Origin of the sequence: Micromonospora sp. NPDC005257, assembly GCF_042872445.1 — a bacterium.
Taxonomy (GTDB): Bacteria; Actinomycetota; Actinomycetes; order Mycobacteriales; family Micromonosporaceae; genus Micromonospora.
Genome location: NZ_JBIAKL010000006.1, coordinates 227655 through 342017 on the forward strand (window position 1 = coordinate 227655; position 114363 = coordinate 342017).

Here is a 114363-nt window from a genome sequence, read left to right on the forward strand (position 1 = left end):
GACCCGCGCAACGACGCCGCACGCGGGCTCACCGTCGGCGTCGCGGTGGTGAACACCGGCGCGGGCGCGCCCGGCGCGGACGTGGAGGTGCGGTTCCCGGACGCGCACGCCGCCTCGGCCGACCTGGCGGCGCTGCGACACGAGCTGCACGCCGCCCGCCCGGCGGGTTCGCGCCCGCCGGCGGTCTTCCGGGGACACGAGACGCCCCGGCTCACCGACGACCCCGCCTGGACGGCGCTGACGCCCGGCGCCGATCCGCCGTACGCGCTCGTCGGCCGGGTGGTCGACGTGGCCGGCAGTCCGGCCGGGTTCGCGCTCGACGCCAGCCCGGGCCGGCACCTGGCGGTGGTCGGCACCGCCGCGATCGGCGCCGACGTGCTCCGGTCGGCCGCCCTGTCCCTGGCCCGCCAGCACGCCCCCGGCACCGCCCGGTTCCTGTTCGCGCCGCTGGCGCCGGGCACCACCGACGCCGCCGACGACCTGGCCATGACGCTCGCCGCCGCCGGGCACCCGGTCCGGCGCCTCGACGCCGCCGCGCTGCGCGCCCAGTTCGCCGAGGACGCCGCCGGGAACGCCCCGGCGTCCGGGCGCACGTACCTGGTGGTGTTCGGAGTGGACGCCGCCGCCACGACGCTGGCCGCCTCCGACCCGGCGACGTTCCGATCCGGATACGACGACCTGCGCGCCGTGCTGCGCCAGGGGCCCGCTCGCGGTGTGCACGTGCTCGGCTGGTGGCGTGGCCTGCGCCGGCTCGCCGACGACCTCGGCGGCAGCGGGCACCGCGACGACGTGACCGGACTTGTGGCGCTGAACGTGCCCGCCGCCGACCTGGGGCTGCACCTCGGCGTGCACGACCTGGCGTACGTCCCGCGCGAGGGTCGCGCCCTGCTCGTCGACCGGCACGAGCACCGCACCGCGCTGACAGTGCCGTTCGCGGGTGGGAGCGACACCCCATGAGTGGATTCGACGAGTACGCGGCGCTGCTGCGGGAGCTGTCCACCCGGCAGCGGGGTGGGGAGCGGGAGATCGCCGCCGAGGCGGAGCGCCGCCGTGGCCTCCAGGCTGCCGTCGACTCGCTCGGGCAGCGGCTCGCCGTCCAGGGGCAGCACCTGGACCGGCTCGGACAGGCGATCGGCGTGCCGATGACCTCGGTGCCGGCGGAGGCGCCGGTGCCGGCGGCGGTGGCCGCCGGGGGAGCGCCGGATCCCGCCCCCGGTCCGGGGGACGGGGTGACCGGCGGCGCAGCCGACGCGCCGGGGCGGCCGGAGGTCGGGGCGTACCCCTCGGGGGGTGTGCCCGCACCGCGGGCCGGTGACCCGGCGGCGGAGCTGGCGGCGGCGGGGCGGCTCGCCGAGGAGGCCGACGGGTACGGCCGGCAGGCCGACACGCTGGCCCGCACGCCGGTGCTGCTGCCCACCTGGTCCGCGCCGGCCCGGGCGGTGGTGGTGTACGCGGGCTGCGCGCTCGCCGGCTCGCTGCTGATGCTGATCGCGATCATCGGTTCGTCGCTGCCGGTGACCGGGCTGGACCTGGTGGCGGCGTTGTCCTGTGCGGGTGTGCCGTTGCTGTCCTTCGTGGCCGGTCAGGTCGTGCTGGCCCGCTGGGGCCGCCCGGCCCTGGAGGGCGACGCGCCGCCCGGGCGGTACGTGCCGCTGGGCTTCGTGATCTGCGCCCTGGTCTCCCCGTCCTTCTTCTGCCTCTACCTCCTCCTGTTCCGCCTCCTCCGCTGACCCCGGCCCGCCCCTTGATCGCGAGGGTGGTGGGGTGGGGTGGGGCGGTAGGGTGAGGCGGGCGGGCGGGCGGAGTGGGGGAGGGCGTGTGAGCGCTGCGGAGATCATCGCGAGGCTGGCAGCGGCGGCGCAGAAGCTGGACGAGGCCAAGGCCCGCACCGCCGCTGCCGCGCAGGACGCGGCCGAGGCGCGGGCGCTGGTGGCGGGCGCGCTGGAGGGGGCCACCGCGGGTCCGCTGATCGGCGTCATCGACTCCTACCGGCAGGCGCTGGCGCAGGCCGCGCAGGGCGGAGAGCCGGCCCGGCAGCACGTGCAGGAGACCATCGCGAAGGTCCAGGCGCTGGGCAACTGAGCCCGGCCCCGCCGCCGCGCGGCCCGGCCCGTCCGGCCCTGTCCGGGCCGGTCGCTCAGTCCGCGTCCCGTCCCGTGATCACGTCGGCGGCCCGCCAGGCCAGCGCGGTCACCGGCGCGCTGGTCCAGCCGGCCACCATCACCGGCAGCACCGACGCGTCGACCACCCGCAACCCGTCCACCCCGCGTACCCGCAGTTCGGTGTCGACCACGTGGTCGTCGCCGGGGCCCATCGCGCAGGTGCCGATCGCGTGGTAGCCGCAGTAGCCGCGCGCCACCGCCGCCTCGACGATCTCCGCGTCGGTGGTGGTCGCCGTTCCGGGCACCGTCTCGGCCCGGATCCGCTTCGCGATCGGCCCGGCGCCGAAGAACTCCCGCATCCGGCGGAACAGGCCCACCGCCACCCGCCGGTCATGCTCCGTGGCGAGGTGGTTCGCCACGATGTCCGGCGGCGTACGCGGGTCCGCGTCGGTGATCGTCAGGCTGCCCTCGCTGTCCGGCCGGGTGACCGTGCCCAGGCACATCACGCCCGGCTCCCGTTCCAGCTCCAGCGCCTTGCCGGGCCGCGGCGGGGCAGCCGAGAACGGCGCCATCAGCAGGTGCGCGTCCGGGCGGTCCAGATCCGGCCGGGACTTGAGGTGGGCGGCCACGTCCAGCACCGGCAGGGCGAGCGGGCCGCCCCGGGTGAGCAGCCAGCGCAGTGTCGCCCGGGCCTGGCCGAGCGGGCTGCCGATCGTCATGTTGTGGCCGCCGGGTTCGGCGAGGCGGTACTGGAGCACCATCGACCGGTGCTCGCGCAGCCCCGCGCCGACCCGGGGCCGGTCGAGCAGCACCGGCACCCCGGCGGCGCGCAGCGTGTCCGCCGGGCCGATGCCGGAGACCTGTAACAGGTGCGGCGTGGCGAGGGCGCCGGCGGCGAGGATCACCTCACCCGCCGCCCGGTACTCGGCCTCCCGGCCGCCGTGCGCCACCCGTACACCGGTGGCCCGGCCGCCCTCGACCAGCACCCGCAGCACGACGGCGCCGGCCTCGACGGTCAGGTTGGGCCGGCGCCGGACCGGGTGCAGGAACGCGTCCGCGGCGCTGACCCGGCGTCCGCCGTGGATGGTGGCGGTGGGGTAGCCGATCCGCTCGTCGTCGTGGGCGTCCAGGTCCTCGGCGCGGCGCCAGCCCAGCTCGGCGCCGGTGGCCACCATCTCCTCGGCGAGCGGGTCGGTGCCGGTGGCGATGGACAGCCGCACCGGGCCGCCCGTGCCCCGGTGCGGCGCGGGCCCGAGCGGGTGGTCCTCCAGCCGCTGGAACACCGGCCGCATTGTCGACCAGCCCCAGCCCAGCGGTTCGAGGGCGTCCCAGTCCCGGGCCGCGCCGCGGCTCCAGATCATGCCGTTCACCGACGTCGAGCCGCCGACCATCCGCCCGCGCTGCCAGATCTCCTGGCGGCCCGGCGCGGTGGTGGCCGGGTAGTGCCAGGCGGTGCGCTCGTCGTCCATCAGCCGGGAGAACGCCTTGGGCACCCGCACGTACGGGCTGCGATCCCAGCCGCCCGCCTCCAGCAGCAACACCCGGGTGCCCGGATCCTCGGTGAGCCGGTTGGCCAGCACGCACCCCGCCGCCCCGGCGCCCACGACGACGTAGTCGAACTCCTCCACAGCGGACCCCCACTCGCGAGAATCCTTCTGACGGTAGTTGCTCGATCACAGTCCGCGAAAGGGGCCGGTCGGGGGAGGCGCGGTGACCCGCTCAGGCCGCCTTGGCCAGCGCCTCGAACTCGTCGTCGGTCAGCTCCACCTCGGCCGCCGCCACGTTCTCCTCCAGGTGCGCCACCGACGACGTGCCCGGAATCGGCAGCATCACCGGCGACCGGCGCAGCAGCCAGGCCAGCGCGAGCTGCGCCGGAGTGGCGCCGTGCGCGGTCGAGATCGCGTCGAGCGGGCCGCCGGACCGGGCCAGGTTGCCGGTGGCGATCGGGAACCACGGGATGAACGCCAGGTCGTGGCGCTCGCAGTGCTCCAGCACGTCCTCCGCGCCGCGGTCGGCCAGGTTGTAGAGGTTCTGCACGGACACGATCGGCGCGATCGCCCGGGCCGCCTCGATCTCCTCGACACTGACCTGGGACAGCCCGATGTGCCGGATCTTGCCCTCCTGCCGCAGCAACGCCAGCTCACCGAGCTGGTCGGCCAGCGGCACCGTCGCGTCGATGCGGTGCAACTGGTAGAGCGGGATGCAGTCCAGGCCCAGGTGGCGCAGGCTCAGCTCGCACTGCTGGCGCAGGTACTCCGGGCGGCCCACCGGCCGCCAGTCGTCCGGGCCGGAGCGGGTCAGGCCGGCCTTCGTCGCGATGACCAGGTCGTCGGCGTACGGGTGCAGCGCCTCGCGGATCAGCAGCTCGCTGACGAACGGCCCGTACGAGTCGGCGGTGTCGATGAACGTGACGCCCAGCTCGTACGCGCGGCGCAGCACCCGTACCGCCTCGGCCGGATCCTTCGGGTCACCCCACACACCGGGGCCGGTGAGCTGCATCGCCCCGTAGCCGAGGCGGTCGACCGGCAGGTCGCCACCGATCCGGTAGGTGCCCGACGCCTTGGCGGGCTGGGTGCTGGTGGCCATTTCGTGGTCCTCCTGTGCTCGTGCGCGATCGCGGGCGGCGTGCGCCCGGACCCCTGGACATTCCCCGAATCGTGGCGGCGAAGCCTGGATCGGTTTGCGGCGAGCGGCCCCGGCGCACCCGGCCGCCGTGGGAGGCTGGGCGGGACGGGGCTCAGGAGGTGCGCATGGCCGCGACGCCACAGCTCGACTTCGCGCTGGACACGTACGAGTGCATCGTGCTCTACCCGGGGCCCTCCGGGCGGGCCCTGCCGGACGAGACGGTGCAGCGGTTGCAGGCCGAGCACCTTCAGCACATGCGGGCGCTGCAACGGCGCGGCATCGTGCTCGTGGACGGGTCGGTGGACGGGCCGGCCCGGGAACCCGACCCGCCGATCGGCTTCGGCCTGGCCCGGACCGGCTCGGTGGACGACGTACGCGGCGTCATGGAGGCCGACCCGGCGGTGCAGGCCGGGCTCTACCGCGTCGAGGTGCTCACCTTCCTGTGCCCGGCCGGCTCGCTGGAGTTCCCGCTGGTCAAGACGGAGAGCTGAGGCCCGTCCCGGCATCCCCGCCCGCGGCGCCGCTCGCTGGCGCGTACCCCTGCCCGCCCCCGGCCCACCGGCCGGCGCGGCGGGCGTCACCCTGCCCCCGGCCGGCTCGTGACGGGGAGCGGTACGATTTCTCACCGCGCGGTCGCTGATGCCCGCCACACGACGTTCCGGTGGGTACGCCCACCGCCCGCCCACGCGGTTGACGCGCGTCGTTGGACAGATGTTCCACAGTCCGCAAGGGGTCGGCCGGGAGGCCGACCCGGAGGAGAGACTAGCCTGATGGGCGTGACACGCCGCGCGAAGATCGTCTGTACTCTCGGCCCCGCCACCGCGTCCCCGGAGCGTATCCGCGGACTCGTCGAGGCGGGCATGAACGTGGCGAGGCTCAATTTCAGCCACGGCAGTCACGCCGACCACGAGTCGGTCTGCCGGCTGGTCCGCGAGGCCGCCGAGGCGGCCGGCCGGCCGGTCGCCGTGCTCGCCGACCTCCAGGGGCCCAAGATCCGTCTCGGCCGGTTCGTCGACGGCCCGCACGAGTGGCGCACCGGCGACTCGGTGGTGATCACCGGGGACGAGGTGGAGGGCACCAAGGAGCGGGTCTCCTGCACCTACCGCAAGCTGCCCCAGGAGGTGAAGCCGGGTGACCGGCTGCTGATCGACGACGGCCGGGTCGCGGTCGAGGTCAGCGACGTCACCGGTAACGACATCCGGTGCCTGGTCACCGAGGGCGGCCCGGTCTCCAACAACAAGGGCGTCTCGCTGCCGAACGTCGCGGTGAGCGTCCCGGCCCTGTCCGACAAGGACGCCGCGGACCTGCGCTTCGCCCTCGGCCTCGGCGTCGACCTGGTCGCGCTCTCCTTCGTCCGCTCGCCCGACGACATCAAGCTCGTCCACTCGATCATGGACGAGGAGGGCGTGCGCCGCCCGGTCCTGGCCAAGGTCGAGAAGCCGGAGGCGGTCGACCACCTGGAGGCGATCGTGCTCGCCTTCGACGGGGTCATGGTCGCCCGCGGCGACCTCGGCGTCGAACTGCCGCTGGACCAGGTGCCGCTGGTGCAGAAGCGCGCCGTGCAGCTGTGCCGGGAGAACGCCAAGCCGGTCATCGTGGCCACCCAGATGCTCGACTCGATGATCGAGAACTCGCGCCCGACCCGCGCCGAGGCGTCCGACGTGGCGAACGCGGTGCTCGACGGCGCGGACGCGGTGATGCTCTCCGGCGAGACGAGCGTCGGCAAGTACCCGGTGCTCACCGTCAGCACCATGGCCAAGATCGTCACCACCACCGAGGCCGGGTCCATCGCCGTCCCCCGGTTGCAGCACGATCCGCGTACGCACGGCGGCGCGCTCACCGTCGCCGCCTCGTCGATCGCCCGGGCCATCGGCGCCAAGGCCATGGTCGCGTTCTCGCAGACCGGTGACACCGTCAAGCGGCTGGCCCGGCTGCACTGCGACCTGCCGCTGCTGGCGTTCACGCCGGTGGCGGAGGTGCGCAACCAGCTCGCGCTGTCCTGGGGCGTGGAGACGTTCCTGATGCCGTTCGTCCAGCACACCGACGACATGTTCCGCCAGGTCGACCAGGCGCTGCTCGGCCTCAACCGGGCCAACCCGGGCGACTACGTGGTGATCGTGGCGGGCAGCCCGCCCGGCACCCCCGGCTCCACCAACACCCTGCGCGTGCACCAGTTGGGTTCGCTGGTCGACGCGGCCTCGGCCCGAGCTCTCCAATGAGCGCGGTGGCGACCGGGCAGGCGGCGGTCGACCAACTGCTGGAGGTGCTCGACCTCGCCCGTACCGGGGAGATGACCTTCCGGGGGATGAGCCCGCAGGTCGGCCCGCAGCGGGTCTACGGCGGCCAGGTCGCCGGCCAGGCCCTGGTGGCGGCCGGCCGCACCGTCGACGCGGAGCGGGCCGTGCACTCCCTGCACGGCTACTTCGTGCGCCCCGGCGACCCGGCCGAGCCGATCGAGTACCAGGTGGAGAACGTCCGCGACGGCCGGTCCTTCTCGGTGCGCCGCTCGGTGGCGCTGCAGCACGACAAGCCGATCTTCTTCATGTCGGCGTCGTTCCAGCGGCAGGACGAAGGGCTGGACCACCACGCCCCGCTGCCGCCGGACGTGCCCGGCCCGGACGACGTGCCGACCATGGCCGACCGGCTCGCCCGCTACCCGGAGCGGCTCGGCATCTGGGGGATGATCCCGCGCCCGATCGACGTGCGCTACGTCGGCGAGCCCGGCTGGGTACGCCCCGGCGACCGCCCGGCCGAGCCGCACCAGCGGGTGTGGATGCGCCTGGACGGCAAGCTGCCGGACGATCCGCTGCTGCACGCGTGCGCCCTCACGTACGCCTCCGACCTGACGCTGCTGGACTCGGTGCTGTCGGTGCACGGCGAGGTGTGGGGTCCGGGCGGCGTGGTCGGCGCGAGCCTCGACCACGCGCTGTGGTTCCACAGGTCGTTCCGCGCCGACGAGTGGTTCCTGTACGACTGCTGGAGTCCGTCCGCTTCCGGCGCGCGAGGTCTGGCCACGGGCCGGATGTTCACCGTCGAGGGGCGGCACATCGCCAGCGCCGTGCAGGAGGGTCTGCTGCGCCGGGTCGGGGGCTGACCCGAGCGTGGGAAGCCTCCCGGCCGGGAGGCCGGCGTTCGGCCGTCCACAGTGTTCTCATGCGGCCGGGGTCACCGGCGACGCTCCGGGACCGCGACGATAGTGTGCTGTCATGAGTTTCGATCTCATTCTGCTGCCCGAACCCGCCGGCCAGACCTGGGAGGAGGCGCTGGAGAACGAGCGGCAGGGCACCGATGAACCTCTCGATCTCCGCGCGTGGGACGAGATCGTCGCTGGTGTGCGGGATATTGCCGGCGAGGTGGTCGTGCGCGACGACGGCCGGTGCCGCACGCTCATACACGAGCCCAGCGGCCTCACCGTCCGCTACGAGCCGGGCGAGGCTGCCGTCAACGTGCCGTACTGGTACACCGGCGCGCAGGCCGAGTCGGTAGTCCGGGCCGTGTACCGCATCGGCTGGGTCGTGGCGAAGGCGACGGGCCTTGCCGGTTACGACCCTCAGCTCGAGCTGCCACTGGCCGACGCCGAGTCCCGCATCGAGGCCGCCGTCGCCGTCTTCGACCGGGCCGCGCTCGACCTGTCGCAGCTCCAGGCCGCGCTCGACCTGTCGCAGCTCCTGGACGTCGAGTACATGCATGTCTACTTCACCGGGCAGGCCACCCTCGCCGATGCCGCGCGCCAGCTGGACACGATGCCGGTGGCCGAGGAGGACGGCCGGTTGACCGTGCAGTGGGCCGACGGCCCCGAGATGCGGGTGACCTTCAATGCGAAGCCAGAGGTCGCCGCCGAGGCGGCCGAGCTCGCCGACGAGTATGCGCTGCCCGTGATGAGGACCTTCGACCGCCGGTTCGAGGTGACGTTCGACGACCTCGACGAGGTGCTCGATGACATCAACACCTTGATCGAGGTGCAGGGGCATCTCCAGGATCTCACCGGCGGATACGTGGTCCGTTCCTGGAACCGTCAGGTGTCGGCGCCCTACAGCAACGACTGAACCGGCTGGCGGAGTCCGATCAAGCCGCGCTGCTGCCCGCCGACGCGATGGCCTTCTCCACGCCCGCGCCACGACGCCGAAGTCGAGAGCTGTGGGAGTACTAGGCTGGGCGTATGCGTCTCTCCGCCCGGGTCGACTATGCCCTCCGCGCTGCTGCCGAGCTGGCCTCGGTCGCGGACGGGGGGACCACCGGGCGGCAGCGGCCGGTGACCGCCGAACAGATCGCCCGCGCGCAGGACATCCCGCCGAAGTTCCTGGAGAGCATCCTGCTGCAACTGCGCCGGGGCGGCATCGTGCACGCCCAGCGTGGCCCCGAGGGCGGCTACTGGCTGGCCCGGCCCGCCGGGGAGATCTCCCTGGCCGAGGTGATCCGCGTCATCGACGGCCCGCTCGCGCACGTGCGCGGGCAGCGCCCGGAACAGCTCGGCTACCAGGGCGCGGCCCGCGCGTTGCAAGACGTCTGGATCGCGCTGCGGGCCAGTGAGCGGGAGATCCTCGAGCTGGTCACCGTCGCCGACGTGGCCGCCGGCGCGCTGCCCGGCCGGGTCAACGAACTGGCCGCCGACCCGCGCGCCTGGAGCTGACGGGCGCCTCCGCACGCCCGGCACACCGTCCGGCGTCTCCTACCAACCGGATGGGGGACTTGACCCGGGGCGCCCTCGTGCCGCATTGTCGACCAAGTTGATAGGAGATACCGAAAAGTCAGGGGGCGCTCGTGCGCAAGCTGCTGGTCCTCGCCCTCGTCGGGCTCGCCGCGCAACTCGTCGACGGCGCGCTCGGCATGGCGTACGGGCTGACCTCCTCGACCCTGCTCCTGTTCGCCGGTGTCGCGCCGGCCGCCGCGTCCGCCTCGGTGCACCTGGCCGAGATCGGCACCACGCTCGCGGCGGGCGTCTCGCACTGGCGGTTCGGCAACGTCGACTGGCGGGTGGTCGGCCGCATCGCGCTCCCCGGCGCGATCGGCGCGTTCGCCGGGGCGACGTTCCTCAGCTCCATCTCCACCGAGGCCGCGGCGCCGTGGATGGCGGCCATCCTGTTCACGCTCGGCGCCTACCTGCTGGTGCGGTTCTCCCGGCCGCTGCGCGCCCACCGGGCCGGCGGCCGGCTGCGCAGCCGGTTCCTCGCCCCGCTCGGCCTCGTCGCCGGCTTCGTCGACGCCACCGGCGGCGGTGGCTGGGGCCCGGTCGCCACCCCGGCGCTGCTGGTCTCCGGCCGGATGGAACCCCGCAAGGTCATCGGCTCGGTGGACACCTCCGAGTTCGTGGTGGCCGGCGCGGCCAGCATCGGCTTCCTGATCGGCCTCGGCTCTGAGGGCTTCCTGCTGCCCACAGTGGCCGCGCTCCTGGTCGGCGGCCTGATCGCCGCCCCGATCGCGGCCTGGCTGGTGCGCATCGTCCCTGCCCAGCTGCTCGGCGCGGTGATCGGCGGCGTGATCGTGCTGACCAACGCCCGGACGCTGCTGAGCGCCGGCGGCGTGGGCGGTTCGCTGCCGGCCGTGGTGTACGTGCTGCTCGGCGCCGCCTGGCTGGTCGCCGTCGGGCTGGCGGTACGCGCGCTGCGCCGTACCCGCCGCGCCCGCGCCATGGTCGACGCCGCGCTCGCCTCGGCCGCGCCCGCCGGGCCGGGGGAGCCCGCCGAGCCAGCGCCCGCGCAGGCGGGGGAGTCCGCCGAGGCCGCGGAGTCCGCCGAGGCCGCGGAGTCGCGGAAGCTCGCCGCCGCGGTCGAGGGCTGACCCTCCCGCGGTTCCCGGACGCCCGGCGCTTGTGAGGTGTCCGGGGGTGACCTAGGCTGACGGGGCGCGGAGCCTAATCACCGACGTCGATGTGTTGGCGTCGGCCGTCGCGTCAGGGCACGTTTCCGCCGGTCCGGGCAGGCCGGCGCCCGCCCCGTGCCTGACCTCCGCGAAAGGCATTCCCCGTGCACCTCACCACCCCGCGCCGCCGGCTCGCGCTGCTCGCCGCAGCCTCGGCGGTCACCCTGTCGGCCGGCGCGCTCACGACGATGACGGCCGCCGCGGCGGCCGTCGCCTGCCGGGTCGACTACCGGATCACCAACCAGTGGAGCGGCGGCTTCGGCGCCGACGTGACAGTCACCAACCTCGGCGACCCGGTCAACGGCTGGACCATCGGCTGGAGCTTCGCCGCCGGCCAGCAGGTCGTCCAGGCGTGGAACGCGACGGTCAGCCAGTCCGGCACGCAGGTGAGTGCCCGCGACGCCGGCTACAACGCGGCCCTCGGCACCGGCGGCACCGCCAACTTCGGCTTCAACGGCTCGTGGGACAACGCGTCGAACCCGGTCCCGGCCGCGTTCACGCTCAACGGCACCGCCTGCACCGGCGCGCCGTCCACCACGCCACCGCCGACCACCCCACCACCCACCACGCCACCGGCGACCACCCCACCACCCACCACGCCACCGGCGACCACCCCGCCACCCACCACGCCGCCGCCGACCACCCCGCCGGCCGGGGCCAAGCAGATGGAGAAGCTCGACCGGGGCCTGGTCAGCGTCCGCTCCGGCAACGGGAACCTGGTCTCCTGGCGGCTGCTCGGCACCGAGACCTCGGGTGTGGCGTTCAACCTCTACCGGGGCGGCACCAAGGTCAACGACAGTCCGATCACCGGCGCCACCACGTACCTGGACAGCGGCGCGGCGGCCGGCACGGCGTACACCGTGCGGGCCGTGGTGAACGGCGCCGAGCAGGCGGCGTCGGCCCCGGCGCTGCAGTTCGCCAACGGCTGGCTGGACGTGCCGATCCAGCCGCCGCCCGGCGGCACCACCCCGTCCGGGGAGGGATACAGCTACTCCGCGAACGACGCGAGCGTCGGTGACCTCGACGGCGACGGCCGCTACGAGTTCGTGCTGAAGTGGGACCCGTCGAACGCCAAGGACAACTCGCAGTCCGGCTACACCGGCAACGTCTACGTCGACGCGTACACGCTCACCGGCGCCCGGCTGTGGCGCATCGACCTCGGTCGCAACATCCGCGCCGGCGCCCACTACACGCAGTTCCAGGTGTACGACTACGACGGCGACGGGGACGCCGAGGTGGCCATGAAGACTGCCGACGGCACCCGCTCCGGCACCGGCCAGGTGATCGGGAACGGCTCGGCCGACTACCGCAACTCCAGCGGTTACGTGCTCGCCGGCCCGGAGTACCTGACCATGTTCGACGGTCGCACCGGCGCGGCCCTGTCCACTGTCGACTACGACCCGCCGCGCGGCACCGTCTCGTCCTGGGGCGACTCGTACGGCAACCGGGTCGACCGGTTCCTCGCCGGCACCGCGTACCTGGACGGGCAGCGTCCCTCGCTGATCATGGCGCGCGGCTACTACACCCGCGCCGTCGTCGCGGCCTGGGACTTCCGCGACGGCACGCTGCGCAAGCGCTGGACGTTCGACTCGAACGCCTCCGGCAACGGCGCCGCCGCCGGCCAGGGCAACCACCAGCTCTCGGTGGCCGACGTGGACAACGACGGCCGCCAGGAGATCGTGTACGGGGCCGCCACGATCGACGACAACGGCCGGCTGCTGTACTCCACCGGCAACGGCCACGGCGACGCCCTGCACGTCGGCGACCTCGACCCCTCCCGTTCCGGCCTGGAGGTGTTCAAGGTCGACGAGGACGGCAGCAAGCCCAGCTCCTGGATGGCCGACGCGCGCACCGGGCAGATCATCTGGCAGACCGCACCCAACGGTGACAACGGCCGCGGCGTCTCCGGCGACGTCTGGGCGGGCAGCCCGGGTGCGGAGTCCTGGTCGTCGGCGGCCGACGGGCTGCTCAACACCAGGGGGCAGAACGTGGGGCGCAAGCCGTCGTCGGCGAACTTCCTGATCTGGTGGGACGGTGACCCGGTACGGGAGCTGCTCGACGCCACGAAGATCGACAAGTACGGCACCGGCGGGGAGACGCGGCTGCTCACCGGCAGCGGCGTCGCCTCGAACAACGGCACCAAGTCCACCCCGGCGCTGTCGGCGGACCTGTTCGGTGACTGGCGCGAGGAGGTGGTCTGGCGCACCTCCGACAGCACCGCGCTGCGGATCTACAGCACGCCGGTCAGCACCGGCCTGCGCCTGCCGACGCTGATGCACGACCCGCAGTACCGGGTGGCGGTGGCCTGGCAGAACACCGCCTACAACCAGCCGCCGCACCCGGGCTTCTTCCTGGGCGACGGCATGAGCACACCGCCCGCGCCGAACATCTACCTGCGCTGAAACGGCAGGCACCGGGTCGCCGGCCGCGGAATCCGCTCCGCCGGCGACCCGGTGCACCACACCGCAGCATTCCCGACCCGTCCCGACCGGGAATGCCGTACCACCACCGGGGACAAAGTTATGCGTCCCACGCGACGGGGCGGTGACGTGGCTATGAAGAGCATGTTTCAGGCGTCCCGGCGCAGCCCGCCGGCCACCTTCTCGGCGATCAGCTCGAACGAGCGGACCCGGTCGGCCACGTCGTAGACCATCGTGGTGAGCATCAGCTCGTCCGCGCCGGTGCGCTCCAGCAACTGACCGAGCTGCCGGGCCACCGTCTCCGGCGAGCCGGTCGCCTGGCCGTCGCGGCGCTGGGCGACGAACTCCCGCTCGAACTCCGAGTACGGGTACGCCGCCGCCTCCTCCGGTGTGACGAGCGGCTCCGGCCGGCCCGACCGCAGCTTCAGGAACGACAGCCCGGCCGGGCCGGCCAGCCACTCGGCCCGCTCGTCGGTCTCCGCGCAGACCGCGTTGACCGCCACCATCGCGTACGGCCGGTCCAGCCACTGCGAGGGCCGGAAGTTCTGCCGGTAGAGCTGCAGCGCGGGGATCGTGTTCTGCGAGCTGAAGTGGTGCGCGAACGAGAACGGCAACCCGAGCAGGCCGGCGAGCTGCGCGCTGAACCCGCTGGACCCGAGCAGCCACACCTGCGGCGACTGGCCCCGGCCCGGCGTCGCGGTGATCGGGCCCGGCTCGGCGCCGGAGAAGTAGTTCATCAGGTCGGCCAGCTCACGCGGGAAGTGCTCGGCGGACAGGCCCTCCATGGTGCGGCGCAGCGCCAGCGCGGTCCCCTGGTCGGTGCCCGGGGCGCGGCCGATGCCCAGGTCGATCCGGCCCGGGTGCAGCGCGTCGAGGGTGCCGAACTGCTCGGCCACCACCAGCGGCGCGTGGTTGGGCAGCATCACCCCGCCCGAGCCGAGCCGGATCGTGCTGGTGTTGGCCGCCAGGTGCGCCAGCAGCACGGCCGGGGCGGAGCTGGCGATGGCGGGCATGTTGTGGTGCTCGGCCACCCAGAACCGGCGGTAGCCCAGCTCCTCGGTGCGGCGGGCCAGCTCCGTGGTGTATCGCAGCGCCTCACCGGCGTTGCCGGTAGCCGCCACCGGGGCAAGATCAAGAACAGACATGGGTACGTCGATCACAGGGTGGTGCAACAGGCCGCGTGCCGGAATTGTTCCGCCGGGTGCGCTACCCCATACCCCGGGCCTGCTCGAAGATCAGGCTGGTCTGCGTGTGCTGCACCGCCGGATCGACCGCCAGATGGTCGAGGACGAAGTCCCGCAGCGCGTCTCCGGAGGCGGCCCGCACGTGCAGCACGTAGTCGTCCGCGCCGGCCACGTGGAACACCGACACCACCCCGGGCAGCCGTACCGACCGGGCCCGGAACGCGTCCACGGCGGCCCGCTCGTGCGCGGTCAGCCGCACCGAGACCAGCGCCTGCAACGGCAGGCCCACCGCCGCCGGGTCCACCTCCGCGTGGAACCCGCGGATCGCTCCGCGCTCGCGCAGCGCCCGGGTGCGTGTCAGGCACGTCGACGGCGCCACCCCGACCCGCTCGGCCAGCGCGTTGTTCGGCAGCCGGCCGTCGGCCGCCAGTTCGGTGAGGATCGCGCGGTCGGTGTCGTCCAGGTCGGCGAACGGCCGTACATCATTCGGTGCGGCAGGCATGTGACCATCCTTCACCGAATCCCCGCCGGACGAAAGCGTGATCACAAGAATCTTCTTCGCTGCTATTGCCTCCCGCCAGCGTCATGTTCGACGCTTCCGGCATGACTTCCGTGGACACCGCAGCCGTACACGCCGGGCGCGCCGACCTCGCCGGGCTCGGCGTCCACGTCCCGCCGATCGACCTGTCCACCACGAACCCGCTGCCCTCGGTGGCGGGCGGTGGTGACGACTACGAGACGCTCGCCACCGGCGGCACCCTCCCGGCCGGCGGCAGCGCCGTCTACCAGCGCCTCTGGAATCCCACCGTGGCCCGGTTCGAGACCGCGCTCGCCCAGCTCGAAGGCACCGCCGAAGCCGTCGCGTTCGCCAGCGGCATGGCCGCGCTCACCGCCACCCTCCTCGCCGCCACCCGCGACGGCAACCGCCACGTCGTCGCCGTCCGCCCCCTCTACGGCGGCACCGATCACGTCCTCGCCACCGGCCTGCTCGGCACCGAGGTCACCTGGGCCACCCCCGCCGACGTGGCCGCCGCGATCCGCCCCGACACCGCGCTGGTGCTGGTCGAGACGCCGGCCAACCCCAGCCTCGACCTGGTCGACATCGCCGCGCTCGCCCGCGCCGCCGGTGACGTCCCGCTGCTGGTCGACAACACCGTCGCCACCCCGGTGCTCCAGCAGCCCGCCCGCCACGGCGCCGCGCTCGTGCTGCACAGCGCCACCAAGAGCATCGGCGGCCACGGCGACGTCCTCGCCGGCGTCGTCGCCTGCGGACCCGAGTGGGCCGCACGGCTCCGCCAGGTCCGCGCCGTCACCGGCGCCGTCCTGCACCCGCTCGGCGCGTACCTGCTGCACCGCGGCATCCAGACCCTCCCGCTGCGCGTCCGCGCCCAGCAGGCCGGCGCGGAGAAGCTCGCCGCCTGGCTCGCCGGGCACCCCGCCGTCGAGCGCGTCCACCACCCGTCGCTGCACGACCCGGCCGGGCTGGTCGGCCGGCAGATGTCCGGCACCGGCAGCCTGCTGGCCTTCGAGGTACGCGGCGGCGCGTCCGCCGCGGCCGAGGTCGCCGGCGCCTGCGAACTGATCACGCATGCGGTGTCGCTCGGTGGTGTCGACACGCTGATCCAGCACCCGGCCTCGCTCACCCACCGGCCGGTCGAGGGCGAAGCCAAGCCCGCCGGCGGGCTGCTGCGCGTCTCGGTCGGCCTGGAGGACCCGGAGGATCTGCGGGCGGATCTCGCGCGGGCGCTGTCGCGGATCTGACGGCGGCCGGCCGCCCGCGTCCGCGGCGTCGGCCAGTCACGACTTCGGGCCGACGTGCTGGTCGAGGGCGGCGACGGCGTCCCGGCGCGCCACGGACAGGGAGTTTCGGCGGTTCATCCGCCAGGCGATGCCGAGCCGGTCGAGTGCCTGCTGGCACAGGCCCATGATGTCGGCCGACTCGTTGACGAACATGTAGCGCGGATAGACGTACTTCTTGCCGTGCACGGTCACCCGGTTGCTGACCCGGCAGCCGTCGGAATGGAACAGGCCGCGTAGGAAGTCGCCGGGGTGTGCCTGGATGATGGGCCGCTGCCAGTCGGCCAGGACGATCGGGCGCTCGTGCTTCTTGCCCGGCCCGTGCTGGGGGAGCAGGCACGGCCAGTGCATTCCGTAGCTCTGCACGGCGACGCACCCGCGCTTCTGCACCCGCTGCACCGACGTGGCCAGGACCGCACGCATCGCGTCCTCGCAGGCGGCGATCAGGTTCGGCCAGGCGTCGGCGCAGAAAACGCGCAGCACCGGCACCCGGCCGACGACGAGGTGACCGTCGCCGAGGTAGAGGCCGAGAAGGTAGGCGTACTGCGCCGGATCTGGCGGATTGTCGACACCTTCCCGGCAGCGGAAACACCGCTCCGCCGTGCTCCGCTGCCTCGGCTCGGGGTGCTCCTTGCACCAGTGCCGGACGGTCGCATAGGACAACCCGACGGCGCGGGCGGCCTCGGCGACCGTCGCTCCGGCGAGGTGCAGGCTTCGTGCGCGGGCGCGTATCTCGGGTGGATGCACCAGGCGATTTTCGAACGCCTGTATGACAATCTGTGCCCCCGGTGGGATTCGAACCCACACTGTCGATCTTTTGAGAATCGCGCCTCTGCCGGTTGGGCTACAGGGGCTTCTGTAGTTCGGCTCCAACAGGTTACCTACTAGGCTAGGGGCGGCGACACCCGGCAGGGCGGGTGTCGGGCTCGAACCGGTGGGAGTGGCTCGTGGGCGAGATGCAGGCGGACGCCGAGCGCAAGCGCGTTCTGATCGCCGAGGACGAGGCGCTCATCCGGCTGGACCTGGCCGAGATGCTCGTCGAAGAGGGCTACGAGGTGGTCGGTGAGGCCGGTGACGGCGAGACCGCCGTCAAGCTCGCCGAGGAGCTCAAGCCGGATCTGGTCATCCTCGACATCAAGATGCCGATCATGGACGGGCTGGCCGCCGCCGAGCGGATCGCCGCCGCGCGCATCGCCCCGGTGATCATCCTGACCGCGTTCAGCCAGCGTGACCTGGTGGAGCGGGCGCGGGCGGCGGGCGCGATGGCGTACCTGGTCAAGCCGTTCCAGAAGAGCGACCTGGTGCCGGCCGTGGAGATCGCGCTGTCCCGCTACTCGGAGATCGCCGCGCTGGAGTCGGAGGTCGCCGGCCTCACCGACCGGCTGGAGATCCGCAAGACCGTCGAGCGCGCCAAGGGCGCGCTGATGACCACGTACGGCATGACCGAGCCGCAGGCGTTCAAGTGGATCCAGCGGACCGCGATGGACCACCGGATGACCATGAAGGAGGTCGCCGAGCGGATCCTCGCCGAGACCGCCGGCGGCGAGGTGGAGATGCCCGCGTCCTGACCTCCCCGGAAGGCCTCCGATCGATAGGATCGGATCCATGCCTTCCGCGCGCGTCCGGCCGGTCCTCGCTGCCGCCGCGCTGCTCCTGACAGCCTGCCACGCCACCCCGCGACCGCTGCCCGAGCCCGTGCGCCCGCGGTGGCAGCCCGTGGAGCTGGTCCTTCCCGCCGGCGCCGCGGGGCGCGCGGTGCCACGCGACGTCGCGCGGTGTGCCGGCCGGTGGTACGTGGTGGGCGGGCTGGTCGATCCGGCGGGGGAGACCCGGCCGGCGGCGTGGTCCAGTTCGGACGGCGTGACCTGGTCACCGATTCCGGTGCGCGGGCAGACGTTCTACGGCCGCCGGCACGTGCTCTACGCGATGGCGTGCCGCGACGACGGGATGGCCGCGCTGGGCGCGAAGACCGGTGGCGTGCACGGCAATCCGCGTACCGGAACGTGGGTGTGGCGGCCGGGCGGGCCGTTGCGGGAGGTGCCGGCGGCGTTCGAGTTGTTCGGCGGCCCGCGTGCGGTGAGCGCGTCGCGGCTGGCGGCGGGGCCGGGCGGTTGGCTGGTCGCCGGTGTCCGTGCGGACGGCGCGGCGGTGTGGACGTCGCCGGACGCCGAGGGGTTCGCCCTGCGTGAGGGGGTCGCGGAGCTGGCCGGCGACGGCCGGGGCCGGACGGCGGCGTACGACGCGACAGCGGTGGGGTCGGGCTGGCTGGTGGTGGGGTCGTTGTTGCCGCCCGGCGGGACGGCCCGGACGCCGCTGGCGTGGTTCTCGGCGGACGGCCGGGTGTGGCGGCGGGTGGCCCTGCCGGTGCCGGCGGGGGCGGGCGGGGCGGCGGAGCGGGTGGCTTCGGCCGACGGCGGGCCGGTGGTCCTCGGTCCGGTGGGGGACCGCTTCGCGGTGTGGCGGGCGTGCGACGACTGCGGTTCGCGCTCCGCCGGGTCGGCGGGTGTGGAGCAGGGGTGGCGGCGGGTCGGCGGGTTCGGCGCGTCGGGTCCCGGGGTGTCGTCGGTGGACGCGCTCGCGGCGTCGGGTGGGCGGCTGGTCGCGGTGACCGGTGACGGGGCTGAGCGACGGCTCTGGATGTCGCGTGACGGGGGCGCGTCGTGGCTTCCGGTGATCACGCCGGTGCCGGTGCCGGACGGGGGCGACGCCGCGCTGTCGGTGGCCGTAGGCGATGACAGGCTCCTTGTGGTCGTCGATGACGGAAAATCGTCCCGTGCCTGGTGGGGGGCGTTGCCAGTCGTCGATCGGTAGCGGGTGAACCGATATTGACTCATTACCGATGAATAGTCGGTGAAAGCCTTGCCGCGCCTACGGTTCTTACGGGGATCGGCTTGAAACCGCCACGGCGTGTAACGGTTCGGTCAACCCCGCTTTCCAGGTCTTACGCCACCGCCCACGGTGGGATAACGTCCCGGCCCAGACCGGCGACGACGGTCTTGGTTCGTCCACCCCGCAAGGGCCAATCAGCGGCAGGTGGTTCGGATCATGGACGGAGGAGGGTTCGGGACTTGAGGCAGAAGCTCGCACGCGTGATCGGCGGGGTCGCCATGCTGGCGCTCGTCGCCGGTGGCACCGCTTGTTCCAGCGGCAGCGACGATGAGGGTTCCGGGGGCAGCGCCTGCGGGAGCAAGATCGCTTTCTTCGGCGCGCTGACCGGTAGCTCGGCCGCGCTGGGCATCAATGAGAAGAACGGCGTGAAGGTGGCCGTCGACAAGTACAACAAGGAGAACCCGGACTGCAAGGTCGAGCTCGCCGAGCTCGACTCGCAGGGCAGCCCGGACCAGGCGCCCGGTCTGGCCCAGAAGGCGATCGACGACTCCAAGATCCTCGGCGTCGTCGGCCCGGCCTACTCGGGCGAGTCCGAGGCCGCGGGCCCGCTGTTCAACGAGGCCGGTCTGGTCACCATCACCCCCTCCGCGACCCGCCCCAGCCTTGCCGAGCAGGGCTGGAAGACGTTCTTCCGCGCGGTCGGCAACGACCTGAGCCAGGGCCCCGGCGCCGGTAACTACATCAAGAACGTGATGAAGGCCGACCGGGTCTACGTCATCGACGACCAGTCCGCGTACGGCGCCGGCCTGGCCGACGAGGTCAAGAAGGTTCTCGGCGCCTCGGTCGTGGGCAGCGACAAGGTCCAGGGCGAGGGCAAGCAGACCGAGTTCTCCGGCGTGGTCACCAAGGTCAAGGCCGCCAACGTCAAGGCGATCTTCTACGGCGGCTACTACCAGGAGGCCGGCCTGATCCGCAAGCAGCTCACCGCTGCCGGCGTCACCGCCCCGCTGGTCGCCGGTGACGGCGTGAACGACGGCGCGTACATCACCTCCGCCGGTGCCGCCGCCGCCGAGGGCACCATCCTGACCTGCCCCTGCGCTCCGTCCACCGAGGCGCGCGGCACCTTCATCGCCGACTACAAGGCGCTCAACGGCACCGACCCGGGCACCTACAGCGACACCGCCTACGACGCGGCGACCATCCTGCTGGCGGGCATCAAGGCCGGCAAGAGCACCCGCGCCGACCTGCTGGAGTTCGTGAAGGGCTACAGCGGCGAGGGCGTCGCCGCCACCTACAAGTTCGTCGAGGGCGGCGAGCTCGACCCGGCGCAGGTCAAGGTCTGGGCGTTCAAGGTGCAGGGCGGCAAGGTCGTCCCGGACCAGGAGATCCCCAAGTCCTGAGCGTTCGATCGCTGGACTGGCGATTGAGTAGTGATCGCGGGTGCGGCCGGGAGCTGGCTCCCGGCCGCACCCTCTTTTTCTCTTGAGCGACGGAGCGTCCCTCCCTTGGACTTCGACGGATTGTTCTCCAACTTCGGGGAACTCACCACGACCGGCTTGACGCAGGGCGCCATCTACGCCCTGGTCGCGCTCGGCTACACGCTTGTGTACGGCGTGCTAAGGCTCATCAACTTCGCCCACTCCGAGGTCTTCATCGCCGGCGCGTTCGCCGCGATCTGGACCTGGAACGGATTCGGGCTCGACCAGAACTCGCAGGTCAGTGGCCTCGGCTCGATCCTGTTCTACCTGCTGGTGGCGATGATCGTGGCGGCCATCGCCTCGGCGGGCACCGCGACGGTGATCGAACGGGTGGCGTACCGGCCGCTGCGCAAGCGCAACGCGCCGCCGCTGGCGTTCCTCATCACCGCCATCGGCGCCTCGATCGCCATCTCCGAGGCGTTCGGCGTCTACACCCGGCGCCGTCCGGAGGGCGCGCCGATCCTGGTCAGCTCGGAGCCGCTGTTCCACATCGCCGGGGTGCCGATCGACGCGGTGCAGCTGCTCACGGTCGGCTCCGCCCTGGTGATGATGTTCGCGCTGGACCAGTTCATCAACCGCAGCCGTACCGGCCGCGGCATCCGCGCGGTGGCCCAGGACGCCAACACGGCGGCCCTGATGGGCGTCAACAAGGACCGCATCATCCTGATGGTCTTCATCGCCGGTGGCACCATGGCCGGCGTCGCGGGCCTGCTCTACGACGTGCGGATCCAGACGCTGACCTACAGCGTCGGCTTCCTGCTGGGCCTCAAGGCGTTCACCGCGGCGGTGCTCGGCGGTATCGGCAACCTGCGCGGCGCGCTCGTCGGCGGTCTTCTGCTCGGCGTCGTGGAGAACTACGCCGCGGGCCTGTTCGGCAGTCAGTGGAAGGACTTCGCCGCGTTCGCGGTGCTGGTCGTGCTGCTGATGTTCCGGCCGACCGGTCTGCTCGGCGAATCACTGGGGAGGGCACGCGCATGACGACCACCATCGACCCGCCGGAGCGGCGGGAGACGGCGGCGGACAAGCTGCGGCAGGGCCGGCACGCGATCTCGGAGCGCTGGCACCACGCGCCGCGCTGGGTGCGCTGGGTGCTGCTGGTCGCGGTCATCGCGTTCTTCTACGCGCTGCCGAACAAGGAGTTCTACCAGTACCTCGGGCCGATCCCGACGCCCGGCGCGAACTTCACCCAGGTGATGTTCACGGTCTCGATCTACGTGCTGCTGGCGGTCGGGCTGAACATCGTGGTCGGCTTCGCCGGCCTGCTCGACCTCGGCTACTTCGGCTTCTTCGCCGTCGGTGCGTACACCGTGGCGGTGCTGACCTCGCCGAGCAGCGACCTCAAGACGCTGTGGCCGTGGCTGGCGGTGGTGCCGATCGCGATCGGCCTGACCATGGTCTCCGGCGTCATGCTCGGCACACCGACGCTGCGCCTGCGCGGTGACTACCTGGCGCTGGTGACGCTCGGCTTCGCCGAGATGATCCGGATCGCGGCGGTCAGCTCGGAGTTCCTCAAGGGACAGCGCGGCTTCAACCAGATCCCGCACCCGCCCGGCGAGTACGCCGACGGCCGGCCGTGGTTCGGCGTGCTCGACGCCCGCCCGTACTACTGGCTGGTGCTCACGCTGATCATCCTGGTGGTGATCGGGGTGCGGAACCTGACCCACAGCCGGGTCGGCCGGGCCTGGATCTCGATCCGCGAGGACGAGGACGCGGCCCAGCTCATGGGCGTGCCGACGTTCAAGTTCAAGCTGTGGGCGTTCGCCTCCGGCGCGGCCATCGCCGGCCTGGCCGGGGCGCTGTTCGCCGGTAAGCAGAACTTCGTCAACTCGCAGAACTTCGAGCTGCTCAACTCGATCATCATCCTGGCCGCTGTCATCTTCGGCGGCTCGGGCAACATCGTCGGCGCGATCGTCGGCGGCGGCCTGGTGGCGTACATGATCGAGCGGTTCCGTGGCATCGAGCTGTTCGGCATCGAGCTGTACGAGTACCGGTTCCTCTTCTTCGGCCTGGTGCTCGTGGTGATGATGATCTTCCGGCCGCAGGGCCTGATCCCGAACCGGCGACGAGCGGCGGAGTTCAAGGACCGCCGCAAGGAGGTGATCGTCGGTGAGTGACACCGAGCAGAACCCGAAGGTTCCGGTCCAGGCGGCGGCCCCCGCCGTCGAGACGGTGAGCGAGCGGGAGCCGTTGCTGGAGGTCGACCACGTCACGCTGCGCTTCGGCGGCGTGGTGGCCCTCAACGACGTGGACTTCACCCTCTACAAGGGTGAGATCCTCGGTCTGATCGGCCCGAACGGTGCCGGCAAGACCACCTGCTTCAACGCGATGACCGGCATCTACCAGCCCACCGAGGGGCAGATCCGGTTCCTGGGCCAGAAGATCAGTGGCAAGAAGCGCCACCAGATCACCCGGATGGGCATGGCCCGTACGTTCCAGAACATCCGTCTCTTCCCGGAGATGACCGCGCTGGAGAACGTCCAGGTCGGCGCGGACGCGCACCACAAGACCAGCGTGATCTCCGCCCTGCTGCGCCTGCCGCGGCACTGGAAGGAGGAGCGCGAGGGCCGGGAGAAGGCCGAGCGCCTGCTGGAGTTCGTCGGCATCCGCAACCGGATGCACGAGTTCGCCCGCAACCTGTCCTACGGCGAGCAGCGGCGGTTGGAGATCGCCCGCGCGCTGGCCACCGATCCGAAACTGCTCTGCCTGGACGAGCCGGCCGCCGGCTTCAACCCGGCGGAGAAGGAGGAACTGCTCCAGCTCATCCGGCAGATCCGGGACCAGGGCGTGACGGTGCTGCTGATCGAGCACGACATGCGCCTGGTGATGGGCGTGACCGACCGGATCGTGGTCCTGGAGTTCGGAAAGAAGATCGCCGAAGGGCTGCCCGCCGAGGTGCGGGACAACCCGAAGGTGGTCGCGGCGTACCTGGGGGTGCCGGACGATGCTGCTTGAGATCGAGGACGTGAGCCTGCTCTACGGGCGGATCCAGGCGCTGCACGGCATCAGCCTGACCGTGGACGAGGGGGAGATCGTCGCGCTGATCGGCGCGAACGGCGCCGGCAAGTCCACCACCATGCGGGCGATCTCCGGCATCCGGCCGGTCGCCTCCGGCCGGATCAAGTTCGCCGGCGAGGACATCACCAAGCTCCGCGCCGACCTCCGGGTCCGGCGCGGGCTGTGCCAGGCGCCCGAGGGCCGGGGCATCTTCCCCGGCATGTCGGTGCTGGAGAACCTCGACATGGGCGCGTACACCCGGCGCGACAAGGCCGGCATCGCGCAGGACCTGGCCCGGGTGCTGGAGCTGTTTCCGCGGCTGGCCGAGCGGCGTAAGCAGGCCGGCGGCACGCTCTCCGGCGGCGAGCAGCAGATGCTCGCGGTCGGCCGGGCGCTGATGAGCCGGCCGAAGCTGCTGCTGCTCGACGAGCCGTCGATGGGTCTCGCGCCGATGCTGATCCAGCAGATCTTCACGATCATCACGGAGATCAACCAGCAGGGCACCACCATCCTGCTGGTGGAGCAGAACGCCCAGCAGGCGCTGGCGCGCGCCCACCGGGCGTACGTGCTGGAGACCGGCCGGATCGTCAAGAGCGGTTCCGGCGCGGACCTGCTGCACGACCCCTCGGTCAAAGAGGCCTACCTCGGCGTGGCCTGACCGACCGACCCCTCGCAATAAGGAGTACAGCCATGTTCCACCCCAACCCCGGACGGCGGGCGGCGCTCGGCGTCGCCGGTGCGGCCGTCCTGCTGCTCTCCCTCGCCGCGTGCGGCGAGAAGGAGAACTCGGCCGAGCCGGGCGACGGCCCGTCGGTGTCCGCCTCGGCCGACTCCACCCTCGCCGCGAAGGTGCCGGACGCCATCAAGGCCGACGGCGTGATCAAGGTCGGCACCGACTCGACGTACGCCCCGGCCGAGTTCCTCGACGCCGACGGCAAGACCGTGGTCGGCTTCGACGTGGAGCTGTTCAACGCGGTGGCCCAGAAGCTCGGCCTCAAGGCCGAGTACGAGTCGGCGCCGTTCGACGCGATCCTGCCCGGTGTGGGTTCGGGCAAGTACGAGGTCGGCGTCTCGTCGTTCACCATCAACCCCGACCGTCTCAAGACGGTCAACATGGTGAGCTACTACTCGGCGGGCACCCAGTGGGCGACCAAGAAGGGCAACCCGGCCGGGGTCGACCCGGAGAACGCCTGCGGCAAGAAGATCGCCGTGCAGGTCGGCACCGTCCAGCTCGACGACATCACCGCCCGGTCGAAGAAGTGCACCGACGCCGGCAAGCCGGCCATCAAGATCGACCAGTACCAGGCGCAGAGCGACGCCACCGCCGCCGTGGGCAGCGGCAAGAACGACGCCATGCTGGCCGACTCCCCGGTCGGCGCGTACGCGGTGAAGCAGAGCAACGACCAGCTTGAGGTGCTCGGCGACATCTACGAGTCGGCGCCGTACGGCTACGCGGTGAAAAAGGACCAGCAGGCGTTCGCCGAGGTGCTCAAGGAGGCCGTGCAGGCGGTCATCGCCGACGGCAGCTACAAGGCGGCGCTCAGCAAGTGGGGTGTCGAGGGCGGCGCGATCACCAACGCCGAACTGAACCCGTCGGTCTGACCATGTCGGCCGACACATCCGGACGGGCACGGCCAGAACCGATCAAGGCCGTGCCCGTGCGGCACCCCGGGCGCTGGGCCGGTGTGGCGGTCATCGCCGTGCTGGTCGCGATGTTCGTGCACATGCTGGTCACGAACTCCGCGTTCCAGTGGTCGTTCATGGTGGACGAGATGTTCCGCCCGCCGATCATCGAAGGGCTGCGCGGCACCATCCTGCTGCTGATCACGTCGATGGTGATCGGCATCGGCCTGGGCATCGTCATCGCGATCATGCGGCTGTCGCCCAACCCGGTGCTGCGGAGCGTGGCCTGGGTCTACACCTGGTTCTTCCGGGCGGTGCCCCGGCTGGTGCTGGCGATCCTCTTCGGCAACCTCGGCATCCTCTGGTCGCGGCTGGAGTTCGGTCTGCCGTTCGATCGGCAGATCGGCGCCCTGTTCGGGTTGCACGACTTCGAGGCCCGGCTGTTCGGGTTCAGCGCGGTGGACATCCTGACCGGCTTCGTCGCCGGCATGCTGGCGCTGGGTCTGTCCGAGGCCGCGTACATGGCCGAGATCGTCCGGGCCGGCATCCAGTCGGTGGACGAGGGGCAGACCGAGGCGGCTCAGGCGCTGGGCATGAGCCGGGCGCAGATCCTGCGGCGGATCGTGTTGCCGCAGGCGATGCGGGTGATCATTCCGCCGACCGGGAACGAGACCATCGCGATGCTCAAGGACACCTCGCTGGTGGCCTTCGTGCCGGTGTCGATGGAGCTGTTCTTCCAGCTCAAGGCCGTCGGTTCCCGGACCTTCCAACCCTTCCCGATGTACGTCGCCGCGACGCTGTGGTACCTGCTCCTGACCAGCGTCCTGCTGGTGGGGCAGTACTACCTGGAGCGGCACTACTCCAAGGGCGTCGGACGCAGTACGCGGGCTCGGCAGCGGCTGCGCGGGCTCGCCGCCGAGAGTGGCAGCACGACGAGTGGGACGGCGCAATGACGGACATGACCGCTTCCCCGCAGGTGTCGGGGGCCGAGTCCGGGCTGATGGTGCGGGCCGAGCAGGTGCACAAGTCGTTCGGGCCGCTGGAGGTGCTCAAGGGCATCGACCTGGAGGTCCGCTCCGGCGAGGTGTGCTGCCTGCTCGGGCCCTCCGGCTCCGGCAAGTCGACGTTCCTGCGCTGCATCAACCACCTGGAGAAGATCGACGCCGGCCGGATCCGGGTGGACGGCGACCTGATCGGCTACCGGGAGCGCGGCGGCAAGCTGTACGAGATGCGGGACAGGGACGTGGCAGCGCAGCGCCGCGCCATCGGCATGGTGTTCCAGCGGTTCAACCTGTTCCCGCACATGACGGTGCTGCAGAACGTCATGGAGGCCCCGGTGCTGCTGCGCCAGGCCAAGAAGGCGCAGGCCCGGGAGCACGCCGCGCAGCTGCTGGACCGGGTCGGGCTGGGCGACAAGCTCGGCGCGTACCCCGGTCAGCTCTCCGGTGGCCAGCAGCAGCGGGTGGCCATCGCCCGGGCGCTGGCCATGCGGCCGAAGCTGATGCTGTTCGACGAGCCGACCAGCGCGCTCGACCCGGAGCTGGTGGGCGAGGTGCTGGACACGATGAAGGACCTGGCCCGCGACGGCATGACGATGATCGTGGTGACCCACGAGATCGGCTTCGCCCGGGAGGTCGGCGACCACCTCGTGTTCATGGACGGTGGCGTGGTGGTCGAGCAGGGCGACCCGCGCGAGGTGATCTCGGCGCCGCAGCACGAGCGGACCAAGGCGTTCCTGGCCAAGGTTCTCTGACCTCGGCCTCCGGTGCGGCGCGCGCCGCACCGGAGGCCGGAGTTGTCGGGCGTACGGACTAGAGTCGCTGCCGTGACAGCTACGACGCCGCGCCTGCTCCTCGTCGACGGACACTCCCTGGCATACCGGGCTTTCTTCGCCCTGCCTGTGGAGAACTTCTCCACCACCACGGGGCAGCCGACAAACGCCGTCTACGGCTTCACCTCCATGCTGATCAACGTGCTGCGCGACGAGCAGCCGACGCACATCGTGGTGGCGTTCGACGTCTCCCGCCGCTCCTTCCGCACGGACAAGTACGCCGAGTACAAGGCCGGCCGCAGCGAGACCCCCACCGACTTCAAGGGCCAGGTCAGCCTGGTCAAGGAGGTCCTCGCCGCGCTGCGGGTGCCGGTGGTCGAGCGGGAGGGCTACGAGGCCGACGACGTCATCGCCACGCTCGCCTTCCAGGCCCGCGATCAGGGCATGGACGTGCTGATCACCACCGGCGACCGGGACGCGTTCCAGCTCGTCGGCGAGCGGGTCACTGTGCTCTACCCGCGTAAGGGCGTCTCCGACCTGGCCCGGATGGATCCGGCCGCGGTCGAGGCGAAGTACGGCGTCACCCCGGACCGCTACCGCGACCTGGCCGCGCTGGTCGGCGAGACCAGCGACAACCTGCCGGGCGTACCGGGTGTCGGCCCGAAGACCGCGGCCAAGTGGATCAACCTGTACGGCGGCGTCGAGGGCGTGGTGGCCCGCGCCGACGAGATCAAGGGCAAGGCCGGCGACAGCCTGCGCGAGCGGCTGGCCGACGTGATCCGCAACTACGAGATCAACTGCCTGGTCTCCGACCTTGAGCTGCCGGTCCGCCCCGAGGACGCCCGCTGGCAGGGCTGGGACCGCGAAGCCGTGCACCAGGTCTTCGACACGCTCCAGTTCCGCATCCTGCGCGACCGGCTCTACCAATACCTGGAGGCTGTCGAGCCGGAGGCCGAGGCGGGCTTCGATCTGGCCGGCGAGGTGCTCACCGAGCCGGGCGCGCTCGTCGGCTGGCTCGACACGCACGCCCCGGCGGGCGCCCCGGTGGGCCTGGCGGTCACGCTCGACACCGGCCCCAACCGCCGGCACACCGCCACGGTGACCGCGATGGCGCTGGCCACCGCCGCCGGCGCGGGCGCCTGGTTCGACCCGAGCGCCCTGGGCGCCGGTGACGAGGCCGCGCTGGCCGGGTGGCTCGCCGACGCCGAGCGCCCGAAGGTGCTGCACGACAGCAAACCGGCGGTGCTGGCGTTCGCCGCGCACGGCTGGGAGCTGCAGGGCATCGCCCGCGACACCCAGATCGCCGCCTACCTGGCCCGCCCCGACCAGCGCTCCTACGACCTCACCGACCTGGCCCTGCGCTACCTGCACCGGGAGCTGCGCGTCGACGCGCCGGAAACCGGTCAGCTCACCCTCGACGGGCTCGGCGACGAGAGCGTGGCCGAGCAGAACCTCATGCTCCAGGCCCGCGCCACGCTCGACCTGGCCGACGCGATCGACGCCGAGCTGTCCCGCGACGGCGAGCAGTCGGCCCGGCTGATGGCCGGCGTGGAGCTGCCGCTGATGCGGGTGCTCGCCACCATGGAGCGCACCGGCATCGCCGCCGACACCGACTACCTCTCCGAGCTGGAGGCGCACTTCGCCGCCGAGGTGAAGGCCGCCGCCCAGGGCGCCTACGAGGTGGTCGGCCGCGAGTTCAACCTGGGGTCGCCGAAGCAGTTGCAGGAGATCCTCTTCACCGAGCTGGGCCTGCCCAAGACCAAGAAGATCAAGACCGGCTACACCACCGACGCCGACGCGCTGCAGTGGCTCTACGCCCAGACCGAGCACCCGCTGCTGCACCACCTGCTGCGCCACCGCGACGTCGCCAAGCTCAAGTCGACAGTCGACGGTCTGCTCAAGTCGGTCTCCGACGACGGCCGGATCCACACCACGTTCAACCAGACGGTGGCGGCGACCGGGCGGCTGTCCTCCACCGAGCCGAACCTGCAGAACATCCCGATCCGCACCGAGGAGGGGCGCCGGATCCGGCGTGCGTTCGTGGTCGGCGAGGGTTACGAGTGCCTGCTCACCGCCGACTACAGCCAGATCGAGATGCGGATCATGGCGCACCTGTCCTCGGACGACGCGCTGATCGAGGCGTTCAACTCCGGGCACGACTTCCACGCCGCCACCGCGTCCTCGGTCTTCACGGTCGAGGTCGGCGACGTGACCGCCGACCAGCGCCGCAAGATCAAGGCGATGAACTACGGCCTGGCGTACGGGCTCAGCGCGTTCGGCCTGTCCCAGCAGCTCGGCATCAGCGCCGAGGAGGCGCGCGGGCTGATGGAGAACTACTTCGCCGGGTTCGGCGGGGTCCGCGACTACCTCCAGGAGGTGGTGGCCCGCGCCCGCCAGGACGGCTACACCTCCACCATCCTGGGCCGTCGCCGCTACCTGCCCGACCTGGTCAGCGACAACCGGCAGCGCCGGGAGATGGCCGAGCGGATGGCGCTCAACGCCCCGATCCAGGGTTCGGCGGCCGACATCATCAAGGTCGCCATGCTGCACGTCGACAGCGCGCTGCGCGACGCCGGGCTGCGCTCCCGGATGCTGTTGCAGGTGCACGACGAGCTGGTCTTCGAGGTCGCGCCGGGCGAGCGGGAGGCGCTGGAGGCGTTGGTGCGCAAGGAGATGGGCGAGGCGTACCCGCTGTCGGTGCCGCTGGAGGTGTCGGTGGGCGAGGGCCGCGACTGGAACAGCGCCGACCACTAGTCGTTCTTGCCCGCGCCCGTCGCCATCCTTATAGTTGTCTATATTCATCGACTTCTAAGAGGTGGCGGCGATGGGCGTACGTCAGATGGTGAGCCGGGTGGCGGCAGCCGGTTTGTTGGCCGCCGTGGCGGCCCTCACGCCCGCCACGGCCGCGCAGGCGGCCCCGACCGGGTGCAGCGCCTGGAGCTTGAACGGCGCCGGACACGCGACCTGCACCGGCGGCACCGGCACCGTCTGGGTGAAGGTCACCTGCATAACCGTCGGGGGAATCGAGTGGAGGAAGACGGGTCCCAGAGTGGCGGTCGGCCAGGTGTCCTCGGTGCCCTGCCAGTTGCCGAAATGGTCGGTGATGGATGTGGGATTCGGAACGTCTGACTGAGCCGTTGCGGCTCCCGGCCGCCGGCCAGCGCCACCTGGCGTCCCGCACGTCCCCCCGGAGCTCACCGGCGGTGATCAAGGAGTTGGCGTCCCCGAACGGGCCCGGGCGTGACACGAACTCCTTGATCACCGCGAGCGGGGCGGCGGCGGGGACGAGGGCGGCGGGGAGAGCAGAGGCGCGGAGGGTGGGGTGGCGGCCTGGAGGGTGGCGCCCAAGCGGTCCCGGACGGCCGTCTGAGCCGCGATCCGGGCGTCCAGCACGGCCAGACGGTCCCGGCAGACCCGCAGCCCGGCCGGAGACGGCGGCGCCGACGCCACGTCCCCGTCCAGGCAGGGCAGGAAGACCCGCACGTCGTCCAGCGTCAGCCCGGCGTCGAGCAGGTGACGGATGTTGCGGACCCGGGTGACGACCCCGGCGTCGTACTCGCGGTAGCCGTTCGCCGCCCGGGCCGAGGCGATGAGCCCGTGTTCCTCGTAGTGCCGCAGTGCACGCGGCGAGCGGACCGGCCGGCTCAACCCTTGAGCGGGTCGTGCCCCCAGTTCATCAGCGACCAGCGCCACCTGGTGTCCCGGACGTCGCCGGACGGCCGCTGCGCCAGGTGCCGGTGGACGTACCCGATCACCTTGCGCATGTGCTTGTAGTCGGCGGCGGTCAGGTCGGCGCGCTTGCGGCGCAGCAGGTCGACGATGCGCCGGCCGGAGTCGTGCCCGACCGATTCGCCACCCTGCGTGCCCTTCTTGTGCCAGCCGACGTGCTTGGACTCCGCGGTCTCCAGCCAGCGGGTCAGCTCACCCGGCTTCATGTTCACCGCGTCGGTGAACTCCCGGTACGTCTGCTGCGGGTCCTCATCGCGACTCATGACGCAGCACCTCCGGGCGGTGGGCGACGTCGCGGCCCGAGTCGTCGTTGGTGATCCGGTACTGCGGCTGCTCCGGGGAGGCGTTCACCGTGTGCCCGCGTACGTGGGTGCGCTCGGTCAGCTTCTCCTTGACGACGCCGTACGCCCGGCCGCTGTGGCTGGCCCAGGAGACGTGGTCGCCGGCGCGGAACTCGTTCTCGGCCATGCCGCGCGGTTACCCGCGGTGGATACCGAGTAACGGCGTCGTCAGGGCCGGATCTCCGCGATCGGCAGCTTGATCGCGAAGGGCTCGGCCAGCTCGATCACCTCGCTGCTGAGCCTCTGGCTGCGAGTTCGACGCCGGGGGGCGTCCGGCAGGGTGAGCGATCCTCCAGCTCAGTCCGCCGGCTTCTCGGCCACGAAGATCGCGGTGCCGGGGAACAGGCGGCCGCGCAGCGGGCTCCACTGGCCCCAGATTCCCTCGTGGCCGGCCGGCCACTCCGGTTCCACCAGGTCCAGCAGGTGGAAGCCCGCCCCGACCAGTTCCCGGATCCGGTCGCCCAGGGTGCGGTGCTGCTCGACGTACGTGGCCACGCCGGCCTGGTCCTGCTCGACGTACGGCGAACGGTCGAAGTACGAGTGCACCGCGGTCAGCCCGCCCTCGCCCGGGTCGTCCAGGAAGATCCAGCGCATCGGGTGGGTGACCGAGAAGACCCACCGGCCGCCGGGCCGCAGCACCCTTGCCACCTCACGCATCGCCGCCGCCGACTCGTCCACGAACGGGATCGCGCCGAACGCGGTGCAGACCGTGTCGAACGCGGCGTCGGCGAAGGGCAGCGCGAGCGCGTCGGCCTGCACGAGCGGCACGCGTACCCCGGTGCGTCCGGCGGCCTCGGCGGCGTGCCGCAACATGCCGGCGGACAGGTCGAGCGCGACCGGCCGGGCGCCCTGGGCGGCGAGCCAGCGGGCGGCGGCGGCCGCCCCGGCGCCGAGTTCGAGGATCCGCCGGCCGGCCACGTCGCCGAGCAGCCGGGCCTCGGCCTCGCGCAGCCCTTCCGGGCACCAGACGAAGTCGACCTCGCCGAGGAACGCGCCGTGCTCGGCCTGGTACGTGTCGGCGTCGGTGTCCCACCAGCCGCGGTTGGCGCGGCGGATCTCCCCGGCGTCGACCCGTCGGTGGGTCACCCTGTCGTCGTCCACGGGTTCACGCTAGGTCCGGCGGCGGGGACGCGGTGCGGTGGGGTGGCGGCTGGGGCGGATGTGACGGACGAGACGGCGATGGCACCTTACCGAGCAAAATCTCCGCTTTCGCAGGGGATGAGTTCGCGCGTACCCGGGAGGGCTTGCACGCTGTGGTAATGCAGCGGGTAGGCTAGACGATGCGCTCGCGGATCGTGTGCCTCGGCAGGGAGCAGGTGCGCGGTCACCGGAGCCACTAATGATCTTCTCGCGTCGATCGTTCGGTGTGCCCGGCGACGGATCCGTTGGCGCGGAAGAGTCACCGCGACACCCATGCCCGCTGTGACAACCCATCCGACCGGAGCAACCGCCCACATGACGAGCAGCATCGAGGCCACCTCGAGCGCCAACAAGGTCACCCACGACGACCTCGGCTCTGAGGAAGCTTTCCTCGCCGCGATCGACGAGACCATCAAGTACTTCAACGACGGCGACATTGTCGAAGGCACCGTCGTCAAGGTCGATCGGGACGAGGTCCTGCTCGACATCGGCTACAAGACCGAGGGTGTCATCCCCTCTCGGGAGTTGTCGATCAAGCACGACGTGGACCCGGCCGAGGTCGTCTCGGTGGGTGACCACATCGAGGCCCTCGTCCTCCAGAAGGAGGACAAGGAGGGTCGGCTGATCCTCTCCAAGAAGCGGGCGCAGTACGAGCGGGCCTGGGGCACGATCGAGAAGATCAAGGACGAGGACGGCGTCGTCCGCGGCTCGGTCATCGAGGTCGTCAAGGGTGGTCTCATCCTCGACATCGGCCTGCGCGGCTTCCTGCCCGCGTCGCTGGTGGAGATGCGGCGTGTGCGTGACCTGCAGCCGTACGTCGGCCGCGAACTCGAAGCCAAGATCATCGAGCTGGACAAGAACCGCAACAACGTGGTCCTGTCCCGCCGGGCCTGGCTGGAGCAGACGCAGTCCGAGGTGCGCACCGAGTTCCTCAACAAGCTCCAGAAGGGGCAGGTCCGCAAGGGCGTCGTCTCCTCGATCGTCAACTTCGGCGCGTTCGTCGACCTGGGCGGCGTGGACGGCCTCGTGCACGTCTCCGAGCTGTCCTGGAAGCACATCGACCACCCGTCCGAGGTCGTCGAGGTGGGCCAGGAGGTCGAGGTCGAGGTCCTGGACGTCGACCTGGACCGCGAGCGGGTCTCGCTGTCGCTGAAGGCGACGCAGGAGGACCCGTGGCGTCAGTTCGCCCGCACCCACGCGATCCAGCAGATCGTGCCGGGTAAGGTCACCAAGCTGGTGCCGTTCGGCGCGTTCGTCCGGGTGGACGACGGCATCGAGGGCCTGGTCCACATCTCCGAGCTGGCCGAGCGCCACGTGGAGATCCCGGAGCAGGTCGTGCAGGTCGGCTCCGAGGTCATGGTCAAGGTCATCGACATCGACCTGGAGCGCCGCCGGATCTCGCTGTCGCTCAAGCAGGCCAACGAGGGCTTCGTCGAGGGCGAGGAGCACTTCGACCCGACCCTCTACGGCATGGCTGCCACGTACGACAACGAGGGCAACTACATCTACCCCGAGGGCTTCGACCCGGAGACGGGCGAGTGGCTCGAGGGCTACGACAAGCAGCGCGAGACCTGGGAGCAGCAGTACGCCGAGGCGCGTCAGCGCTGGGAGGCCCACACCAAGCAGGTGCAGACCTCCCGCGCCGCCGACGCCGAGGCCGCCGCCAACCCGGCTCCGGTCACCACCGGCACGACCTCGACCTCGACCTCGACCTCGGCCCCGAGCCGTCAGGCCGAGGAGCCGGCCGGCACGCTGGCCACCGACGAGGCGCTCGCCGCGCTGCGGGAGAAGCTCGCCGGCGGCAAGTGACCGGACGCTGACGCCTGGTCGTCCCACCGGACGAACCGGCGACTGCCTCTGACGACGGGCCCCGTCCCCGCGTTCCGCACCAGCGGAGCGCCGGGGGCGGGGCCCTCGTCGTACGCCGGGCGGGTTTGGCATGCGGACGGCGATCCGGTTGACTGTCCGGGTGCTGAAAGTGGGGCTGACCGGCGGAATCGGATCGGGAAAGAGCGCTGTGGCGAGGCGGCTCGCCACGCTGGGCGCGGTGATCGTCGACTCGGACCGCATCGCCCGCGAGGTCGTCGCGCCCGGCACCGACGGGCTGGCCGAGGTGGTCGCCGCCTTCTCCGGCAAGGTGCTGGCCGCCGACGGGACGCTGGACCGGGCCGCACTCGGCGCGCTGGTCTTCGGCGACGAGGTCGCCCGCCGCAGGCTCGAAGGGATCACCCACCCCCGGGTACGCGCGCGCAGCGCCGAACTGGTCGCCGCCGCCCCCGCCGACGCGATAGTGGTGAACGACGTACCGCTCCTGGTCGAGGTGGGACTGGCGCCGACGTACCACCTGGTGGTCGTGGTGCAGACGGCCGTGCCGACCCGGATGGCCCGGCTGACCCGCGACCGGGGCATGGCCCCGGCGGAGGCCGAGCGGCGCATCGCCGCGCAGGCCGACGACGCCACCCGCCGCGCGGTCGCCGACGTGCTGCTCACCAACGACGGCACGCTCGCCGAGCTGCACGCCGCGGTCGACGCCCTCTGGCGGGATCGCCTGCTGCCCTACGAGCGCAACGTCCGCGAGCGCCGCGCCGTCCAGCCCGACCCGGCGGCGCCGGCCGGGCCGGACCCGACCTGGCCCGCGCAGTACTCCCGGCTGGCCGCCCGGATCCGCCACGCGGCCGGCGGCGACATCCGGGTCGACCACGTCGGCTCCACGGCCGTGCCGGGCATCGCCGCCCCGGACGTGATCGACATCCAGGTGACGGTGTCCTCGCTGGCGGAGGCGGACGGGCCGCTGGCGCAGCGACTGGCCGAGGCGGGTTTCCCGCGGCTGCCGGGCGAGTGGTGGGACACGCCGCGTCAGCCGGAGGAGGTGCGCTGGGCCAAGCGGCTGCACGGCGGCGCGGACCCGGGTCGGCCGGTGCGCCTGCACCTGCGGGAGGCCGGTTCGCCCGGCTGGCGGTACGCGCTGCTCATGCGCGAGCACCTGCGCGCCGACCCGGCGCGGCGGGCCGACTACCTCCAGGTGAAGCGGGAGCTGGCGGCGGCCGCGCCGGAGCGCGCCGCGTGGGGCACGGTGGCCGATCCCTGGTTCGACGAGGAGCACCTGCGCGCCGAGCAGTGGGCGGCGCAGACCGGCTGGCGGCCCTGACCGAGCCGTCCCGAGCGCGCCGGCTCGGCGGGCCGTGGAGCCGCGCCGGCTCAGCGGGCCGGCGATCCGCCGCTGCCCGGCGTGAGGTCGAGCTGGATCCACACACCCCGCCGGGTGCGCAGTTCCATCCGGCGCGGCAGGCCGCCGCGGTCCAGCCACAGGCGGCGGTTGTCCGGCAGCGCGAACACGTCGACCGTCCGGTCGCCCAGCCGGTCCTCCCGGACCCGGACGGTGGCGCCGGGCGCGTACTGGGCCACCCGCAGGGCCGCGTCGAGCAGCCGGTCCAGGTCATCGCCGGGCGGTCGCGCGGGGGCGGCGAGCAGCGCGGCCGGCATCGGCGTCGGAAGCGCCGCGGGCCCACCGGGGGAGCGCGGCGCCTCGGCCACCCGGCCCGGCCGGGCCCACCGCAGGGTACGCCGGCCGCTGCCCTCCTCGACCACGACGAGGTACGCCGACGGGCTCGTCCAGTCCACCGTGCCGGCGGCCCGCAGGTCGGCGGACGGGCTGAGCGGAGCGGCCACGTCCACCGACGTGCCGCGCAGTGCCCGTAGCCGGGCGGGCAGCGCGGCCAGCCGGGCGGCCTCGTCGTCGGTGAGTGCCCTGGGCTGCCCGGGCCGGCCACCGAGGGCGTCCACCGGGCGCAGGGCGGGCCGGTCGGCACGGATCAGGTCGACGGTGACGGGTGTGCCGTCGGCCAGCCGGCCGGTGAGCCGGTGCAGCCGGGCGTCCGCGTCCACCCACAGCGTCGACCGCTCGCCGAGCGGGGCCAGGGGCGCCTGGAACACGTCCACCGGGACTCCGTCGACCTGCTCGCGGCGCAGCCACCGCCCGCCGAGGACGGGCCTGTCGACCCGGTCGGCCCCGAGCCCGAGCAGCAGGTCGCGTACCGCGCCGAGGCCGTGCCCGCCGGCCGGATCGCGCATCCGCCACCGGTCCGCCGGTGGCACCAGCGGGGGCCGGGCCGGGGTGGGAAGCGCGGCGGGGCCGGGCCGAACCAGCAGCGCGGACGCGATGGCCTGCACCAGGCCCCGGTCGGCGCCCGCGCCCGGGCCGCCGACGTCCAGGTAGACCAGGGGACGGGCCCAGTCGACCCAGCCGGCCAGCTCGGTACGGGCGGCGTCCGCGTCCACTGTGATCCGGACGCCGGCGCGTACGTCGCGCAGGTTGGTGACCCGCAGCGCGGCCACCCGGTCGGCCTCGGCGGCGGTGAGCGGGCGTTCGGCTCCGGCCTCGCCGGCCCGGTCGGGCATCCAGGCCGGCAGGCCGGCGACGAGCGTCACGGCGGAGATCGCGGCCACGGCCACGAGCGCCGCGAGCGCGATCCGGCGCCGGTCCGGCCCGTCCGGCGGGTCGTCGGCGCCGTCCAGTTCCGCCTCACCCGCCGGCCGGGTGGTGAGCGCGGGGTGGTGGCCGGCGAGCAGGCCGGCCCGGCGGCGCCGGCCGGCCACGGTGGCGGGCCGGGCCGGTGTGCTGGTGCGGGCGCGGCGGTGGCCGCGCCCCGGCTCCCGGGGTACGGCCTGGTCGCCGTCGCCACGCGCGGCCGACCGGTGGAGGCGGCTCACGCCGCGCCGGTGACCCGGCTCGCCGGCGGGCGGGGGCGTGCCGGCGTCGGGCTCGCGTCGCGGCCGGCGATCGGGAGAGGTCCCCACGAGTGGAGAACGCGAGAGCGGGGTTTCGGTGACGAGCAGGGGCGCTCGCGGCGGCCGGTCAGCGCTGCGCGCGACCACCGTCGGCGCGCACGCCGGTCGTCCCGGGTGCTGCGGCCCTGGCGCCGGGGGCGACCGGCCCCGCGAGGGGCGATCACCGTGCCCGGTCGGCCGCCGCGAGCGGCCTACGGTACGAGGGTAGACCGGTGAGATGCGCCACACAATGCGAATATCGAAGCCGATCAGGGACGGTAAGTGGTCGTGGCCGGAAGTGTCGGACCCCGGGCGTACCGTTGAGGTCATGGCGCTCGACATTCCCCGGCTCGACGGCCGCTTCCAGGTCGTCAGTGATTTCCAGCCGGCCGGTGACCAGCCGGCTGCCATCGACGAGCTTGAGCGTCGCGTGCGGCGCGGCGACCGCAACACGGTGCTGCTCGGCGCGACCGGCACGGGCAAGAGCGCCACCACGGCGTGGCTGGTCGAGCGGCTCCAGCGGCCGACCCTGGTGCTCGCCCCCAACAAGACGCTCGCCGCCCAGCTCGCGAAGGAGTTCGGCGAGCTGCTGCCGCGCAACGCTGTCGAATACTTCGTCTCGTACTACGACTACTACCAGCCCGAGGCGTACATCCCGCAGACCGACACCTACATCGAGAAGGACTCCTCGATCAACGAGGAGGTGGAACGGCTGCGGCACTCGGCCACCATGTCGCTGCTCACCCGGCGGGACGTCATCGTGGTGGCCACCGTCTCGGCGATCTACGGGCTCGGCACACCGGAGGAATACCTCGACCGGGCCGTGCGGGTGAAGGTCGGGCAGGAGCTGGACCGCGACCAGTTGCTGCGGCGGCTGGTCGACATCCAGTACACGCGCAACGACATGGCCTTCCAGCGCGGCACGTTCCGGGTCCGCGGCGACACGCTGGAGATCATCCCGGCGTACGAGGAACTGGCGGTCCGGATCGAGCTGTTCGGTGACGAGATCGAGAAGCTCTACTACCTCAACCCGCTGACCGGTGACGTGGTCCGTGAGGTCGACAGCCTGGTGATCTTCCCGGCCACGCACTACGCGGCCGGCCCGGAGCGCATGGAGCGGGCCATCCGCGACATCGAGGCCGAGCTGGCCGAGCGGCTGGCCGAGTTGGAGCGGCAGGGCAAGCTGCTGGAGGCGCAGCGGCTGCGCATGCGCACCACGTACGACATCGAGATGATGCGGCAGGTGGGCTTCTGCTCCGGCATCGAGAACTACTCGATGCACATGGACGGCCGGCTGCCCGGCAGCCCGCCGCACTGCCTGCTGGACTACTTCCCCGACGACTTCCTCACCGTGGTCGACGAGTCGCACGTGACCATCCCGCAGATCGGCGGTATGTACGAGGGCGACGCCTCCCGCAAGCGGATGCTGATCGACCACGGCTTCCGGCTGCCCAGCGCCGCCGACAACCGGCCGCTGCGCTTCGACGAGTTCCTGGAGCGGGTGGGCCAGATGGTCTTCCTCTCCGCCACCCCCGGCCCGTGGGAGCTGGAGAAGGCGCAGGGCGAGTTCGTCGAGCAGGTGATCCGGCCGACCGGCCTGATCGACCCCGAGGTGGTGGTCAAGCCCACCAAGGGGCAGATCGACGACCTCATGCACGAGATCAAGCTGCGCACCGAGCGGGACGAGCGGGTGCTGGTCACCACGCTGACCAAGAAGATGGCCGAGGACCTCTCCGACTATCTGCTGGAGAACGGCATCCGGGTGCGCTACCTGCACTCCGAGGTCGACACGCTGCGCCGCGTCGAGCTGTTGAGCGAGCTGCGTAAGGGTGACTACGACGTGCTGGTGGGCATCAACCTGCTCCGGGAGGGTCTCGACCTGCCCGAGGTGTCGCTGGTGGCGATCCTCGACGCCGACAAGGAGGGTTTCCTGCGCAGCGGCCGGTCGCTGATCCAGACCATCGGCCGCGCGGCCCGTAACGTCTCCGGCCAGGTTCACATGTACGCCGACAAGATCACGCCGTCGATGGCGAACGCGATCGACGAGACCAACCGGCGCCGGGCCAAGCAGATCGCGCACAACGAGGCGAACGGCATCCGCCCGGAGCCGCTGCGCAAGAAGATCCACGACATCCTCGACGACATCTACCGCGAGGCGGAGGACACCGAGAACAGCAACGTCGGCGGTGCCGTGCGGCAGTTGTCCCGGGGCAAGGCGCCGGTCAAGGAGACGCGCAGCCGCCGGGGCGCCGCGGCCACCCCGTCGCGGGAGGGGATGGCCCGGGCCGACCTGGCCAACCTCATCCAGGAACTCAACGACCAGATGCTCGCTGCCGCGCGGGAGCTGCAGTTCGAGCTGGCCGCGCGCATCCGTGACGAGGTCGCCGACCTCAAGAAGGAACTGCGCGGGATGGACGCCGCAGGGGTCCGGTGACCGGCGCGGCGGCCGGGGCGGCGCGATGCTGACCGAGGCCGTCGTCGGGCGGCCCGATCCGCGGCTGCGTCAGTGGGTGGGCAGCTACCTCGGCTACCGCGAGGACGCGCCCGTCCCGCTGGTGCGCCGGGAGGTGGCGGGCGCGTTCGTGGTGCTGATCCTCGGCTGGGGTGACCCCCTCGACGTGACCGACCCGCGTGCCGCCGGCCGGAGCGCGTCCGCCGCGAACGCCTTCCTGGCCGGCCCGTTCGACGGCTGGTGCGTCACCCGGACGGCCGGGACCGGCACCGGGGTGCAGGTGCTGCTGACCGCCCCGGCGGCCCGCCGCCTGCTCGGGCTGCCGCTGGCCGAGCTGGCCAACCGGGCGGTGCCGGTCGACGCGGTGGCGGGCTGGCTGGTCCGGCTGCGCGACGAGCTGGCCGGCGAGCCGGGCTGGCCGGAGCGCTTCGCCCGGCTCGACGCCGCCCTGACCGCGCGGCTGGTGGTGACCGCGCCGGTGGACCCGCACCTGCTGGCGGCGTGGCGGCGACTGGAGGGCAGCGGGGGAGCGGTCGGCGTGGCCGCGCTCGCCGGTGAGCTGGGCTGGTCCCGGCGCCACCTGTCGGTCCGGTTCCGGCGGGAGTTCGGCCTGCCGCCGAAGGCGGTCGGCCGGCTGCTGCGTTTCGAGCGGGCGTACGCGAGCCTGGGCCGCACCCTGCTCACCGCGCCGGTCGCCGTGCCGGACGACGCCGGGTGGGCGGAGCGGGCGGCCCGCTGGGGCTACTACGACCAGTCGCACCTGATCCGGGAGTTCCGCGAGTTCGCCGGCGTCACCCCGGCCGCGCTCACCACGTCCGGATCGCATTCGTCCAATCCGGCCTGACCGGGCGGGCGGCAGACTGACCGCCATGCGAAGCATCTATCCGGTCCTGCGGTATCCCGACGTGCGAGCCGCAGTCGACTTCCTCTGTTCCGCGTTCGGCTTCACCGTGCGCGAGGCCCACGAGCTACCCGACGGCACGACCGGCCACGCCGAGCTGGCGTACGGCGACGACCTGGTGATGCTCGGCCCGGGGCCGGCGCCGCAGCCCCGGCCCGCGGACGACGACTACCGCGTCTACGTGGCGCTCGACGACGTGGACGCGCACCACGAGCGCGCCCGGGCGGCCGGGGCGGAAATCGTCCGGGCGCCGTTCGACACCGACTACGGCTCCCGTGACTACGCCGCCCGCGACGTGGCCGGGCTGGTCTGGTCGTTCGGTACCTACCGCCCCTGAACTACCTGCCGCCCCTGAACACGCGATCCGCGCCATTGCGCTCTGTGGGGGAGGTATTGCCGAGCGTGACGGTGATGCGTACGCTCCCTCCCGGGAGGCGTGCATGCCGTTGTCAGCAAGTCCTGTGGTCCGGAGGGCGAGGCTCGGTGTGGAGCTGCGCCGGCTGCGCCGTCGCGAGTCGCTCACGCTCGAACAGGTCTGCGCCCGGCTGGGCTGGGCGTCCACGTCGAAGCTGTCCCGGATCGAGCTGGGGCAGAGCCGGCCCGACCTGGCCGACGTGCTCGACCTGCTCGACGTCTACGCGGTGCCGTCACCGCAGCGCGACGAGCTGATCGTCATCGCCCGCGACGCCGCCACCGGCCGGGGCTGGTCCAAGGCGCTCGGCGAGATGGGGGAGCGTCAGCGGGCGTACGCCGAGCTGGAGGCGGGCGCGGAGCGCATCGTGGAGTACCAGTGCGTGCTCGTGCCGGGGCTGCTCCAGACGCCGGCCTACGCCCGGTTGCGGGTGTCGGCCGGCGCGGCGCTGACCGGGGAGGTGGACGTGGAGGCCGACGTGCGCGCCCGGGTGGCACGCCAGGAGCTGTTGATCCGGCCGGACCCGCCGCACTACACCGCGCTCGTCGACGAGCGCGTCTGCGACCCGGACGGCCTACCCGCGGACGTGTGGCGCGACCAGATGCGGCACCTGCTCGCGCTCGCCGAGCGGCCCCGGGTCAGCGTCCGGGTGCTGCGGTCCGCGGCGTCGGGCGGCGACGGGCCGCACCCGCTGGCGCCGTTCTCCTACTACGCCTACCCCGACCCGGAGGACCCGCGCACCGTGCTGGTGGAGACGCTCACCACCGACCTGCGGCTGGTCGCCGAGGCGGACGTGACCCACTACGAGCGGGTCATCGAGCGGCTGCTGGCGGCGGCGCTGCCGCCGGACGCCTCCGCCGAGCTGGTGGCCCGGCGGCTCGGCGCGGCGTCGGTGCCCCGGCCGCGCGACCCGCACAAGTAGTGGTGGTCCGCACGAGTAGTGGTGGTCCGCGCGAGTAGTGGTGGTCCGCACGAGCGACCGTGCGCCGCGCGGCCCGTGGGCGGGCGCGGCCACCGGGCCCGGCGCCCCCGAGGCCCGTCGGGATCGATGGCCGCGCAGCTCGCAGGCTACGCCGGGGGTACGACAGTTCAGGCCGGAACGTCGATGAAGTGCTCGACCAGGGGCGGTCCGGCGAAGTGCGGACCGATCAGCCCGCGCCACTGCGCGAACCGCTCGGTCTGGCGGAAGTTCACGTCGTGGGCCTCGACCGAGTCCCACTCCACGAGCAGCACGAACCGGGTGGGCGACTCCACGCCCCGGGTCATCCGCACGGAACGGCAGCCTTCGGCTCCGGCGAGGATCGGCCGCGCCTGCGCGTAGGCGGCGGCGAACTCGTCCTCGTGTCCGGGCGTCACATCGATGAGCGCAACCTCAAGAACCATGCTGGCAGCCTGCCATGCCGGCCGATCGCCGGCGCGTCCCGGGTGACGTGCCGGCGTGCCGCACGCAAGCGCGAGGGCTAGCCTCCTAGGATGCCCTGCGGGACGTGAGCCGCGGCACCCCGGGAGATCAGGCGGCGGCCCGGAGATGCGCCATGCGGGTGCGATGGTGAACAATGGCGGCCGAGGAGGGGAGTATTCCCCCGCGACGGAGTCGTCAGCACGGAAGAGCGCCCGTACCCCCAGGCGCCCGACCCGGCTCCGTCGGTCGGAACCCGGCACTCGGGCCCCGGCGGAAGAGACCTCCGACAGTCACCCCAGTCAGCGTCGACGCACCCCGCGACCCCACCCGGCGTACGGTGTGCACCGACGCAGCGTGTCTGCCGGAGGATGGATTTGAACGTGTCCGCATTGGTGTGGGCGGTAACGCTGATCGCGATGACCGCGGTCCTGCTCGTCGACCTGTTCATCATCGGCCGGCGGCCGCACGAGCCGAGCGTCCGCGAGTCCAGCCTGTGGGTGGGCTTCTACGTCGGCCTGGCGCTGGTCTTCGGCGTGGTGCTCTGGCTGACCGCCGGTGGCCGCGTGGCCGGCGAGTTCTACACGGGCTGGCTCACCGAGTACAGCCTCTCGGTGGACAACCTCTTCGTCTTCGTGATCATCATGGCCCGGTTCGGGGTGCCCCGGCAGTACCAGCAGAAGGTGCTGCTCGTCGGCATCATCCTGGCGCTGATCATGCGGGGTGGTTTCATCGCGGCCGGCGCGGCGTTGATCTCCCAGTTCTCCTGGGTCTTCTACATCTTCGGCGCGTTCCTCATCTACACCGCGGTGAACCTGGCCCGGCAGGGCGAGCCGGACGAGGACGAGTTCAGCGAGAACCTGCTGATCCGGTGGAGCCGCAAGGCGCTGCCGCTGTCCCGGGACTACGACGGGGCGCGGATGACCACCCGGGAGCACGGGCGGCGCCTGTTCACCCCGATGCTCATCGTGATGATCGCGATCGGCACCACCGATCTGATCTTCGCGTTGGACTCGATCCCGGCGATCTTCGGCATCACCCAGGAGCCGTACCTGGTCTTCACCGCGAACGTGTTCGCGCTGATGGGGCTGCGGCAGCTCTACTTCCTGCTGGGCGGCCTGCTGGACCGGCTCATCTACCTCAGCTACGGCCTGGCCGTGGTGCTCGGCTTCATCGGCGTGAAGCTGATGCTGGAGGCGCTGGCCGAGAACAACCTGCCGTTCATCAACGGCGGCGAGCACGTGGCGTGGGCCCCGCACATCCCGATCTGGCTCTCGCTCACGGTCATCCTCGGCACCCTGGCCGTGGCCACTGTGGCCAGCCTGGCGAAGTCGTCGCGGGACCGGCGCCGGGAACTGGCGCAGGCCCGCCGCTGACCCGCCTTCGGGGCGCTCCCGCGCAGGGGGCGCCCCGAAGCGTGTCCGGGATCAGACGCGGTGCGCGCCGACGAGGGTGGCGGTCCGGTCGGCGGGCAGCTCCTCCTCGACCACGCGGCGGGTGAGGTAGCAGGCGTGCAGCATGCGGCGCCGGCCGCCGTGCGGCTCGGCCGACACGATCCCGACGTGGTGGATGCGCCGGCCGGGCCGGGCGAAGAAGTAGAGGTCGCCGGGGCGCTCGGCGTCCAGCGGCACCCATGAGGTCGCCGCCGCCTGGTCGTCGGCGTCGCGGGGCAGCGTGATCCCGTACCGCCGCCAGGCCAGGTGCACCAGCCCGGAACAGTCGATGCCGTCGGTGGACATGCCGCCCCAGACGTAGGCCAGGTCGCGCAGCCGCTCGGCGACAGCGAGCACCTTCTCGGCCTCGGGACGCTCGGCGGGCAGCGGCACCAGATCGTCCTCCGGTGCCCAGAGCGGATCGGCCCGGCCGGGCACGCGGACCGGACGCCTGCCGTTCACCGCCGGCCCGGCCGGCGTGAGCCGGGTGCCGAGGACCACGCCGGTGAGCGCCGCGTCGCCGTCCGACCCGGCACGCAACGCGGTGCGGGCGGCGTCGACGGTCAGCGGGCCGTCGGCCGCCGGTCCGGGCCCGGCCGCTGCCGGCCCGGCCGGAACGGTGCCGGACGCGGTGCGGCCGGCCGGGTCGGTGTCGGCCGGGTCGGTGTCGGCCGGGTCGGTGTCGGCCGGGTCGGCGTCGGCCAGGTGGGCGGTCCGCAGCCAGCCCGGATAGCCGTCGGCGCCGAGTTTCGCCGCGGGCTGGCCCAGGGCCACCACCCGGGCCCAGCCGTCCGGCCGGGTCTCGGTGACACGCACCGGCTCGCCGAGCAGCAACTGGGTCAGCACGCAGTCGCCGACGCGCTGGTCGCGGTCCATGCCGGCGATCCAGGCGGCGACGTCGGGGGAGCCGGCGAGGGCGGGACGGTCGACCGGGCGTACCGCCTCGGGGGCGGTCCACAGGGTCGCCACCGGCACTCGTACGACGGCTCGCCGGCCGGGCTGAGGCGCCACGCGTACCCCTCTCTCCGGTGGTCGTCGAGGCGACCATATGAAAAATTCTGACGTTGCTCAACCAGCTGTCTGAATTTTAGCTTCACGCAGTCCGGTGATACCCAGACCCGGCGCGTCGGGCAGCAGCACGCTCGCGTCCTCGTACCGGATGCCGCCGGTGACCGGCGACCAGGCCAGCCACCAGGCGGCGTCGAGGTCCGACACGGCCGTGGTGCCGTAGGCGGCGACCAGGCTGGCCGCGGCGCCGACCCCCACCGGACCCTCCATCATCGAGCCGACGATAGCCCCCATGCCGTGCGCGGCGGCCAGGTCGAGCAGCGTGCGCGCCGGTTGCAGGCCGCCGCACTTGGCCAGCTTCACGTTGACCATGTCGGCCGCGCGGCGCCGGATCACCTCGACCAGGTCACGCACGTCGAAGACGGACTCGTCGGCCAGGATCGGCAGGTCGACCCGGTCGCTGACCCAGGCCAGCCCGTCCAGGTCGCGACGGTGCACCGGCTGCTCGATCAGCTCCACGTCGAGTCCCGCGTCCTCGATCGCGCGGATCACCCGGACCGCCTCCCGAGGTGTCCAGCCCTGGTTGGCGTCCAACCGGATCCGCACGCCCGGGCCTACCGCGGCGCGCACCGCGCGGACCCGGTCCAGGTCGCCGCGGGCGTCGGTGCCGACCTTGAGCTTGAGCACGGTGAAGCCCTCGGCGCCGCGCCGGGCCGCCGCCGCGGCCAGGTCGACCGCGTCACCGGCGGCGAGCGTGACGTCGGTCGGCACGCGCATCGCCGTGCCGCCGAGCAGACGCACCAGGGGTACGCCGAGCCGCCGCGCGGCCAGGTCGTGCAGCGCCACGTCGAGCGCCGCCTTCGCCGACTCGTTGCCCACCACGGCACGGCGCACCAGCGCGCAGGCCGCCTGGAGGTCGTCGGCGTCGCGGCCGATCAGCAGCGGCGCGAGCAGTTCGCGGACGCACGCCTCGGCGCCCGCCACCGACGCGCCGGTGACCTGCCAGACCTGCGGCGCCTCCCCGAAACCCGGGCGGCCGTCGCCGTCGACAACCTCCACGACCAGCGTTTCCACAGTGGTGGTGTGGCGCAGGGCGGTGACGAACGGGGTATGTAAGGGGGCCGACAGGCGGTGGGTGCGTACCGCGGCGATCGTCATGTGGGGCACCCTATAGCCAACTGGCGGCGAGCAGGGGAGGGCCGATGTCCGGGCGGGAATGGGAGCTGGTGGGCGCGCCGAACGCGCGTGACCTGGGTGGACTGCCGACGGTCGATGGGCGTCGGGTACGCGCGGGGCGGCTCATCCGCACGCCCGCGCTGGGCCGGCTCACCGACGAGGACCTGCCGGTGCTGGGCAAGCTCGGCCCGGCCTGCGTGGTGGACCTGCGCGGCGCCCACGAGCAGGCGGTGGCCCCGCCGGACCGGCTGGTGGGGGAGCCCCGCAGCGTGCACCTGCCGGTCTACGACGCGGCGCACCCCGTGTTCACGTACGTCTCGGCGGTGTTGCAGGGCCACGACCTGGACGCGTACGCGGCGCTGGCCCGCGAGGGCATGCCGGGCGCGATGACGGCGATCTACCGCTGGTTCGTCACCGGGGAGTCGGCGCGGGCCGGGTTCGGGGCGGCCGTGCGGCTGGCCGCCGACGGGACGAACCTGCCGCTGCTGTTCCACTGCTCGGCCGGCAAGGACCGCACCGGCTGGCTGTCGGTGGTGCTGCTGACCGTGCTGGGGGTGCAGGAGGAGGCGATCCGCGCCGACTACCTGGTGCACAACGAGCTGACCGAGAGCCTGCGCGAGGTACTGCTGTCGGCGATGATCCAGCGCCGGCCGGACCTGGACCCGGCGGTGGCCCGGCCGCTGCTGGAGGTGCGCCCGGAATACCTGGACGCCGCCTACGACGAGGTGCGCCGCGCGCACGGCTCGTTCGACGCGTACCTGCGCGACGGTCTGGGGGTGACCGACGCGCACCGCGCGGCGCTGCGCGAGCGGCTGCTGGAGTAGCCGGGTCAGCCGGCCAGGTCGTGCCGGACGGCCCAGACCCGCGCGGAGACGTGCGCGATCAGCCGGCAGGCGTCGTCTGAGGCTTCGTCTCCGTCCGCGCCGCCGTCGGCCAGGTCGGTGGTGGTGCAGACGACGATCGTGTACGGCGGCGCGTCGTCCGGGAACACCACGCCCGCGCCGTGGCGCACGCCGCGCACCCAGCCGTTCTTGTGCGCGATGCGGGTGTCGTCGGGCAGCCCGGCGGCCAGGTCCTCGCGGTGTTCCTGCGCGACGAGCACGTCGAGCATGGTGGCGCAGCCGGCCGGCGAGGCGAGCGGACCCGGCCGGGTCGCGCCGAGCGCCAGCTCGCCGAGCAGGGCGGCCAGGTCGGCAGCGGTGACCAGGTTGTCGGCGCCGGAGTCGCGGGCGGCGAAGTCCTCGATGCCGCGGCCGGTGACGCTGTGCCGCGCGCCGGCCAGCGCCCACGCCTGCGCCACGGCGGGCAGCCCGACCTGGCCGATGCAGACGTTCGTGGCCAGGTTGCTGGACCGGACGATCATCCGCTCGGCGAGCCAGCGCAGCGGCGCCTCGCCGCCGACGCGCTCCCAGACCGCCTCGTCGTTGTCGTAGTCGCGGGCGTTGGCGAACCGGGGCGCCCCGGGCAGCGCGGATTCGAACGAGTTGCGTACCGGCACCGGCGCGTCCAGGTCGAGCCGACCGGCCTCGGCGGCCCGGAACAGCGCCACCAGCACTGCCAGCTTCATGGTGCTCGCCGCGTAGTGGGTGGTGTCGGCCCGCCGCGCCCACGCCTGCCGCGCGCCGGGGCGGCCCACGTACGCGGAGACGGTTCCGGGCACCTCGTCCAGGTGCGCGTCGAGTTCGTCCTGCCAGGTCATGCCCGCACCGTAGCCGATCATCCCGGCGCTCGCGGGGCAGCGGTGACCGTGGGTGCGGGGCTAGCGTGCGGAGATGACGACCCCGTTGTACGACGACATCGCCGACTGGTACGAGGAGTACGCCAGCGAGACCTCGTCGGTCTACATGGACCGGGTCCGCTCGGTGCTGGCCGGCCTGCTGGGCGACGGCCCGGGTCGCTGTGTGGACCTGTGCTGCGGCACCGGCGCGCACGCGGCCGAGCTGCGCCGTCTCGGATGGACGCCGGTGGGCGTGGACCTGTCCGGCGGGCAACTGCGCCACGCCCGGTCCCGGCTGCCGGTGGCCCGGGCCGACGCCACGGCGTTGCCGCTGGCCACCGGTGCCGTATCGGCGGTGGTCTGCGTGCTGGCGCACACCGACATGCCGGACTATCCGGCGGCGATCGCCGAGGCGGCGCGGGTGCTGGCACCCGGCGGGCGGTTGGTGCACGTCGGGGTGCACCCGTGTTACGTCGGCGCGTTCGCCGACCGGTCCGAGCCGGAGCGGATCGTGATCGACGGCGGGTACGCCTCACGGGAGCACACGCTGCGGTCGTGGAACTCGGTGGGAGTGCGGGCGCGTGTCGGCGCCTGGCACCTGCCCCTGGCCGACCTGCTCAACGCCGTGGCCGCGGCCGGCCTGGTGGTGACGCGGGTGGTCGAGTCCGGCTCCGGCCCCGTGCCCGACGCCCTGGCGATCGCCGCCACCAAACCCCGCTGACGCCTCGTTCCCGTCATCCTCCGGCCTCGCGCAGATGCCTGCGCCCGCGCTCGCACCGTTGCCGCGTCCGCTCCCACCGCTGTCGGCTGCGCTCGTCCCGCTGCCGCGTCCGCTCACCCGTCGGCCGCCCTCACGCCCGTCTGCCGCTTCCACGCCGTCTGCGGAGACCGCCCCGGACCCGTCTCCGCCCACCCGTCGACTTCCCGTTCCGCGCTTCCCCGTCGATCATGAGGCTGGCGGCGGTTGTGGAGATCGAAATCGCCGCCAACCTCATGATCAACAGGGCAGGGCAGGGCAGGGCAGGGCGGAGACGGCGGAGCCCGGTCCGCCGAGGGGCGGGCCGGGCTCCGGGTGGGCGGGAGAGGTCAGCCGGCGTGCTTGCGGCGGGCGGCCATCCGGCCCCGCTGGGTCTGGTCCAGCACCACCTTGCGGATGCGCACCGCGACCGGGGTGACCTCGACGCACTCGTCCTCGCGGCAGAACTCGAGCGCCTGCTCCAGCGACAGCTTGCGTGGCGGAATCAGCTTCTCGGTCTCGTCGGAGGTCGAGGCCCGCATGTTGGTGAGCTTCTTCTCCTTGGTGATGTTGACGTCCATGTCGTCGGAGCGGGAGTTCTCCCCGACGATCATGCCCTCGTACACCTCGGTGGTCGGCTCGACGAAGAGCTGGCCACGCTCCTGAAGGTTGATCATCGCGAACGGGGTGACCACGCCGGACCGGTCGGCGACCAGGGACCCGTTGTTGCGGGTGCGCAGCTCGCCGAACCACGGCTCGTACGACTCGAAGACGTGGTGCAGGATGCCGGTGCCCCGGGTGTCGGTGAGGAACTCGGTGCGGAAGCCGATCAGGCCGCGCGCCGGGACCAGCCACTCCATCCGGATCCAGCCGGTGCCGTGGTTGACCAGCTGCTCCATCCGGCCCTTGCGGGTCGCCAGCAGCTGGGTGATCGCGCCGAGGTACTCCTCCGGCGCGTCGATGGTCAGCCGCTCGACCGGCTCGCAGGTCTTGCCGTCGATCTCCTTGGTGACCACCTGCGGCTTGCCGACGGTCAGCTCGTAGGACTCGCGGCGCATCTGCTCGACCAGGATGGCCAGGGCCAGCTCACCGCGGCCCTGCACCTCCCAGGCGTCCGGACGCTCGGTGGGCAGCACCCGCAGCGAGACGTTGCCGACCAGCTCCTTGTCGAGCCGGTCCTTGACCATCCGGGCGGTGACCTTGGCGCCCTTGACCCGGCCGACCAGCGGCGAGGTGTTGGTGCCGATGGTCATCGAGATGGCCGGCTCGTCCACCGTGATCAGCGGCAGCGGAACCGGGTTCTCGGCGTCGGCGAGCGTCTCGCCGATCATGATCTCCGGGATGCCGGCGACCGCGATGATGTCGCCCGGCCCGGCCGAGTCGGCCGGCTTGCGCTCCATGCCCTCGGTCATCAGCATCTCGGAGATGCGGACCCGCTGGGTGTTGCCGTCGGTGCGGCACCAGGCCACCGTCTGGCCCTTGGCGATCGTGCCCTGCCGCACCCGGCACAGCGCCAACCGACCCAGGAACGGCGAGGCGTCGAGGTTGGTGACGTGCGCCTGCAACGGCGCGTCCTCGTCATAGGAGGGCGGCGGGATGGTGTCCAGCAGGGTGCGGAACAGCGGCTCCAGGCTGGTGCTGTCGTCCGGCACCGAGCCGTCGGCGGGCTGGGTGAGCGAGGCGATGCCGTCGCGGGCGCAGGCGTAGACGATCGGGAAGTCGATCTGCTCCTCGTCGGCGTCCAGGTCGAGGAAGAGCTCGTAGGTGTCGTCCACGACCTCCTTGATCCGGGCGTCCGGCCGGTCCACCTTGTTGATCACCAGGATGATCGGCATCCGGGCCTTGAGCGCCTTGCGAAGCACGAACCGGGTCTGCGGCAGAGGACCCTCGCTGGCGTCGACCAGCAGCACCACGCCGTCGACCATGGTCAGGCCCCGCTCGACCTCACCGCCGAAGTCGGCGTGGCCGGGGGTGTCGATGATGTTGATGGTGACCGGGTCGGACCCGTCCGCCGGCAGGTAGCGCACGCCGGTGTTCTTGGCGAGGATGGTGATGCCCTTTTCCCGTTCGAGGTCCATCGAGTCCATGACGCGCTCGGTGTTCTCGCCGCGGGCGCCGTAGGCGCCGGCCTGCCGCAACATGGCGTCGACCAGGGTCGTCTTGCCGTGGTCGACGTGGGCGATGATGGCGACGTTGCGGAGGTCGGTGCGTAGCTGCATACCCTCCATACTCCTGTCTGCGGTTGCCGGGGCATGCCTCGGGGTCACCCCGAGATCGCCCGGATCTGCGTGGAAAGTGCTGTGCCGACCGTTCCAGCGACTGGCATGCTGGCACCCGTGCGGGGTGTCCGATGCCTGACCTGCTGACCTGGCTGCAGGAGCTGCCGCCCCTGCTGATCTACGTGGCCGCCGCGGCGATCGTCGCGGCGGAGACCGCGGTGATCGTCGGGCTGCTGATGCCCGGCGAGGCGACCCTGCTTCTGGTCGGCTTCCTAGCGTACGCGGGGACGCTGCGCCTCGCTCCCGTGCTCGTGGCGATGACCGCCGCCGCTGTGATCGGAGACACACTCGCGTGGCGGGCGGGCCGCCGGTACGGGCCGCGTCTGCGCGCCTCCGGCGTGGGCGCCCGGATCGGCGCGCACCGGTGGCGGCGGGCCGACTCGCTGCTGGAGCGCCTCGGCGGCCGGGGCGTGCTCGCCGCCCGCTGGATCGCGTTCGCCCGCACGCTGGCGCCCCGGCTGGCCGGGTCGGCCGGGATGCCGTACCGGCGGTTCGCGCCGTGGAACCTGGCCGGGGTGGCGAGCTGGGTCGGCGCCTCGGTGCTGGCCGGTTACCTGGCCGGTGAGTCGTACGAGCGGGTGTCGAAGCTGCTCGGCCGGGCCACCGGGGCGGTGCTGGCGCTGCTGCTGTGCCTGCTCGCCGTGGTGCTGGCCGGCCGCTGGCTGGGGCGCAACCCGGACCCGGTACGCGCGCTGGCGGGGCGGGCCGCCGCGCTGCCGCCGCTGCGCTGGCTGCGGGCCCGGTACGGGGTGCTGTTCTTCCTGGTGGCCATGCGGGTCGGCCCGGCCTGGACGCTGCTGATCAACCTGGCGCTGGGGCTGGCGCTGCTGTTCGTCGCCGGGCTGGCCGTGGCGGTGCTGCTGGAGGCGGTCGTCGCGCACAGCGGGCTGGGTGTGCTCGACGGGCTGGTCGCCGACGGGTTCGCCGCCCGGCGTACCCCTGGGGTGGTCGACACGGCGTTGCTCGCGGTGTCGGTGCTGCGTGGCTGGGTGCTGATCGCCGCGGTGGCGGTGGTGGCCGCGGTGGCCGCGCGGCGCGGACGGGTGTGGCGGGCCGACCCGCTCGGGGTGCTGGGCACGGTCGGCGCCGCCGTGCCGCTGGTGTTGCTCGTGGTGATCGCGGACCTGACCGGCCCGGGTGGCCCGGACCGTCCCGGTGGCCTGTTCCCGACGCAGAACGCGGTGGTGACGGCGAGCTTCGGCACACTCGCCTGGCTGCTGTCGCGTGGTGCCCGCTGGCCGGTGGGCGCGGCGGTGTGGACGGTCGCGTCGGCGGGCGTGGTCACTGTCACCGGCGCGCGGCTCTACCTGGGCTTCAGCACGGCCAGCGGCACCGTCACCGCGGTCCTGCTGGGCCTCGCCTGGACCACCGTGTTCGTGGTGGCGTGGGCGACCCGGGACCGCCTGACGGACCCGGACGAGCCGCCGGCCGGCGCGGACCGGGAGGAGCGGCCCGCCGACGCGGACCCGGGCGAGGCGGTGGTGGCGGAGCCGCCGCCCCGGCCCCGGCGGCGCCGGCCGGCGTCTCGGGTACCACGCGGACCGGCCGGCCCTTGTTAGGGTGCGCCGACGAGGACGACGGGGAGGTCCGATGCGGCGAGGACTCGGCCGGTGGGCTGTGGCAGCGGTGGCGCTGCTGGCGACGGGCATGCTGACGGCCTGCGGCGAGGAGGAACGGCCGGTCCGTGAGGTCGCCGTGGCGGTGCCCAGCACGGCGGCGCCGGTCGACGAGCCGCAGGAGGCGCCGGCCGACGCGCCGAGTGAGGAGCCACCGGCGGTGGCGGCGATGGGCGGCCGGCCCAGCCCGAGCGCGTCGGCGAGCGCGAAGCCGCGGGCCAAGCCGTCACGCACGTCGACGGCGCCGCTCGCCCGGCCGAAGCCGCCGACCGAGACCCAGGTTCCGCCGGCGCCGCCGAAGCCGGTGGAGAACGGCTGCAAGCCGAGCTACCGGGGCACCAAGGCCAGCCAGAGCCAGGTGAAGGCCGCGCTCGCCGACGCTGCGGCGCGCACCTACTGGCCGACCTCGGCGCCGGACATCCGCATCCCGTCGGCGCTGTTGAAGGCCACCGCCTGGCAGGAGAGCGGGTGGCAGTCGAACATCGTCGCCTGTGACGGCGGGGTCGGGCTGATGCAGGTCATGCCGGCCACGGCGGAGTGGATGAACCAGCGGTTCGGCCAGTCGTACGACATCGACGCCTACCGGGACAACGCCTACCTGGGCGGCACCTACCTGGCCTGGCTCACCAAGTACATCGGCGACATGTACTTCGAGTCCGACTACCGGCTGGACGCCTCGCTGTGCACCGCCGAGCTGAACTCCTGCCTGCTCAACGCCGTGATCGCCGCCTACAACTACGGACACGGGGCGGTGGCGCGGGAGGATCAGCCGCTGGCCGTCCCCAACCCGCAGTACGTGCGCAACGTGCGGGCGCTGATGACCGAGTGCGAGTGTCTGAGCTTCTAGGCGCGAGCGGACCGACGAGGGCGGGGCCGGCGCGCACGCGCCGGCCCCGCCCTCGTCTGTTCGGCTCAGTCCCGTGCGGGAGCCGACTCGGCCGGCGCCAGGCCGGGCGCGTCGGCGTCCCGGGCGATCCGCCCGGGCCACCAGAACCGGTCGCCGAGCAGGAACGCCAGCGCCGGCACCAGCACGGTACGGACCAGCAGCGTGTCCAGCAGCACGCCGATGCAGACGATGATGCCGATCTGGGTGAGCGTGATCAGCGGCAGCACGCCGAGCACCGCGAACACCGCCGCCAGCAGGATGCCGGCGCTGGTGATGACGCCGCCGGTGACCCGAAGCGCCGACAGCATGCCGTCGCGGGTGCCGTTGCGGCGCGCGTCCTCCCGGGCCCGGGTGACCAGGAAGATGTTGTAGTCGACGCCGAGCGCCACCAGGAACACGAACGCGAGCAGCAGCACCCCGCTGTCCAGTGCCGGGAAGTCCAGCACGTGGTCGAAGAGCAGCCAGGCCGCGCCGAGGCTGGCGAAGAACGACCCGATGACCGTCAGCACCAGCAGCAGCGGCGCCAGGATCCCGCGCAGCAGCAGCACCAGCACCGCACCGACCAGCAGCAGGATGAGCGGCAGGATCAGCTGGAGGTCCTTGGTGTTCGCCTCGTTCGAGTCGTATGTCGCGGCCACCGGACCACCGACCAGGGCGCCGTCGGGAGCGTCCGCGCCGTCCACGGCGGGCGGCGCCGAGTCCGGTACGGCGGCCACGGCGTCGCGCAGCGCCACCACGGCCCGGTCGGAGGCGGCGCTGCCCGGCTCGGCGGTGAGCACCACGTCGATCTGGGTAACCCGGTCCCCGGCGGTGCCGGGGCGGGCCGAGGCGACCCCGTCGACGTCGGAGGCGGCGGCGAGGACGGCCTGGGCGGCCCGCGGGTTGGTGATGACCGCGACCGGCTGGGTGCTGCCGGCCGGGAAGGCCCGGGCGAGCGTCTCCGCGCCGGCGACCGCCTCGGGCTTCTCGCTGAACTGCTCGGTCTCGGACAGCCCGGTGCGGATGCCCAGGCCGCCGAGCGCGAGGCCGGCGAGCAGCAGGACGGCGAGCGCGGCGACCGGCAGCGGGCGGCGGACCACCAGCTCGCCGAGGCGGCCCCAGATCCGGCCCTCGCGGGCGGCGCTGCCGACGCGGGGGATGAACGGCCAGAACAGGCCCCGGCCGAACAGCAGCAGCGCGGCGGGGAGCACGAACAGCGCGGAGAGCATGGCGAAGATCACACCGGTGGCGCAGGCCAGGGCGAGCGCCCGGTTGGTCTCCTGCTCGGACAGCAGCAGCGTCAGCACGCCGAGGACGACCGTGCTGCCGCTGGCCAGGATCGGCTCGGCGGTACGGCGCAGCGCGGCGCGCATGGCGGCGAACCGGTCCTCCTCGCGGCGTAGCTCCTCCCGGTAGCGGGCGATGAGCAGCAACGCGTAGTTGGTGGCGGCGCCGAACACCAGCACGCTGGCGATGCCCGTCACCTGCCCGCTGGGCAGGTAGATGCCGAACGCGGGGACGAGGGACTCCACCACGCGCAGCGTGATCTGCTCGGTGGCGCCCACCACCAGCAGCGGCACCAGCCACAGGAACGGGCTGCGGTAGGTGATCAGCAGCAGCACCGCCACCACGGCGGCGGTGATCAGCAGCAGCGTGGTGTCCGCGCCCTCGAACACCTTGCCCAGGTCGGCGGTGAACGCCGGACCGCCGGTGACCTCGACTTTCAGCTCGCCGGGCAGGTCACCGACCGCCTCGCGGAGCTTCTCCACCTCGTCGACCACCGCCGACGGGCCGCCCTCGGTGGACAGCGGCACCGCGACCAGCGCCACAGTGCCGTCCGGGGAGACCTGGGCGGGGGAGACCCGCCCGCCGGCCGCGAGTGAGCTCAGCTCGCCGGCGATGCCGTCGAGCGTGCCGCGGTCCGTGCCGCTGAGCGGTGCCTGGTCGGCGCGGCTGACCACCACCAGGGCGGTCTGGGCGTCCTTGGAGGGCAACTGGTCCTGGAGCCGTTCGACCTGCGTCGACTGCCATTCCACGGACAGGCCGGTGTCGGAGACCGGATCGGGGTTGTCCGGCTTCGGCAGCCCGAAGGCGACCACGCCGACGACGAGCGCGACGGCCAGAGTGAGCCAGGCGGCGAGCTGGCCCCGGACGACGCGGGAGAACAGTGACATCGGATGCCCTCACATGTTGGTCGCGGAGTATTCTCTCTGAACAAGTATCTTGATGAGCGAGATTATCCGGGGTGGTTCTATGCTGCAACCGGACCGGTTCGGACAAGGGGGCGGCAAGCCGTGGCGGCGCACAGGATGTACCGGCGACGCGACGACCCGCGCGGTCGGATGGTCGCCGAGATCACCAACGACCTGCGCCGTTACTCGGTCGACGCCCAGCACATCGGGCACGCGTTCGCCGGGCTGCACGGGCTCAACGCCACCGACCTGTACGCCCTGATCGCGGTCATGGAGGCCGAGCTGGTGGGCGATCCGATCACCCCGGGCCGGCTCGGCGAGGCGCTCAATCTCTCCTCCGGCTCGGTCACCGCGCTCGTCGACCGGCTGGAGCGGGGCGGCCACATCCGGCGCGACCGGGACACCGCCGACCGGCGCAAGATCCTGCTGCACTACGCCGACCGCGGCGCCACGCTGGCGCAGAGCTTCTTCGGGCCGCTCGGACGCCGTACCGACGAGGTGATGGACCGGTTCAGCGACGACGAGCTGGCCGTGGTGCAGCGGTTCATGGCCGAGATGGTGCACTCCATGCGCACCCACCGGGACGAGATCCGCGCCGCGCCCCGCCCTGGCACCGGGTCCGGGGGCGCCTGACCGTGCGGCTGCTCACCCGGGCCGCCGCCGCGGCGCTGCGCCTGCCCGCCGCCCGCACCGGGCGGGTCGCCGTCCGCCGGGACATTCCGGTGCGGGTACGCGACGGGGTGACGCTGCGCACTGACCACTACGCGCCCGCCTGCCCGCCGCGCCGTGCGTGCTGATCCGCACCCCGTACGGGCGGGGCGGGCCGATCCGGCTGCTGGGCCGCCTGATCGCCGAGCGGGGCTTCCACGTGGTGATCCAGTCGTGCCGCGGCACGTTCGGCTCCGGCGGCGAGTTCGCGCCGTTCGTGCACGAGCGCGACGACGGCCTGGACACGCTCGACTGGCTGCGCCGCCAGCCCTGGTGGACCGGCGCGTTCGGCATGTTCGGCGCCAGCTACCAGGGTTTCGTGCAGTGGGCGGTCGCCGCCGAGGCGGGCGAGGAACTGCGCGCGATGGTCGCCGTGGTGACCGCGTCGGCCACCCGCGACTCGACGTACGCGGGCGAGTCGTTCGCCCTGGACACGGTGCTCACCTGGGTCGAGCTGATCGAGGCGCAGACGGTGCCCTGGCTGGCCCGGCAGTGGGAACTCAAACGCGGCCAGCCCCGGCTCGCCCGCGCCCTGACGCACCTGCCGCTGGTCGAGGCCGACGGGATCGCCACCGGCGTGACCGTGCCCTTCTTCCAGGAGTGGCTGCGCCACCACACCCCCGACGCCGACTACTGGCGTACCCGGGTCTTCGGCGACCGGATCACCGAGGTCCGCGCGCCGGTCGCCATGGTCAGCGGCTGGCAGGACATCTTCCTGCCCGCCCAGCTCGACGACTACGCCCGCCTGCGGGCCGCCGGGGCACGCGTCCGCCTGGTCGTCGGGCCGTGGACGCACGGCAGTCCCGGGCTGCTCCTGGCGTCGCTGCGGGAGGGGGTGGACTGGCTCGACACGCACCTGGCCGGGCGGCCCGCGCCACCGCGGGCGCCGGTGCGGGTGCACGTCGGCGGCGTCGGCGGCGGCTGGCGCGACCTGCCGGACTGGCCGCCGCCCGCCACGCCGGTCCGGTGGTATCTGCGGTCCGGTGGCGCGCTCGCCCCGCAGCCGCAGGAGCGCGGCACGCCGGACCGCATCCGGTACGACCCGGCCGACCCGACCCCGTCGCTGGGCGGGCCGCTGCTGGTGGCTCAGCGGGCCGGCCCGGTGGACAACCGGCCGGTGGAGGCCCGCCCGGACGTGCTCACCTACACCAGTGAGCCGTTGCGGGAGCCGGTCGAGGTGGCCGGGCCGGTACGCGCCGAGATCCACCTGCGGAGCGAACTGTCGTACCTGGACGTGTTCGTGCGCCTGTGTGACGTGGACCGGCGCGGGCGCTCCTGGAACGTCTGTGACGGCCTGGTACGCGTCGAGCCGGGCCGGTTCCCGCGCGACCCGTCCGGATTGGTCACCGTGCCGGTCCCGCTCTGGCCGACCGCGTACCGCTTCGCGCCGGGGCACCGGCTGCGGGTACAGGTCTCCGGCGGCGCCCACCCCCGTTACGCGCGCAACCCCGGCACCGGTGAGCCGCTCGGCACCGCCGTGACCCTCCGCGCCGGCTGGCGGGAGGTGCTGCACGACGGCGAGCACCCCTCGGCGCTGGTGCTGCCGCTGGTGCCCGCGCTGTCCACCTGAGCCGGGCCGAGCCCGCCGGACGCCGACCGAGCCGTCCAGGTGCGCGACAGGCGTGGCAACTATTGCGCAATAGTAATTGCGCAACAGTTCTTGCGGATGCGAGAGTGGCGCCATGGCAGAGGGAACCGTCCGGCATATCACCGACTCGCGGGTGCTCGCCGCGCTCGCCCATCCGCTGCGCCGCCGGCTCATGGACGTGCTCAAGGTGTACGGCCCGTGCACCGTCGGCATGCTCGCCGTGCGCACCGATCAGGCACCGGCGAACGTGAGCCACCACCTCAAGGTGCTCGCCGCCGCCGACCTGCTGGTCGAGGCGCCCGAGCTGGCCCGGGACCGCCGGGAACGCTGGTGGAAGCCCCGCAACCGGGGCGTGCGCTGGTCCGAGTCCGACTTCGGTGACGACCCGTCCACCCGGGTCGTCGTCGAGGCCGCCGGCTCGCTCAACCTGGAGCGGCACACCGAACTGGTGCGGGCCTGGCACGCCGCGTCGGACGAGACGCACGCCGCCTGGAACGACGCCCCGTTCAGCACCGACCACTGGCTGCACCTGACCCCGGAGGAGCTGGACACGCTCGGCCGTGAGGTGATCGCCCTGCTCACCCGCTGGGCAGACCGGCCCGCCCCGGACGACGGACAGCGCCGCGAGCCGGTCTTCGTGTTCGCCCACGGCGTCCCGGGCCGGCCGTGAACGCCGTACCGGGGCGGCGGTCGTGACCGCCCCCGCGCGCACGTCCGGGCCGGTTGACGCTCCACCGGGCCGGCTGTTCCGGCACCACGACTTCCGGCTGCTCTGGACCGGCCACACGGTCAGCGCCGTGGGCAGCAACATGACCACAGTGGCGCTGCCGCTGGTCGCGGTCGCGGTGCTCGACGCGAGCACGTTCCAGGTGGCGGTGCTCACCGCCGCGGCCTGGCTGCCCTGGCTGCTGGCCGGCCTGCCGGTCGGGGCGTGGGTCGACCGGGTCCGCCGCCGCCCGGTGATGATCGCCGCCGACATCGTCGCCGCCGCGCTGTTCGCCAGCGTGCCGGTGGCCGCCCTGGCCGGACTGCTCACCGTCGGGCACCTGCTGACCGTGGCGCTCGGTGCCGGCCTGGCCCGGGTCTTCTTCGAAACCGCCGACCAGGTCTACCTGCCCACGCTGCTGCGTCCCGAGCAGGTGCCCGGCGCCAACGCCCGGCTGCACGCCACGCAGACGGCGAGCTACCTCGTCGGGCCCGGCCTCGCCGGACTGGTCGCCCAGCTCGTCGGCGCGGTGACCGCTGTGGCACTGGACGCGTTCAGCTTCCTGCTGTCCGCGCTGTGCCTGCGTCGCATCCGCGCCGTCGAACCCCGGCCGCACCGTCCCGCCGGGACGACGTCGCTGCGCCGCGAGGTCGCCACCGGGCTGCGATTCGTCGCCCGCGACCCGTACCTGCGGGTGCTGACGGTGTTCGGGGCGGCGAGCAACATCGGGCTCACCGGCTACCAGGCGGTGCTCGTGGTGTTCCTGGTCCGCTCGGCCGACCTCTCGGCGGGCCTGGTCGGCCTCCTGATCGGGCTCGCCAGCCTCGGCGGCGTGATCGGCGCGACGCTCGCCGCGCGCCTGGCCCGCCGGTTCGGCAGCGCCCGCACCGTGCTGCTCGCCGGTGCCCTCACCGGCCCGCCCGCGCTGCTCATCCCGCTGGCCGGGCCCGGCGCGCGCACGGCGTGGCTGGTGCTCGGCGGCGTGCTGGTGAGTCTGGGCGTCGCGATCGGCAACGTGGTCAAGGGCAGCTTCCGGCAGACGTACACGCCGCACCGGCTGCTCGGCCGGGTCACGGTCAGCATGCATCTGCTCAACTACGGCACGATTCCGCTGGCCGCGCTGCTCGCCGGGGCGCTGGGCGCGGCCTGGGGGCCGGGCGGCGCGATCCGGGCGATGACCGCCTGGTTGGCGCTGACCCCGCTGATCCTGCTGGCCGGGCCGCTACGGAAGCGGCGCGACCTGCCGGTCGCGCCGTCCTGATGGTGCGCTGCGACGGCGGTCGGGTTGCGACCGCCGTCACCGGCACGTCACTACATGGGACGGACGTTGTCCGCCTGCGGGCCCTTCTGGCCCTGGGTCACCTCGAACTCGACCTTCTGGCCCTCGTTCAGCTCGCGGTAGCCATTGCTCTGAATGGCCGAGTAGTGGACGAACACGTCCGGGCCTCCGCCGTCCTGCTCGATGAAGCCGAAGCCCTTTTCCGAGTTGAACCACTTGACAGTGCCGGTTGCCATGCGTCTCTCCCTGTTCAATGCGGGCGAGCACCTGCCGCGGCCGGTGATCGCCCTGTACCACCCCGACAGTAACCTCCCGGGCGGCAATCCGCTGCCGGAAGCGCGCGGCGCGCCCGGGAATACGTGTGCGGCGGGAAAAAGACCCCGTCGTCGGGCGGGGCGCGGCATGCTTGCCCCGATGAGCACGCAGACGGCTCTGGCCGACCTGGAACAGGAGATCGCGGCGCCCGGCGTGGGCCCGGACCGCCTGCGTCTGGTCGGCACGCCATTCGTGCCCGAGGTGCGCCTGCACCTGGCCGAGGACGCCATCCTGTGGTGGGCCCGGATGGAGGCCGCCGCCGGGCGGTCGCTGCCGCCGCCGTACTGGGCGTCGGTCTGGGCCGGTGGCCAGGCGCTCGCCCGGCACCTGCTGGACCATCCCGAGCTGGCCGCCGGGCGGCGCGTGCTCGACCTGGGCGCCGGATCGGGGCTGGTAGCCATCGCCGCCGCGCTCGCCGGGGCCGACGAGGTGGTCGCCAACGACATCGACCCGCACGCGGTGGCCGCCGTCACGGTGAACGCCCGCGCCAACCGGGTCCGGGTGAGCGTCGACGGCGCCGACCTGCTCGACGGGGTGGCTACCGCCGACCTGCTGGTGGCCGGCGACGCGCTCTACGACGCGGGCCTGGCCGCCCGGGTCCTGCCCTACCTGCGGCGTTGCGCCGCGCACGGGGTGCAGGTGCTGGTCGGCGACCCGGACCGGGGCCACCTGCCGCCGGACGGGCTGGAAGTGGTGGCCAGCTATCCGGTGCCGACCACCGAACCCGCCGTCGACTCCCCGGTACGCCGGGTGCAGGTGCTGCGCCCCCGCTGACCCCCAGGAAACTCCGGGTCGGGTGTCGGGGACCACTGGGGGTACGTGCCCGATGTGCCGGTGCGCCACCGGGACATAGCGTGCTGCTCATGAACGAACTCGTGGCCGCCGCCGGTGAGCTGCCCACCACCCTGCTGATGGGGCTGCTCGGCGTGGTCATGCTCGCTGACGCCGTACCCCTCATCGGGGTGCTGGTGCCCGGCGACGCGGCGGTCCTCGCGGCGGTCGGCGCGGGCCGCCCGGCCGGCGGGGCGCTCACCGTCGCGGCGGTGGTCGCCGGCTGCGTGGCCGGGTGGTCGCTGAGCTTCTTCGCCGGCCGGCGCTGGGGCGGGTGGCTGCGGGACAGCCGGGTGGGCGGCTGGATCGGCGAGTCCCGCTGGGCAGCCGCCGAGACGCTGCTGCACCGCGGTGGCGGACGGATCGTGCTGGTGGCCCCGTTCCTGCCGGTTTTCAACGCGCTGCTGCCGCTGGCGGCCGGCGGGCTGCGGATGTCGTACCGGCGGTTCCTGGCGTGCGCGGCGGCCGGGGCGACCGCGTGGGCCGGGCTCTACGTGGCGCTGGGGCTGGCCGCGCGGGCGCTGACCGGCCTGCTGCCTACGGCGCTCAACCCGACGGTGCTGACCATGGCGGTCGGGCTGCTGCTGGCCGGTCCGGTGCTGCTCGTCACCCGGCGGCGGCTGCGGGCGGTCACCGGCTGATCGCGCCCGGCCCGGCCGCCACGGGGGAGGCCGGGCCGGGCGTGCTCACCAGCCGCGGGCGCGCCACTGCGGCAGCGCGGGCCGCTCGGCGCCGATGGTGCTGTCCGTGCCGTGGCCCGGGTAGAACCAGGTGTCGTCCGGCAGCCGGTCGAACAGCTTGGTCTCGACGTCGTCGATGAGCCGGCCGAAGCGCTCCGGGTCCTGGTCGGTGTTTCCCACGCCACCCGGGAAGAGGGAGTCCCCGGTGAAGAGATGCGGGGTGCCGGCCGGGTCGCGGTAGAGCAGCGCGATCGAACCCGGCGTGTGCCCGCGCACGTGGATGACCTCCAGCGCGCAGTCACCGACCGGCACCGTGTCGCCGTCGGCGAGCCGCTCGGCCTCGATGGGCAGGCCCTCGGCGTCGTCGGCGTGCACCAGCGCGCGCGCACCGGTCTTGGCCACCACCTCCTCCAGCGCGACCCAGTGGTCCATGTGCTGGTGGGTGGTCACCACGGCGGCCAGCCCGCCGTCGCCGACCAGCTCCAGCAGGCGCGGCGCCTCGTTCGCGGCGTCGATCAGCACCTGCTCGCCGGTGGCCTTGCAGCGCAGCAGATAGGCGTTGTTGTCCATCGGGCCCACCGACAGCTTGGTGACGGTGAGCCGGTCGAGCTCGCGTACGGCCGGCGGGCCGCCGGGCGTGACGTCTCCGGTGTAGGTCATGACGATGTTCAGATCCATTCCGGTGGGTTCGGCAGGGGGCCGTCGGGTTCGACGGTGAGCATCTCGCCCGCGCCCCGGCCGGTCAGCCAGGCGGCGAGTTCCGGCGCGGGGCCGGTGACCGTGGGCGCCCCCTCCGGGTCGCCCACGACGAGTTCGGACGCGGCGCCGTCGAAACGCAGCACCATGGACGGCGCGGCCGGGTCGCCGGCCAGCCCGGTCACCACCTCGTGCAGCAGCCGCTGGGCGAACGCCTCCGGCCAGTCCACGGGCCGGTAACCGGCGGCCAGGTCGACGTGGTGCACCTCGACCTCGCGCAGCCGGCCCCAGACCAGCATCGCCGCCGGCCACGGGCCACGCCGGGTCTGCACCGTGGTGCCCCAGGCGTCGACGGGCATCGCCGCGACCGCCGCGTCGAGGCGTTGGCCGCTGCGGCGTACGTCGTCCAGCAGGTCGGCCGGGCCACGGCCGGCACCGGCGTCGATGTCGTCGGCGCGGCTCTGCGCCGAGGCGTACATCGGGATCTCCTCGCCGGTGCGCGCGGAGGTGAGCAGGTTGACGAACCCGTCGGCGTTGCGGGCCAGGTGGGTGAGCACGTGCGCGCGGGACCAGCCCGGCAGCAGGGACGGCGCCGCGACGTCCGCGGCGGTCAGGCCGGACACGGTACGCAGCAGCCGGTCGTTCGCCTCGGCCAGCGCGCCGGTCAGCAGCAGGGGGTCGGCGGTCATCGGTTTCTCACGGTCCGACCCTAGCGGGCCGGACCGGGCCGTGCCGCCGGGGAAATCGCTTTCGGCGCGTCGGCGTGGCCCCTACCGTCGGGGCCGACGACACGGGGAGCGGGGCCGGACGCGCCGGGCTCCACGTCGTCCCGAACGCGGCACCGGGAGTCGGAGGGGAGGTGGTGCGCATGCCGGTCGCAACGCGTGTGTTCCGCCGTATCTCCCCTCGACACCGATGAGGACACCATGACTCTCGATCTGACCGCCCTCGGCTGGGATACCGGCTGGGCGGCCCATCTCGACCGTCGCTCCGGCCGTACACCCGGGCGTGTCGCCCGGGTGGACCGGGGCGTCTGCACCGTGCTGTGCCCGCAGGGGCCGGTGCGGGCCAGCCTCGGCGGCGGCGTGCTGTCCGCCGCCGCCCGCGACCTGACCGCGCTGCCCTGCGCGGGTGACTGGGTGCTGCTGTGCGCCTGGCCGGACGGCCCGGTCACCGTGGAGGCGGTGCTGCCCCGGCGTACCGCGCTGGTGCGGCGTACCGCCGGCAAGGACGCCAGTGGCCAGGTGCTGGCCGCCAACCTCGACGCCGCCGCGGTGGTCGAGCCGGTGCACCCGGAGCCGGACGCCGCGCGGATCGAACGGCTGCTGTCCCTGGTGCACGAATCCGGGGCGGAGCCGCTGGTCGTGCTCACCAAGGCCGACCTGGCCGCCGACCCGGCGGCGGTGGCCCGGCAACTGGCCGACCTCGCGCCGGGGGTGCCGGTGCTGCCGGTCAGCGCCGAGCGGGGCACCGGCCTGGCGCCGCTGCGCCGGCACGTCGGCCCGGGGCGCACGCTCGGCCTGCTCGGCCCGTCCGGGGCCGGCAAGTCGAGCCTGGTCAACGCGCTGGCCGGGGCTGACGTGATGCGCACCCAGGCGATCCGCCGGGTCGACGGCAAGGGCCGGCACACCACCACCTGGCGGTCGCTGGTGCCGCTGCCGGGTGGGGGAGCGGTGCTGGACACCCCCGGCGTACGGGCGGTCGGCCTGCTCGACGGCGCGGCCGGCCTGGACCGGGCGTTCGCCGACATCACCGAGCTGGCCGCCGGCTGCCGGTACGGCGACTGCGCCCACGACGCCGAGCCGGGCTGCGCGGTGCGGGCCGCGCTGGACGACGGTGCGCTGCCGGTGCGCCGCTGGGAGAGCTGGCGCCGGCTGCAGCGGGAGATCGAGTACGAGAGCGGCCGGCGCGCGGCCCGGTCGGCGGCCGAACGGCGGGGCGGCCGGCGGGCCGGGCGGCGACGCACCGGACGTCCGGCCACCCCGCCCGGTCCTGGGGGATTCTGAGCCGGCGCGGGCCGGTCGGGTGGTCCTGCGTGGTTCGCGCCCGACTGGCCTGAGCTGGGGGAATGTTCGCACGACGGAAGTTGTCATACGCCGGGGCTAGAGTTGCCGAGGCGTTTTCTCTGCGCCTCGACAACCTGTGAAAACCATCCAGACCCGGCGTCTGGTGCACAGATCCGCCTCATATTCTTCTTCCGGGAGCACACGCACCGTGGCCGACCGACTGATCATCCGTGGCGCGCGCGAGCACAACCTGCGTGACGTGAGTCTCGACCTGCCCCGGGACGCCCTGATCGTCTTCACCGGGCTCTCCGGTTCGGGCAAGTCGAGCCTGGCGTTCGACACCATCTTCGCCGAGGGGCAGCGCCGCTACGTCGAGTCGCTGTCGTCGTACGCCCGGCAGTTCCTCGGCCAGATGGACAAGCCCGACGTCGACTTCATCGAGGGCCTCAGTCCCGCCGTCTCCATCGACCAGAAGTCCACCTCGCGCAACCCGCGCTCCACCGTCGGCACCATCACCGAGGTCTACGACTACCTCCGCCTGCTGTTCGCCCGCATCGGCGAGCCGCACTGCCCGGTCTGCGGCGAGCGGATCTCCAAGCAGAGCCCGCAGCAGATCGTCGACCGGGTCCTGGCCATGGCCGAGGGCACCCGGTTCATGGTGCTCGCGCCGGTGGTGCGCGGCCGCAAGGGCGAGTACGTCGACCTCTTCGCCGAACTCCAGGCCAAGGGCTACGCCCGCGCCCGGGTCGACGGCGTGGTGCACCCGCTGACCGAGCCGCCGAAGCTCAAGAAGCAGGAGAAGCACACCATCGAGGTGGTGATCGACCGGCTCAGCGTCAAGCCGAGCGCCAAGCAGCGGCTGACCGACTCGGTCGAGGCCGCGCTCGGCCTGTCCGGCGGCCTGGTGCTGCTCGACTTCGTCGACCTGCCGGAGGACGACCCGGCCCGGGAGCGCCGCTACTCCGAGCACCTGGCCTGCCCGAACGACCACCCGCTCGCCATCGAGGACCTGGAACCCCGGGTCTTCTCCTTCAACGCCCCGTACGGCGCCTGCCCGGAGTGCACCGGCCTGGGCACCAAGAAGGAGGTGGACCCGGAGCTGGTCATCCCCGACCCGGAGCGCACCCTGCGCGAGGGCGCGATCCAGCCCTGGGCCACCGGGCACAACCTCGAATACTTCCTGCGGCTGCTGGAGGCGCTCGGCGAGGCCGAGCACTTCGACATCGACACGCCGTGGCGGGCGCTGCCGTCGCGGGCGCAGAAGACGATCCTGCACGGCTCCGACGACCAGGTGCACGTGCGCTACCGCAACAAGTACGGCCGCGAGCGGTCCTACTACACCGGCTTCGAGGGCGTGGTGCAGTGGATCGAGCGCCGGCACACCGACACCGAGTCGGAATGGTCCCGGGACAAGTACGAGGGCTACATGCGGGACGTGCCCTGCGCGGCCTGCGGCGGCACCCGGCTCAAGCCCGAGGTGCTCGCGGTCACCCTGGCCGGCAAGAGCATCGCCGAGGTCTGCAACCTCTCCGTCGGCGAGGCGGCCGACCTGCTGGCCGGCATCGAGCTGACCGACCGGCAGAAGATGATCGCCGAGCGGGTGCTCAAGGAGATCAACGCCCGGCTGAAGTTCCTGCTCGACGTGGGCCTGGACTACCTGTCCCTGGACCGCCCGGCCGGCACCCTCTCCGGCGGTGAGGCGCAGCGCATCCGGCTCGCCACCCAGATCGGCTCGGGCCTGGTCGGTGTGCTCTACGTGCTCGACGAGCCGTCGATCGGCCTGCACCAGCGGGACAACCACCGGCTCATCGAGACGCTGCTGCGGCTGCGCGGCCTGGGCAACACGCTGATCGTGGTCGAGCACGACGAGGACACCATCCGGGTCGCCGACTGGATCGTCGACATCGGCCCGGGCGCGGGCGAGCACGGCGGCAAGATCGTGCACAGCGGGTCGGTACCGGCGCTGCTGGACAACACCGAGTCGGTCACCGGGGCGTACCTGGCCGGCCGCAAGGCCATCCCGACGCCCGCCACCCGCCGGCCGCAGACGCCGGGCCGGGAGCTGGTGGTGCACGGCGCGCGCGAGCACAACCTGCGCAACCTCACCGTGAGCTTCCCGCTGGGCCAGCTCATCGCGGTCACCGGGGTCAGCGGGTCGGGCAAGTCGACGCTGGTGAACGACATCCTCTACGCCGTGCTGGCCAATCAGATCAACGGGGCCCGGCTGGTGCCCGGCCGGCACACCCGGGTCACCGGCCTGGAGCACGTGGACAAGGTCGTCGGCGTGGACCAGTCACCGATCGGGCGGACGCCGCGGTCCAACCCCGCCACGTACACCGGGGTCTGGGACCACGTCCGCAAACTCTTCGCCGAGACCACCGAGGCCAAGGTCCGGGGGTACGGCCCGGGCCGGTTCTCGTTCAACGTCAAGGGCGGGCGCTGCGAGGCGTGCTCCGGTGACGGCACCATCAAGATCGAGATGAACTTCCTGCCGGACGTCTACGTCCCCTGCGAGGTGTGCAAGGGCGCCCGCTACAACCGCGAGACCCTTGAGGTGCACTACAAGGGCAAGACGGTCGCCGAGGTGCTGGACATGCCGATCGAGGAGGCGGCCGAGTTCTTCTCCGCCATCCCGGCCATCCACCGGCACCTCAGGACGCTCGTCGACGTCGGCCTCGGCTACGTCCGCCTCGGCCAGCCCGCGCCGACGCTGTCCGGCGGCGAGGCGCAGCGCGTCAAGCTCGCCTCCGAACTCCAGAAGCGCTCCACCGGCCGCACCGTCTACGTGCTCGACGAGCCCACCACCGGCCTGCACTTCGAGGACATCCGCAAGCTGCTGATGGTGCTGGAGGGCCTGGTCGACAAGGGCAACACGGTCATCACCATCGAGCACAACCTCGACGTGATCAAGACGGCCGACTGGCTCATCGACATGGGCCCCGAGGGCGGCCACCGGGGCGGCACCGTACTCGCCACCGGCACGCCGGAGGAGGTCGCCGAGGTGCCGGAGAGCCACACCGGGGAGTTCCTGCGGCCGATCCTCAAGCTCGACGGCGAGGCCAAGGGCGCCAAGGCGGCCACCACCCGGGCGGCGAAGGCCAACGGCAGCGCCAAGCCGCGGGCCCGCAAGGTGCCCGCCGGGGCGCGCTGACCGGCCTCCTGCAACGGGCGGCCGTTAATTGACGCGTCAAAATGAACCGTGCCGCACGCATGTGCGTGTTCCGCAGTAAGTCGAGAGAAAGGCCGGAGATGAGTGATGATCAGGCGTTGACCCGACCGGTCACCCAGAGCCGCCGCAGTCTGCTCGCCGGTGCCGGCGCAGTGGGCGTGGCAGTGGTGCTCGCGGGCTGCGGCAGCGACGACGACGCGTCCCCGGGGCTCGCCCCGACCAGCGGTGGCCCGCCCGGCGCCACCGCGACCGGTGACGCCGGTGGCGGTGACCGGGCCGGCAGCAACGCCGTGGCCCGTACCTCGGACATCCCGGTCGGCGGGGGCGCGGTCTTCGCCACCCAGGGCGTGGTGATCACCCAGCCCGAGGCCGGCCAGTTCAAGGCGTTCGACCCGATCTGCACGCACCAGCGCTGCCCGGTGTCGAACGTCGACGGCGGCACGATCAACTGCACCTGCCACAACAGCCGGTTCTCGATCACCGACGGCTCGGTGAAGGGGGGCCCGGCCACCAAGCCGCTCGCGGCCAAGGAGATCAAGGTCGACGGCGACCAGATCCGCCTGGCCTGACCGGGTCCGCGTCCCCGCCACGTCGTGCGGGGACGCGGGCCTGCCGGCCGCCGCTCAGCCGGGGCCGTAGGACTCCCGCTCGGGTAGGCGCATCTCGTCCCGCAGGCCGTTCTCGGTGTACTCGATCGGGTGCTCGGGATCGATCTCGAAGTGGCCGTCGCCGTCCCGGTCGACGGGCAGCCCGCTCGCCTGACGTTCCGCTTCCTTCACCCCTTCGCCGTCCCGCCCGACATCCGGGTCTTCGGGGTTTTCGTAGCGGTCATCGAGATACGTGTCGTTGTCGTAGTCGTAGACGTGCGCCATCTCGTGGAAGAGCACGACCGGTGGCGGCGCGTGCCGGAAGTCGTCGAAGTCGGGGTTGTACTCGATCTCGGGCAAACCCATCGTTCCGTCGTCCGCCGTGGCGCTCTGGTCGTCGAACTCCCTGATCCAGGGATGGGCGTCGTTCATCTCCTCCAGCATGAGCCGGCCGTTCCGGTCTCGGTCTGCCGCTGCCCGTACACCAGGTCGCCGTCGCGCCCCGCGGTGCCACCCGAGACGGTGTCGGCGCCCTGGCCGGTGTAGATGGTGTCGTCACCGGCTCCACCGGCGATCGTGTCGCTGCCCCGGCCGCCCGAGAGCACGTCGTCGTGCCGACCGCCGTCGAGGCTGTCGTCGCCCCGTCCGCCGTCGAGATAGTCCCGGTTGTCGCCGCCGGAGAGGCGGTCGGAACCCGACCCGCCGTAGAGGGTGTCCCCGCCCTGCCCGCCGATGAGCCGGTCGTCACCGGTGTACGTGGACAGGTAATCCTGGCCCGCGCCGTCACCGGCCCCGGACTCGATGGTATCCGCGCCGTAGCCGCCGAGCACGACGTCAGCGCCCTCGCCGGTGTGGATGCGGTCGTCCCCGGCGCTGCCGAGCACTGTCACCCCGCCGGCACCCGGGCCGACCTGCACGCGGTCGTCACCGGAGCCGCCGCGGACCGTCAACTCGACGCCGTCCGGCACCGGCGCACTCCACGCGACCAACGAGCCGACCAGCAGCTCCACCCGCAGCTCGCCGGTGAGCGGGTCACGGACCACGCGGATGTCGTTGTCGCCGCTGCCGGCGTTGACGACCATCCGACCGCCGACGAAGATCACCCCGGGTCGGGACGGCTCGTTCGGCAGCGTGAACGGTGTCGTGCCGACGGTGTATCGCCACCACGCGTCGTTTATGACTCCCAGCGCCTCGCTGACCTTGCGAAGACCGGCCGCCGAGTCCTGCTGCACGTCCAGCGCCGGCCGGCGGATCGCCTCGGCGGCTGCCACTGCCGAACTCACGGCGGTGACGCCGGAGGCGTCGGACGGGGCGAAGGTGACCTGGTCGACGGACCGTCGCGCGGGCACGACCCCGCTCAGGGCCTTCCACTCGTGGTCGAGCAGCAGTTGGGCACGGCTGAGCGCGTCCGCCACGTCGTCGACCGCCCGGGCGCCGAGCTCGGCCTGCGTCGCGAACTCGTCGAGGTCCCGAACCAACTTTCGGCCGTGTTCGGCGTACGAGTCCGCGACGTCGCCGCTCCACCCGTTGGTGAACAACGCGCTCGCCCCGTGCTTGGCGCTCGCCGCGCCGTCCCGGGCGGCCTGGGCGAGGACGCGCCACGCCTTGGCCGCGGCGAGCAGTCGCTCCGGATCGGCGTTCAGCGACCACAGGTCGGCTGAGACGATCGGGGCGGGCGGCGTCTCGACGGCGAGCCCGGGGGCGGTCATGTCAGGTCACCGCCGAGCCGGGACCCCCTGAAGCCGCCGGCCTCCTCGTCGGTCCGTTGGGTCGTGAACGCGACCAGGTAGAGCCGGTCGGCGTCACCTTCCAGCACCGCCTGGAGCACGCCCGCGGTCGCCAGCGCGGCTTCCGTCGCGTCCTGGCAGGCGTTGTAGGTCGGCTCCGCAGCCGGTGTGTCACCGAACGCGGCCGACGCAGCGGGGAAGTGTTCCTGCGCCCCGCAGCATCGCGTCGCCGTACTCCTGCGATGCGGTGAGGACCCGCGTCGCGAAACCGGCGACGTCTTCGGGATCGACGGCGAAACCACCCATACCGCAAGCTAGCAACAGCGGCACGGCATCGACACGTACCTTTCGCCATCTGTCAGTTTCCGGCGCCCCGGTCCCGCAGCCGGGGCCGGTTCCCCGCGACGGCGGCGGACCTGCGCGCGGGTTTTGACACAGGTGCTGGCTAGGCTTGCTGCGTGGCTGACCCCTCGACCTACCGTCCCGCGACCGGCACCATCCCGGAGTCGCCAGGGGTCTACCGCTTCCGCGACGGCACCGGCCGGGTCATCTACGTCGGCAAGGCGCGCAACCTGCGCAGCCGGCTCAACTCCTACTTCGCCGACCCGGTCGGTCTGCACCAGCGCACCCGGCAGATGGTCTTCACCGCCGAGTCGGTCGACTGGATCACCGTCGCCACCGAGGTCGAGGCGCTCCAGCAGGAATACACCTGGATCAAGCAGTACGACCCCCGGTTCAACGTCCGCTACCGCGACGACAAGTCGTACCCCTATCTCGCCGTCACGCTCGACGAGGAATACCCGCGGTTGCAGGTGATGCGCGGGGTGAAGCGCAAGGGCGTGCGCTACTTCGGGCCGTACTCGCACGCGTGGGCGATCCGCGAGACGCTCGACCTGCTGCTGCGGGTCTTCCCGGCGCGGACCTGCTCGTCCGGGGTGTTCAAGCGCGCCGGCCAGGTCGGTCGGCCCTGCCTGCTGGGCTACATCGGCAAGTGCTCGGCGCCGTGCGTCGGCAGCGTCAGCGCCGAGCGGCACCGGGAGATCGTCGACGGCTTCTGCGACTTCATGGCCGGCCGCACCGACACGATGGTGCGGCGGCTGGAGAAGGAGATGCTCGACGCCAGCGAGCAGTTGGAGTTCGAGCGGGCCGCCCGCCTGCGCGACGACGTCGCGGCGCTGCGCCGGGCCATGGAGAAGCAGACGGTGGTGCTCGGCGACGGCACCGACGCCGACGTGGTCGCCTTCGCCGACGACCCGCTCGAAGCCGCCGTGCAGGTCTTCCACGTCCGCGGCGGCCGGGTGCGCGGCCAGCGCGGCTGGGTGGTGGAGAAGACTGAGGACCTGAGCACCGGCGACCTCGTGCACCACTTCTGCACCCAGGTGTACGGCGGTGAGCAGGGCGAGGCCGACGTGCCCCGCGAACTGCTCGTGCCCGAGCTGCCCGGCGACGCCGACGCGCTCGCCGACTGGCTCTCCGCCCGCCGGGGCAGCCGGGTGTCGCTGCGGGTGCCGCAGCGCGGCGACAAGCGGTCGCTGCTGGAGACCGTCGAGCGCAACGCCAAGGACGCGCTGGCCCGGCACAAGCTGAAGCGGGCCGGCGACCTGACCACCCGCAGCCAGGCGCTCGACCAGATCGCCGAAGCGCTCGCCATGGACACCTCGCCCCTTCGCATCGAGTGCTTCGACGTGTCCCAGATCCAGGGCACCGACGTGGTCGCCAGCATGGTGGTGTTCGAGGACGGGCTGCCCCGCAAGAGCGAATACCGGCGGTTCATCGTGCGCGGCGCGACCGACGACCTGTCGGCCATGTCCGAGGTGCTGCGGCGGCGCTTCGCCCGCTACCTCGACGCCCGCGCCGAGACCGGTGAGCTGGGCGAGGAGACCGCCTCCGACCCGGACCGCCCCGGCGTCGACCCGACCACCGGGCGGCCGCGCAAGTTCGCGTACCCGCCGCAGCTCGTCGTGGTCGACGGCGGCCCGCCCCAGGTCGCCGCCGCCGCGAAGGCGCTCGCCGAACTGGGCATCGACGACGTGGCACTCTGCGGGCTGGCCAAGCGGCTGGAGGAGGTGTGGCTGCCCGACGACGAGTTCCCGGTGATCCTGCCGCGCACCTCCGAGGCGCTCTACCTGCTGCAACGGGTACGCGACGAGGCTCACCGCTTCGCCATCACGTTCCACCGCCAGCGGCGCTCCAAGCGGATGACCGAATCCGCGCTGGACAACGTGCCCGGCCTCGGCGACGTACGCCGCAAGGCGCTGCTGCGGCACTTCGGCTCGCTGAAGCGGCTGTCCGCCGCCACGGTGGAGGAGATCACCGAGGTGCCCGGGGTCGGCAGGCGTACGGCCGAGGCGATCCTGGCCGCCCTCGACGGCTCCACCGCCGACGCCACGACCCCTTCCTGACCCGTCCCGCGCCCGGGTTCCGCCGTCACGCCCGCCGTCCCGCCCCGCCGGCGCGTCACCACCGCCCCCGCCCTCGGTGGAACCTGACGGGTGTCTCCGACCGCATGTGACACCCATGGCGTTCCACCGACGAAACGATCCCGAAGTACGGAACGGCTGTCCTGTGCTCTGGGAGGCTGGGCGCTGCCGTGCCGCTGCGCCGGCCGGTCCCCGCTCCCGCTCCCGCGATCTTGCACTTTGGGCCCGCGAGATGCCTTTTTTGCGTTATTCGTCCGGGCGCCAACTGCAAGATCGCGCGCCTGAGTGGGGGAGGCCTGCCAGATCCGTCTGCGCGGTGTGGGTGGTGGGGTGAGCGGTGTCCGGTTCGGCGGGGTGGCCGGGGCTGTGGTCGGTGCCACCGTCAGCGTGGAATCGGTGGCGGGCGCGGGGCGTTGTACATGGCTGACACCCCAGGCACCGCAACGAGCGCCGGCCCCCGGCCCGGCATGGCACCCGGGCAGGTCAGGGAATCGCCCCGGCCCGGTCGTCGTTACATCCCCCGAGCCGCGCAGAGCAGGCCCCTTCAGCCGGGCCGCCCGCGTGCCACCGCCCGCCCGACGGGCACCCCCCAAGACTTTCACCCCCTTTCGCGGCACCCCCTGCCGCGTCATCCCCCCACCAGGGAGGCAACCCTCATGGCTACCACTCTGCTGCGTAAGACCGTTCTCACCGCCGCCGGCATCGCCGGTGGCATCGCCGGGCCCGCGATCGCCGCCCACGCCGCCCCCGCGCAGAACACCACCAGCGTGGTGGCCGACCGCAAGGGCCACGGCGAGCGGGAACTCGACGTCCGCTACGAAGCCCAGCCCAACTTCTACTTCTGCGGCCCCGCCGCCGCCCGCAACGCCCTGTCTGTACAGGGCAAGAACATCGACGTGCACGCCATGGCCCGCGAAATGGGCACCACCGAGAACGGCACCGACAGCATCAACGACATCACCCCGGTGCTGAACAAGGAGACCGGCGCCAAGGACGCCTACAAGTCCGTCGAGATCGCCACTCCCAAGGCCGACGACAAGCAGACCGACACCCTGCGCGCCGACGTGGTCAAGACCGTCGACGCCGGCCGGGCCGTGGTCGCCAACATCGCCGGCACCGCCACCGACACCGACGGCACCACCCACTCCTTCGAAGGCGGCCACTACATCAGCGTCATCGGCTACCGCGACAACGGCAACACCGTCACCATCGCCGACAGCGCCAACCCCAATACCGCCACCTACCGGATGAGCATCGACAACCTCGCCGACTGGATCGCCACCCGCGGCTACAGCACCAGCTAAGAACCACCACCGGAAGGGCCCGACCCCACCACAGGCCACCACAGGGGCCGGGCCCTTTCCGCGTGCCTCAGGATTCGGCGAGGACGGCCAGGATCGCCTCGCCGTACTTGGCGAGCTTGTTCTCGCCGACGCCGTTGACCCGGGACAGCTCGGCCAGCGAGGCCGGCGGCTCGGCGGCGATCTGCCGCAGGGTCGCGTCGTGGAAGATGACGTACGCTGGCACGCCCTGCTCCTTGGCGGTGGCCGCGCGCCAGGCGCGGAGCCGGTCGAAGACGGGCGCGGCGGCGGGGGAGAGGTCGGCGACCACCGTGGCCGCGCCCCGCGGCTTGGCGGACCGGCCGGCCGCCGGACGTTCCGGCTCCTTGCGCAGGGTGACCGTACGGCGGCGGCCGAGCACGTCCGCGCTGGCCTCGGTCAGCGCCAGCGTGCCGTAGTCGCCCTCGACGGCGAGCAGCCCTTCGGCGAGCAGTTGCCGCACCACGCCGCGCCACTCGGCCTCGCGCAGCTCGGTGCCGATGCCGAAGGTGCTCAGCGCGTCGTGGCCGTGCTGGTCGATCTTGTCGGTGTGCTTGCCGAGCAGGATGTCGATGCTGTGCCCGGCGCCGAACCGCTGGTTGCGTTCGCGGTCGAGCCGGTAGACGGTGGAGAGCAGCTTCTGCGCGGCGACCGTGCCGTCCCAGGACTCCGGCGGTTCGAGGCAGGTGTCGCAGTTGCCGCAGTCGGCCACCCCGGTCTCGCCGAAGTATTCGAGCAGCTGGGCGCGGCGGCAGCGGACCGTCTCGCAGAGCGCCAGCATCGCGTCCAGGTGGGCGGCGAGGTTGCGCCGGTGCGCGAGGTCGCCCTCCGACGTCTCGATCATCTTGCGCTGCTGCACCACGTCCTGGAGCCCGTACGCCAGCCAGGCCGTGGACGGCAGCCCGTCGCGCCCGGCGCGGCCGGTCTCCTGGTAGTAGCCCTCGACCGACTTCGGCAGGTCGAGGTGGGCGACGAAGCGTACGTCGGGCTTGTCGATGCCCATGCCGAAGGCGATGGTGGCGACCATGACCAGGCCGTCCTCGCGCAGGAAGCGCTGCTGGTTGGCGGCGCGGGTCGAGGCGTCCAGCCCGGCGTGGTAGGGCAGCGCGGAGATGCCGTTGGCGACGAGGAACTCGGCGGTCTTCTCCACCGAGGCCCGGGACAGGCAGTAGACGATGCCGGCGTCGCCCGGGTGCTCGTCGCGCAGCAGGCTCAGCAACTGGCGGCGCGGCTCCCGCTTGGGCACGATGCGGTACTGGATGTTGGGCCGGTCGAAGCTGGCCACGTAGTGCCGGGCCTCGGTGAGCCGCAGCCGGGTGGCGATCTCGGTGCGCGTCGCCCGGGTCGCGGTGGCGGTCAGCGCGATCCGCGGTACGTCCGGCCACCGCTCGTGCAGCATCGACAGGTTGAGGTAGTCGGGGCGGAAGTCGTGCCCCCACTGCGAGACGCAGTGTGCCTCGTCGATGGCGAACAGGGCGATCCGGCCGCGTTCCAGCAGGCCGAGCGTGGACCGCACGGCCAGCCCTTCCGGGGCGAGGTAGAGCAGGTCCAGCTCACCGGCGAGGTAGGCCGCCTCGACCCGGCGTCGCTGCGCGGGATCCTGGGTCGAGTTGAGGAACCCCGCCCGGACGCCGACCGCGGTGAGCGCGTCGACCTGGTCCTGCATGAGCGCGATCAGCGGTGAGACGACGATGGCCACGCCGTCGCGGACCAGCGCGGGGATCTGGTAGCACAGCGACTTGCCGCCACCGGTGGGCATGAGCACCAGCGCGTCGCCGCCGGCCACCACGTGTTCGACGACCTCCTGCTGGAAGCCGCGGAAGGCGTCGTACCCGAAGACCCGGCGCAGCACCTGAAGCGCGTCACCGGCCGGTGGGGAACCGGTCGGTGGGGAGCCGGTCGGTGGGGAGCCGGTCGGTGGTGAGGTGGTCCGCTCGTCGGTGGGGGAGACCATCCGCGCAGTCTACGAGCGTCCCCCGACAGCGCCTCTCCGGCGAGCCGTCACGAAGGCGGCGAACTGTTCCGGTCGTCACCCCGTGGAATCCCCGGCCGGGTCGCAGCCGTTAGAGTCGCTGATTGACCATGCGCGGCCGGCCGGCCGCGGCGCCACGGCTGGGGGTAGCGGGTGAGCGAGGCGCGTACAGCGGGTGACCTGGGGCCGACCGGGGCGGAGACGACGCCGGTGCGACCGGCGTCGGCCGAGTCGGACACCTCCCTGGTGGTGGTGACCGGCCTGTCCGGCGGCGGGCGCAGCACCGTGGCCCGGGCGCTGGAGAACGTCGGCTACTACGTGGTCGACAACCTGCCCCAGGCGCTGCTGCTGGACATGGCCGAGCTGGCGTTCAAGGCCGGCGGTGCGGCCCGGCGTACGGCGATGGTGCTGGACGTGCGCTCGCGCGCGTTCTCCACCGACCTCGCCGGGGCGATCCGGGAGCTGCGCGAGCGCGGCTTCCAGCCCCGGGTGGTCTTCGTCGACGCCGACGACGAGGTGCTGATCCGCCGGTTCGAGAGCGTGCGCCGCTCGCACCCGTTGCAGGGCGACGGGCGGCTCGCTGACGGCATCGCCGTCGAGCGGACGCTGCTGGAGGAGGCCCGCGAGCAGGCCGACGTGATCATCGACACCAGCCACCTGAACGTGAACCAGCTGCGCCGCCGGGTCGAGGAGCTGTTCGGCGGCGAGGACGCCCGCCGGCTGCGGATCACCGTGATCTCGTTCGGATTCAAGTACGGCCTGCCGCCGGACGCCGACTTCGTGATGGACGCCCGGTTCCTGCCCAACCCGTACTGGGTGCCGGAGCTGCGCGAGCACACCGGTCGGGAGGAGGGGGTCAGCGCGTACGTGCTGGGCCAGGAGGGCGCCGAGGCGTTCGTGGCCGGCTACGCCGACCTGGTCAACGCGACCACCGCCGGGTTCGAGCGGGAGGGCAAGCGCTACCTGACCGTGGCGGTCGGCTGCACCGGCGGCAAGCACCGCAGCGTGGCCATCGCCGAGGAGCTGGCCTCCCGGCTGCGCCACTCCGGCATCGCCGCCAACGCCCAGCACCGGGACCTGGGGCGGGAGTGACCCCGACCAGGGTGGTCGCCTTCGGCGGCGGGCACGGGCTCTCGGCGTCGCTGCGGGCGCTGCGGCACTGCGTACCCGAGCTGGACCTGGACATCACCGCGGTGGTCACCGTCGGCGACGACGGCGGCTCCAGCGGCCGGTTGCGCGCCGAGCGTGGCGGCCTGCCGCCGGGCGACCTGCGCCAGGCGCTGGTCGCGCTGGCCGGCGACCACCCGGCCACCCGGCGCAGCGCCGCGTTGTTCCAGCACCGCTTCGCCGCCGCCGTGCCGCAGGCGCCGACGCTCGCCGCGCCGGTGCCGGTCGTGGTCGGCGACTCGCTGGCCGGCCACGCGGTCGGCAACCTGCTCCTGCACGGGCTCACCGAGCTGCTCGGCGACCCGGTGGCCGCGCTCGACCACGCCGGGGCGATGCTCGGCGCGGTGGGGCGGGTGCTGCCGATGTCCCGCCAGCCGGTGGGCATCGAGGCCCGGGTCCGCGGCGCCGACCCGGAGCACCCGGACGAGGTGTCGACCGTGCGCGGGCAGCACCAGGTGGCGGTCACCCCCGGCACCGTCGAGTCGCTGCGGCTCAGCCCGTCCGCGCCGGCCGCGTGCGCCGAGGCGGTGACGGCGGTACGCGCCGCGGACTGGCTGATCTTCGGGCCGGGAAGCTGGTACACGAGCGTGCTGCCGCACCTGCTCGTGCCGGGCCTGGCCGACGCGATCGTGTCCAGCCCGGCGCGGCGGCTGGTGACGCTCAACCTGGTGGCCGAGAACGAGACCTCGGGGCTCTCCCTGCCCGACCATCTGGACACCCTGCGGCGCTATCTGCCCGAGCTGAAGGTGGACCAGGTGCTCGCCGACTCCACGGCGGTGGGTGATCCCGCGCCGGTCGAACGTGCGGCAGAATCGCTTGGTGCCCGGCTGGTCCTCGCTCCCGTCGCCGTCCTCGACGGCACGCCCCGTCATGATCCAGCCGCGTTGGGCGCCGCGCTGGTGCCTGTCCTGCGCGCCGATCGTTAGACACGTACGTAATCACCGGCGACACGCCGGAACCGGTCCGTGAGGGGGCGCACTATGGCGATGACGGCTGCGGTCAAGGACGAGCTGAGTCGGGTCGACGTGCCCAAGCCCTGCTGTCGGCGGGCGGAGATGGCCGCCCTGCTGCGTTTCGCGGGTGGCCTGCACATCGTGTCGGGTCGCGTCGTGGTCGAGGCGGAGCTGGACACCGGCGCGGTGGCCCGCCGGCTGCGGCGGGAGATCGCCGAGGTCTACGGCTACCCGAGCGAGATCCACGTGCTCGCCTCCGGCGGGCTGCGCAAGGGCAGCCACTTCATCGTGCGGGTGGTCAAGGACGGTGAGGCGCTCGCCCGGCAGACCGGCCTGCTCGACGTGCGGGGCCGCCCGGTGCGCGGCCTGCCGCCGCACGTGGTGGCCGCGAACGTCTGCTGTGCCGTGTCGGCCTGGCGGGGCGCGTTCATGGCGCACGGCTCGCTCACCGAGCCGGGCCGCTCCAGCGCCCTGGAGATCACCTGCCCCGGTCCGGAGTCCGCGCTGGCGCTCGTCGGCGCGGCCCGCCGTATCGGCATCACCGCGAAGAACCGCGAGGTGCGCGGCGTGGATCGGGTCGTGGTCAAGGACGGCGACGCGATCGCCGCGCTGCTCACCCGCATCGGCGCGCATTCCAGCGTGCTGGCCTGGGAGGAACGCCGGGTACGCCGGGAGGTGCGCGCCACCGCGAACCGGCTGGCCAACTTCGACGACGCCAACCTGCGCCGTTCCGCGCGTGCCGCGGTGGCCGCCGCCGCCCGGGTGACCCGCGCGCTGGAGATCCTCGCCGACGACGCGCCGAACCACCTGACCTCGGCCGGCCGGCTGCGCCTGGAGCACCGCCAGGCGTCGCTGGAGGAACTGGGCGCGCTCGCCGAGCCGCCGCTGACCAAGGACGCCATCGCCGGCCGGATCCGCCGGCTGCTCGCGCTGGCCGACAAGCGTGCCCGTGACCTGGGCATCCCGGATACGGAAGCGGCAGTCACACCGGACATGCTCGTGGTCTGATAGGACTCGGGCGGCAGCGCACCGCGAGCGGGATCACCACCCGCCGCAGCGCGACGCCGCGCGCTCGGATATGGTCGCTGCGTACGGCAAGGGGGCCGCGCACAGGCATCCCTCGCCGTGCTCACCGCCTCGGGCGGTCAGGTCTCCAGGACCGCGGCGGGGTGGCCGAGATGACATGTCGACGGCCGGCTCCAACGGTCGGCGCACACACCTCCGCCGGCCGCGGTCTGGCGCCGGCGGACCAGAACGCGAGGAGATGGGACCTGTGACCATCCGGGTTGGCATCAACGGCTTCGGCCGGATCGGCCGCAACTTCTTCCGGGCAGTGCTGGCGTCCGGCGCTGACATCGAGGTCGTGGCGGTCAACGACCTGACCGACAACGCGACGCTCGCCCACCTTGTCAAGTACGACAGCATCCTGGGCCGCCTTCCGCACGAGGTGAAGGCCACCGCCGACGAGATCACCGTGGGCGGCAAGACCATCAAGGCGTACGCCGAGAAGGACCCGGCCAAGCTGCCGTGGGGCGAGGTCGGCGCCGACGTGGTCATCGAGTCCACCGGCTTCTTCACCGACGCCACCAAGGCGAAGGCGCACCTCGACGGCGGGGCCAAGAAGGTCATCATCTCCGCGCCGGCGAAGAACGAGGACTTCACCGTGGTCATGGGCGTCAACCAGGACCAGTACGACCCGGCCAAGCACAACATCATCTCGAACGCCTCCTGCACCACCAACTGCCTCGCGCCGATGGCGAAGGTCCTGCAGGACACGTTCGGCATCAAGCAGGGCCTGATGACCACCATCCACGCGTACACGCAGGACCAGAACCTGCAGGACGCCCCGCACAAGGACCTGCGCCGGGCCCGGGCCGCCGCGCTGAACATCGTGCCGACCTCGACCGGCGCCGCGAAGGCCATCGGCCTGGTGCTGCCGGAGCTCAAGGGCAAGCTGGACGGCTACGCGCTGCGCGTGCCGATCCCGACCGGCTCGGCGACCGACCTGACCGTGGAGGTCGGCCGGGAGACCACCGTGGACGAGGTCAACGCCGCGCTCAAGGCCGCCGCCGAGGGCCCGCTGCGGGGCATCCTCAGCTACAACGAGGACCCGATCGTGTCCTCCGACATCGTGACCGACCCGGCGTCGTGCATCTTCGACGCGCCGCTGACCAAGGTGATCGGCAACCAGGTCAAGGTCGTCGGCTGGTACGACAACGAGTGGGGCTACTCGAACCGCCTGGTCGACCTGGTCAAGCTGGTCGGTCAGTCCCTGTGAGTGCGAGGACCGAGCTTGCGAGCCCCGCAGTCACGAACGGAGGGCTAGCTCTGTGACGATCCGTAACCTCGACGACCTGCTCGCCGAGGGGGTGTCGGGTCGGCGTGTGCTGGTGCGCGCCGACCTGAACGTCCCGCTCGACAAGCAGACCGGGGACATCGCCGACGACGGCCGGATCCGGGCCGTCCTGCCGACGCTGAGCGCGCTGGTGCAGGCCGGCGCGAAGGTGGTCGTCTGTTCGCACCTGGGCCGCCCGAAGGGCGCGCCCGACCCGCAGTTCAGCCTCCGTCCGGTCGCCGGGCGGCTCGGTGAGCTGCTCGGCGCCCCGGTGCGCTTCGCCGAGGACACCGTCGGCGACTCGGCGCGCTCCACCGTGGAGGGGCTGGCCGACGGCCAGGTCGCGCTGCTGGAGAACCTGCGTTTCAACAAGGGTGAGACCAGCAAGGACGACGCGGAGCGGGGCGCGTTCGCCGACCAGCTCGCCGCGTTCGGCGACGCCTACGTCGACGACGCGTTCGGCGCGGTGCACCGCAAGCACGCCAGCGTGCACGACGTGCCGGCCCGGCTGCCGCACTACGCCGGCCGGCTGGTGCTGCGCGAGGTCGAGGTGCTCAGCCGCCTGACCGGCGAGCCGGAGCGGCCGTACGTGGTGGTGCTGGGCGGCTCGAAGGTCTCCGACAAGCTGGCCGTGATCGAGGCGCTGCTGCCGACAGTGGACCGGCTGCTCATCGGCGGCGGCATGTGCTTCACCTTCCTCAAGGCCCAGGGCCACGAGGTGGGCACGTCGCTGCTGGAGAAGGACATGGTCGAGACCTGCGGCAACCTGATGGAGCGCGCGCCGGGCAAGATCATGCTCCCGGTCGACGTGGTGGTCGCCGACGCGTTCGCGCCGGACGCCGCGCACGACACCGTGCCCGCCGACGGCATCCCCAGCCACCGGCTGGGCCTGGACATCGGCCCGGAGACGGTGGCCGGCTTCGCCGCGGCGCTGTCGCAGGCGAAGACCGTCTTCTGGAACGGCCCGATGGGCGTGTTCGAGATGGCGGCGTTCGCCAACGGCACCCGGGGCGTGGCCGAGGCGATCACCAAGGCCGACGCGTTCAGCGTGGTCGGCGGCGGCGACTCGGCCGCGGCGGTGCGCGCGTTGGGCCTGGACGAGTCCTCGTTCGGGCACATCTCCACCGGTGGCGGCGCCTCCCTGGAATACCTGGAGGGCAAGACCCTCCCCGGCATCGCGGCCCTGGAGAACTGAATGGCGAGCACGACCCGCCGGCCGCTGATGGCCGGCAACTGGAAGATGAACCTGAACCACCTCGAGGCCAACCTGCTGGTGCAGAAGCTGGCCGCGAGCCTGAACGAGAAGCAGCTCACCGACGTCGAGTGCGTGGTGCTGCCGCCCTTCACCGATCTGCGTACCGTGCAGACCGCTGTGGACGGCGACAAGCTGCTGATCGGCTACGGCGCGCAGGACCTGTCGCCGCACCCGTCGGGCGCCTACACCGGTGAGATCGCCGGGCCGATGCTCGCCAAGCTGGGCTGCGGCTACGTGGTGGTCGGCCACTCCGAGCGGCGGCAGTACCACCACGAGAACGACGCGCTCGTCAACGCGAAGGTGGCGGCGGCGCTGGCGAACGGGCTCACCCCGATCCTCTGCATCGGCGAGGGCCTGGAGGTCCGGGAGCGGTCGGGTCAGGTGCGGCACTGCTGCGACCAGCTCGACGGCGCGCTGAAGGGGCTCACCGCCGAGCAGGTCACCAAGGTGGTCGTGGCGTACGAGCCGGTCTGGGCGATCGGCACCGGCAAGACGGCGACGCCGGAGGACGCCCAGGAGGTCTGCGGCGCGGTGCGCAAGCGCATCGCCGAGACCTACGACGAGGGCACCGCCGCGCAGGTCCGGATCCTGTACGGCGGGTCGGTCAAGGCGTCGAACGTCGCCGCGATCATGGCGCAGCCGGACGTGGACGGGGCTCTGGTCGGGGGCGCGAGCCTGGACGCGGAGGAGTTCGCGCAGATCTGCCGGTTCCCGGAGCACACCGCCCGCTGATCGCTCGCTATCCTTGACGCTGCCCGTCCACCGGTCGGTGCCGCAGTGCCCGACAGGTCCGGGCAGTGATCGCAACGAGAGGACTGACCCCCGCCATGCCGATCTGGTTCGCCTACACGATGATCACGTTGCTGGTCATCACCAGCGTGCTGCTCGTCCTGCTGATCCTCCTGCACCGCGGTAAGGGCGGCGGGTTGTCGAGCATGTTCGGCGGCGGCGTCAGCTCCAGCCTGGCCGGTTCGTCGGTGGCCGAGAAGAACCTCGACCGCTACACCGTTCTGGTGGGAATCGTCTGGTTCGCGTGCATCGTCGGGCTCGGCCTCTGGCTGCGGCTGCAGATGGCCAGCGGCACCTGAGCCGGCGCTGAGAAGCGTACAATCTGCGCGCGGTCCGTCACGGACCGCGCGCAGTTTTGTTTCTCCGCGCGTCGCCCGTCGCCGACCCCCTCCGGCGGCGGTCCCCTCCGACGACAGGGAGCGAGCAACAGTGCCCAGCCACAACGTCATCCGCGGCACCCGCATCGGGTCCGCCCCCGAGCGGTTCGACCAGCGGGTCGAGCCCGCGCCTCGCCGGCCGGTCGTCTACTGGTGCCGCCACGGGCACCGGGTCGAGTTCCTGATCGCCGCCGAGGCGGAGACGCCCGCCACGTGGGAGTGCCCCCGCTGCGGCGAGCCCGCCGGCCCCGACCCGGGCGACCCGCCGGGCCGCCAGCGCGCCGAGCCGTACAAGACCCATCTGGCGTACGTGCAGGAGCGGCGCACCCCGGAGGAGGGGGAGGCGCTGCTCGCCGAGGCCCTGGACGCGCTGCGCCGACGTCGCGGCCGCGCCTGACCCCGAGGTGTCGAGAAGGGGCCCCTTCTCGACGTGAGACGTCGAGGAGGGGCCCCTTCCTACCCGCTCAGCGGAGGCTGCGCAGGCGTGGCGGCACGTTCGCCGCCGCAGCCCGGTCGAGCAGCCAGAGGGTACGGGAGACGCCCTGCACCCCGGCGGCCGGCAGCTGCACCGGCCCCGCCCCGGCCAGCGCCATGCCGACCGCCCGGGCCTTGTCCGCCCCGGCGGCGATCAGCCACACCTCCTCGGCCGTGTTGATCGTCGGCAGGGTCAGCGTGGTCCGCACCGGCGGTGGCTTCGGGCTGCCCCGTACCGCGCTGACGGGCCGGTTGTCGTGGTGCACCGGGTGCTCGGGGAACACCGACGCCACGTGCCCGTCCTCGCCGACGCCGAGCATCAGCACGTCGAAGTGCGGCACGAGCGCGTTACCGGGCCGGGCCGCCGTCGCGAGTTCCCGCGCGTACCCGGCGGCTGCCGCCTCCGGGTCGTCGCCGGCCGGGCCGTCCGACGCCGGCATCGGGTGCACCCGGGCCGGGTCCAGCGGCACCGAGTCCAGCAGGGCCGCACGCGCCTGCGTCTCGTTGCGCTCCGGGTCGCCGGCCGGCAGGAACCGCTCGTCGCCCCACCACACGTCGACCCGGGACCAGTCGACCGCGTCCCGGGCGGGCAGCTGCCCGACCGCTCGGTACACCGCCGCGGCGATCCGCCCGCCGGTCAGGACCACCGACGCCTGGCCGCGCCCAGCCTGCGCGTCGAGCAGCTTCACCACCAACCGGGCCGCCACCGCCTGCGCGAGCAGGTCGGGGTCGGCGTGTACGGCGACACTCGCCTCAGTCATCCGTCGTGCCCTCGTGTTCCGACCGCCCGCCGGCGGTCTCCTGTGCCTTCGACCGCCCGGCCCGGGCGGTCACTCGTTAGCTGTCGCGCCCGCGTGCGCGGTCACGCCGGCCTCGGCCCGCTGGGCGGTCGCCGGGTCCTTCCACACGTGCACCCGCTGGACCGGACGCTGGTCGAGCCCGGTGATCCCGGCGGCGGCGCCGAGCGCCTCCGCGTACACCTGGTCGGCGTCGAGGCGGCGCAGCTCCTCGGCCAGTTCGTCGCCGAGCGGCCGGCGGACCAGCGGCAGCGTGCGGTCCTCCTGGCCGGTACGCCGGAACACCGCGATGCTGTCGTCCCGGGTCAGCGTCAGCTCGTCGCCGTTGGCGCAGCGCAACTGCACCTGGCGCATCCGCGGGAACTCGTCGGTCGCGGTCAGGACCGGGTCGATGCCGAGCCGGGCCTTGAGCCAGCCGCGCATCAGCGCCGCCGTCGGGTCCGACGGGGGCGCCACCAGGCTCGCCTCGGTGACCCGGGCCTGGGTGGTGTCGAACGCGCCCGCCACGAGCGTGCGCCACGGGGTGATCCGGGTCCACGCCAGGTCGGTGTCGCCCGGGGCGTAGTCGTGCGCCCGCTGCCGCAGCGCGGCGATCGGGTCGGCCGCCTGCGCCGCGTCGGTGATCCGCCGGTCCGCGACCACGCCGAGGAAGTCGGTGGAGATCTCCTCCGGCGGTTCGCCGTGCCACCAGGTCACCACCGGCACGTCCGGCACCAGCAGCGGCATCACCACCGACTCGGCGTGCAGCGCGAGCCGCCCGTACATCCGGGTCACCACCGCCTCGCACGGACCGAGCCGGCCACCCACGACGATCTCCGCGTCCAGCCGGTTGCGGTCCCGCTCCACGTCGGAGCGCACCACCACGAGCAGGCGGCACGGATGCGCCGCCGCGGCGATGGTGGCCGCCGCCTCGGCCTCGCGTACCCGCTTCTCGTCCACCACCACGATCAGCGTGAGCGCCATGCCACTGGCCACCCCGCCCGCGCTGCGCCGTTCCGCGGCCAGCGCCTTGACCACCTCGTTGCCGGTGGTGTCCCACAGCCCGATCATCGGAGCCTCCTGGTTCGCTCGCCGTGCACGCTCACGCTCTCCGCCACGCCCGGCCCTCACGGGCCAGCATCTCGTCGGCGGCCCGGGGCCCCCACTCACCGGCCCGGTACGGCTCCGGGGTCGTGCCCACCCAGGCGTGCTCCAGCGGGTCGACGACCTGCCAGCTCTGCTCCACCTCGGCGGCGTCCGGGAACAGCGTCCGGTCGCCGATCAGCACGTCCAGCACCAGCCGCTCGTACGCCTCGGGACTGGACTCGGTGAACGCCTCGCCGTACTGGAAGTCCATCGCGATGTCGCGGACCTCCATCGTGGTGCCCGGCACCTTGGAGCCGAACTTCAGCACCACGCCCTCGTCCGGCTGCACCCGGATGACCAGCTGGTTGGGGCCGAGGGACTCCATGTCGGCGTCGTTGAACGGCAGGTGCGGCGCCTTCTTGAACATGATGGCGACCTCGGTGACCCGCCGGGGCAGCCGCTTGCCGGCCCGGATGTAGAACGGAACCCCGGCCCAGCGGCGGTTCTGGATGCCCAGCTTCACCGCCACGTACGTCTCGGTGGTGGAGCCCTCCGGAACGCCCTCCTCCTCCAGGTAGCCCTTGGCGCGCTCGCCGCCCACCCAGCCGGGCAGGTACTGGCCGCGCACGGTGTCCTCGGCGACGTCCCGCGGCACGGTGATCGCCTTGAGCACCTTGAGCTTCTCGGCCCGGATCTCGTCGGCGTCGAAGCTCGTCGGCTCCTCCATCGCGACCAGGGCGAGCAGTTGGAGCAGGTGGTTCTGGAGCACGTCGCGGGCGGTGCCCACCGAGTCGTAGAAGGCCGCGCGGGTGCCGATGCCGACGTCCTCGGCCATGGTGATCTGCACCGAGTCGACGTACTTGGAGTTCCACAGCGGCTCGAACAGGTTGTTCGCGAAGCGCAGCGCCAGGATGTTCTGGACCGTCTCCTTGCCCAGATAGTGGTCGATCCGGAACACGTCCTGGCTGGTGAAGACGTCGTCGACCAGGTCGTTGAGCGCCTTGGCCGAGGGCAGGTCGTTGCCGAACGGCTTCTCCACCACCACCCGCCGCCAGCCGCCGGACTTCGCGTTGTCCGCCATGCCGGTGCGGGCGAGCTGCTTGAGCACCACCGGGAAGGCCGCCGGTGGGATGGAGAAGTAGAAGGCGGCGTTGCCGGGGATGCCGTGCGACTCGCGCAGCTCGTCGAGCGTGGCGGCGAGCTGGTCGAACGCCGCGTCGTCGTCGAACGAGCCGCCGACGAACTTGATGTTGCCGGCCAGCCGGGCCCACACCTCTTCCCGCCACGGGGTGCGGGCGTGCTTCTTGGCCGCGTCGTGCGCCACCGACTCGAAGTCGCCGTCGCCCCAGTCCCGGCGGGCGAAGCCCAGGACCACGAAGCCGGGCGGCAGGAGCCCTCGGTTGGCGAGGTCGTAGACCGCCGGCAGCAGTTTCTTGCGGGCCAGGTCGCCGGTCACCCCGAAGATCACCAGGGCACACGGCTCGGGGATCCGGGGCAGCCGCCGGTCCTGCGGATCGCGCAGCGGGTTCACCGGGCCACCTCCTCCTGCGTCTCGGTCCGCTGATTCCAGGTCATTGATCGTCACGTGCGTGTCCGTCCGGCCGTGTCCAGGAGCGGGGCGGCGCCCGCCGCCCGCTCGGTCAGGTGCAGGCGCAGCACCTGTCGCTCCCGGCCGGGCCAGGGCCCGCCGGTCGCCGGCGGCCTGGCCGCCCGGAGCTGCGCGAAGGTGTACGGACGGCCGGGGGTGACCGGCCGTCCGGCGGCCGGGGTCACGGCCTCGGGCTCGCTCACCGGCAACCACCTCACCCGTTCCACGGTACGGCGCGACGCGTCCCGGGGCCCGGCCCCGGGACGCGTCGTACGCCGTCGGTCACGCGTTGCCGCCGGCCTGCTGCGCCGCCCGCGCGTTGCCCTTGGCTGCCCGGTGCGGGCTGCCCGACCCCTTGGCCGCCTCGGCGAGGGACTTCTTGACCCCCTCCAGCAGCTCCACCCAGCTCGCCTCGAACTTCTCCACGCCCTCGCGCTCCAGCGTGGCGATCACGTCGGACAGGTCCACGCCCACCGCCTCCAGGTCGGCGAAGACCTTGCGGGCGTCGTCGTACGCGACGGTGACGGTGTCCGCCTGCGTCTCGCCGTGCTCGGCGTACGCGTGGATGACCGGCTCGGGCATGGTGTTGACGGTGCCGGGGGCGATCAGCTCCTCCACGTAGATCACGTCCCGGTAGTCCGGGTTCTTCGTCGACGTGGAGGCCCACAGCGGGCGCTGCGGGTGGGCGCCCGCGTCGGCCAGCTTCTGCCAGCGCGCCGAGGAGAAGACCTCGCCGTAGCGCTCGTACGCCAGCCGGGCGTTGGCGACCGCGGCCTTGCCGCGCAGCGCCTTGGCCTGGTCGGAGCCGATCTTCTCCAGCCGCTTGTCCACCTCGCTGTCGACCCGGGAGACGAAGAACGAGGCGACCGAGCCGATCTTCGACAGGTCGTGCCCGTTTGCCTGCGCCTGCTCCAGGCCGGCCAGGAACGCCTCCATCACCTGCGAGTAGCGGTCCAGGCCGAAGATCAGCGTGACGTTGACGCTGATCCCCTCGGCCAGGGTCGCGGTGATCGCGGGCAGGCCCTCCTCGGTGGCCGGGATCTTGATGAACAGGTTCGGCCGGTCGACCAGCCACCACAGCGCCTTGGCCTCGGCGACCGTCTTGTCGGCGTCGTGCGCCGAGCGCGGGTCCACCTCGATCGAGACCCGGCCGTCCACGCCGCCGCTGGCGTCGTACGAGGGGCGCATCACGTCGCAGGCCCACCGCACGTCGTACGTGGTGAGCATGCGGACCGCCTCCTCCACGTCCACATCCCGGACGGCGAGGTCACGAAGCTGCCAGTCGTACTCGTCGGCGTCGCTCAGCGCCTTCGCGAAGATCGTCGGATTGGTGGTCACCCCGGCCACGTGGGACTCCCGGCGCAGCTTGTCCAGCCCGCCGGAGGTCAGCCGTACCCGGGAGAGATCGTCGAGCCAGATCGCCACTCCGGCGCCCTGGAGCTCACTCAGCCTGTCCGTCATGCCGTCCACGCTCCCCTCAGTTGCCGGTCGTGAAACCGGTGATGTCGCCCACCCGGGTCAGCGCCGCGTGCGCGGCGGCCACGATCCGGTCGGGGGTGAACCCGAACTGCTCGAAGAGCACGGTGTGCGGCGCGCTGGCGCCGAAGTGCTCGATGCTCACGCACTCGCCGCTGTCGCCGACGATCGCGCGCCACGACATCGCGATGCCCGCCTCCACGCTCACCCGTGCCTTTACCCCGCGCGGCAGCACCGACTCCCGGTACGCCTCGTCCTGCGCGAAGAACCATTCCTGGCAGGGCATCGAGACGACCCGGGTGGGGGTGCCGTCGGCCTCCAGGCGCTCCCGCGCGGTGAGGCAGAGCTGCACCTCGGAGCCGGTGCCGACGATGATCACCTGCGGCTTGCCGTTCGACGCCTCGGCCAGCACGTACCCGCCCTTGGCGACGCCCTCGGCGCCGGCCAGTTCGGTGCGGTCGAGCGTCGGCAGCGCCTGCCGGCTGAGCGCCAGCGCGGTCGGCCGGTCGGTGTGCTCCAGCGCCTGCCGCCACGCCCAGACCGTCTCGTTGGCGTCGGCCGGGCGGACCACGTCCAGGCCGGGGATGGCCCGCAGCGCGGTCAGGTGCTCGATCGGCTGGTGGGTCGGGCCGTCCTCGCCGAGGCCGATCGAGTCGTGCGTCCAGACGTACGTCACCGGCAGCTTCATCAGCGCGGCCAGCCGCACCGCCGGGCGCATGTAGTCGCTGAACACCAGGAACGTGCCGCCGTACGGGCGGGTGCCGCCGTGCAGGGCGATGCCGTTGAGGATCGAGCCCATGGCGTGCTCGCGGATGCCGAAGTGCAGCGTGCGGCCGTACTCGTCACCGGGGAAGTCCTTGGTGGCGTGCGCCGCCGGGACGAACGACGGCTCGCCCTTCATGGTGGTGTTGTTGCTCTCGGCCAGGTCGGCCGAGCCGCCCCACAGCTCGGGCAGCACCGGCGCCAGGGCCTCCAGGACCTTGCCGGAGGCGGCCCGGGTGGCGACGCCCTTGGCGTCCGCGCCGAAGGTGGGCAGCGCGTCGGTCCAGCCGGTCGGCAGCGTACGGGTGGCCATCCGGTCCCACAGCGCCTTGCGCTCCGGGTTGGCCTGCGCCCAGGCGTCGAACCCGGTGGTCCACTCGGCCTGCTCCCGCGCGCCGCGCTCCAGCACCTGACGGGCGTGCTTGAGCACCTCCTCGTCGATTTCGAAGGTGCGCTGCGGGTCGAATCCGAGGATCTCCTTGGTGGCCTTGACCTCGTCGGCGCCGAGAGCCGAGCCGTGGATCTTGCCAGTGTTCTGCTTGTTCGGCGCGGGCCAGCCGATGATGGTGCGCAGCGCGATGAACGACGGCCGGTCGGTCTCCGCCTTGGCGGCCAGCAGCGCCTGGTACAGCGCCTCCACGTCCTCGTGGTAGTCGCCCTGGTCGGCGTCGCCGCTGCGCCAGTCGACGGTCTGCACGTGCCAGCCGTACGCCTCGTAGCGGGCCGCCACGTCCTCGCTCTTGGCGATGCGGGTGTCGTCCTCGATCGAGATCTCGTTGTCGTCGTAGATCACGCAGAGGTTGCCGAGCTGCTGGTGACCGGCGAGCGCGCTGGCCTCGTGGGTGACGCCCTCCTCGATGTCACCGTCGGAGACGATGCACCAGATGTCGTGCCGGAACGGCGAGTCGGCGCGGTCCGGCTCGGGGTCGAACAGGCCGCGCTCGCGGCGGGCCGCCATGGCCATGCCGACCGCGTTGCCGAGGCCCTGGCCGAGCGGACCGGTGGTGGTCTCCACGCCGGGGGTGTGGCCGTGCTCCGGGTGGCCCGGGGTGAGTGAGCCCCACTGGCGCAGCGCCTTGAGGTCGTCCAGTGCCAGCGGGTAGCCGGAGAGGAAGAGCTGGATGTACAGCGTCAGGCTGGAGTGGCCGGCGGAGAGCACGAACCGGTCGCGTCCGGCCCAGTTCGGGTCGGCGGGGTTGTGCCGCATGACCCGGTTGAAGAGCAGGTACGCCGCCGGGGCGAGGCTCATCGCCGTCCCCGGGTGGCCGTTGCCGGATTTCTCCACGGCGTCCATGGCCAGCACGCGGACCGTGTCGACGGCCCTGCGGTCGAGGTCGGACCAGTTGAGAGCGGGAAGCTCGGGTCGATTGGCAGCCACGATGGTTGTGCTCCTCGGCAGATGGGCGGAACCCTCACTGATGACCCTATCGAGCGGTGCTAAACGTCCGCCCGGGGATCTCAGCATGCTCTTCTGTACGGATCGCGCGCGTTCCGCCGTTCAACCGCAGGTGTGACGGCTCGCACCGTTGCCGGGTCCGCGGGGCAGCGAAAACGACGCCGCGTAGTGTGTGGTGCGGTGTGTGGACCCGCAGCGGTCCGGGCCGAACGACCTCCCCCGCCGATGCCGGAAGGTGGCAATCCGTGAGCATGATCACCGAGCGCCCCGTCAGCAACCCTGCCGGGCAGCCGCCGGTGGGCGCGGTGGCGGAGGGGTCGGCGAGCGGCCGGCGGGACGTGCGCGCCGTGGTGGCGGCGTACGTGTCGCTGACCAAGCCGCGGATCGTCGAGCTGCTGCTGGTGACCACCGTGCCGGCGATGATGCTCGCCCACGGCGGGATGCCGTCGTTGTGGCTGGTGGCCGTGGTGCTGGTCGGCGGGTCGCTCGCGGCCGGCGCGGCGAGCGTCATCAACTGCTACATCGACCGCGACATCGACCAGCTCATGCGGCGCACCAAGCGCCGTCCGCTGCCCGCGCACACCGTGTCGCCGCGCAGCGCGCTGATCTTCGGCCTGGTGCTGGCGGCGGTGTCGGTGGCGCTGATGGCGGCGGCGACGAACTGGCTGGCGACGGTGCTGACGCTGGCCGCGATCGCCTACTACGACCTGGTCTACACGCTGTGGCTGAAGCGGACGACCGCGGCGAACACGTTCTGGGGCGGCATCTGCGGCGCCGCGCCGGTGCTGATCGGCTGGGCCGCTGTCACCGGCACGCTGGCGCCGGCCGCGTGGGGCCTGTTCGCCGTGGTCTTCTTCTGGCAGATGCCGCACTTCTACGCGCTGGCCATCAAGTACAAGGCCGACTACGCCCGGGCCGGGGTGCCGATGCTGCCGGTGGTGGCCTCGGTCCGGCGGGTCAACGCCGAGATCATCGGCTTCTCCTGGCTCACGGTGCTCTCCTCGCTGGCGGTGTGGCCGCTCGGGATGAGCCCGATCTACGGCGTCACCGCGCTGGTGGTGGGCGGGATCTTCCTCGTCGAGGCGCACAAGCTGTGCCGGCGCGCGACGCGCGGCGAGGCGGTCAAGCCGATGCGCCTGTTCCACTGGTCGACCACGTACCTGACGATCCTGTTCGCGGCCGTCGCGCTCGACGCGCTCCTCTGACCCGCCCGTCCGGCGGTTCATCAGAAATTTTTTTCGGGCATCCTCGGAGCGGTGCCAACCTGGACAGATTGTGACGATCTTGCCTGCCCGTTTCGCCCGGTTATAAGGGACATATAGCGGCAAAATGCCTGTGGTTCTTCTTAAACCGATGGGTAATTGGCATCACATTCAGTTCATGGTTCTCGCACATCCGGGTGGAACTCTGCTTAGGCTTCGCGCATGGCAGATGGTTCCGATACGACGCTGACGGCTGACAAGACCGCCGAGCAGGCCCCCAACGGCCTGGTCGCGGGGATCAAGTCGTTCGCCGCCGGGCACGGCGGCGCGAAGGCGGTCATCGAGTACGTCGGCAAGCGCGGCGCACGGATCGTCCTCGTGGGTTCCGACGGGGTATGGGCAGACCAGTTCGCCGACGGCACCGACATCGCGCGGCAGGCGTGCGCGAAGGCCGGGGTCGACGTCGAGAACGCCTGGGAGCGTGAACTGATGGACCAGATGCGTCCGAGCAACGACCTGTGGCGGTCGATGGCCCGGCGCACCATGGCCCGTTGACATAACCGAATGACCGACCACCACCAGTCGACCCGGGGGAGACCCCGGGTCGCTCTCGTCACCTGCGCCGAACTGCCCGACCTCGACCCGGACGACCGGCTCGCGCTCGGCCCGCTCGCCGCCCGCGGCGTCACCGCCGAGATCGCCGTCTGGGACGACCCCTCGGTGGACTGGTCCCGGTACGACCTGGTCGTGCTCCGCTCCCCGTGGGACTACGCGCGGCGCCGGGACGAGTTCGTGGCCTGGGCGCGTACCGTGCCGGCCCTGGCCAACCCGGCCGACGTGGTCGCCTGGAACACCGACAAGCGCTACCTGTCCGAGCTGTCCGCCGCCGGGGCGCCCACGGTCGACACGGAATGGGTCGAGCCGGGCCACGCGTGGGAGCCGCCGGCCGCGGGCGAGTACGTGATCAAGCCGGCGGTCAGCGCCGGTAGCCAGGACACCGGCCGCTACGACCTGACCGACCCGCAGCACCGCGAGCTCGCGGTGGCCCACGTGCGGCGGCTCTCCGGCGCCGGGCGGGTCACAATGGTCCAGCCGTACCTGGACGCGGTGGACACCGCCGGGGAGACCGCGCTGCTGTTCCTGGCCGGCCCCGGCGGCCTGGTGTTCAGCCATGCGATCCGCAAGGGCCCGATGCTGACCGGGCCGGACCTCGGCGAGGCCGCGCTCTACAAGGAGGAGCGGATCGACGCCCGGGTCGCCACCACCGCGCAGCGCGCCGTGGCCGAGAACGTGCTCGCGGTGGTGCCCGGCGGCCCGGAGCGGCTGCTCTACGCCCGGGTCGACCTGATCCCCGGCCCCGGCGGCGAGCCCGTGCTCGTCGAGCTGGAGCTGACCGAGCCGAGCCTGTTCGTCGGGTACGCCGACGGCGCCCCGGACCGCCTCGCCGACGCGGTGCTCGCCCACCTGGCCCGCCGCTGAGGCCGTCGGCCGGGGGTGACCGCCCCGGCAGCGGCGCGACGCTCAGTCGCGGTCGCTGTGGTTACGCGCCCATCGGCCGCCGATCGGCGGCGTGTCCAGTCGCAGCGCGGCCTCGGTGCCGGCCAGGTCGTTGTCCTCGAACGCGCAGGAGACGCAACTGCCCGCCTCGGTGACCCAGATGCCGTACGCCTGGGTGTCGGTTTCCCGGTGCCAGATCCGGTTGCCGCGCACGGTGGCCGAGTCGAACGGCGCGGCGATCGTGATGCCGCCGCAGGCCGGTGGCGAGTCGGGCAGCTCGTACGCCGTGCCCGGCATCGGCGTGGCCGCGCTCCAGCCGGTGGTGCCGTCGGGGCGCACCTCGGCCAGGGAGAGCCGGCCGGCGCTGTTGTCGGACACCACCGCGTCGACGGAGCCGACCCGGACCACCTTGCCCCGGTGCCCCCCGGCCGGCCAGTCCGCGGTGCCGTCGGTGACCTCGCGCGGGCCGTAGCGCACCGTCTCGCCCGAGCCGGAGCAGGCCGGGGCGGACCGGCGGCCGTTGTCCCGGATCCGGTTCCCGATGATCGACGTGTCGAGCATCGGCCGGTCGATCCGGATGCCGTCCAGCGCGTTCTCCCGGATGTCGTTGTCCTGGATCACCACGTCGGCCGCCGCGCCCCGGTAGCCGTGGCCCAGGTCGTGCTCGTGGTAGCCGAAACCGCCGTTGCGGCTGATCCGGTTGCCCTGGACCGCGTACGGGCCGGGGGTGTTGCCCATGCTGATGCCGTCGCCGACGTTCGAGTCGATCACGCATCCGGTGAGCAGGCCGCCGCGCCCGGCCACCCCGGCGGTGCCGTTGCCGGACACGTCGAAGCCGGCCTCCAGGTTGTTGGTCATGGTGCAGCCGGAGACGATCAGCCCGTCCGCGCCCCAGTCGGAGATGCCGAACCGGTTGGCCTGGCTGTGGCAGCCGATGATCCGGATGCCGCGCGGCGGGGTCCAGTAGTCCTTCTGCAGCTCCAGGAAGATGCCGTTGGTGCCGTTGCCGATGGTGGTGCAGTTGGCGATGGTGAGGCGCTCCACGTCGCCCCAGCCGCCGATGCCGACGCCGATCCCGGCGCCACCCATCTGGTCCTCGTTGTCCAGCCGGCCGCAGCCCACCGCGACCACCCCGTCGATCAGGCTGTCCTGGAGGAAGTCGCAGCCCAGCCCGGTCGCCCCGGTGTGGTGGATGTAGAGGTTGCGGAACACGCCGCGCACCACGTACTGCAGGCCCAGCCCTTTGGCCAGGTAGTCGTACGCGGTCTGGGCGACGCCGGAGCCGTCGATCTCGAAGTCGGCGAACGTGCAGTCGGTGATGTGCCGGTCCCGGGCCGCGCCGTGCTGCACCGTGGTCCAGAAGGCGAGCGGGACCGGCTCGCTGCGGTTGCCCTCGTTGCTGAGCAGGAAGCGGGTCGCCGCCGGCCCGGCGCCGAGCAGCGAGACGCCGCTGCGCCAGACGGTGCCGGCGTCACGGATCGAGTACAGGCCGGGCGGGCAGTAGATCACCCGGGCGCGGCCGTCGGCGTCGTACCCGGCGCCGAGGCGGTCCACCAGCGCCGCCAGGGCGGGCTGGTCGTTGGTGACCCCGTCGCCGGTGAGGCCGTACTCGCGGGCGTCGCACCACAGCGGCGCCCCGGCGACCGGGGTCAGCCGCTGCGGGGTGGTGGTGGCGAGGCTCTTTGGCGACACGGGGAGCTCCCCTCGGGCGGACGGTCGGTGGCCCGGACCGCTTTCCCGCTCCCGTCGCGTGGTAACGCCCGGCTCAGGCGGCGGCGCCCACCCGTTCGGCGACCGGCTGGGCCGGGGCCTCCGGGGCGGCCGGCAGCCGCTCGCGGGTCGACCAGAGCACGCCCAGCGTGGCCAGCAGCACCAGGCAGGAGCCGAGCATGTGCGCGCCGACCAGCACGGCGGGCAGGTGGGTGAAGTACTGGACGAAGCCGATCACGCCCTGGCCCAGCTCGACCGCGATCAGCACCGCGGCGGCCCGCGCCGCCCGTGCCGCGCCGACCGCACGGAACGCGAAGTACAGGGCCACCGACAGGCCGATCAGCAGGAAGACACCGTCGGCGTGCACCTGGGAGATCGCCGTCGGGTCCAGGCCGTTTCGGGCCGCGCCGTGGTCGCCGGCGTGCGGTCCGCTGCCGGTGACCCACGTGCCGACCACCAGCACGGAGGCGCTGACCGCGGTGGTGATCCGGGCGAGGGTACGCAGCGGGCCCGGCACCGTCGGCGCCACCGGCCCGTCCGGTTCCTTGATGCGCCGCCAGAGCGCGTACGCGGCGGCGATCACCGCCATCGAGGCGAGGAAGTGCAGCCCGACCACCCACGGGTTGAGGTTGGTGAGCACCGTGATGCCACCGATGACCGCCTGGGCCGGGATGCCGAACAGCACGCCCACGGCCAGCGGCAGCGTCCCGCGGCGGCGGGGGCGGTGCGCCAGCACGGCCAGCACCACGGCGAGCGCGATGATGCCCACCGCGAACGTGAGCAGCCGGTTGCCGAACTCGATCACCCCGTACACGCCCATCTCGGGCGTCGTGGTGTAGGAGTCCTCGGTGCACCGGGGCCAGGTGGGGCAGCCGAGGCCGGAGGCGGTGAGCCGGACGGCCCCGCCGGTGACCACGATCCCGACGTTCGCGATGATCGAGGCGAGCGCGAGGCGGCGCAGCAGCGTGGACGAGACCGGGAACCGGACGGAACGCTTCACGAAGCGAATCCTACGCACCGTAGTTGATCCCGATCGGGTGACTCCGGTAGCCCGGTGGTCGGAATCACCGGCCCCGGGTTTGCGGGCCCTCGGCGAATTACGTAACGTTGCTGTTGTGAAAAACGCGGCGGCGCTCTCTCGAACGCCGGTGACCGGTCCGGTCGCCGGGGGTTCGCGCGCACGTCGTGGCACGCGCGTCGGCGAGCGGGAGGCCGCTCCGGCCGACCTGTCGACCCGCGACCGGGTCACCCAACTGCTGCTGGAGCGTGGTCCCACCACCGCCGCGCAGCTCGGTTCGGCGCTCGGTCTGAGCCCGGCCGCGATCCGCCGGCACCTCGACGCGATGCTCGCCGACGGTGACGTGGTCGCCCGCGACCAGGCCGTGCGCGGCAGCCGCGGGCGCGGCCGGCCGGCCAAGGTCTTCGCGCTCACCGAGGCGGGCCGGGGCCGCTGCGGCACCCACCACTACGACAACATGGCCACCGCCGCACTGCGGTGGATCGCCCACACCGGCGGCGCCGAGGCGGTCGCGGCGTTCGCGGCCGAGCAGGTCTCCGCGCTGGAGACCCGCTGCCGGGCGGCCATGGAGGACGCGGGAGACGCGCCGCTCGCGCGGGCCGAGGCGCTCGCCGGGGCGCTCACCGCCGAGGGTTACGCTGCCAACGCGTCCACGATCGCCTCGGGCGGCCAGCTCTGCCAGCACCACTGCCCGGTGGCGCACGTGGCCGCCGAGTTCCCTCAGCTGTGCGAGGCTGAGACCGAGGTCATCTCCCGTCTGGTCGGCACCCACGTGCAGCGCCTGGCCACCATCGCGCACGGCGACGGCGTGTGCACCACGCACATTCCCGCCCAGTCCGGTTCCACCGTCACCACTGTGAGGACAGATAAATGACCGAGCAGATCGTTCAGCCCCTGACCCAGGAGGAGCAGCTCGCCGCCCTCGGTCGTTACGAGTACGGCTGGGCCGACCCCGACGTCGCCGGGGCGGCCGCCCAGCGCGGCCTCAGCGAGGCGGTGGTGCGGGACATCTCGGCCAAGAAGAACGAGCCGGCCTGGATGCTCGACCTGCGGCTCAAGGGCCTGCGGCTGTTCGGCCGTAAGCCGATGCCGAACTGGGGCGCCGACCTCACCGGGATCGACTTCGACAACATCAAGTACTTCGTCCGGTCCACCGAGAAGCAGGCCACCTCCTGGGAGGACCTGCCCGAGGACATCAAGAACACCTACGACAGGCTCGGCATCCCGGAGGCGGAGAAGCAGCGCCTGGTCGCGGGTGTCGCGGCGCAGTACGAGTCCGAGGTGGTCTACCACCAGATCCGCGAGGACCTGGAGGAGCAGGGCGTCCTGTTCCTGGACACCGACACCGCGCTCAAGGAGCACGAGGACCTGTTCAAGGAGTACTTCGGCACGGTGATCCCGGTCGGCGACAACAAGTTCGCCGCGCTGAACACCTCCGTCTGGTCCGGCGGCTCGTTCATCTACGTGCCGAAGGGCGTGCACGTGGACATCCCGCTGCAGGCCTACTTCCGGATCAACACGGAGAACATGGGCCAGTTCGAGCGGACGCTGATCATCGTCGACGAGGGCGCGTACGTGCACTACGTCGAGGGCTGCACCGCGCCCATCTACTCCTCCGACTCGCTGCACAGCGCGGTCGTGGAGATCATCGTGAAGAAGAACGCCCGGTGCCGGTACACGACCATCCAGAACTGGTCGAACAACGTGTACAACCTGGTCACCAAGCGCGCCGTGTGCCACGAGGGCGCGACCATGGAGTGGGTCGACGGCAACATCGGCTCCAAGGTCACCATGAAGTACCCGGCGGTCTACATGACCGGCGAGCACGCCAAGGGCGAGGTGCTCTCGGTGGCGATGGCCGGCGAGGGCCAGCACCAGGACGCCGGCGCCAAGATGGTGCACGCCGCGCCGCACACCTCCTCGACCATCGTGTCGAAGTCGATCGCCCGGGGCGGCGGCCGCACGTCCTACCGCGGCCTGGTGCAGGTGCTGGAGGGCTCGACCGGCAGCAGGAGCACGGTCAAGTGCGACGCGCTCCTGGTCGACACGATCTCCCGGTCCGACACCTACCCGTACGTCGACATCCGCGAGGACGACGTGTCGATGGGGCACGAGGCGACCGTCTCCAAGGTCAGCGAGGACCAGCTCTTCTACCTGATGAGCCGGGGCCTGAGCGAGGACGAGGCGATGGCGATGATCGTGCGCGGCTTCATCGAGCCGATCGCCAAGGAGCTCCCGATGGAGTACGCGCTGGAGCTCAACCGCCTGATCGAGCTCCAGATGGAGGGCGCGGTCGGCTGACGCCGCCGCCGCCATCCGCCTCACCGACACCTCGTCGCAGAACAGACCAAGGAAGAGATGACTATCCAGGCTTCCGCGCCGCCCACTACCAAGTCGCAGGCGCTCCGCTCGTACGACGTCGCCGACTTCCCGGCCCTCACCGGCCTGGAGGAGGAGTGGCGCTTCACCCCGCTCAAGCGCCTGCGCGGCCTGCTCGACGGCGCCGTGACGGACGAGTCGGCGCACTGGCCGGCCTACGAGTACGGGCAGCTCCCCGAGGGAGTCACTGTCGGCACGCTGGCCAAGGACGACCCGCTCAGGGGCAGCGTGCTGGTTCCACTCGACCGGATCAGCGCCCGCGCCTACGGTGAGTCGGACCTCGGCCAGCTGGTGCGGGTGGCCCGGGAAGCGGTGGTCGCCGAGCCGGTCGTCGTCACCGTGCACGGCGGGCCCTCCGACGTGGTGGCCTTCGCGCACACCTTCGTCGAGATCGGCGCGCTCTCCGAGTCGGTCCTGGTTCTGCGGCACGTCGGCTCTGGCACGCTGGCCGACAACGTCGAGGTGTCGGTGGGCGACGGCGCGAAGCTGACACTGGTCACGGTCGCCGACTGGGCCGACGACGCGGTCCAGGCCCAGCACCTGAAGATCAAGCTGGGCCGGGACGCCAAGGTCATCCACATCCAGGTGTCCCTGGGTGGCGACCTGGTCCGGCAGTTCACAAGCGTGGAATACACCGGTCGAGGTGGGGAGGCCGAGCTGTACGGCGTCTACTTCGCCGACTCCGGCCAGCACCTGGAGCACCGGCAGCTGGTCGACCACACCGTGCCGGACTGCCGCAGCAACGTCGGCTACCGGGGCGCCCTGCAGGGCGCCGACGCGCACACCGTCTGGGTCGGCGACGTGCTGATCCGGGCCGAGGCGACCGGCACCGACACGTACGAGATCAACCGGAACCTGTTGCTCACCGACGGCGCGCGGGCCGACTCCGTACCCAATCTGGAGATCGAGACCGGCGAGATCGCCGGCGCCGGGCACGCCAGCGCGACCGGCCGGTTCGACGACGAGCAGCTGTTCTACCTGATGGCCCGGGGCATCCCGGAGTCCGAGGCGCGGCGCCTGGTGGTGCGCGGCTTCTTCGCCGAGCTGATCAACAAGATCCCGGTCGAGGACCTGCGCGAGCGCCTGGGCGACGCCATCGAGGCGCGGCTGGCCAAGGCGGGCGCCTGATGCTCAGGATCTGCTCCACCGAGGACGTGCCCAAGGGCACCGCGATCAGCGCCGACGTGGACGGCGTGCAGGTCGCGATCGTGCACGGCGAGGACGACGTGTTCTACGCGGTGCACGACGAGTGCTCGCACGCCGCGGTGGCGCTGTCCGAGGGCGAGGTCGAGGGCTGCACGCTGGAATGCTGGCTGCACGGATCCCGTTTCGACCTGCGTACCGGTGAGCCCACCGGGCTGCCCGCGACCGAACCCGTACCCGTCTATTCCGTCGAAGTCCGCGACGGCGACATCTACCTTTCCGTGGACGGCGACGGCCGTCCGCTGCCGAGCAATGGAGTGACCCGCTGATGAGCACCCTGGAGATCCGCGACCTGAAGGTGTCGGTCAAGCTGCCCGAGGGTGAGCTCAAGCCGATCCTGCACGGGGTCGACCTGACCGTGCGGTCCGGCGAGACGCACGCCATCATGGGCCCGAACGGCTCCGGCAAGTCCACGCTGGCGTACTCGGTCGCCGGTCACCCGAAGTACGAGATCACCGGCGGCGAGGTGACCCTCGACGGCGAGGACGTGCTGTCCATGTCCGTCGACGAGCGGGCCCGCGCCGGCCTCTTCCTGGCCATGCAGTACCCGGTCGAGGTCCCCGGCGTCTCGGTGGCCAACTTCCTGCGTACCGCCAAGACCGCCATCGACGGCGAGGCGCCGAAGCTGCGCACCTGGGGCGGCGAGCTGCGCGGCGCCATGGAGCGCCTCCAGATGGACCCGGCGTTCGCCCAGCGCAACGTCAACGAGGGCTTCTCCGGCGGTGAGAAGAAGCGGCACGAGATCGTGCAGCTCGAACTGCTGAAGCCGAAGATCGCCATCCTCGACGAGACCGACTCCGGCCTGGACGTGGACGCGCTTCGCGTGGTCAGCGAGGGCGTGAACCGGGTGCGCGACACCGGTGACACCGGCCTGCTGCTGATCACCCACTACACGCGGATCCTGCGCTACATCAAGCCGGACTTCGTGCACGTCTTCGTGGCCGGCCGGATCGTCGAGCAGGGCGGCCGGGAGCTGGCCGACAAGCTCGAGGAAGAGGGCTACGAGCGGTACGTCGCCGGGGCCGGCGCGGCGCGGGCCTGAGACACCGACATGACCTCGATGGCCATCCCGGCGGGCATGCCGCAGTACGACGACGTGCCGCGCTTCGACGTGGCGCAGGTGCGGGCCGACTTCCCGATCCTCGACCGGGAGGTAAACGGCCACCCGCTGGTCTACCTGGACAGCGCCAACACCTCGCACAAGCCGCGGCAGGTGCTCGACGTGCTCGCCCAGCACTACTCGCTGCACAACGCCAACGTGTCGCGCTCGGTGCACACGCTGGGCGCCGAGGCGACCGAGGCGTACGAGGGCGCGCGGGCGAAGATCGCCGCGTTCGTCAACGCGCCGAGCGTGGACGAGGTGGTGTTCACCAAGAACTCCACCGAGGCGATCAACATCGTGGCGTACGCGTTCTCGAACGCCTCGCTGCGCGCCGACGGTGACCCGAGGTTCCGGCTGGGCCCCGGCGACGAGATCGTGATCTCCGAGATGGAGCACCACTCGAACATCGTCCCGTGGCAGTTGCTGGCCGAGCGCACCGGCGCGACGCTGCGCTGGTTCCCGGTCACCGACCAGGGCCGGCTCGACGAGTCCGGCCTGGACGACCTCGTCACCGAGCGGACGAAGATCGTCTCGCTGGTGCACATGTCGAACATCCTCGGCACCGTCAACGCCACCGCGCGGATCACCGCGCGGGTCCGCGAGGTCGGCGCGCTGCTGCTGCTCGACTGCTCGCAGTCGGTGCCGCACCTGCCGATGGACGTGGTCGCCTACGACGCCGACTTCATCGTCTTCACCGGGCACAAGATGTGCGGTCCGACCGGCATCGGCGTGCTCTGGGGCCGGGGCGAGCTGCTTGCCGCGATGCCCCCGGTGATGGGCGGCGGCTCGATGATCGAGACGGTGACGATGGCGCGCTCGACGTTCGCCGCGCCACCGGCGCGGTTCGAGGCGGGCACGCCGCCGATCGCCGAGGCGGTGGCGCTCGGCGCGGCGGTGGACTACCTCACCGCGATCGGCATGCCGGCCATCCAGTGGCACGAGAAGGAGCTGACGGCGTACGCGCTCGACGCCCTCGCCACGGTGCCCGGCCTGCGGATCTTCGGTCCGACGGTGCCGGTCGGCCGGGGCGGGACGATCTCGTTCGCGCTCGGTGACGTGCACCCGCACGACGTCGGGCAGGTGCTCGACTCGCTCGGCGTGCAGGTGCGGGTGGGACACCACTGCGCCAAGCCGGTGTGCACCCGCTTCGGGGTGCCGGCCATGACGCGGGCGTCGTTCTACCTCTACACCACCACCGCGGAGATCGACGCCCTGGTGGCGGGTCTGGGGCAGGTGCGGAAGGTGTTCGCGTGAGCGGCGACGCAGGAGTCCGCGAGTCGACAGGAGCGCAGCCTGATGCAACTTGATTCTCTTTATCAGGAGATCATCCTGGACCACTACAAGCACCCGCACGGCCGCGGCCTGCGGGACGCGGCGGACCCGACCGCCCGGGTCGGCGAGGCGCACCACGTCAACCCGACCTGCGGCGACGAGATCACCGTACGGGTGGCGACCGACGGCAGCGTGTTCACCGACATCTCGTACGACGGGATGGGCTGCTCGATCAGCCAGGCGTCGGCGAGCATCCTGCACGAGTTGCTGCGCGGCAGGGCGGCGGGCGACGCCGCTGTGGTGCACGGGGCGTTCGTGGAGTTGATGTCCGGACGGGGCCAGGTCACGCCGGACGAGGACGTGCTCGGTGACGGGGTGGCGTTCGCGGGTGTCGCGCGCTTTCCGGCCCGGGTCAAGTGCGCGCTGTTGTCGTGGATGGCGTTCAAGGACGCCGCGGCACGCGCCGGGGTGGGCGTGAGCCCGGAGGTGAAGGCATGAGCGACGAGAACACGACCCCCGAGGCCGGCGCGGTGGCCACCGACGGCGCGACCGTCAACGGGATGGCTGCCGCCGACGGCGCGACGCCGGTCGGTGGAGCGGCGCCGGCCGGCGGCAAGGCCGCGATCGGCGACATCGAGGAGGCGATGAAGGACGTCGTCGACCCCGAGCTGGGCATCAACGTGGTCGACCTCGGCCTGGTGTACGGCGTCCACGTCGACGACGACAACGTCGCCACCCTGGACATGACGCTGACCTCGGCGGCCTGCCCGCTGACCGACGTGATCGAGGACCAGGCCCGGCAGGCGCTGACCACCGGTCCCGGTGGCGGCCTGGTGAACGACATGCGGATCAACTGGGTGTGGCTGCCGCCGTGGGGCCCCGACAAGATCACCGACGAGGGACGCGACCAGCTCCGCTCGCTCGGCTTCAACGTCTGACCGTTCCCCGGTCACCACCACGGGCGCGGCACCCCTGCCCGACCCAGCCGGGAAACAGGTGGCGGGGTGGGGGAGCGGGGCGCAGGATGAGCCGGTGACCGAGGCGTATCCGAAGCAGGCTCCTGTCCGTGCGGCCACTGCCGCACGCCGACAGCGCGGCCTGCCGCCGGCCGCCTCGCCCCACCTCCCGTCGTCGTGACCGGGGCGTTCCTCGCCGGCCTGGTCGCCGGTTACGGCGTCGCCATCCCGGTCGGCGCGATCGCGATCCTCATCCTCGGGCTCAGCGCCCGTACCTCGTTCCGCGTCGGTGCGGCGGCGGCGCTCGGCGTGGCCGCCGCCGACGGTCTCTACGCGGCGGTCGCGGCGCTCGGCGGCGCCGCGGTGGCGAGCGGCCTCGCGCCGGTCGCGGGTCCGCTGCGGTTGCTCGCCGCGGGCGTGCTGCTGGTCCTCGCCGGCCTCACCGCCTGGCGCGCCCTGCGCCCGCCGGTCACGACGCGCCAGCCGAGCGCGCGGGGTGGCCTGGACACGCCGCTGCGGGCGTTCGGCGCGGTGCTCGCGTTGACCCTGCTCAATCCGGCGACAGTGGTCTACTTCGTGGCGCTCGTCCTCGGCCGGGGCGACGTGCTCGGCCCCGGTCCGGCGGGCGCGGCCGTCTTCACGGCCGGGGTGTTCCTGGCCTCGGCCAGTTGGCAGTTGCTGATCGCCGGGGGCGGCTCGCTGATCGGCCGGGCCCTCACCGGCCCCCGTGGGCGGCGGCTCACCGCGTTGCTGTCCGGCGTCATCGTCGCGGCCCTCGCGGTCGCCACACTGCTCGGCGGGTGACCGACGTGGACACGGCCGTGTGTCAGCCCGGTTGCGGGCCGGTTCATGACCCGTTACCGGGGGATCGGCCGAAACGGCAGTTCCGCACGGAGGAAGGATCCCTTCCCGGTCCCGCGTCCGACCACAGGTGTCCTCGGCCGTCAGGGTGACCGGCTCTGCCGTCGGAAGCGCGGATCCCGCGGGCCGGGACGACGCGATCACCGTCCAGGTAGAACCGCATCCACCTTCCGGGTGATGTCCGCAGTCGCGGGTGGTCCTAGGGTCACGGAACAATTCGTGGACCGTACCCGTACGTCCGGTCATCCCCGCCGGTCGTGCGTCGGTCCACACTCGACCCAGCAGGGAGAAGACTTGAGGATCACCCTGTGGCGTCCGCCGTGCGACCGGCAGCCCGCCGGTCGGCCCCGGCGCGGACGGACCGCTGCCCTCCTCGTCGCCGCGCTGGCCGCGGCGGCGCTTCCCGTTCTCGCGGCGCCCGCGCCCGCCTCCGCCGCGCCCGGCGTCCACGGACCGTGGCAGAAGGTGGACGGCAAGCCGGCCGCCACCAAGGCGGGCCGCAAGGCCGCCGTCAAGGCCAAGCGGCTGGCCGCGTACAAGCTGGACCGCGGCACCATGAAGGGCCTGCTCGACAAGGCGCCCGCCGAGAAGCGCGTGGCGGTGGCCCGGGTGCCGAAGCAGGTCGTGTCGCTGCCCGCCCCGGACGGCACGTTCCAGCGTTTCGAGCTGGTCGACTCGCCGGTCATGGAGGCCGGCCTGGCCGCGAAGCACCCGGAGATCACCACGTACGCAGGCAAGGGCCTGGACGACCCGGCGGCCACCATCCGCGCGGACCTCACCCCGCTCGGGTTCCACGCCTCGGTCCGCTCGACCACTGGCAACTGGTACATCGACCCGTACTACCAGCGCGACCAGAGCGTCTACGCGAGCTACTTCGCCCGCGACCTGGAGCAGCCGGAGGGTGAGTTCGTCGAGCGTGCGGACGTCACGCAGGAGGCGCACGCCCTGGCCGGGGAGATCGCCGCGGCGGAGGTCCCGGCCGGGCCGCTGGTGAAGCTGCGCACCTACCGGGTGGCGCTGGTGACCGACCCTACGCCACCTACTTCGGCGCGGAGAACGTCACCGCCGCGAAGGTGACGCTGATGAACCGGGTCACCCAGATCTACGAGGACGAGACCGCGATCCGGCTCGTGCTGATCGACGACACCGAGAAGACCAACCTGAACACGCCGGCCCTGGCCACCGAGCCGAACGGGCCGTGCGGCGCGGCGGCCTGCTTCACCCCGGCGCAGCTCACCTCCTGCGGCAGCGGCACGCTCAGCCGCAACCGGATCGTGCTCGGCCAGCTGGTCGGCGCGAGCAACTACGACGTGGGCCACATCGGCCTGGGCGTCAACGGCGGTGGCGTGGCGAGTCTCGGCGTGATCGGCGGCAACGGCAAGGCGCAGGGCTGCACCGGCCTGCCGACGCCGGTCGGCGACTTCTACGCGGTCGACTACGTCTCCCACGAGATGGGTCACCAGTTCGCCGGCAACCACACCTTCAACGGCACGCAGTACAACTGCTCGGGCGGCAACCGCAGCGCGGCCAACTCGTACGAGCCGGGCAGCGGTTCGTCGATCATGGCGTACGCGGGCATCTGCCAGCAGGACAACCTGCAGCCGCACAGCGACCCGTACTGGTCGCACCGCAGCTACACCGAGATCACCAACTACGTGACGTCGAACCGTCCGGCGATCAACGAGGTGCAGACCGTCTCGTTGTACGGGTTCGACGCCGACGGTGAGTCCTTCACCGTCCGCTACGCGGGCAACGACTCGGCGCCGATCGTGCGGGGCGTCAACTACACCACCGCCGGCATCAAGGCGGCCATCGAGGGCCTCGCCGGCTGGCCGGCCGGCGCGACTGTCGCGGTGGCCGCGTTCGGTGGCAGCGGCGCGCTCAACGACAACGGCTTCCAGGTGACCTTCGGCGGCACGCTGGCGACCACGAACGTGGCGTCGCTGGAACTCACGAACACCTCCGGCACCTCCGGATTCGTCGGCGAGACGGCCAAGGGTGGCGCCATCGACAACGGCGGCTGGCTGGTCGAGGAGACCGCCAACCACGCCCCGTTGGTCACCGTGCCGGAGACCGTCACGATCCCGGTGCGTACGCCGTTCGCGCTGACCGGCAGCGCCACCGACGCCGACGGCGACACCATCACGTACCTGTGGGAGCAGAACGACAGGGGCGCCACGACCGGTACCGCGCTGACGAACAACACGAAGGTCAACGGTCCGCTGTTCCGGGTGTTCGGCGAGGCGGCGATCGTGTCGCCGACCGACACGCTGAAGTACCACTCGCCGGGCCTGAACTCGGTCACCACCGACTCGACCCGGGTCTTCCCGGACATGCGGCAGATCCTGGCCGGCAACACCAACGCCGCCACCGGCGCCTGCCCGGCCGCGCCGGCCCCGCCGGCCACCGGTGGCGCGTCGAACGTGCCGGCCGAGCTGGTGGACTGCTACTCGGAGTTCCTGCCCACCCGCGACTGGGTCGGCATCGCGGGCGACCGGACCCTGCACTTCAAGCTCACCGCCCGGGACGGGCGGCTGGGTGGCGGCGGCGTCGGCAGCGCCGATGTCGCCGTGGTGCTGGCGCCGGACGCGGGTCCGTTCCTGGTGACCTCGCAGGGCACCGCCGCCGTCCTGGACGGCGGCTCGACCCAGACCGTGACGTGGGACGTCGCCGGCACCGACGTGGCGCCGGTGAACGCCGCGCAGGTGAAGATCTCGCTGTCCGCCGACGGCGGCCTGACCTTCCCGTACGTGCTGGCCGAGCGGACCGCCAACACCGGCACGGCGACCGTGACGCTGCCGAACGTGGCCACCGAGAAGGCCCGGATCAAGATCGAGGCGGTCGGCAACGTCTTCTTCGACGTCAACGACGCCGACTTCACCGTCCGGTCCGCCCCGGTCGTCACCAGCACCGCCCCCGACGGCGGCGCACGCGTGCAGTACAGCGACGCGCTCTCGCCGGCCGTCACCGTCACCGCGACCGACGGCGACACCGCCGGCGCGGATCTGACCGCTGCCGCCACCGGGCTGCCCGCCGGCCTGTCCCTGGCCGTCACGAGCACCTCCGCGACCGACGCCCGGCCGGGCTCGCGTACCTGGACCGTCGCCGGCACCACCACGGCGGCCCCGGGTGGCTACCCGGTCACCGTGACCGTGTCCGACGGCTCCGGGCTGACCGGTGCCACCTCGTTCACCGTCACCGTCGCCGCCGAGGACGCGGCGGTCAGCTGGGCCGGTGACACGCTCGTGAACACCGCGACCGGCGGCGCGTCCGGCACGGCCCTGCTGCGGGCCGTCGTCTGGGACGGCTCGGTGCTGCCCGGGGCGACGGACACCACGGCGGGTGACATCCGTACCGCCACCGTCACCTTCACCGAGGACGGCGTGACGCTCTGCACCGCCGCGCCGACCCTGCTCGGCACGGCCACCACCACCGCGTCCGCGGCGTGTGCGGCCACCCTGCCGAAGGGTACGCACACGGTCACCGCGACCGTCGGCGGCAACTACACGGGCAGCACCACCGCCCAGGTGACCGTCGCCGTCTCCGACGGTGGGTTCCTCACCGGCGGTGGCGAGTTCACCGCCACCCGCTCGGCGGGGACCTACCCGGCCGACGTGAACTCCACTGTCGAGGTGGAGCTGAACGCGAAGCCGGGCAAGGCGAACAAGGCCCCGTCGGGCAAGGCCGAGGTCGAGTTCCGCTCCGGCGGGAAGTCGTACACGATCAAGGCCGACACGGTCGACGCGCTCGGCGTCACCTCGGCGGGCAAGGTCGCCCAGGTGCGCTACCAGGCCGCCCTGTACGACAGCAAGGGCAAGCTGGTGGCCTCCGGGCTGACCCTGGCCGTGACGGTGACCGACCGGGGCGCCCCCGGTAGGAACGACGGCGTCGGGCTCACCCTGTGGAAGGGCGGCGCCCTGCTCCTGTCGTCCGACTGGACGGGTGGCGCGACCGCCGAGGTCAACCTGAAGGGCGGCAACCTCACCGTCCACTGATCCACGCGGCAGACGCGGGAGGGCACCGGTCACGGTGTCCTCCCGCGTTGTTTCTGGTGGTGCCGGCTCCGCTCGCTCGGCTTCAACGTCTGACCGAGCGGTCGCCCGTCGGCCCCGGCGGTCACTCCTGCTCCTCGATCGCCTGCACGCCGCGCGCCAGCAGGTGTCGCAGGGTCCGTCGCTCCTCGTCGGTGAACGTGTCCGCGAGGCGGCGTTCGATGCGTACGGCGGCACCGTCGGCCACGGTCAGGGCTTCCTGGCCCGCCTCGGTGAGGTGAGTCTCGAGGACGTGCCGGTGCCATCGGTGCGGTGCACGGACCACGAGGCCGCGTTCCTCGAGGGTTTTCAGCACGGCCGCCATGGCCTGCGGGGTGACGAGGCAGGACCGGGCGAGCGCCGCGCCCGAGATGCCGGGGCTGTCGGCGAGCGCCAGCAGCGCGGAATACTGCGCGACGGTCAGGTTCGCGGGCCGCAACGCGGCGGTCTTCGCCGCCATGAGCGCCTGCTCGGCGCGTTTGATGTCGAGGCCGAGTCGTTCCCCGGCCGGCATTCCCATGTCGCACATCGTAGTCTCTGGAATCTCGATAAAAACCTGTATTACCATCAAGGTCTTGATGGTCGATCAAGGCTTTGGAGGCCGCGTGGACGGAAAGGTCATCCTCATCACCGGCGCCACCACCGGCCTGGGCCGCCAGGTGGCTCGGGATCTGGCCGGGCGCGGTGCCACGCTGCTGCTGCACGGGCGCGACCCGGAGCGATTGGGCCGGGTGGCCGAGGAGTTGGGTGCGGAGACGACCGCGCGGACCTACCGGGCCGACCTCGCCGACCTGGAGCAGGTGCGCGGACTGGCCGACCGCATCCGGCAGGTCGAGCCGCGACTCGACGTGTTGGTCAACAACGCTGCGGTCGGCGGCGGCAGTGATCCCACCCGGCGCGAGATCGGCCGACAGGGGCACGAGTTGCGGCTGACCGTGAACCACCTGGCGCCCCATCTGCTGACCTGGGAGTTGGCGCCGCTGCTCGCCGCATCCGGCGCGGCCCGGGTGGTGAACGTCGCGTCGAAGGGCCAGGCGCCGGTCGACTTCGATGACCTGATGCTCAGCCGGCACTACGACGGAGTCCAGGCCTACTGCCGGGCCAAGCTCGCCATGATCATGAGTAGTTTCGATCTCGCGGTGGAACTGGGCGGCCATGGCATCACGGTGAACGCACTGCACCCCGCCCATCTCATGGACACGCCGATGGTCCGGACCAGCGGCCTGGCACCTGCCGCCTCAGTTCACGACGGTGCGCTGCCCACCCTGCGGTTGATCATCGACTCTGCGCTCGGGCAGGTGACCGGGCGCTACTTCGACCGGTTCGACGAGGCCCGTGCTCACGAGCAGGCGTACGACGCCCCGGCACGCGCCCGGCTGCGCGCGGCAACCCGCGAGCTCATCGACCAGTAGCCGAGTCGCGGTGCGAGCGGGGCGAAAACCAGTGATGGGACCGGGGCGGCGACCAGGATGACGCGTGATTGAGGCGTACCCGAAGCAGGTCTCTGTCCGCGCGGCCCTGACCGCCTGTCTCGACGAGGGTCCGTCCGGTTGTCGCCCGGCGGGCCGGCGGGCCTCGCCATGTCGTACGGTCGGACGGTGACCAGCCGACCCGCAGCCGGGGGCGGCCGGTGGGTCGAGGTCGACCCGGCCCGCGTCGCCCGCTGGGTCGAGGGCTTCGCCGACCGGCACGGCCCGCCGACGACGACCGTCCACAAGTACGGGCTGCTGCTCACCGCCCCGGACGGCGCCACCGCCGAGCTGCACACCCCGCCCGGCGCGGCCGCGTCGGCGGACGTACCCGGATTCGTCGCCTTCGCCACGGCGGCCCGCCGGCTCGGTCTGCTCCTGGCCCGCAAGGGCGCGGTGGCGGTCGGCGTCGCCGACGGCGCCGACCTGGTGGTCTCCAAGGTGGACACCCGGTACGTGCAGGGCCGCACCGCGGCGGGTGGCTGGTCCCAGCAGCGGTTCGCCCGGCGGCGGGACAACCAGGCGAAGGCCGCCCTGGGGGACGCCGCCGAGCTGGCCGTACGTCTGCTGGTGCCGGAAGCGGGCACCCTGGCGGCGCTGGTGTGCGGCGGTGACCGGCGCGCGGTGGACACGGTGCTCGCCGACCGGCGGCTGGCCCCGCTCGCGGCGCTGCGCGCGCCGCGCCTGCTCGACGTGCCGGAGCCTCGGCACGCGGTGCTGGTGGCGGCCGTGGCGGCCGCTCGGGCGGTCCACATCCTGGTCCGCTGAACAGGAAAGATCACCTCAAGACGCCTCAATCCCGATCCTCGATGGTGCATCGAATCGACTCGATGCCTATGGTCGGTGTCACGAAGCCGGGTCTCCGGGCGACCCGCTGGGCAGCTTCGCCTCCGCCATCACGCGTCGACATCGTTGGGAGAGAACAACTTCATGAGCGGATATCAGGACGGCCGGCTGCGGGCCCGGTGGCGCCGTGCGACGAGGCTCCTCGTCGCGGCGGCGGCGATGAGCGCCGGAAGCCTCGTGCTCACCGCCACGCTGACAGCCGGCACGGCCAACGCGGGTCCGGTCGAGCGCGCCGCGCTCGCCGCGCCCGCGCTCACCACCGTCACCGCGGGCGGCGCGCACACCTGCGCGATCAGCACCGACGGGGGACTGTGGTGCTGGGGCTCGAACTACGGCGGCCAGCTCGGCGACGGGACCACCACGAACCGGAGCGCCCCGGCGCGGGTCGGCGCCGCCACGTGGACGGATGTCGACGCCGGCTCCGGGCACACCTGCGCGGTACGCACCGACGGGACGCTCTGGTGCTGGGGCTCCAACTTCCGGGGCCAGCTCGGTGACGGAACCACCACCACCCGCACCGCCCCGGTGCAGGTCGGCACCGTCGCCACCTGGGCCAGTGTCGACGCCGGCCCCTCGCACACCTGCGCGATCCGCACCGACGGCACGCTCTGGTGCTGGGGATTCAACCGGACCACGCAGCTCGGTGTCGGCGCCTCGCCCTACGTGGCGAACACCCCGTTGCAGGTCGGCGCGGCGACGGACTGGGTGAGCGTCTCGACCGGCTTCGGGCACACCTGCGGTGTCCGCACCGGCGGCACGCTCTGGTGCTGGGGGTCCAGCTCGGACGGCCAGCTCGGGTTGGGCAACCTGGCGCCGCAGACCGCGCCCGCGCAGGTCGGCACCGCTACCGGGTGGACCGGCGTGGTGGCCGGGTACGCGCACACCTGCGGGATCCGGTCCGGCGCGTTGTGGTGCTGGGGTGAGAACGGATACGGGCAGCTCGGCGTGAGCGGCTCGTACCGGACCGCGCCGGTGCAGATCGGCGCCGCCACCACGTGGAGCCGGATCGCCGCGAGCAGCGACACGGCGTGCGCGTCGCGTACCGACGGCAGCCTGTGGTGCTGGGGCAAGAACTCGACCGGGCAGGTGGGCGACGGCGGCACCACCCACCGGTCCGCGCCCGTCCAGGTCGGCACGGCCACCACGTGGACCGGCGAGGTCGCGGTGACCGACCACGGCTGCGGCATCCGTACCGACGGCGGCCTGTGGTGCTGGGGCGACAACAGCGGCGGTCAGCTCGGTGACGGGACGACTGCCAACCGGTCCACTCCGGCTCAGGTGGCACTACCGGCCTGACCGGCCCCGGACACGACATCGGCCCGCACCACCGCAGACGGCGGTGCGGGCCGATGCGGCGCGGGTCAGGCCCCGGCGCCGAAGGTGTCGCAGGACTTCGGGTCGCCGGTGGTGAAGCCCTTGGTGAACCACTGCTTGCGCTGCTCGGAGCTGCCGTGGGTGAACTCGTCCGGGTTCACCGGCCGGCCGGAGCGCTGCTGGATGGCGTCGTCGCCGATCTTCTCGGCCGTGTCGATGGCCTGTGAGATGTCCTGCTCGGTGATGCTCTTGAAGATCTTCTGGCCCTGCTCGTCGGCGGTGCCGGTGGCGTTCTTCGCCCAGGCGCCGGCGTAGCAGTCGGCCTGCAGCTCCAGCTTCACCGACAGCGCGTTCGCGCTCTGCGGGTCGCGCTGCTGCTGGCGGCGCATCTGCGCCTCGGTGCCGAGCAGGTCCTGCACGTGGTGGCCGTACTCGTGGGCCAGCACGTACGGCTGGGCGAACTCGCCCTCGGCGCCGAGCTGGTCGGCGAGCAGCTTGTAGAAGCTGAGGTCGATGTAGACCAGGTCGTCGGCCGGGCAGTAGAACGGGCCGACGCCCGAGTCGGCCGCGCCGCAGGCCGTGCTGACGTTCTGGCTGAAGAACACCGTCTTCGACGGCCGGTACTGCTCGCCGAACGCCTCCGGCAGGGCGGTGCGCCAGTACGCCTGGATCGAGTTGACGTAGAGCGCGTTGCGGCAGTCGAGCTCCTTCAGCCCGTCCTGCGCCGAGCACTTCTGCTCCAGCGAGGTGTTGTCGCCCTGCTCGGAACCGCCGCCGTTGGTGGCGGCGTTGAGGCCGAAGCCGCCGCCCACCAGGGCGACGAGCACGGCGATGATGATGCCCACGATCCCGCCGCGGCCGCCGCCGATCGGGATCGGAATGCCCATCCCGCCGCCTCCGCCGGACCCTCGCCGGTCGTCCACCTGGCTGGTGTCGACCCGCGCGTTCTCGTTCAGCTCCATGTTGACCCCGATCACCGATGTGTCCGTATGTGATGGTTGCGGTACCGGACCGGGTCCGGACGGCCGTTTCCGTACCCGATGATCTTGCACGGTAATCCGGGGGAGAGGACTCGCCGGGCCCGGTACACTTGTCCCCGTGCTGCGCTGCGAAGGCTGAACCGCCCCGCGCCGACGGGAAATCACCACCCGCCGGCGCTTTCGCGTGCCCTGAATCAGCCCTTCCGGACCCGAGAGCGAGTACTCCGAAATGATCACTGCCACCGGCCTGGAACTGCGTGCCGGTTCCCGGATCCTGCTGTCCGACACCACGCTGCGGGTGCAGCCGGGGGACCGGATCGGCCTGGTCGGCCGCAACGGCGCCGGCAAGACCACCACACTCAAGGTGCTCGCCGGGGAGGGCCAGCCGTACGGCGGCCAGATCGACAGGCGCAGCGCCATCGGCTATCTGCCGCAGGACCCGCGTACCGGCGACCTGGACGTCACCGGCCGGGACCGGGTGCTCTCCGCCCGTGGGCTGGACGTGCTCATGGCACAGATGAAGGAGCTGGAGGACAAGCTCGCCGAGGGCGCCGACGACGAGCGGCTGGTCCGCCGCTACGGCGCGCTGGAGGACCAGTTCGCCTCGCTCGGCGGCTACGCGGCCGAGGCCGAGGCGGCCCGGATCTGCGCCAACCTCGGCCTGCCCGACCGGGCCCTGGCGCAGACCATCGGCACCCTCTCCGGCGGCCAGCGCCGCCGCATCGAGCTGGCCCGGATCCTGTTCCGCGACGCCGGCGAGAACGGCGGCGGCATCCTGCTGCTCGACGAGCCCACGAACCACCTCGACGCCGACTCGATCACCTGGCTGCGCGGCTTCCTCGCCAACCACAAGGGCGGCCTGATCGTGATCTCCCACGACGGCGCACTGCTGGAGGCCGTGGTCAACAAGGTCTGGTTCCTGGACGCCACCCGGTCCGTGGTCGACACGTACAACCTGGGCTGGAAGGCCTACCTGGAGGCGCGGGAGACCGACGAGCGCCGCCGCCGCCGGGAGCGGGCCAACGCCGAGAAGAAGGCCGGCGCGCTGATGGCGCAGGCGGACAAGATGCGGGCCAAGGCCACCAAGACCGTCGCCGCGCAGAACATGGCCCGCCGCGCCGAGCGCCTGCTCTCCGGCCTGGACGAGGTCCGCGTCGCGGACAGGGTCGCCAAGGTACGGTTCCCGAGCCCCGCGCCGTGCGGCAAGACGCCGCTGACCGCGACCGGCCTGTCCAAGTCGTACGGGTCGCTGGAGATCTTCACCGACGTCGACGTGGCGGTGGACCGGGGCTCGCGGGTGGCCATCCTCGGCCTCAACGGCGCCGGCAAGACCACGCTGCTGCGGATGCTCGGCGGGCTGCTAAAGCCGGACACCGGCGAGGTGCGTCCCGGGCACGGGCTGCGGCTGGGCTACTACGCCCAGGAGCACGAGACGCTCGACGTGGACCGGACGATCCTGGAGCACATGCGCAGCGCCGCGTCCGACCAGACCGACACCGACCTGCGCAAGATCCTCGGCGCGTTCCTGTTCTCCGGCGAGGACGTGGACAAGCCGGCCGGCGTGCTCTCCGGCGGCGAGAAGACCCGGCTGGCGCTGGCCACACTGGTGTGCTCGGGCGCCAACGTGCTGCTGCTGGACGAGCCGACGAACAACCTCGACCCGGTGAGCCGGGAGCAGGTGCTCGACGCGATCGCCCGCTATCCGGGCGCGATCGTGCTGGTCACCCACGATCCGGGCGCGGTCACCGCGCTCAAGCCGGACCGCGCCATCCTGCTGCCCGACGGCGACGAGGACGCCTGGTCCGACGACCTGCTGGAGCTGGTAGAGCTGGCCTGAGCCGTCCGTCCCTTCCCCGGGGCGGGCCGGGCCCGGTGCGGGCGGCCCGGGCCGGCCGGGGACGGAGCGCCGGTTGGTGGCGGCGAAGACGCCGGCGGCACCCGCCGCGGCCGTGATCATGTCAAGCACACCGGGCACGGTACGGCCCGTCGCGCCGGTGGTCCCACCGCCGGCCCGGAACGCCTGACCCATTCGGCCCGCGCACCCACCGTCGGCATGACCCGAACCGGCTCGCCGAAGTGGAGGTATCCGGAGCGCGGCGAGGCAACCACTTCGGGAAACTGGTGTCGGTCATGCGGGAGGATGCCGCCACTTTGCCGAAGCGGCGCGGGCCGAATCGTCGTCTGTCGATCGGCAAGCCGATTGGCGGTACCTCTCGGGGACCCGCCGGCACGGACCGGCCCGACCACGGCGTGGGCCCTGGCCAGTCCACCCCCTGCGACGCCGCCACCTTGCCGAACTGTGGCGGACGGGCTTGTCGGCGGGCCGGTACGGATCAGCCGGCCGGAAGGATCACTCTATCGGGAAGCTGACATTGCGTAGCGTGTCGGTTGGCGAATAGTTGATATCTGGCGCATGATCGTCCGAGACGGTCTAATAGGTGGGACCGTATCCGAACCGCACAGTCTGGGACGTGAGGAATCAGCATGGCAGCCACTGGCACAGCCACCAGCACTGAGAAGGGTCGCCGGATCGTCGGGGCCGAGCGTCAGACGCTCGCCAAAGACCTGGTAAAGCGGTACACCGGCGGAGAGAGCATTCGTGCTCTGGCGGCCTCGACCGGCCGTTCCTACGGGTTCATCCACCGGGTGCTCACCGAGTCCGGGGTGCAGCTGCGGCAGCGCGGCGGTGCCCGGCGCCGGAAGAAGGCGTGACCCGCCCCCCAGCGTCGTCCACCAGCGCGTTCCGGGGCGTCCGGTGACCGCCGAGACGACCGGAGTGCGCTTCGACTGCGACGGGCCGGTCGCGACGGTGACGTTGTGCCGGCCCGACGTACTGAACGCCCAGACTCCCGCGATGTGGCGCGCGATGAGCGACTTCTCCCGCGACCTGCCGGGCGACGTCCGCGTCGTCGTCGTACGCGGGGAGGGGCGTGCCTTCTCCGCGGGCCTGGACCTGGCGGTCGCCGGCGCGACCGGGCCGGGCTCCTTCGCCGAGCTGGCCGCGATGCCGGAGGCCGAGTGCGCCGACCGGATCGCCGGATACCAGGGCGGTTTCACCTGGCTGCACCGGCCGGACGTGGTGTCGATCGCCGCGGTGCAGGGCCACGCCATCGGCGCCGGCTTCCAACTGGCCCTCGCCTGCGACATGCGGGTGCTCGCCGCCGACGCCAAGCTCTCCATGGCCGAGGTGACCCTCGGCCTGGTCCCCGACCTGGCCGGCACGCGCCGCCTGGTCGAGCTG

The 114363-nt window shown here is 72.5% G+C and carries 103 protein-coding genes, 1 tRNA gene and 2 pseudogenes (2 of these 106 running past the window's edge); 72 read left to right on the plus strand and 34 right to left on the minus strand.

All coding sequences use genetic code 11. From position 1 onward, the window contains the following. From ACFYO8_RS15405 to ACFYO8_RS15415, 3 genes are all read left to right on the plus strand, one after another. Nucleotides 1-957, plus strand: partial view of an FtsK/SpoIIIE domain-containing protein gene (locus ACFYO8_RS15405; protein WP_387257276.1) — the final stretch only. It extends 1560 nt beyond the left edge of the window; only the last 957 of its 2517 coding nucleotides appear in the window; its start codon lies off the left edge, out of view; it ends in the stop codon at nt 955-957. After that, nucleotides 954-1730 carry a hypothetical protein gene (locus tag ACFYO8_RS15410; RefSeq protein ID WP_357707392.1) on the plus strand — a complete coding sequence of 259 codons (777 nt, stop codon included), beginning with the start codon at nt 954-956 and terminating at the stop codon, nt 1728-1730. The genes ACFYO8_RS15405 and ACFYO8_RS15410 overlap by 4 nt, the downstream gene beginning before the upstream one ends. Before the next feature lie 88 nt (nt 1731-1818). After that, nucleotides 1819-2082, plus strand: a complete 264-nt coding sequence (locus ACFYO8_RS15415) for a DUF6244 family protein (protein ID WP_013287536.1) — start codon at nt 1819-1821, stop codon at nt 2080-2082. 55 nt (nt 2083-2137) lie between these two features. Here the strand turns inward: ACFYO8_RS15415 and ACFYO8_RS15420 are convergent, their stop codons facing one another. After that, entirely contained in the window at nt 2138-3730 is a 1593-nt protein-coding gene (locus tag ACFYO8_RS15420) for a GMC family oxidoreductase N-terminal domain-containing protein (protein WP_354872808.1), read from the minus strand. Nucleotides 3731-3821: 91 nt separating this feature from the next. Then, nucleotides 3822-4688 carry an aldo/keto reductase gene (locus ACFYO8_RS15425; protein ID WP_354872805.1) on the minus strand — a complete coding sequence of 289 codons (867 nt, stop codon included), beginning with the start codon at nt 4686-4688 and terminating at the stop codon, nt 3822-3824. Between the two features lie 164 nt (nt 4689-4852). Between ACFYO8_RS15425 and ACFYO8_RS15430 the strand changes: the two genes are divergently transcribed. From ACFYO8_RS15430 to ACFYO8_RS15460, 7 genes are all read left to right on the plus strand, one after another. Next, complete coding sequence (locus tag ACFYO8_RS15430) at nt 4853-5218, plus strand: YciI family protein (RefSeq protein ID WP_354872802.1); 366 nt, start codon at nt 4853-4855, stop codon at nt 5216-5218. Nucleotides 5219-5497: 279 nt separating this feature from the next. Next, nucleotides 5498-6946 carry a pyruvate kinase gene (gene pyk / locus ACFYO8_RS15435; RefSeq protein ID WP_354872800.1) on the plus strand — a complete coding sequence of 483 codons (1449 nt, stop codon included), beginning with the start codon at nt 5498-5500 and terminating at the stop codon, nt 6944-6946. Next, complete coding sequence (locus ACFYO8_RS15440) at nt 6943-7821, plus strand: acyl-CoA thioesterase II (protein ID WP_354872798.1); 879 nt, start codon at nt 6943-6945, stop codon at nt 7819-7821. The genes pyk and ACFYO8_RS15440 overlap by 4 nt, the downstream gene beginning before the upstream one ends. Before the next feature lie 112 nt (nt 7822-7933). Continuing rightward, nucleotides 7934-8773: a hypothetical protein gene (locus tag ACFYO8_RS15445; RefSeq protein WP_354872796.1), complete on the plus strand. Its 840-nt coding sequence runs from the start codon at nt 7934-7936 to the stop codon at nt 8771-8773. Between the two features lie 113 nt (nt 8774-8886). Then, nucleotides 8887-9357 (plus strand): Rrf2 family transcriptional regulator, encoded by a 471-nt coding sequence (locus ACFYO8_RS15450; RefSeq protein WP_354872794.1) that lies wholly within the window; start codon nt 8887-8889, stop codon nt 9355-9357. A 131-nt stretch (nt 9358-9488) separates the two neighbouring features. Then, nucleotides 9489-10505, plus strand: a complete 1017-nt coding sequence (locus tag ACFYO8_RS15455; RefSeq protein ID WP_387257278.1) for a sulfite exporter TauE/SafE family protein — start codon at nt 9489-9491, stop codon at nt 10503-10505. A gap of 185 nt (nt 10506-10690) precedes the next feature. Further along, entirely contained in the window at nt 10691-12988 is a 2298-nt protein-coding gene (locus ACFYO8_RS15460; RefSeq protein ID WP_354872788.1) for a cellulose binding domain-containing protein, read from the plus strand. 167 nt (nt 12989-13155) lie between these two features. Here the strand turns inward: ACFYO8_RS15460 and ACFYO8_RS15465 are convergent, their stop codons facing one another. Both ACFYO8_RS15465 and ACFYO8_RS15470 read right to left on the minus strand, forming a co-directional pair. After that, nucleotides 13156-14151, minus strand: a complete 996-nt coding sequence (locus ACFYO8_RS15465; protein ID WP_354872786.1) for an LLM class flavin-dependent oxidoreductase — start codon at nt 14149-14151, stop codon at nt 13156-13158. A 61-nt stretch (nt 14152-14212) separates the two neighbouring features. Then, entirely contained in the window at nt 14213-14692 is a 480-nt protein-coding gene (locus ACFYO8_RS15470) for an Lrp/AsnC family transcriptional regulator (RefSeq protein WP_354872783.1), read from the minus strand. An 83-nt stretch (nt 14693-14775) separates the two neighbouring features. Between ACFYO8_RS15470 and ACFYO8_RS15475 the strand changes: the two genes are divergently transcribed. After that, nucleotides 14776-15951, plus strand: coding sequence for a PLP-dependent aspartate aminotransferase family protein (locus ACFYO8_RS15475; RefSeq protein WP_354872781.1), 1176 nt, complete (start codon nt 14776-14778; stop codon nt 15949-15951). A 36-nt stretch (nt 15952-15987) separates the two neighbouring features. Here the strand turns inward: ACFYO8_RS15475 and ACFYO8_RS15480 are convergent, their stop codons facing one another. Further along, nucleotides 15988-16734 carry a transcriptional regulator gene (locus ACFYO8_RS15480; RefSeq protein ID WP_354872779.1) on the minus strand — a complete coding sequence of 249 codons (747 nt, stop codon included), beginning with the start codon at nt 16732-16734 and terminating at the stop codon, nt 15988-15990. A gap of 33 nt (nt 16735-16767) precedes the next feature. Next, nucleotides 16768-16841: transfer RNA gene (locus ACFYO8_RS15485), tRNA-Leu, on the minus strand. A 93-nt stretch (nt 16842-16934) separates the two neighbouring features. On the opposite strand from ACFYO8_RS15485, the gene ACFYO8_RS15490 reads away from it, so the two are divergent. From ACFYO8_RS15490 to polA, 11 genes are all read left to right on the plus strand, one after another. Beyond that, nucleotides 16935-17555 carry a response regulator gene (locus ACFYO8_RS15490; RefSeq protein WP_354872776.1) on the plus strand — a complete coding sequence of 207 codons (621 nt, stop codon included), beginning with the start codon at nt 16935-16937 and terminating at the stop codon, nt 17553-17555. Nucleotides 17556-17592: 37 nt separating this feature from the next. Then, nucleotides 17593-18798 carry a hypothetical protein gene (locus ACFYO8_RS15495; RefSeq protein WP_354872774.1) on the plus strand — a complete coding sequence of 402 codons (1206 nt, stop codon included), beginning with the start codon at nt 17593-17595 and terminating at the stop codon, nt 18796-18798. Nucleotides 18799-19055: 257 nt separating this feature from the next. Next, entirely contained in the window at nt 19056-20216 is a 1161-nt protein-coding gene (locus tag ACFYO8_RS15500) for a branched-chain amino acid ABC transporter substrate-binding protein (RefSeq protein WP_354872771.1), read from the plus strand. Between the two features lie 105 nt (nt 20217-20321). After that, nucleotides 20322-21272 (plus strand): branched-chain amino acid ABC transporter permease, encoded by a 951-nt coding sequence (locus ACFYO8_RS15505; RefSeq protein WP_354872769.1) that lies wholly within the window; start codon nt 20322-20324, stop codon nt 21270-21272. Further along, complete coding sequence (locus tag ACFYO8_RS15510) at nt 21269-22408, plus strand: branched-chain amino acid ABC transporter permease (RefSeq protein WP_135241218.1); 1140 nt, start codon at nt 21269-21271, stop codon at nt 22406-22408. Before ACFYO8_RS15505 ends, ACFYO8_RS15510 begins: the two co-directional genes overlap by 4 nt. Next, nucleotides 22401-23246: an ABC transporter ATP-binding protein gene (locus ACFYO8_RS15515; RefSeq protein WP_387188737.1), complete on the plus strand. Its 846-nt coding sequence runs from the start codon at nt 22401-22403 to the stop codon at nt 23244-23246. The genes ACFYO8_RS15510 and ACFYO8_RS15515 overlap by 8 nt, the downstream gene beginning before the upstream one ends. Continuing rightward, nucleotides 23236-23946 (plus strand): ABC transporter ATP-binding protein, encoded by a 711-nt coding sequence (locus ACFYO8_RS15520; RefSeq protein WP_354872766.1) that lies wholly within the window; start codon nt 23236-23238, stop codon nt 23944-23946. The genes ACFYO8_RS15515 and ACFYO8_RS15520 overlap by 11 nt, the downstream gene beginning before the upstream one ends. Nucleotides 23947-23978: 32 nt before the next feature. After that, nucleotides 23979-24890, plus strand: coding sequence for an ABC transporter substrate-binding protein (locus ACFYO8_RS15525; protein ID WP_355095037.1), 912 nt, complete (start codon nt 23979-23981; stop codon nt 24888-24890). A gap of 2 nt (nt 24891-24892) precedes the next feature. Then, entirely contained in the window at nt 24893-25864 is a 972-nt protein-coding gene (locus ACFYO8_RS15530; protein ID WP_355095039.1) for an amino acid ABC transporter permease, read from the plus strand. Nucleotides 25865-25869: 5 nt separating this feature from the next. Continuing rightward, complete coding sequence (locus ACFYO8_RS15535) at nt 25870-26664, plus strand: amino acid ABC transporter ATP-binding protein (protein ID WP_355015106.1); 795 nt, start codon at nt 25870-25872, stop codon at nt 26662-26664. Between the two features lie 72 nt (nt 26665-26736). Then, complete coding sequence (polA, locus tag ACFYO8_RS15540) at nt 26737-29436, plus strand: DNA polymerase I (RefSeq protein ID WP_355015105.1); 2700 nt, start codon at nt 26737-26739, stop codon at nt 29434-29436. A gap of 81 nt (nt 29437-29517) precedes the next feature. Here polA and ACFYO8_RS15545 read toward each other — a convergent pair whose 3' ends face one another. The 5 genes and pseudogenes from ACFYO8_RS15545 to ACFYO8_RS15565 form a co-directional block, all read right to left on the minus strand. Further along, entirely contained in the window at nt 29518-29685 is a 168-nt protein-coding gene (locus ACFYO8_RS15545) for a hypothetical protein (RefSeq protein ID WP_354872756.1), read from the minus strand. A 255-nt stretch (nt 29686-29940) separates the two neighbouring features. Then, nucleotides 29941-30330, minus strand: a complete 390-nt coding sequence (locus ACFYO8_RS15550; RefSeq protein ID WP_354872753.1) for a MerR family transcriptional regulator — start codon at nt 30328-30330, stop codon at nt 29941-29943. Continuing rightward, nucleotides 30330-30674, minus strand: a pseudogene (locus ACFYO8_RS15555) (DUF3140 domain-containing protein); the annotation flags it as partial. The pseudogene ACFYO8_RS15555 and the gene ACFYO8_RS15550, both read right to left, overlap by 1 nt. Then, the gene (locus ACFYO8_RS15560) at nt 30661-30879 is read right to left on the minus strand and encodes a DUF2945 domain-containing protein (protein WP_013287506.1); all 219 of its coding nucleotides are present in this window, start codon (nt 30877-30879) and stop codon (nt 30661-30663) included. The gene ACFYO8_RS15560 and the pseudogene ACFYO8_RS15555, both read right to left, overlap by 14 nt. Before the next feature lie 170 nt (nt 30880-31049). Next, on the minus strand, nt 31050-31853 hold the full coding sequence (locus ACFYO8_RS15565) for a methyltransferase domain-containing protein (RefSeq protein WP_357707412.1): 804 nt from the start codon (nt 31851-31853) through the stop codon (nt 31050-31052). Nucleotides 31854-32165: 312 nt separating this feature from the next. On the opposite strand from ACFYO8_RS15565, the gene rpsA reads away from it, so the two are divergent. Both rpsA and coaE read left to right on the plus strand, forming a co-directional pair. Further along, nucleotides 32166-33701: a 30S ribosomal protein S1 gene (rpsA, locus tag ACFYO8_RS15570; protein ID WP_354872747.1), complete on the plus strand. Its 1536-nt coding sequence runs from the start codon at nt 32166-32168 to the stop codon at nt 33699-33701. A 160-nt stretch (nt 33702-33861) separates the two neighbouring features. Next, a complete protein-coding gene (coaE, locus tag ACFYO8_RS15575) occupies nt 33862-35040 on the plus strand; it encodes a dephospho-CoA kinase (protein WP_387257279.1) in 1179 nt (392 codons plus the stop codon). A 50-nt stretch (nt 35041-35090) separates the two neighbouring features. On the opposite strand, the gene ACFYO8_RS15580 is transcribed toward coaE, so the two are convergent. Continuing rightward, a complete protein-coding gene (locus tag ACFYO8_RS15580; protein ID WP_387257281.1) occupies nt 35091-36602 on the minus strand; it encodes a hypothetical protein in 1512 nt (503 codons plus the stop codon). A gap of 385 nt (nt 36603-36987) precedes the next feature. Here ACFYO8_RS15580 and uvrB point away from each other — a divergent pair, with 385 nt between their 5' ends. The 4 genes from uvrB (at nt 36988) to ACFYO8_RS15600 (ending at nt 41346) form a co-directional block, all read left to right on the plus strand. Then, the gene (gene uvrB, locus ACFYO8_RS15585; RefSeq protein WP_354872740.1) at nt 36988-39093 is read left to right on the plus strand and encodes an excinuclease ABC subunit UvrB; all 2106 of its coding nucleotides are present in this window, start codon (nt 36988-36990) and stop codon (nt 39091-39093) included. Nucleotides 39094-39118: 25 nt separating this feature from the next. Beyond that, nucleotides 39119-39955, plus strand: a complete 837-nt coding sequence (locus ACFYO8_RS15590) for an AraC family transcriptional regulator (protein WP_354872738.1) — start codon at nt 39119-39121, stop codon at nt 39953-39955. 25 nt (nt 39956-39980) lie between these two features. Further along, on the plus strand, nt 39981-40349 hold the full coding sequence (locus tag ACFYO8_RS15595) for a VOC family protein (protein ID WP_354872735.1): 369 nt from the start codon (nt 39981-39983) through the stop codon (nt 40347-40349). A gap of 103 nt (nt 40350-40452) precedes the next feature. Continuing rightward, on the plus strand, nt 40453-41346 hold the full coding sequence (locus tag ACFYO8_RS15600) for a DUF5753 domain-containing protein (RefSeq protein WP_354872733.1): 894 nt from the start codon (nt 40453-40455) through the stop codon (nt 41344-41346). Nucleotides 41347-41513: 167 nt separating this feature from the next. Here ACFYO8_RS15600 and ACFYO8_RS15605 read toward each other — a convergent pair whose 3' ends face one another. Further along, the gene (locus ACFYO8_RS15605; RefSeq protein ID WP_013287496.1) at nt 41514-41807 is read right to left on the minus strand and encodes an antibiotic biosynthesis monooxygenase; all 294 of its coding nucleotides are present in this window, start codon (nt 41805-41807) and stop codon (nt 41514-41516) included. A gap of 393 nt (nt 41808-42200) precedes the next feature. On the opposite strand from ACFYO8_RS15605, the gene ACFYO8_RS15610 reads away from it, so the two are divergent. Continuing rightward, nucleotides 42201-43199 (plus strand): TerC family protein, encoded by a 999-nt coding sequence (locus tag ACFYO8_RS15610; RefSeq protein ID WP_354872839.1) that lies wholly within the window; start codon nt 42201-42203, stop codon nt 43197-43199. 51 nt (nt 43200-43250) lie between these two features. Here ACFYO8_RS15610 and ACFYO8_RS15615 read toward each other — a convergent pair whose 3' ends face one another. Next, nucleotides 43251-44225, minus strand: a complete 975-nt coding sequence (locus ACFYO8_RS15615; protein WP_387257282.1) for an NlpC/P60 family protein — start codon at nt 44223-44225, stop codon at nt 43251-43253. A gap of 99 nt (nt 44226-44324) precedes the next feature. Beyond that, nucleotides 44325-45422 (minus strand): dipeptide epimerase, encoded by a 1098-nt coding sequence (locus tag ACFYO8_RS15620; RefSeq protein ID WP_354872729.1) that lies wholly within the window; start codon nt 45420-45422, stop codon nt 44325-44327. Nucleotides 45423-45466: 44 nt separating this feature from the next. Between ACFYO8_RS15620 and ACFYO8_RS15625 the strand changes: the two genes are divergently transcribed. Then, nucleotides 45467-46264 (plus strand): tyrosine-protein phosphatase, encoded by a 798-nt coding sequence (locus ACFYO8_RS15625; RefSeq protein WP_354872726.1) that lies wholly within the window; start codon nt 45467-45469, stop codon nt 46262-46264. Nucleotides 46265-46269: 5 nt separating this feature from the next. On the opposite strand, the gene ACFYO8_RS15630 is transcribed toward ACFYO8_RS15625, so the two are convergent. Next, nucleotides 46270-47139, minus strand: coding sequence for a serine hydrolase (locus tag ACFYO8_RS15630; RefSeq protein ID WP_354872723.1), 870 nt, complete (start codon nt 47137-47139; stop codon nt 46270-46272). Between the two features lie 73 nt (nt 47140-47212). On the opposite strand from ACFYO8_RS15630, the gene ACFYO8_RS15635 reads away from it, so the two are divergent. After that, nucleotides 47213-47878: a class I SAM-dependent methyltransferase gene (locus ACFYO8_RS15635; RefSeq protein ID WP_354872721.1), complete on the plus strand. Its 666-nt coding sequence runs from the start codon at nt 47213-47215 to the stop codon at nt 47876-47878. Between the two features lie 365 nt (nt 47879-48243). Here ACFYO8_RS15635 and typA read toward each other — a convergent pair whose 3' ends face one another. Continuing rightward, complete coding sequence (typA, locus tag ACFYO8_RS15640) at nt 48244-50112, minus strand: translational GTPase TypA (RefSeq protein WP_354872718.1); 1869 nt, start codon at nt 50110-50112, stop codon at nt 48244-48246. A 131-nt stretch (nt 50113-50243) separates the two neighbouring features. Between typA and ACFYO8_RS15645 the strand changes: the two genes are divergently transcribed. After that, a complete protein-coding gene (locus tag ACFYO8_RS15645; protein WP_354872716.1) occupies nt 50244-51731 on the plus strand; it encodes a DedA family protein in 1488 nt (495 codons plus the stop codon). A 31-nt stretch (nt 51732-51762) separates the two neighbouring features. Next, complete coding sequence (locus tag ACFYO8_RS15650) at nt 51763-52635, plus strand: transglycosylase SLT domain-containing protein (RefSeq protein WP_354872714.1); 873 nt, start codon at nt 51763-51765, stop codon at nt 52633-52635. A 65-nt stretch (nt 52636-52700) separates the two neighbouring features. Here ACFYO8_RS15650 and ACFYO8_RS15655 read toward each other — a convergent pair whose 3' ends face one another. After that, the gene (locus tag ACFYO8_RS15655; protein ID WP_355096209.1) at nt 52701-54827 is read right to left on the minus strand and encodes an MMPL family transporter; all 2127 of its coding nucleotides are present in this window, start codon (nt 54825-54827) and stop codon (nt 52701-52703) included. A 135-nt stretch (nt 54828-54962) separates the two neighbouring features. On the opposite strand from ACFYO8_RS15655, the gene ACFYO8_RS15660 reads away from it, so the two are divergent. The 4 genes and pseudogenes from ACFYO8_RS15660 to ACFYO8_RS15675 all read left to right on the plus strand — a co-directional run bounded on the left by ACFYO8_RS15660 (nt 54963) and on the right by ACFYO8_RS15675 (nt 59108). After that, complete coding sequence (locus ACFYO8_RS15660) at nt 54963-55478, plus strand: MarR family transcriptional regulator (RefSeq protein ID WP_354872836.1); 516 nt, start codon at nt 54963-54965, stop codon at nt 55476-55478. 2 nt (nt 55479-55480) lie between these two features. Continuing rightward, nucleotides 55481-57123 (plus strand): annotated as a pseudogene (locus ACFYO8_RS15665) (CocE/NonD family hydrolase). Between the two features lie 112 nt (nt 57124-57235). Further along, on the plus strand, nt 57236-57811 hold the full coding sequence (locus tag ACFYO8_RS15670; RefSeq protein WP_354872709.1) for a helix-turn-helix domain-containing protein: 576 nt from the start codon (nt 57236-57238) through the stop codon (nt 57809-57811). 22 nt (nt 57812-57833) lie between these two features. Beyond that, on the plus strand, nt 57834-59108 hold the full coding sequence (locus tag ACFYO8_RS15675) for an MFS transporter (RefSeq protein WP_354872706.1): 1275 nt from the start codon (nt 57834-57836) through the stop codon (nt 59106-59108). Between the two features lie 50 nt (nt 59109-59158). Here the strand turns inward: ACFYO8_RS15675 and ACFYO8_RS15680 are convergent, their stop codons facing one another. Next, a complete protein-coding gene (locus ACFYO8_RS15680; protein ID WP_184686822.1) occupies nt 59159-59362 on the minus strand; it encodes a cold-shock protein in 204 nt (67 codons plus the stop codon). 178 nt (nt 59363-59540) lie between these two features. Between ACFYO8_RS15680 and ACFYO8_RS15685 the strand changes: the two genes are divergently transcribed. Together ACFYO8_RS15685 and ACFYO8_RS15690 are read left to right on the plus strand one after the other, a co-directional pair. Next, nucleotides 59541-60215 (plus strand): 50S ribosomal protein L11 methyltransferase, encoded by a 675-nt coding sequence (locus tag ACFYO8_RS15685; RefSeq protein WP_354872703.1) that lies wholly within the window; start codon nt 59541-59543, stop codon nt 60213-60215. A gap of 89 nt (nt 60216-60304) precedes the next feature. Continuing rightward, nucleotides 60305-60913: a VTT domain-containing protein gene (locus tag ACFYO8_RS15690; protein ID WP_354872700.1), complete on the plus strand. Its 609-nt coding sequence runs from the start codon at nt 60305-60307 to the stop codon at nt 60911-60913. A gap of 45 nt (nt 60914-60958) precedes the next feature. On the opposite strand, the gene ACFYO8_RS15695 is transcribed toward ACFYO8_RS15690, so the two are convergent. After that, nucleotides 60959-61612, minus strand: coding sequence for an MBL fold metallo-hydrolase (locus ACFYO8_RS15695; protein ID WP_354872698.1), 654 nt, complete (start codon nt 61610-61612; stop codon nt 60959-60961). 8 nt (nt 61613-61620) lie between these two features. After that, the gene (locus ACFYO8_RS15700; protein WP_354872695.1) at nt 61621-62337 is read right to left on the minus strand and encodes a maleylpyruvate isomerase family mycothiol-dependent enzyme; all 717 of its coding nucleotides are present in this window, start codon (nt 62335-62337) and stop codon (nt 61621-61623) included. Between the two features lie 237 nt (nt 62338-62574). On the opposite strand from ACFYO8_RS15700, the gene rsgA reads away from it, so the two are divergent. The 3 genes from rsgA to ACFYO8_RS15715 all read left to right on the plus strand — a co-directional run bounded on the left by rsgA (nt 62575) and on the right by ACFYO8_RS15715 (nt 67392). Continuing rightward, nucleotides 62575-63654 carry a ribosome small subunit-dependent GTPase A gene (gene rsgA / locus ACFYO8_RS15705; RefSeq protein ID WP_354872693.1) on the plus strand — a complete coding sequence of 360 codons (1080 nt, stop codon included), beginning with the start codon at nt 62575-62577 and terminating at the stop codon, nt 63652-63654. Between the two features lie 208 nt (nt 63655-63862). Next, on the plus strand, nt 63863-66805 hold the full coding sequence (uvrA, locus tag ACFYO8_RS15710; protein WP_354872691.1) for an excinuclease ABC subunit UvrA: 2943 nt from the start codon (nt 63863-63865) through the stop codon (nt 66803-66805). 98 nt (nt 66806-66903) lie between these two features. Beyond that, nucleotides 66904-67392 carry a Rieske (2Fe-2S) protein gene (locus ACFYO8_RS15715; protein WP_354872689.1) on the plus strand — a complete coding sequence of 163 codons (489 nt, stop codon included), beginning with the start codon at nt 66904-66906 and terminating at the stop codon, nt 67390-67392. 54 nt (nt 67393-67446) lie between these two features. Here the strand turns inward: ACFYO8_RS15715 and ACFYO8_RS15720 are convergent, their stop codons facing one another. Continuing rightward, on the minus strand, nt 67447-67842 hold the full coding sequence (locus tag ACFYO8_RS15720) for a M91 family zinc metallopeptidase (RefSeq protein ID WP_387189561.1): 396 nt from the start codon (nt 67840-67842) through the stop codon (nt 67447-67449). Further along, nucleotides 67839-69119 (minus strand): PPE domain-containing protein, encoded by a 1281-nt coding sequence (locus ACFYO8_RS15725; protein ID WP_355095586.1) that lies wholly within the window; start codon nt 69117-69119, stop codon nt 67839-67841. The genes ACFYO8_RS15720 and ACFYO8_RS15725 overlap by 4 nt, the downstream gene beginning before the upstream one ends. A gap of 476 nt (nt 69120-69595) precedes the next feature. On the opposite strand from ACFYO8_RS15725, the gene uvrC reads away from it, so the two are divergent. Both uvrC and ACFYO8_RS15735 read left to right on the plus strand, forming a co-directional pair. After that, nucleotides 69596-71539, plus strand: a complete 1944-nt coding sequence (gene uvrC / locus ACFYO8_RS15730; protein ID WP_355095584.1) for an excinuclease ABC subunit UvrC — start codon at nt 69596-69598, stop codon at nt 71537-71539. A gap of 674 nt (nt 71540-72213) precedes the next feature. Continuing rightward, nucleotides 72214-72861, plus strand: a complete 648-nt coding sequence (locus ACFYO8_RS15735; protein WP_387257286.1) for a C39 family peptidase — start codon at nt 72214-72216, stop codon at nt 72859-72861. Nucleotides 72862-72928: 67 nt separating this feature from the next. On the opposite strand, the gene recQ is transcribed toward ACFYO8_RS15735, so the two are convergent. Then, nucleotides 72929-74830: a DNA helicase RecQ gene (gene recQ, locus ACFYO8_RS15740; RefSeq protein ID WP_387189565.1), complete on the minus strand. Its 1902-nt coding sequence runs from the start codon at nt 74828-74830 to the stop codon at nt 72929-72931. Nucleotides 74831-75058: 228 nt separating this feature from the next. On the opposite strand from recQ, the gene rapZ reads away from it, so the two are divergent. The 8 genes from rapZ to ACFYO8_RS15780 all read left to right on the plus strand — a co-directional run bounded on the left by rapZ (nt 75059) and on the right by ACFYO8_RS15780 (nt 82121). Next, the gene (gene rapZ / locus ACFYO8_RS15745) at nt 75059-75940 is read left to right on the plus strand and encodes an RNase adapter RapZ (protein ID WP_354872831.1); all 882 of its coding nucleotides are present in this window, start codon (nt 75059-75061) and stop codon (nt 75938-75940) included. Continuing rightward, on the plus strand, nt 75937-76941 hold the full coding sequence (gene yvcK, locus ACFYO8_RS15750; RefSeq protein WP_354872675.1) for a uridine diphosphate-N-acetylglucosamine-binding protein YvcK: 1005 nt from the start codon (nt 75937-75939) through the stop codon (nt 76939-76941). The genes rapZ and yvcK overlap by 4 nt, the downstream gene beginning before the upstream one ends. A gap of 54 nt (nt 76942-76995) precedes the next feature. Then, nucleotides 76996-77976: a DNA-binding protein WhiA gene (whiA, locus tag ACFYO8_RS15755; protein ID WP_018788213.1), complete on the plus strand. Its 981-nt coding sequence runs from the start codon at nt 76996-76998 to the stop codon at nt 77974-77976. Nucleotides 77977-78241: 265 nt separating this feature from the next. Further along, nucleotides 78242-79246 (plus strand): type I glyceraldehyde-3-phosphate dehydrogenase, encoded by a 1005-nt coding sequence (gene gap, locus ACFYO8_RS15760; RefSeq protein ID WP_355094228.1) that lies wholly within the window; start codon nt 78242-78244, stop codon nt 79244-79246. Between the two features lie 52 nt (nt 79247-79298). Then, the gene (locus tag ACFYO8_RS15765; protein WP_354872670.1) at nt 79299-80498 is read left to right on the plus strand and encodes a phosphoglycerate kinase; all 1200 of its coding nucleotides are present in this window, start codon (nt 79299-79301) and stop codon (nt 80496-80498) included. After that, complete coding sequence (gene tpiA / locus ACFYO8_RS15770) at nt 80499-81290, plus strand: triose-phosphate isomerase (protein WP_354872668.1); 792 nt, start codon at nt 80499-80501, stop codon at nt 81288-81290. A gap of 95 nt (nt 81291-81385) precedes the next feature. After that, nucleotides 81386-81646, plus strand: a complete 261-nt coding sequence (gene secG, locus ACFYO8_RS15775) for a preprotein translocase subunit SecG (RefSeq protein WP_018788217.1) — start codon at nt 81386-81388, stop codon at nt 81644-81646. A gap of 130 nt (nt 81647-81776) precedes the next feature. Next, complete coding sequence (locus tag ACFYO8_RS15780; RefSeq protein WP_354872666.1) at nt 81777-82121, plus strand: RNA polymerase-binding protein RbpA; 345 nt, start codon at nt 81777-81779, stop codon at nt 82119-82121. Between the two features lie 67 nt (nt 82122-82188). On the opposite strand, the gene pgl is transcribed toward ACFYO8_RS15780, so the two are convergent. From pgl to tkt, 6 genes are all read right to left on the minus strand, one after another. Continuing rightward, on the minus strand, nt 82189-82959 hold the full coding sequence (gene pgl / locus ACFYO8_RS15785; protein ID WP_354872663.1) for a 6-phosphogluconolactonase: 771 nt from the start codon (nt 82957-82959) through the stop codon (nt 82189-82191). Nucleotides 82960-83028: 69 nt separating this feature from the next. Beyond that, nucleotides 83029-84045: a glucose-6-phosphate dehydrogenase assembly protein OpcA gene (locus ACFYO8_RS15790; protein WP_354872660.1), complete on the minus strand. Its 1017-nt coding sequence runs from the start codon at nt 84043-84045 to the stop codon at nt 83029-83031. A gap of 31 nt (nt 84046-84076) precedes the next feature. Next, on the minus strand, nt 84077-85591 hold the full coding sequence (gene zwf / locus ACFYO8_RS15795; protein ID WP_354872657.1) for a glucose-6-phosphate dehydrogenase: 1515 nt from the start codon (nt 85589-85591) through the stop codon (nt 84077-84079). A gap of 50 nt (nt 85592-85641) precedes the next feature. After that, nucleotides 85642-85851 carry a hypothetical protein gene (locus ACFYO8_RS15800; protein ID WP_354872654.1) on the minus strand — a complete coding sequence of 70 codons (210 nt, stop codon included), beginning with the start codon at nt 85849-85851 and terminating at the stop codon, nt 85642-85644. A gap of 79 nt (nt 85852-85930) precedes the next feature. Beyond that, nucleotides 85931-87109, minus strand: coding sequence for a transaldolase (tal, locus tag ACFYO8_RS15805; RefSeq protein WP_354872651.1), 1179 nt, complete (start codon nt 87107-87109; stop codon nt 85931-85933). A 16-nt stretch (nt 87110-87125) separates the two neighbouring features. Beyond that, nucleotides 87126-89264: a transketolase gene (gene tkt, locus ACFYO8_RS15810; protein WP_354872649.1), complete on the minus strand. Its 2139-nt coding sequence runs from the start codon at nt 89262-89264 to the stop codon at nt 87126-87128. A gap of 263 nt (nt 89265-89527) precedes the next feature. Between tkt and ACFYO8_RS15815 the strand changes: the two genes are divergently transcribed. The 3 genes from ACFYO8_RS15815 to ACFYO8_RS15825 all read left to right on the plus strand — a co-directional run bounded on the left by ACFYO8_RS15815 (nt 89528) and on the right by ACFYO8_RS15825 (nt 91963). Continuing rightward, nucleotides 89528-90487, plus strand: a complete 960-nt coding sequence (locus tag ACFYO8_RS15815; RefSeq protein ID WP_354872646.1) for a heme o synthase — start codon at nt 89528-89530, stop codon at nt 90485-90487. A 219-nt stretch (nt 90488-90706) separates the two neighbouring features. Next, a complete protein-coding gene (locus tag ACFYO8_RS15820) occupies nt 90707-91039 on the plus strand; it encodes a hypothetical protein (RefSeq protein WP_216928155.1) in 333 nt (110 codons plus the stop codon). Nucleotides 91040-91048: 9 nt separating this feature from the next. Beyond that, nucleotides 91049-91963 carry a hypothetical protein gene (locus ACFYO8_RS15825; protein ID WP_354872640.1) on the plus strand — a complete coding sequence of 305 codons (915 nt, stop codon included), beginning with the start codon at nt 91049-91051 and terminating at the stop codon, nt 91961-91963. A gap of 42 nt (nt 91964-92005) precedes the next feature. Here ACFYO8_RS15825 and ACFYO8_RS15830 read toward each other — a convergent pair whose 3' ends face one another. Beyond that, on the minus strand, nt 92006-93673 hold the full coding sequence (locus ACFYO8_RS15830) for a right-handed parallel beta-helix repeat-containing protein (protein ID WP_354872638.1): 1668 nt from the start codon (nt 93671-93673) through the stop codon (nt 92006-92008). A gap of 73 nt (nt 93674-93746) precedes the next feature. Then, on the minus strand, nt 93747-94709 hold the full coding sequence (locus ACFYO8_RS15835) for a COX15/CtaA family protein (protein WP_354872636.1): 963 nt from the start codon (nt 94707-94709) through the stop codon (nt 93747-93749). A 97-nt stretch (nt 94710-94806) separates the two neighbouring features. Here ACFYO8_RS15835 and ACFYO8_RS15840 point away from each other — a divergent pair, with 97 nt between their 5' ends. The 11 genes from ACFYO8_RS15840 to ACFYO8_RS15890 all read left to right on the plus strand — a co-directional run bounded on the left by ACFYO8_RS15840 (nt 94807) and on the right by ACFYO8_RS15890 (nt 106477). Continuing rightward, a complete protein-coding gene (locus ACFYO8_RS15840; protein WP_354872633.1) occupies nt 94807-95583 on the plus strand; it encodes an ArsR family transcriptional regulator in 777 nt (258 codons plus the stop codon). Further along, entirely contained in the window at nt 95580-97010 is a 1431-nt protein-coding gene (gene sufB, locus ACFYO8_RS15845; protein ID WP_354872631.1) for a Fe-S cluster assembly protein SufB, read from the plus strand. Before ACFYO8_RS15840 ends, sufB begins: the two co-directional genes overlap by 4 nt. Before the next feature lie 57 nt (nt 97011-97067). Beyond that, a complete protein-coding gene (gene sufD, locus ACFYO8_RS15850) occupies nt 97068-98216 on the plus strand; it encodes a Fe-S cluster assembly protein SufD (protein WP_354872628.1) in 1149 nt (382 codons plus the stop codon). Further along, nucleotides 98216-98560: a non-heme iron oxygenase ferredoxin subunit gene (locus tag ACFYO8_RS15855; RefSeq protein ID WP_354872625.1), complete on the plus strand. Its 345-nt coding sequence runs from the start codon at nt 98216-98218 to the stop codon at nt 98558-98560. Before sufD ends, ACFYO8_RS15855 begins: the two co-directional genes overlap by 1 nt. After that, nucleotides 98560-99333 carry a Fe-S cluster assembly ATPase SufC gene (gene sufC, locus ACFYO8_RS15860; protein ID WP_354872623.1) on the plus strand — a complete coding sequence of 258 codons (774 nt, stop codon included), beginning with the start codon at nt 98560-98562 and terminating at the stop codon, nt 99331-99333. Before ACFYO8_RS15855 ends, sufC begins: the two co-directional genes overlap by 1 nt. 9 nt (nt 99334-99342) lie before the next feature. Next, on the plus strand, nt 99343-100647 hold the full coding sequence (locus ACFYO8_RS15865) for a cysteine desulfurase (RefSeq protein WP_355094231.1): 1305 nt from the start codon (nt 99343-99345) through the stop codon (nt 100645-100647). 42 nt (nt 100648-100689) lie between these two features. After that, nucleotides 100690-101163 (plus strand): Fe-S cluster assembly sulfur transfer protein SufU, encoded by a 474-nt coding sequence (gene sufU / locus ACFYO8_RS15870; RefSeq protein ID WP_355094233.1) that lies wholly within the window; start codon nt 100690-100692, stop codon nt 101161-101163. Continuing rightward, on the plus strand, nt 101160-101603 hold the full coding sequence (locus ACFYO8_RS15875) for a metal-sulfur cluster assembly factor (RefSeq protein WP_387188746.1): 444 nt from the start codon (nt 101160-101162) through the stop codon (nt 101601-101603). The genes sufU and ACFYO8_RS15875 overlap by 4 nt, the downstream gene beginning before the upstream one ends. 195 nt (nt 101604-101798) lie before the next feature. Further along, nucleotides 101799-102425, plus strand: a complete 627-nt coding sequence (locus tag ACFYO8_RS15880) for a LysE family transporter (RefSeq protein WP_354872618.1) — start codon at nt 101799-101801, stop codon at nt 102423-102425. Between the two features lie 351 nt (nt 102426-102776). Further along, on the plus strand, nt 102777-103559 hold the full coding sequence (locus ACFYO8_RS15885; RefSeq protein WP_354872616.1) for a hypothetical protein: 783 nt from the start codon (nt 102777-102779) through the stop codon (nt 103557-103559). A 5-nt stretch (nt 103560-103564) separates the two neighbouring features. Beyond that, on the plus strand, nt 103565-106477 hold the full coding sequence (locus ACFYO8_RS15890; protein ID WP_387257290.1) for a M12 family metallo-peptidase: 2913 nt from the start codon (nt 103565-103567) through the stop codon (nt 106475-106477). A 121-nt stretch (nt 106478-106598) separates the two neighbouring features. Here the strand turns inward: ACFYO8_RS15890 and ACFYO8_RS15895 are convergent, their stop codons facing one another. Beyond that, nucleotides 106599-107033: a MarR family transcriptional regulator gene (locus ACFYO8_RS15895; RefSeq protein ID WP_355095296.1), complete on the minus strand. Its 435-nt coding sequence runs from the start codon at nt 107031-107033 to the stop codon at nt 106599-106601. Between ACFYO8_RS15895 and ACFYO8_RS15900 the strand changes: the two genes are divergently transcribed. The 3 genes from ACFYO8_RS15900 (at nt 107032) to ACFYO8_RS15910 (ending at nt 110124) form a co-directional block, all read left to right on the plus strand. Further along, complete coding sequence (locus ACFYO8_RS15900) at nt 107032-107925, plus strand: SDR family NAD(P)-dependent oxidoreductase (protein WP_355095299.1); 894 nt, start codon at nt 107032-107034, stop codon at nt 107923-107925. The two genes, ACFYO8_RS15895 and ACFYO8_RS15900, sit on opposite strands and share 2 nt — an antisense overlap. A gap of 186 nt (nt 107926-108111) precedes the next feature. Beyond that, complete coding sequence (locus tag ACFYO8_RS15905) at nt 108112-108750, plus strand: acVLRF1 family peptidyl-tRNA hydrolase (protein ID WP_355095301.1); 639 nt, start codon at nt 108112-108114, stop codon at nt 108748-108750. A 162-nt stretch (nt 108751-108912) separates the two neighbouring features. Next, a complete protein-coding gene (locus ACFYO8_RS15910) occupies nt 108913-110124 on the plus strand; it encodes a hypothetical protein (RefSeq protein ID WP_355095303.1) in 1212 nt (403 codons plus the stop codon). 65 nt (nt 110125-110189) lie between these two features. Here the strand turns inward: ACFYO8_RS15910 and ACFYO8_RS15915 are convergent, their stop codons facing one another. After that, entirely contained in the window at nt 110190-111104 is a 915-nt protein-coding gene (locus ACFYO8_RS15915; protein ID WP_354872825.1) for a neutral zinc metallopeptidase, read from the minus strand. A gap of 247 nt (nt 111105-111351) precedes the next feature. On the opposite strand from ACFYO8_RS15915, the gene ACFYO8_RS15920 reads away from it, so the two are divergent. From ACFYO8_RS15920 to ACFYO8_RS15930, 3 genes are all read left to right on the plus strand, one after another. After that, nucleotides 111352-112959 (plus strand): ABC-F family ATP-binding cassette domain-containing protein, encoded by a 1608-nt coding sequence (locus ACFYO8_RS15920; RefSeq protein WP_387189586.1) that lies wholly within the window; start codon nt 111352-111354, stop codon nt 112957-112959. A 647-nt stretch (nt 112960-113606) separates the two neighbouring features. Then, a complete protein-coding gene (locus ACFYO8_RS15925; protein WP_007072022.1) occupies nt 113607-113834 on the plus strand; it encodes a helix-turn-helix domain-containing protein in 228 nt (75 codons plus the stop codon). A 43-nt stretch (nt 113835-113877) separates the two neighbouring features. After that, nucleotides 113878-114363, plus strand: partial view of an enoyl-CoA hydratase/isomerase family protein gene (locus ACFYO8_RS15930; RefSeq protein WP_354872599.1) — the 5' portion only. 282 nt of this gene lie beyond the right edge of the window; only the first 486 of its 768 coding nucleotides appear in the window; its start codon is at nt 113878-113880; the stop codon falls past the right edge of the window.

Coding starts and splice junctions, on each gene's coding strand:
- ACFYO8_RS15410 (WP_357707392.1), top strand. CDS start 954: ATGAGTGGATTCGACGAGTACGCGGCGCTGCTGCGGGAGCTGTCCACC.
- ACFYO8_RS15425 (WP_354872805.1), bottom strand. CDS start 4,688: ATGGCCACCAGCACCCAGCCCGCCAAGGCGTCGGGCACCTACCGGATC.
- ACFYO8_RS15430 (WP_354872802.1), top strand. CDS start 4,853: ATGGCCGCGACGCCACAGCTCGACTTCGCGCTGGACACGTACGAGTGC.
- pyk (WP_354872800.1), top strand. CDS start 5,498: ATGGGCGTGACACGCCGCGCGAAGATCGTCTGTACTCTCGGCCCCGCC.
- ACFYO8_RS15440 (WP_354872798.1), top strand. CDS start 6,943: ATGAGCGCGGTGGCGACCGGGCAGGCGGCGGTCGACCAACTGCTGGAG.
- ACFYO8_RS15445 (WP_354872796.1), top strand. CDS start 7,934: ATGAGTTTCGATCTCATTCTGCTGCCCGAACCCGCCGGCCAGACCTGG.
- ACFYO8_RS15450 (WP_354872794.1), top strand. CDS start 8,887: ATGCGTCTCTCCGCCCGGGTCGACTATGCCCTCCGCGCTGCTGCCGAG.
- ACFYO8_RS15465 (WP_354872786.1), bottom strand. CDS start 14,151: ATGTCTGTTCTTGATCTTGCCCCGGTGGCGGCTACCGGCAACGCCGGT.
- ACFYO8_RS15470 (WP_354872783.1), bottom strand. CDS start 14,692: ATGCCTGCCGCACCGAATGATGTACGGCCGTTCGCCGACCTGGACGAC.
- ACFYO8_RS15475 (WP_354872781.1), top strand. CDS start 14,776: ATGTTCGACGCTTCCGGCATGACTTCCGTGGACACCGCAGCCGTACAC.
- ACFYO8_RS15495 (WP_354872774.1), top strand. CDS start 17,593: ATGCCTTCCGCGCGCGTCCGGCCGGTCCTCGCTGCCGCCGCGCTGCTC.
- ACFYO8_RS15510 (WP_135241218.1), top strand. CDS start 21,269: ATGACGACCACCATCGACCCGCCGGAGCGGCGGGAGACGGCGGCGGAC.
- ACFYO8_RS15520 (WP_354872766.1), top strand. CDS start 23,236: ATGCTGCTTGAGATCGAGGACGTGAGCCTGCTCTACGGGCGGATCCAG.
- ACFYO8_RS15525 (WP_355095037.1), top strand. CDS start 23,979: ATGTTCCACCCCAACCCCGGACGGCGGGCGGCGCTCGGCGTCGCCGGT.
- ACFYO8_RS15530 (WP_355095039.1), top strand. CDS start 24,893: ATGTCGGCCGACACATCCGGACGGGCACGGCCAGAACCGATCAAGGCC.
- ACFYO8_RS15535 (WP_355015106.1), top strand. CDS start 25,870: ATGACCGCTTCCCCGCAGGTGTCGGGGGCCGAGTCCGGGCTGATGGTG.
- ACFYO8_RS15560 (WP_013287506.1), bottom strand. CDS start 30,879: ATGGCCGAGAACGAGTTCCGCGCCGGCGACCACGTCTCCTGGGCCAGC.
- rpsA (WP_354872747.1), top strand. CDS start 32,166: ATGCCCGCTGTGACAACCCATCCGACCGGAGCAACCGCCCACATGACG.
- uvrB (WP_354872740.1), top strand. CDS start 36,988: ATGGCGCTCGACATTCCCCGGCTCGACGGCCGCTTCCAGGTCGTCAGT.
- ACFYO8_RS15590 (WP_354872738.1), top strand. CDS start 39,119: ATGCTGACCGAGGCCGTCGTCGGGCGGCCCGATCCGCGGCTGCGTCAG.
- ACFYO8_RS15595 (WP_354872735.1), top strand. CDS start 39,981: ATGCGAAGCATCTATCCGGTCCTGCGGTATCCCGACGTGCGAGCCGCA.
- ACFYO8_RS15600 (WP_354872733.1), top strand. CDS start 40,453: ATGCCGTTGTCAGCAAGTCCTGTGGTCCGGAGGGCGAGGCTCGGTGTG.
- ACFYO8_RS15605 (WP_013287496.1), bottom strand. CDS start 41,807: ATGGTTCTTGAGGTTGCGCTCATCGATGTGACGCCCGGACACGAGGAC.
- ACFYO8_RS15620 (WP_354872729.1), bottom strand. CDS start 45,422: ATGACGATCGCCGCGGTACGCACCCACCGCCTGTCGGCCCCCTTACAT.
- ACFYO8_RS15625 (WP_354872726.1), top strand. CDS start 45,467: ATGTCCGGGCGGGAATGGGAGCTGGTGGGCGCGCCGAACGCGCGTGAC.
- ACFYO8_RS15630 (WP_354872723.1), bottom strand. CDS start 47,139: ATGACCTGGCAGGACGAACTCGACGCGCACCTGGACGAGGTGCCCGGA.
- ACFYO8_RS15635 (WP_354872721.1), top strand. CDS start 47,213: ATGACGACCCCGTTGTACGACGACATCGCCGACTGGTACGAGGAGTAC.
- typA (WP_354872718.1), bottom strand. CDS start 50,112: ATGCAGCTACGCACCGACCTCCGCAACGTCGCCATCATCGCCCACGTC.
- ACFYO8_RS15645 (WP_354872716.1), top strand. CDS start 50,244: ATGCCTGACCTGCTGACCTGGCTGCAGGAGCTGCCGCCCCTGCTGATC.
- ACFYO8_RS15650 (WP_354872714.1), top strand. CDS start 51,763: ATGCGGCGAGGACTCGGCCGGTGGGCTGTGGCAGCGGTGGCGCTGCTG.
- ACFYO8_RS15655 (WP_355096209.1), bottom strand. CDS start 54,827: ATGTCACTGTTCTCCCGCGTCGTCCGGGGCCAGCTCGCCGCCTGGCTC.
- ACFYO8_RS15660 (WP_354872836.1), top strand. CDS start 54,963: ATGTACCGGCGACGCGACGACCCGCGCGGTCGGATGGTCGCCGAGATC.
- ACFYO8_RS15670 (WP_354872709.1), top strand. CDS start 57,236: ATGGCAGAGGGAACCGTCCGGCATATCACCGACTCGCGGGTGCTCGCC.
- ACFYO8_RS15680 (WP_184686822.1), bottom strand. CDS start 59,362: ATGGCAACCGGCACTGTCAAGTGGTTCAACTCGGAAAAGGGCTTCGGC.
- ACFYO8_RS15685 (WP_354872703.1), top strand. CDS start 59,541: ATGAGCACGCAGACGGCTCTGGCCGACCTGGAACAGGAGATCGCGGCG.
- ACFYO8_RS15690 (WP_354872700.1), top strand. CDS start 60,305: ATGAACGAACTCGTGGCCGCCGCCGGTGAGCTGCCCACCACCCTGCTG.
- ACFYO8_RS15695 (WP_354872698.1), bottom strand. CDS start 61,612: ATGACCTACACCGGAGACGTCACGCCCGGCGGCCCGCCGGCCGTACGC.
- ACFYO8_RS15700 (WP_354872695.1), bottom strand. CDS start 62,337: ATGACCGCCGACCCCCTGCTGCTGACCGGCGCGCTGGCCGAGGCGAAC.
- rsgA (WP_354872693.1), top strand. CDS start 62,575: ATGACTCTCGATCTGACCGCCCTCGGCTGGGATACCGGCTGGGCGGCC.
- ACFYO8_RS15715 (WP_354872689.1), top strand. CDS start 66,904: ATGAGTGATGATCAGGCGTTGACCCGACCGGTCACCCAGAGCCGCCGC.
- ACFYO8_RS15720 (WP_387189561.1), bottom strand. CDS start 67,842: ATGAACGACGCCCATCCCTGGATCAGGGAGTTCGACGACCAGAGCGCC.
- ACFYO8_RS15725 (WP_355095586.1), bottom strand. CDS start 69,119: ATGACCGCCCCCGGGCTCGCCGTCGAGACGCCGCCCGCCCCGATCGTC.
- ACFYO8_RS15735 (WP_387257286.1), top strand. CDS start 72,214: ATGGCTACCACTCTGCTGCGTAAGACCGTTCTCACCGCCGCCGGCATC.
- recQ (WP_387189565.1), bottom strand. CDS start 74,830: ATGGTCTCCCCCACCGACGAGCGGACCACCTCACCACCGACCGGCTCC.
- whiA (WP_018788213.1), top strand. CDS start 76,996: ATGGCGATGACGGCTGCGGTCAAGGACGAGCTGAGTCGGGTCGACGTG.
- tpiA (WP_354872668.1), top strand. CDS start 80,499: ATGGCGAGCACGACCCGCCGGCCGCTGATGGCCGGCAACTGGAAGATG.
- secG (WP_018788217.1), top strand. CDS start 81,386: ATGCCGATCTGGTTCGCCTACACGATGATCACGTTGCTGGTCATCACC.
- pgl (WP_354872663.1), bottom strand. CDS start 82,959: ATGACTGAGGCGAGTGTCGCCGTACACGCCGACCCCGACCTGCTCGCG.
- ACFYO8_RS15790 (WP_354872660.1), bottom strand. CDS start 84,045: ATGATCGGGCTGTGGGACACCACCGGCAACGAGGTGGTCAAGGCGCTG.
- tal (WP_354872651.1), bottom strand. CDS start 87,109: ATGACGGACAGGCTGAGTGAGCTCCAGGGCGCCGGAGTGGCGATCTGG.
- ACFYO8_RS15820 (WP_216928155.1), top strand. CDS start 90,707: ATGGCAGATGGTTCCGATACGACGCTGACGGCTGACAAGACCGCCGAG.
- ACFYO8_RS15825 (WP_354872640.1), top strand. CDS start 91,049: ATGACCGACCACCACCAGTCGACCCGGGGGAGACCCCGGGTCGCTCTC.
- sufB (WP_354872631.1), top strand. CDS start 95,580: ATGACCGAGCAGATCGTTCAGCCCCTGACCCAGGAGGAGCAGCTCGCC.
- sufD (WP_354872628.1), top strand. CDS start 97,068: ATGACTATCCAGGCTTCCGCGCCGCCCACTACCAAGTCGCAGGCGCTC.
- ACFYO8_RS15855 (WP_354872625.1), top strand. CDS start 98,216: ATGCTCAGGATCTGCTCCACCGAGGACGTGCCCAAGGGCACCGCGATC.
- sufC (WP_354872623.1), top strand. CDS start 98,560: ATGAGCACCCTGGAGATCCGCGACCTGAAGGTGTCGGTCAAGCTGCCC.
- ACFYO8_RS15865 (WP_355094231.1), top strand. CDS start 99,343: ATGACCTCGATGGCCATCCCGGCGGGCATGCCGCAGTACGACGACGTG.
- sufU (WP_355094233.1), top strand. CDS start 100,690: ATGCAACTTGATTCTCTTTATCAGGAGATCATCCTGGACCACTACAAG.
- ACFYO8_RS15875 (WP_387188746.1), top strand. CDS start 101,160: ATGAGCGACGAGAACACGACCCCCGAGGCCGGCGCGGTGGCCACCGAC.
- ACFYO8_RS15890 (WP_387257290.1), top strand. CDS start 103,565: ATGAACCGGGTCACCCAGATCTACGAGGACGAGACCGCGATCCGGCTC.
- ACFYO8_RS15900 (WP_355095299.1), top strand. CDS start 107,032: ATGTCGCACATCGTAGTCTCTGGAATCTCGATAAAAACCTGTATTACC.
- ACFYO8_RS15895 (WP_355095296.1), bottom strand. CDS start 107,033: ATGGGAATGCCGGCCGGGGAACGACTCGGCCTCGACATCAAACGCGCC.
- ACFYO8_RS15910 (WP_355095303.1), top strand. CDS start 108,913: ATGAGCGGATATCAGGACGGCCGGCTGCGGGCCCGGTGGCGCCGTGCG.
- ACFYO8_RS15915 (WP_354872825.1), bottom strand. CDS start 111,104: ATGGAGCTGAACGAGAACGCGCGGGTCGACACCAGCCAGGTGGACGAC.
- ACFYO8_RS15920 (WP_387189586.1), top strand. CDS start 111,352: ATGATCACTGCCACCGGCCTGGAACTGCGTGCCGGTTCCCGGATCCTG.
- ACFYO8_RS15925 (WP_007072022.1), top strand. CDS start 113,607: ATGGCAGCCACTGGCACAGCCACCAGCACTGAGAAGGGTCGCCGGATC.